The sequence below is a fragment of the Frigoribacterium sp. UYMn621 genome (assembly GCF_040549525.1).
Lineage (GTDB): Bacteria > Actinomycetota > Actinomycetes > Actinomycetales > Microbacteriaceae > Lacisediminihabitans.
The window spans coordinates 229,177-340,720 of sequence record NZ_JBEPTM010000004.1; the positions used below are offsets into that span (position 1 = coordinate 229,177).

Here is a 111,544-nt window from a genome sequence, read left to right on the forward strand (position 1 = left end):
AAGCCGCTGCCGGACTGGTTCTGCCCGCACTGGTAGGCGTTGCCCGTGATCTTGACGACGGATCGCGCGGAGACCCGTTGGGCTGCGGTCTCCCCGGAGGCCGGCACTGCGAGCGGTGTACCCGTTCCGAGCGACTCGAACAGGCGGGGCAGGCCGTCGAGGGCGAAGACGGAGCGCACCTTCGCCTCGAGAGCTTTCACCGGATCGGGGGTGACCCGGTCGATCGCGGACACCACAAGCGATGACCCGATCGTCTGGGAGACGAGAGGCACGCCAAGGGACCCGATCCCGAAGGCGAGCATGGAAACGACGAGCGCCGCGCCGATGAGGGTGATCGCGGCACCGAAGATCCGGTCGATCGCCCGCAGCGGGGTCTTGTCGACCCGGCGGCGGATGACCCTGCCGAGGGCGGATCCGGCGGCCTGACCGAGCGCGATGAGCGCGACGATCACGACCAGGATCACCGGCAACCGGAACTGCGGCGCCGTGACCCACCCGGTCACGAGCGGTATCGCGAAGAAGGAGGCGACGGCTCCCGCGATGATCCCGGCGAAACTGCCGAGGCTGAGGATGAAACCGCGGCGGAATCCGAAGACCGCGTACGCGATGAGCAGCAGCACCAGCAGCAGGTCGAGCACCACGGAGCCGTTCATACCGCTATCCCTTCACCACCCACACCGTCTGCCCGGCCAACGCCCAGTGTGCCATGGCCGGCTGTACACCCATCGCCGCCGCTGTCGAGTCCTGAGGGCGAAGCCGTCGATTGTGACAGGGTGGGGGAATGGATGACTGTGATGCGATCGTCGTCGGAGCGGGCCCCAACGGTCTCTCCGCCGCCGTGGTGCTGGCCCGCGCCGGACTCTCCGTTCGGGTCTACGAACGGGAGAAGACCATCGGCGGGGGAGCCCGCACCGAGGAGCTGACCCTCCCGGGTGTGCTTCACGACGTCTGCTCTGCGGTGCATCCGCAGGCACTCTCGTCCGCCTTCTTCCGCGCCTTCGAGCTCGACAAGCGGGTCGATTTCGTGATCCCCGAGATCTCCTACGCGAATCCCCTCGACAACGGCCGCTCCGGTATCGCCTGGCGCGACCTCGACCGCACCGCGGATGACCTCGGCGTCGATGGTGCCGCGTGGAAGAACCTGCTCGAACCGCTGGTGCGGCGGGCGGACGAGGTCGCCCAGTTCGCCGGGTCCCAGGTACTGCAGCTGCCGCGTCATCCGCTCACTCTCGCCATGCTGGGCCTGCGGATCCTCGAGCAGGGCACCCGCGGTTGGGACCTGCGGTTTCGGGAGGATGTCGCCCCGGCGATGCTCACCGGCGTGAACGCTCACGCGATCCGACCGGTCCCGAGCCTCGCGACGGCGGCGGCCGGCCTGGTGCTCGCCACCACCGGGCATGCGCGCGGCTGGCCGATCCCGATCGGCGGGAGCCAGTCGATCGTCAACGCCCTGGCGGCCGACCTTCTCGCCCACGGGGGAGAGATCGTCACGGACACCGAAGTGACCTCGCTCGCTGAGCTCCCGAAGGCGAAGGTGGTGCTGTTCGACCTGACCCCGCGCGCCCTGTCCCGCATCGCGGGCGACCGTCTTCCCGTGAGGTACCGTCGTGCGCTCGAGCGCTTCCGGTACGGCAACGCAGTCGCCAAAGTGGACTTCGCTCTCTCCGCGCCCGTGCCGTGGACGGATCCCCGTCTCGCCGAGGCGGCGACCCTCCACGTCGGCGGCACCCGCGAAGAGGTAGAAATCTCCGAGGCGGATGTCGCGGCCGGTCGTCATCCGGCGGATCCCTATGTGCTCGTGTCGCAGCCGACAGCCTTCGATCCCTCTCGGGCGCCGAAGGGAACTCATGTGCTGTGGACCTACACCCACGTTCCGCGCGGGTCCACCGAAGATCGGGCCGAGGCGATCATGTCGAAGATCGAGCGCTACGCGCCGGGGTTCCGCGACACGATCATCGCGTCGTCGAGCCGGACCGCGCTCGAGGTCGAACGATACAACCCCAACTACATCGGAGGAGACATCGCCGGCGGAGATGTGACCATCGCGCAGTTGCTCGCCCGTCCGGTGCTGTCCCCGACCCCCTGGCGCACTGCGGCGCGCGGCATCTACCTGTGCTCGTCGTCCACTCCGCCCGGTCCCGCCGTGCACGGCCTCGGCGGCTACTACGCCGCGATGACGGCACTCCGGGACGAGTTCGGCGTCACCCGTCGTCCGTATCTCGGCCTGGCATGACCTTTCGGCCCAGTATGACCTCTCGGCCCTGTATGACCTCGGCCCTGGGGGGCCGCGGCTGCACTCGTGCCCTTTTGCGCTAGATCAGGTCGCGCAACACCTGCTCCGGGCGCACCCCGCGAGTTCGTGCCCGCGCCGACAGTCGATCGAATTCGGCGGCGCTGAGGGTCACGACCACGTCGACCGTCTCCGTCGCGGCGGGCTCATCGAAGTCGAACAGCACCGCGGGAGGGCTAACTTCCGGCGCCTCCGCCGGCGCCAGTCGAGTGTCTGACGGGCGCGTGGCCGCACGCTCTCCCGGGCGCACGAAGCCGGGCCCGGCGGGGATCGCGGTGCCGCGCTGGTAGGCCTCCGAGACCGCACGAGCCCGCGAATCCGCGGCCTCATTCAGCGGATGGTTGGCGTGACCCTTCACCCATTCGAATCGGTAGTGTCGACCGGGCAGCTCGGCATCGATCTCCTGCAGCAACTCGACGTTCATCACCGGTTTGCCGTCGGCCTTGCGCCAGCCCTTTCGCTTCCAGCCGGGCATCCACTTGGTCACACAGTTGATCACATACTGGCTGTCGCAGAGGATCAGCAACTCCTCATCCAGGTGCGCTGTCGCGCGGAAGAACTGGAGCACCGCCGTCAGTTCGGCCTGGTTGTTGGTGGCATGTTTCCAGCCGCCGGCGGCCCAGCACGAGTCGTCCACATACCAGGCCCAGCCGGCCGGGCCGGGGTTTCCGAGGGCGGAGCCGTCGGCAGCGGCACGGATCGTCATTCTGGCTCCCAGCGGTGTGGATGTCTGGCGGTGAGAAGTCCCGAAAGACGCCCTCGGATGTCGCACACCAGTCTGCCCCACGCTCGGCAGCCGACTTGCGCTCTATGCCGCCGCGAGCTCGCAGCCCGTACCGGGCACTCGAGGGGCCGGATGCCGCGGCATCCGCTCTCGAGGCGACGTCGGTGCTCAACGAAGACCGCATCGACGACGGCAACAGCCGCTCCTACCTGCTGGCCTGGATCATGGTGCACCTGTAGCGGTCGGTCGTGCCTGCTCCCGCCTCCGTGCGCGTTCGGCATCCGCCGCAGCGGCTTCGGCGGGCGTCGGTGCGGTGCCTCCCCGGGATCGCGGCTGCCACCACTGTTCCGTGCCGTCGACGGGATAGTCGGACTGCAGCGAATCCACCATCGACTGCATGGTGCTCCGCAGGCCCTCCGTCACGGACTGGGGATCGTCGCCGGACCCGACGGTGATCGGCGCACCGAAGGCGAAGGAGATTTCGACCCCGAAACGTTCCCGGAAGGCCACCTTGTGGTTCTTGGTCATCAGGCGCTGGCCACCCCAGACGGCGACCGGGATCACCGGCACGCCGGCCTCGGCGGCGAGCCGTACGGCGCCGGTCTTGAGCTCGCGCACCTCGAATGATGCACTGACCCCCGCCTCGGGAAACACCCCGATGAGTTCGCCCGCCCGCAGTGCGGCAACTGCCGCGGCATAGGCCTCCGCGCCGCGTTCCATGTCGACCGGGATGTGGTGCATTCCCCGCAGCAGCCAACCGATGCCCGGCTTGTCGAACGCGCGTTTGGTGGCGAGAAAACGGATGCGCCTCCGGTTGTGCATCCACGTCGCCCACTCGATGAGCGCGAACTCGAAATAACCGAAGTGGGTCATGGCCAGCACGGCACCGCCGGTGTCCGGAAGATTGTCGAGCCCGTGCTCACGGCGGCGAAGACGCCAAAACCCGAAGAGTCCGCGCCCGAGTGTGATCGCGGAGCGATAGATCGGCTCCGGACGGGCGCGACGGACAGAAGGCATGCGGCCAGCGTAGAGCCGAAGGCTGCGTATTCGCGGTGTCACGCGTCGAACATGCGTCGCGGGGAATACTGCACGAGGGCCACCCCCGTTCAGGCGTGCCCTTTACTGGGGACTGTCGACCGTTCGCGCCCCCCGGTTAGCGTGAGGTCATCCAAACCTGGGGGAAGCAGTGACCGATCTTGTAGCGCGCAGAGGGGCCGAATCGAGGCGGCACGGTCGCGCGCAAGATCTCACAACCGAGTCGGCGCCGCGCGCCGGGTTCAGCTTCCGTGGTTTGTTCGGTCGCGGGGGCGCACCGGACACCACACGGGGTTGGCGCTCAGAGGCACCCACAGAGTTCGAACTGGGGCGCCAACTGATGTCGCTCGACGAGCGGTTCACCGTACTCCGGGCATTCGATGTCTTCGGCGAGCTCGATGCCGACTTCGTCGTCGTCGGGCCGGCAGGAATCTTCCTCATCACCACCCGCGTGCGAAATGGCGCGAAGGTCTGGGTCGACGAAGACATGCTCTGGCTTAATGGCCGCCCGACCGACCAGGTGCGCGATGCTCGCCGCGCTGCCGACCGGGCATCCGCTCGGCTGAGCGCAATCGTGGGCCAGTCCGTTCGAGCGACTCCGGTCATCGCGGTCATGGACCCTCTCTCACTGTCGTTCGGCGGCGACCCTGCGCGTCGCGTCGTCACCCTGCCCGCTGACCTGGTGGCGCAGTGGCTCTCCGAGTGTTCCCGAACGCTCTCGGATAGTGCTGTCGCCACCCTTTCACTGGTCGCGGAAGAACGCGCCACGTGGGGTTCGCTGCCGAACGGCTCCGGCCTGCTGTCCCGGGTGCGCTGAGCGCACCAACCCCGGCGCTGGCACCCTTTCTGGGGCTGCCCGTTCTGGGGCTGCACAGCCTTTCGCGTCGCGTCTAGCCTGAAGAGCATCAGAGCTTGGGGGAGCCGATGGACAACAGGGATGCGGGCGGAACGCAACGCACCGCTACTGCGCTACAGATCGACACAGCGGGCACGTTCTCGCCCCCGGTCGACGAGTCCCCGTTCTCCGGCCCCATCACCACCGGTCCGATCCACCCCGGATTCTCGCTCAGCGGTGCTTTCGGCAGCGAACCCTTCGACGCCTCCGCGCACCTCGCGGCGCCGGCCGCGGAAACGAGGGTGGATTTCGACCCGCTTCTGGTCAAACCGGACACCATGGCGATTCCGACGACCGCGGCAGGCGCTTCTGCCGCTCCGTCATCTGCCGCCTCATCCATCCCAATGGAATCGGGCCCGTGGTCCATCGAGCCGAACCTGCGCGCGCGCGGCCCGGCCTACGCCGTGCTCCAGGAATGCCTCCGGCGGCAGGAGTCGGCGACGACGCGGGGGAGGCTCGCCCGGGCACTCGGCAACAACCCACTGCATCCGGATGCCCGCAGTTGGTACAGCGGAGCACTCGGCGAAATCGTTGTCGCCCATGCACTCGCCCAGCTCGGGGAGGCGTGGACGGTGCTGCATTCTGTTCCCGTCGGCTCCGGCGCTCCCGACATCGACCACGTGGTCCTCGGGCCCGCCGGCATCTTCACGATCACCACCCACAACCACTCCGGCAAGAAGATCTGGATCGGCGGCAGCACCTTCCTCGTCAACGGCTACAAGCAGGAGCACATGCGCACCGCTGCCCATGAGGCCGAGAGCGCGGCCCGGCTGCTCAGCAGCGTGACCGGGCGCCCGGTCACCGTGACCCCGCTCATCGTGGTGGTGAATCCGGCAGCAATCGCGACCGGCCGCAAGCGCCCACGCGTCGCCGTCGTGTCGAGCAACACGCTCCTGCGCTGGCTGATGAAGCGTCCCCGGGTGATGTCGGAGCGCGCCGTCGCCCACTTCTCCATGTTCGCGGAGGAACGCAGCACCTGGCAGCAGGAGCCGCTGGCAGTGGATGACACCTCCGATCAGCTCGCCCGCTTCGAACGGCTCCGGCTCGAAGTGGATGCCGCCCGCCAGCGTTCCCGCCTGTGGTTGCTCACGCTCGGGGTCGCGGCCATCCTCATCACGCCCGTCGCCATCGCCGAGATCGTGCGCCTGGTGCTCTCGTTCATGGTCGTTCCCGCAGTCTGAGGCGACGAACGCACCCTGAGCGGCGTACGGTTCATTCCATGACCGAACAGCAGCCCTTCGAGATCGAGCGCAGTTTCGATGACTTCGAACTGAGGCGCTATCCCGAGCACGTTCTCGTGCAGGTGACCGTGGATGGCGACTTCCTGCGCGCCGGCAATCTCGGATTCCGCCCGCTGATCAGCTACATCAGTGGTCGCAATGCCCAGGCCCTTCGCATCCCGATGACGGCCCCCGTGACGCAGGAGCCGCTCGGCGACCATAGCCACACCGTGAGTTTCGTGTTGCCCGACGGCACCGACCCGTCGACGGTCCCCGTGCCGACGGATGCCGCCGTCGCGACGGTCACCGTCCCGGCCGGTCGCGTGGCCGCCCGCCGTTTCGGCGGGGGATGGACGGATGCCCGTTTCGAGCAGAACGGCGAGATGTTGCTCGCCGCCGTGGAGGGCGCCGGACTGGTGCCCGAAGGCAATCTGTACTTCGCGCGGTACGACCCCCCATGGAAGCCCGGCTTCCTCAAACACAACGAGGCACTGGTGCGGGTGCGCGAGTAGGCGTCGCCCACGCGCTAGGTTCGGGAGTCATGGGGCATAACCGTCAGAGGAACATCGCTCTGCTGGTGGCGGGCACGTTCTTCATGGAGAACCTCGACGGCACGATCCTCACCACGGCGGCCCCGAGCATCGGCCGGTCGTTCGGCGTGCCCTCGGTGGCAATCGGCATCACGATCACGGCCTACCTGCTGACACTCGCCGTGCTCATCCCGCTGAGCGGATGGATCACCCGTCGCCTCGGTTCCCGTCGCGTCTTCCTCTCGGCGATCGCGATCTTCACCCTCGCCTCTGTGCTCTGCGCGCTCAGCACCAGCCTGCCAGAGCTCACCGTCATGAGAGTGCTGCAGGGTGTCGGGGGCGCGATGATGGTGCCGGTCGGGCGCCTCGCCGTGCTGCGCGTCACCGACCGGGCCGATCTCATTCGCGCGATCGCGCTGCTCACCTGGCCCGCGCTCGTCGCTCCCGTCGTCGCACCCCTCGCCGGCGGCATCATCACGACCTACTCCACCTGGCACTGGATCTTCCTGATCAACGTGCCGCTCGGCATCGTCGCCTTCGTCGCGGCCTTGCGGCTGATCCCGTCAGAGGAGCGAGAGGCTCCGCCCCCGCTGGACTGGCTGGGCCTTGCCCTCACCTGCACCGGGCTGGGCTCGCTGGTCTACCTCGGATCCCTGCTGGCCGAGCGCGACCCCGGTGTGCTCGCGACGATCGGCTGGGGGGTGGCCGGGGCCGGCCTCATCGGGCTCGCCATCGCGCACCAGCTGCGCGCGCGGCATCCGCTTCTCGACCTGCGCGCGTTGCGCATCGAGACCTTCCGCCTCGCTCACGCGGGCGGATCGCTGTTCCGACTGGCCGTGAACGCGGTGCCCTTCCTTCTGCCGCTGCTCTTTCAGGATGTCTTCGGGTACTCGCCGCTTCTCTCGGGCGCGCTGGTGCTCTTCGTGTTCGTGGGCAACATCGCGATCAAGCCGGCGACAAGCGCGCTGCTCCGCCGCTTCGGATTCCGGGCGGTGATCATGGCGGCCAGCGCCGCGGCGGCCCTGACCATGGTCCTGATGGCGCTCCTGACGAGCGCGACCCCACTGTGGCTCGTGATCGTGCTGCTCACCGCCAGTGGAGTGGCCCGCTCCACCGGGTTCACCGCCTACAACACGATCGCCTTCGCCGATGTCGAGCGGGCCGAGATGACGGATGCGAACACCCTCGCTTCCACGCTGCAACAGCTCGCCGCCGGTTTCGGTGTCGCCGTCGGGGCGGTGGCACTGCGGCTGGGGGACGCCTTCGCGAGCGGATCCGGAAATTTCGCCTTCGCCTTCGCGGTGCTCGCGGCTCTCACCGCCCTCGCGACGGTGGAGGCACTTCTCCTCTCCCGCACCGCGGGGGAGAATATCCGGCCCGCACGGCGGTGATGTGCTGTCAGGGGAGTGCTAAACTCGCAAGGTTGCCGTCCAACGGCCGCGGATAAAGAGAGCTCGCACACTCAGTGACGGGCACCGCGCAACGAGTGAGAGGGGCCATCTATGCCATTAGCACCAGATGCCAAGAAGACGATTATCGACGAGTACGCCACCCATCCCGGTGATACCGGTAGCCCCGAAGTGCAGGTCGCGATGCTGACCGCCCGCATCAAGGATCTCACCGAGCACCTGAAGGAGCACAAGCACGACCACCACTCCCGTCGTGGCCTGCTGCTGCTCGTCGGCCAGCGTCGTCGCCTGCTGGGTTACCTGCAGGACATCGACATCTCGCGCTACCGCACGCTGATCGAGCGTCTCGGACTGCGTCGCTAGTTTCTTTTCTTGGTCGAAAGCCCGTCCTGTTCGCAGGGCGGGCTTTTCGGTGTCTGCGTCCCTTCCAAAGCCGCCCTTCGCTGCCAGTTGGCTGGGAAGCAGCTAGAAGGAATCATCCGATGCCTTTTTGTGTTTACTAGTTAAGTAACAGCACAGAAAGGTCGCCCATGGGAAGAGTGAACGAAGAAGTAGAGGCCGAGAACGGCACCGTTCTCAAATACCAGCACCATGCAAACGGTCGCGGTTTCGTCTCACCGAAAGCGCGAGTACAGCCGAGCACCTTTGTGGCCGCGACGGCCTACATCGAGGCGGATGCCCGCATCGGCGACAGCGGCACGATCGGCTCCGGCAGCTGGATCGACCAGGGGGTAATCCTCGGTGAGCGCGTGTTCATCGGACAAAACGTGCATATCGGCCGCGACAGTGTCGTCGGTAACGATGTGCGACTCGGCAGTCACTCGCGCATCGGCGCGAATGTGCGGATCGCCGGGGGAATGCGTGTCGACGCGGACGCCCAGGTGCCGGATTCCTCGGTGCTCGGCACCCCGCGCGAATCGGCGATGCCGGTGAAGCGCTCGGCCGGGCAGGTCAGCAGCTACGTCTCGGACCGCGCAGCCTAAACCCGCGTAATCGACAGAAGAGGCCGTCCCCACGGGGTCGGCCTCTTCTTTCGGTCAGCTGGTCTTCCGGTCAGCGGGTCTTCACCGACTCGCGTTCGGGGCCCTCGACGATCACGGTGATCGCCGCGGTCGTCGGCACGGTGTCCGTTCCATGGCCGTCAGTCTCGGCCAGCATCGACTCCAGGTAGGGGCGCTCACCGGACAAGACGGCACGCACCTGGGCGGCGTCGATCTGGCGCGTCCAGCGACCGATGAGGAGAGTGGCCACCGCGTTGCCGGTGAAGTTCGTCACCGCACGGGCTTCGGACATGAAGCGGTCGATGCCCACGATCACTCCCACACCGTTGACCAGGTCGGGTCGGTAGGTCTGAAGCCCACCAGCCAGGGTCGCCAGTCCCGCACCGGTGACCCCGGCGGCGCCCTTCGAGGCGATGATCATGAAGGCGAGAAGGCCGATTTGGGCGCCGATCTCCAGGGGCTTGCCCATCGCGTTGGCGATGAAAAGCGACGCCATCGTGAGGTAGATCGCGGTGCCGTCGAGGTTGAAGGAATAACCGGTGGGCACGGTGATGCCCACCACCGATTTGGAGACACCGAGGTGTTCCATCTTGGAGATGAGGCGGGGGAGTGCCGCCTCCGACGATGAGGTGCCGACGATGAGCAGGTATTCGCGGCCGAGGTACTTCATCAGGCTGAAGATGTTCACGCCGGTGACCAGCCGCAGCAGGGTGCCGAGGATCACGATGATGAAGACCGCACAGGTGATGTAGAACCCGACGAGCAGCGTCGCCAGGCTGAGCAGTGCGCCCGCGCCGGTGTTGCCGACCACCGCGGCGATCGCTCCGAATGCGCCGATCGGGGCGAGCCAGAGCACCATGCTCAGGATGCGGAACACCAGGGCCTGCAGTTTCTTCACCGCCTCCAGGATGCTGGTGCCCTTCTCCCCGAGGCCCTGGAGCGCAAAGCCGACGAGGAGTGCGACGAGCAGCACCTGGAGGATGCTCCCGGAGGTGAACGACGAGAAGAGGGTTGCCGGGATGATGCCGAGGATGAAGTCGGTGCCGCTGACCGGTTCGCCAACGGCCTGGTAGGTCGAGGTGGCGATGTTGAGCCCGGTTCCGGGGTGAAGCAGGTTGCCGACCACCAGCCCGATGCCGAGCGCGAAGGTGGACATGATCAGGAAGTAGCCGATCGCGAGTCCGCCGATCTTGCCGACGGTCGCCGCCTTCGCGATCGAGCCGACGCCGATCACGATCGTGCAGAAGATCACCGGGGCGATCATCATCTTGATCAGCGCGACGAATCCCTTGCCGACCGGGTCGAGGGTCTTGGCGAATTCCGGGGCGGCGAGCCCGAGGATCGCACCCGCGGCCACCGCAACGATCACCGCGATGTAGAGGTAGTGGTTGCGGTCGATGCGGCGAAGCATCCCGCGTTTTGTCGTGCCCGGCGTCACTGCCATGGGGAGTCCTTTGTCTCGGAACGTCGTTGTGCCCGGCCTACGGATGAGGCGTGCCAGCAGCCTGTTCGATGGAGCGCGGCGGCACTACTTGTGGTCATACTGATCACGAGGAGGGTGGGAGTCATGGCGCGTGCAGAAGAACGGTGGAGCATCGCGAGCAGGGTCTTCGCGGTGCAGTTGGTCGCCGTGATCGTGCTGAGCGGATGCCTCACGCTTGCGCTCTGGCTGGTCTCACGCCAGTCCGCTGATGACACCGCGGCGCGGCTGAGCCTCGGCATCTCCACGACGCTCGCCCGTGATCCCTTCGTCATCGCCGAGGTGCAGGCTCCGGATCCCTCCGCGAAGCTGGAGCCGTACGCGCTCCGCATCGTCGGCTCGACCGGAGTCGACTTCGTGACGATCATGGACACCTCCGGCACCCGCTACACGCACCCCGACCGTTCGCAGATCGGCGGACAGTTCCTCGGCACGATCGACAGGGCGCTCGAGGGCAAGAGCCTCACCGAGACCTATACCGGCACTCTCGGTCCCTCGGTGCGGGCCGTCGTGCCCGTCATGCAGGGGGGAAAGGTGATCGCCATCGTCTCGGCCGGTGTCACCGTGCAGAGGGTGCTCGCCTCCCTCGCTCCGCGAATTCCCTTCGTGATCGGGGCGGCGGTGCTGCTCGTCGCCCTCGGTACCGTCGGGGCGTTCATCGCTCGCCGATCGCTCAGCCGGGTGACCGGATCGATGCGACCAGGCGAGCTGTCTCGAATGGTGGGTTATTACGAATCAGTGCTGCACTCAGTGCGGGAGGGCCTGATCCTCACCGATGACCGGGGACGGGTGGTGCTCTACAACGACGAGGCGGCTGACCTGCTCGGCCTGCCGCCGAGCGTGAACGATCGGCCTCCATCCTCGGTCTCGGAGCTCGGATTGCCGCCCACGATCGCGGCCCTGATCGAGAGCCGGGATCGCATCGTGGAGGAGTCGCATCTCGCCGGGGATCGGGTGCTCCTCGTCAATCAGGAGCCGGCGAGCCCCACGGGCTCCCGGCCCGGTGCTGCGCTCGGAAGCCTCACCACGCTCCGCGACCTCACCGAAGTGCAGCGGCTCTCCGGTGAGCTGGAATCGGTGCGCACCCTCAGCGAAGCGCTGCGCTCCCAGACCCACGAGTACGCCAATCGCCTGCACACCGTCGTGTCGCTCATCGAGCTGGGCCGCACCCGGGAGGCTATCGAGTTGATCGCCCAGGAGACCGAGACCAGCCAGTCCCTCGCCGACGACCTGGTCGGCGCCTCCTCCGAGCCGGCGCTCGCCGCCTTGCTGCTCGGCAAGGTCGCCCAGGCCGCAGAGCGCGGAGTGCACCTGCGTCTGGCGCTGGAAGACGAGCTCGCGGCATCCGTCCTCACGACGTCCGAGCTGGTATCGGTCATCGGCAACCTCGTAGACAACGCCGTGGATGCCGCGAGCGGCAGCGCCGCCCCGACGGTCTGGGTGCGTCTCGCCACCGATGAGGACCGCGCTGTGGTCGAACTCGTGGTGACCGACAGCGGTGGCGGCATCGATCCAGGGTCCGTCGGGAAGATCTTCACGCGCGGGTTCACCACCAAACCGGCGGGCCTGTCCGGTCGGGGGTTCGGTCTCGCTGTCGTGCGAGACATCCTCTCCCGCCGCGGCGGGCGCGTCACGGTGGAATCCACCGGCGTGGAGGGCACCCGGTTCGTGGCCGACTGGCCGACTGTCGATGTGGTGACCCGGTGATCCGCACCCTTGTCGTCGAAGACGATCCGCTCACGGCCGAGGCGCACGCCGAGTATCTCGGTCGTCTCGAGGGCTTCGAGCTCGCTGGCATCGCGCGCACCGCGGCGGCGGCCCAGGCGGCGATGCGCGCGCCAGAGGACCACGGCGGCATCGACCTCGTGCTTCTCGACATGAACCTGCCCGACGGTCACGGCCTCGAACTCGCCCGCCGCATCCGGTCGTCGGGGATCGCGGTCGATATCATCGCCATCACCGCCGTGCGGGAGACTGATGTGGTGCGCACGGCCATCAACGTCGGCATCGTGCAATACCTCATCAAACCGTTCTCCTTCGCCGTCTTCCGCGATCGCCTCGAGTCCTACCTCGCCTATCGCCGCCAGCTCGAATTCTCCGGCTCGTCGACCACTCAAGCGGACATCGACGGGATGCTCGCCTCCCTTCGGCCCTCGGCTCCCGCCCCCCTGCCCAAAGGCCTCGCGGCATCCACCCTTGCGGTCGTCATCGGCTATCTGAAGGACGCCCCCGTACCCGTGTCGGCGGTGGAGGCGGCGGCTGCGCTCGATCTCTCCCGGGTCACGGCCCGGCGCTATCTCGAGCACCTCGCCGACGATCAGCGAGCCACTCGCACACCGAGATACGGCGCCCCGGGTCGACCGGAATTCGAGTACCGCTGGGTGAGCTGAGCCGGCGGCTCCGTCGGAGTCGCATCCCAGCCGATGCTCGATAGCATTCACGCATGGCTTTCTGGAATCGTGCCCCCGTCGACCGGTCCCTCCCGAAGGACGATCGTGGCTCTGGCTCCCTCGACGACTACAAGTACGACCTGCTTCCCAGCAACGCCCGCACGACCGTGCGCCTTGCGAACAGCGCCCCGTGCCAGGAAGAGATTCAGCGGATCGTCGACAGTGGCGAGTCTGAGCTAGAGACCGCCATTTCGCGCCGGAGCATCGAGGAAGAGCGCACCGATGCTCCGATGGACATCCGTCTCTTCTCGGGCTCCCGGGTGACCGGTGTGGTCGGCACGATCCCTCGCGGGCTGGAACCGGTCATCGACGAGGCTCTCGGTCGCCTCGACCGTGCGGGCAAGAAGGCCCGCATCCCGGCATCCGTGCAGAAGACGAAGAACGGATGGCGCATCGATCTGCTCATCGGACAAACGCGCTGAGGGACAGACGCGCTGAGGCACAGACGCGCTGAGGCACAGACGCGCTGAGGCACAGACGCGCTGACCGCACCGCGGCATAAAGAAGGCCGGATCGGGTCCCACCCCGTCCGGCCTTCTTGTATATCCCCCATGAACGAACAGAAACAATCCCCCGATGACTTCTGCCCTCTTACTACAGGGGATTCGTGGCTCTCGCGGTTTCGGTTTGCTCCTTCTCGAAAATTATCGTGGGACCATGTTTCATGGCGATCTCTTCGAGACGCGGTCGAGCAGGGGCGCTCACCGAGGGGCGCGGCAGGGGCCGCGTCATCCGCGGTGTGGCCGTGGTCGTGGTCGCCGTCGGCGTCCTGTCTGGCTGTGCACCGTCCGATCCCGTGGCCGACCTCACGCCGGCAGAGCGATCCGTCATCCGCGGAAAACTGGCGGCGCAGAATTGGGAGGTCGTGACCTCGCGGTTCCCCTTCGCGACTCGTCCAGAGGTGAGCGTCGTCCACACGACGGATGACGGCAGTTGGCCGGGATCGATGGTCGGCTGCTTGCGCTCGGCGGGATTCACCGTCTACGTCGACGGACGCTATTTCCAATTCGGCAGCACCGCAGGACGATCCACCGAAGACTTTGCCCTCGGCACCTACCTCTGCAGTTCCCGCTATCCCCGGGCCGACGACGTCATGAGGTTCCTCGACCGCGATCGGCTCGAAGCGCTCTTCGGCTACTTCACCGGAACGGTGCGACCCTGCCTGGTGCTCTCGGGCGTGAAGTCGGAGCCGCCTCCCACCCTGTCGGCCTTTCTGAGGGGAGTCGAGGCGCGGAAAAGCTGGAATCCCTATCGACTCGCCTGGAGCAGCCCCATTCCGGCTCCACGGCTGGCCTTTCTCGAGCGGCTCTGTCCCTCCCTTCCCGCGTGGATGGATGTGGCGGAGTGAGGCCGCGCGATTCTCTCCCTCGACCAATCACCAGATTGCGCTGGCACACTCTGGCCATGGTTCGACTTCGCCCTTCAGCGTTGACTGCCGCAGTGCTGGCGGCGGCCACGGCACTCAGCGGATGCGCGCCGACGGTCGGCGATTCCAGTGCGGCCCCCCTGACAGATCGGCAGCGCGCGAGCATCCGCACCACGATCCTCGACGCGAAGTGGTCGCAGGTCGCCGCCGAGTATCCCGAAGCCATCCGTCCGAAGGTCACGATGGCGCCGACGGTGCCCGACCACGACTGGCCGTCAGTCATGGTCGCCTGCCTGAAATCCAGCGGGATTGTGGCCTACGTCACCAACGGCATCCCCACCTACGGAAGCGCGGGCCAGACCCCGCTCGAGGTGGCGGTGCGGTATTACGGGTGCGAAGGGGCACATCCCTCCGAATCGCAGGTCGCGTCGTATTTCACCCCCGCACAGTCGGTGGCTCTCTACGACTACTACCTGCAGGTCGTGCGCCCCTGCCTTCTCACGGCCGGGGCGCCTTCGCCGGCCTCACCCGACAGGTCTGCGGCGGAGGGTCTCGCCGGTCTGGCCGGTTGGAACCCGTACCAGGTCATCTGGACGAGCAGTATGCCCACAACGACCCTCGCCTACCTCCAGCGCCGGTGCCCTCCGACCCCGTCCTGGCTCAACCTGGAGCCGTGACGCCGATGGGTCGCCGCGCACTCGCCGTCATCGCGGCCGGGCTCACCGCTCTGATGCTCGCGGGATGCGCGGCCGCGCCGCCGACCGATCCGCTCGGCCCTCAACGGAGGGAGCAGATACGCCAGGCCATCCTCGATGCGCACTGGGCGAATGTGGTCAGGGACTACCCGGACGCACTTCGACCGGAGGTGCCCACCGTGCGCCCGGTTCCCGACAACGATCATTCTGCGGTGTTCTTCGCCTGTATGCGGGAGAGCGGAGTGCCGGCATCTCCCAGCGACAACGGCTTTCGCTACAACTCGAGTCTCGGCCAGTCGCTGCTCGAGTTCAATTCGGTGCGGTACGTCTGCGAGTCGCGTGCTCCGAGCGAGTCGGAGGTGGTGTCCTACCTGAGCGGAAGCTCCCGTGCCGCGCTGTTCGACTACCAGCGCAAGATCGTGAGGCCGTGTCTCCTTGCCGCCGGCGCGCGGTCGTCCGCACCGCCCGACGGAGGGCCGGCCTACTACCTCTCCGCCGCGCTGGCCGCGTGGAGTCCCTTCGCCGAGGTGCTCGCGTCCAAACCTCGCGCCGACACCCTCGCCTACCTCGAGAAACGGTGCCCTCCGCTTCCCGCCTGGCTGGACCTCACGCAAACCTTTCCCACCGCCCACCCGGCAGGCTGATCGTCGCGGGACGGCGGGCGACACCCGGGCGCGGGTTGAGTAACGGAGGCCGCGTCCGCGCCGTGGTCCGACTCGGATCGATCCGCGCTCTCACTCCCAGCCCGCGGTGCGAGAATTCCGGGCATGCACAGGCTCCCGGCATCCGCTCGGATGCTCGCCGTCGCCATCGCCGTGTGTGTCGCGCTGACGGTGTCTTCGTGCGCCTCACCGCCTGCGGTCGTGCCCCTGACGACCGCCCAGCGCACCGAGCGCCTCCAGCAGGGTTTCGACCGGTACTGGCAGACCATCGCCGACCGGTATCCCGGTGCCGTGCGGCCCGAGGTGTCCATCCTGCAGATCCAGGAGGGAGGAAACCTCGCGGCGGTGCTGCGCGCCTGCCTCAGGCGACAGGGTGCGACCGGGGTGTCGGTCTCCGCGGATGGCACGATCGGGGTCGATCGCTCCGCCACGGTGTTGACGACCGCCCAGCTCGAGAACCAGGACATCGCGCTGTTCACCTGCACCGTCGAATACCCGAGGCGAGACCTCTACGACTCGTTCCTGAGCGATTCGCAGCTCGGCGCCCTGTGGGACTACTACGTGGGATTCCTGCAACCCTGCCTCGCACTCTCCGGCCATCCCGTCTCGGATGCGCCCGAGCGCGCGCGATTCATTGCGACGTTCTACACGGCGAAACGCTGGAACCCCTATCTCGGAGTCTCGTTCGTCACCGCGCGGCCCGGAGATCGCGACATCCTGCAGCGCTGCCCCTCCAGCCCGCGCTGGATCAGGAACTGACAGTCCCGCCCTCACCTCATTCGCGCCTCCAGTCGAACGCCCAGAACGACCGAACGTTCAGGATCTCCGGGCATGATGAAGCGATGTTCCGACGTCACCCCATCCTCAGTCTCGCGACCGTCGCGTACCTCGCGATCGTCGGATGGATCACGCTCGGCCCGCAGCCCATCAACACGGGCAACGGCTACTGGCTCTGGAGGGCCCTGCGCTTCTTCTCCAACCACGACTCGACCCGCTGGCTCACCTACGACCGCGTCGAGTTCCTTGCGAACGTCGCGATGTTCGTGCCGATCGGCATCTTCTTCGTGCTGTTGTTCGGTCGCCGGCTCTGGTTCATGAGCGTGATCAGCGGAGTCCTGCTCACCGTCGCCATCGAGTTCGCGCAGCGCTTCATCCCGGGCCGGGTCAGCGACGTGCGCGATCTCGTGGCCAACAGCCTCGGCACGGTCGTCGGCGTGCTCGTCGCCCTGGTGCTCACCCGGGCGAAAGCCCGGCGACTGCGCACCCAGCGCGCCTGACCGCGGTCAGTCGCACCTGCCGTCGCCGTCGCGGGAGACATCCACGACGAACTGTTTATTGCCGATGAGCGCGGGGAGGGGAACCGACTGGCCCCATCCGCCGCGCCGGAAGTCCGCCATGCCTTAGGTGCGGACAGGGGCGGCTGGTAAGGTATACGAGGTTGTCTGGATCGGTCTGTCGCGTGCGGCAGTCGTCCGGCGGCCACTGGAGCAGGCTGGCACGAAGCTGGTCAGTAGTGGTGAACTCCTGAGTCTCGACGGATTCAGTGCTTTTCTACTGTTGGCCAGAGCTGTGTGTCGCTGTGGACTACCCGCAGACGACACCATCGCCAAAGCGCCGCAACTATGTCGTGCGCCCCTTTCTGCTGAGACTCCTGCTCCCCGATGAGTCGCGACCCACACGGGGTTACGACATAAAACAAAGGAGACACCCCCCTATGGAGGGTCCAGAAATCAAATTCGCCGAAACCGTCATCGACAATGGCAAGTTCGGCACTCGCACGGTCCGTTTCGAGACCGGGCGCCTCGCGCAGCAGGCACAGGGTGCCGTCGCCGCGTACCTCGATGAAGAAACCATGATCCTGTCGGCCACCTCGGCCGGCAAGCACCCTCGTGACGGCTTCGATTTCTTCCCCCTCACGGTGGATGTCGAAGAGCGTTCCTACGCCGCCGGCAAGATCCCCGGTTCGTTCTTCCGCCGTGAAGGACGTCCCTCGACCGAGGCCATCCTCGTCTGCCGCCTGATCGACCGCCCGCTGCGCCCGACCTTCGTCGAAGGCCTGCGCAACGAGGTGCAGATCGTGATCACCGTCCTCGCCATCGCGCCGGACGAGTTCTACGACGCCCTGGCGATCAACGCGGCCTCCGCGTCGACCCAGATCTCCGGCCTGCCGTTCTACGGACCGGTCGCGGGCATCCGCCTCGCCCTCATCCCCGGCTCGAATGGGGCAGACCAGTGGGTCGCCTTCCCCAAGTATTCGCAGCTCGAAGAGGCCGTCTTCGACCTCACCGTCGCCGGCCGTCTCACCACGGACAACGACGGTAACGAAGACGTCGCGATCATGATGGTCGAAGCCGAAGCCACAGAAGGCAGCTGGGACCTCATCAAGGGTGGGGCCACCAAGCCCGACGAGACCGTCGTGGCCCAGGGCCTCGAGGCATCCAAGCCGTTCCTCAAGCAGCTCATCAAGGCGCAGCTCGAGCTGGCCGCTCAGGCTGCGAAGCCGATCGCGGACTACCCGGTCTTCCCGCCCTACGAGCAGGCCACCTACGACGCCGTCGCCGGATTCACCTACGACGAGCTCAAGGGCATCTACCAGATCGCCGACAAGGTCGAGCGCCAGAACGCGGATGACGCCCTCAAGGACCGCGCCAAGGGTCACGTCGACGGTCTCATCGAGTCCGGCAACCTTCCCGAGTCCGCTCGCGGCCAGGTCGGAGCCGCCTACAAGTCGGTCACCAAGAAGATCGTCCGCGGGCGCATCCTCACCGACGGCGTGCGCATCGACGGCCGTGGTCTCTCGGACATCCGTGCCCTTGATGCCGAGGTGCAGGTCATCCCGCGCGTTCACGGTTCCGCGATCTTCCAGCGCGGAGAGACCCAGATCCTGGGTGTCACCACGCTGAACATGCTCAAGATGGAGCAGCAGATCGACTCCCTCGCGCCGGTGAAGAAGAAGCGCTACCTGCACCACTACAACTTCCCGCCCTACTCGACCGGTGAGACCGGCCGAGTCGGTTCGCCGAAGCGTCGCGAGATCGGGCACGGCTTCCTCGCCGAGCGCGCCCTCGTGCCGGTGCTGCCGCCCCGCGAGGAGTTCCCCTACGCGATCCGCCAGGTGTCTGAGGCTCTCAGCTCCAACGGTTCGACGTCGATGGGTTCCGTCTGCGCCTCCACCCTCTCGCTGCTCAACGCCGGAGTGCCGCTGCGCGCCCCGGTCGCCGGCATCGCGATGGGACTCGTCTCCGACGAGGTCGACGGCCAGACCCGGTACGCGGCTCTCACCGACATCCTCGGTGCGGAAGACGCCCTTGGCGACATGGACTTCAAGGTCGCCGGCACCAGCGAGTTCATCACCGCGATCCAGCTCGACACCAAGCTCGCCGGACTTCCGTCCTCCGTGCTCGATGGCGCGCTGAAGCAGGCCAAGGAGGCTCGCACCGCGATCCTCTCCGTGCTGAACGCGGCGATCGACGCCCCGGATGAGATGGCCCCGACCGCGCCGCGCGTGATCTCGGTGCAGATCCCGATCGACAAGATCGGCGAGCTGATCGGCCCGAAGGGCAAGACGATCAACCAGATCCAGGATGACACCGGAGCCGACATCTCGATCGAGGATGACGGAACCGTGTACATCGGTGCCGTCGATGGCCCCTCCGCCGAGGCGGCTCGCGCGGCGGTCAACGCCATCGCGAACCCGCTGAACCCCGAGGTCGGCGAGCGGTTCCTCGGAACCGTCGTCAAGATCGCGACCTTCGGCGCCTTCGTGTCGCTCACCCCCGGCAAGGACGGACTGCTGCACATCAGCGAGGTCCGCAAGCTCGCCGGTGGAAAGCGCGTCGAGAACGTCGAAGACGTGCTCGCGGTCGGCCAGAAGATCCAGGTGGAGATCACCAAGATCGACGACCGCGGAAAGCTGTCGCTCGCCCCGGTCGAGGCTGACGAAGCCGAGGCAGCAGACACCCAGGGCAGCGATGCCGGCGCCGAAAACGTCGACTCCTCGTCCGAGGGTGGATCGACCGAGGTCTAGCCACTCGCACGACGAAGCCCGCCCCCACATCACTGTCGGGGCGGGCTTTTCTCGTCTGTGCTGACCGCGAGCTATTCCCCGCCACATCGCAGCGACCGCTACCCAGCGAGCCTCAGAATCTCGATCTCTTCGTCCAGAGTGAGCCCCGCGCGTCGTGGGCGATCGAGCCCTCGAACCATTTCGTCATCCAGTACCCGGGAGATCGTCTCTCCGAGCGGACGGATGGCGCCACCCGCCGCCAAGAAGGCAGTGTTGCCGCGCGTGGCGAAGCCGGAGTCGGAGAGGGGAAGCCACAGGGGCAGGGACCGAGGTCCAGCCCAGTAGCGCACGTCCTCGGCGAGCAGTCGGGCATCATCGACGGTCTCGAGTCGGCCGGTGAATCCCGCGATATCTGTCGCCTCGCAGAGGAATCCGGTCAGTGAACGGCTCCGGCCGACAGCATTCACCGTGCCGATAACCCCGTTGTGACCGGCGGTCACGATCCAGGCGGCCAGGTCGTCGACGTCGATTGCCTGCACGAAACGGCCCGTAGTGGCCGGAACAATGGCTCGACCTCCGCGGCTCAGCCGGGCCATCCAGTACCCGAAGCGGTCACTCGGGTCTCCGGGGCCCGCGATCAGTCCGGGCCGAACGATAAGCAGCTTCTCACCCACCCGGGCGGTCGTGGCACGTTCCGCGGCGACCTTCGCGTCGGCGTATTCGGTGAGGTCGGTGGGGTCGACCAGCTCGGCCGTCTCATCCGCTCCGGGCTCGTCGTTGCGCCGGTACACCGACACCGTCGATACGAGGGTCCAGTGTCGCGCACGGTGGGAGAGCGCGTGGAGTGCGGACTCGACGAGGTGCGGTTCGTACGACAGTTCGATGACCTCGTCCCACTCCCCGTCGAGTCGGTCGTAGGCACCCGGGGCGCTCCGGTCGGCCCGGACGAACCGCACCCCTTCCGGCACAGCGCCGGATCTCCCGCGGGCGAAGCAGCACACCTCAGCGCCACTCGATATGGCTTTCCGAGCGATTTCTCTGCCGAGCCATGCCGTACCGCCCAACACCAGCACTCGTTGCATGATGACCAGTAAACAGCAGCGGACCGGGGCTGGCACCACTGTTCGCCGAGGGCTGGGCCGCCCATTCTCCCGCCTTCGCCATCGACTCTGGAGCCGATGCGGGCGAGAGCCGCTCCAAGCCGCGAAGACTCCCGAGTCGATGAGGGTGTCGGTCGGAAACGGGTGACCGACCGCGGGGAATGCGCGCCCAGCCGACCTGCGCAACTCCTGCAGCATCGGGCCGCGACCCTCGGGAATGGTCCCCAACACGCGATCCGGCCCACACTGCAGGAGTTACGCAGGGGATGACGGCTTCCACGCCACTCGAGCTGCTGGGTCGCCGGCGGTCAGTCCGCCGGGGTCTCCGCCGTGCCCATCAGCTGCGCCCGGCCGACGATGTGGCCGCGCAGCATGAACCCCAGTACCGCGGGCGTCGCGCCGGCGGGGATATCGAGGTGCTCGACATCCAGAGCGCTCACCGTGAAGAAATATCGGTGCTCACCGTCCCCGGGCGGGGGAGCGGCACCCGTGAACTCCTCTGCGCCGAGTTCATTGGCCATCACGACGGCCTGCGGCGGCAGGGAGCCACCCGCGGCGAGTTCGGTGGTCGAGGCCGGGATGTCGCGCACGGCCCAGTGCCAGAATCCGCTGCCGGTGGGAGCGTCGGGATCGTAGACGGTGAGCGCGTAGCTCTTCGTGCTGTCGGGAGCGCCACTCCAGCGGAGGGATGGCGCGCGGTTGCCGCTGTCGCCTCGCACCCACTCGGGCAATCTGTCGCCCTCTGCGAAATCGGAGCTCTCGAGCACGAAGCCCGGCACCTCGGGCAGTCGCCAGTTGGGGTCGTTCGTCATTGTGGTCGTCCTTTCCATTGGCGAAGGGCCGCCCGCCGATAGTCACGGCGAAAACGGCCCTTCTGTCGCCGGTTTGAGTCCTGGCGAGACTGTGTCGTCACCACCGTACGCTGTGGACGGAGGCTCCTCAGGAGTGGTTGGCTCCTGCACGATTCGAATGTAGACATCGCACCTCGGTGCCACCAGTGGGCGACCCGAAAAACAGATGTCCATCGAGTGAATTCACAGGCGGGCACGTCCGGTCTCGAGCAGGTAACAATTCAGCCGACGCGGCCCAGATTTAGCACCGCCGACCTTGATTTGTCACCATCGACATCTATTGTCGAAATGGCGGGGGCGTCGTTCGAATCCGTGTGCGGTGCTCCGGCGTCCGATGTGGCGAACGTGAGGCGAGAGAGAGTTCAAGGAATGGTCATGGTGCAGCTCATGCCGCCAGACTCGGTCCCGCCAGCACCGGCCACATCGGCAGATCTCCCGACCCTCGAGGTGTCGCTCCCGATCCGCCGGCCCCTCGGCCAGTCCGCGCTGAGAGTCTTCCCGCTCGCGATCGGTGGCAACGTCTTCGGGTGGACCGCTGACGGCGGCGCCACCAACGACATCCTCGATACCTATTTCGAACACGGCGGCAACTTCATCGACACCGCCGATTCCTATGCTGCCGGGCGAAGCGAGACCATGATCGGCAACTGGATGCGTGATCGCCGACTTCGTTCGGGCATCGTCGTCGCGACGAAGGTCGGCAAGAGCGCGGACAATCCGGGTGTCACCGCGAAGGCGATCAGCCGATCGGTCAATGCGTCACTCGAGCGACTTCAGACCGACTACATCGACCTGCTGTATCTGCATGTCGACGACTCGGAGGTGCCGTTCGAAGAGACGCTCCTCGCGGTGGACGACCTCATCCGGGCAGGCAAGGTGCGCCACTTCGGCGCGTCCGACCACTCGAGCAACCGCCTGGTCGAAGCGCGGGTGATCGCCGCGCAGCTCGGGGTCGCTCCGATGCTCGCAGTGCAGAACCACTACAACCTGATGCACCGCACTGGTTTCGAGGGCGACCTCGCGCGCATCGCGTCCCAGCAACGTCTCGCGGTCATGCCCCGATTCGCTCTCGCGAGCGGATTCCTCACCGGCAAATACCGCACCAAGTCGGATCTCGGCAAGAACAACCGAGGCACCGAGCTGGCCAATCATCTCTCCAAGCGCGGTCAGCGGGTGCTCGCGGTGCTCGACCAGGTCGCGCGGGAGCAGTCGTCCAGCGTGGCGACCATCGCTCTCGCGTGGTTGCTTTCGAAGCCCGGGATCGTCGCCCCGGTGGCGAGCGCGAGTCATCCGCAACAGGTGCTCGAGCTCGTTGCTGCCGCACAGGTGCAGCTCGGCCGACACCAGGTCGCTGCACTCGACAGGGTCTCCGACTGACCCGTTTGCGCTTGAAAGGTCTGCGCCGATCACATCTGAACCGAGTGAATCTGCGCGCACTGAATCCGCGCCCGATCGCACTCAGGCCGGTCGAGCGCCGCAGTGAGCGGTCGTGACTAAGCCGTGGTGCGTTCGAGAACGCGGTTGACGACCCGCACGTACGCGGTCGTCGCGGCGATGGGGTCTCCGGCGTAGCCACCGGTCATCACGCCGTCGCGGGCGAGAACGAGTTCGTCCCCACCGTCACCGGGCAGCGGATATCCCAGCTGCTTGAGCAGGTCGCTGAGGGTCTCGGCGTACCACTCGCGGTGATCGGAGACGATCACGCGAACGGCATGACGCGAGTCGGTGAACTCTGTCGCCGCGTTGATGAAGGCGCACCCGCGGAATCCGGGGGAGATGACGTCGGCGACGGTCAGGTCGATGAGGGCACGAAGAGCCGACTGCGGATCGCCCTTCTCGCGGATGAGCTCCTCGACCTGCTCCCGCGCCAGGCTGTGGCGCTGGGTGATGTATTCCACGATGAGGCGGTCTTTCGACCCGTAGTGCTTGTAGAAGGTGGCCTTCGTCACACCGGATTCGCTGATCAGGCGGTCGATTCCGACGCTGCGGATGCCGTCGTCGTAAAAGAGGCGGTTGGCGGTCTCGAGGATCCGGCGTTTCGCCGGGGCCACCGAGGCGTGCTGTGTGCCGGTGCCCCAGGGGGCACGCTGGCCGATCGGATGTGTATCAACAATCGGCACAGCGTGGCTCCCTTGGGCTAGTCGGCTAGGTGTCCTCTTAGCCGTTCGGCAGCTAACCGGACGTTGGGGGGATGTCCGGTGTTGTTGCCCCGCAAATTTCGGGTTTGCGGTTGTCTGGTACATACGGTCACCCTGCTCGGGTGCAGGGTATCGGGAAACCTTCGGGTGGTTTGCTCGACGTGGAAACAGTAACACGGAGTTGAGGACAGACAGCTCTGTTTGTCCTCTTTATTCTGCTCGTTCTATCCCCCAATACGGGGGCCAGTCCTTCAGCATCAGCGCGGTGTGGTGACGTAGGCTCGGTTCAATGACCGGTGCTGTTCCGCTTCCCCTCGACCTCGCTGAACTCAGCATCGATTCCTCGGGAGACTCGCTCGTGCGACGCAGCGTGCTCCCGAGCGGCGTGCGCATCCTCAGCGAACACGTCCCCGGTGCCCGCAGCGCCACCGTCGGTTACTGGGTCGCGGTGGGCTCTCGAGACGAGCTGCCACAGACCTTCGGCAGCACCCACTTTCTTGAGCACCTGCTCTTCAAGGGCACCCCGGCACGCTCCGCTCTCGACATCGCCGTGAGCTTCGACGCGGTCGGTGGCGAACACAACGCCATGACCGCGAAGGAGTACACCTGCTACTACGCGAAAGTGCAGGACCGTGACCTGCCGATGGCGGTCGAGGTGCTGTCGGACATGGTCACGTCTTCTCTCATCGATGCAGAGGAGTTCGAAACCGAACGCGACGTCATCCTCGAAGAACTCGCGATGGCCGACGATGATCCCTCGGATGTCACGAGCGAGCGTTTCTTCGAGGCGGTGCTCGGCGACCACCCGCTCGGCCGTCCCATCGGGGGGAGCCCGGAGACGATCCGTGCGGCCACTCGAGACTCGGTCTGGAACCACTATCAGGCGAACTACCGTGCTCGCGACCTCGTGATCACCGTCGCCGGGGCCGTCGACCACGAAGAACTCGTCTCCGGTGTGCAGCGCGCCCTGACCGCGGCGGGCTGGCACCTGGAGACCGAAGCGTCGCCGGTACCACGCAGGGACGCCGCTCTCGGCGTCATCCAGCGGGGAAGCCCCCTGGTGGTCGTGCAGCGGCCGATCGAGCAGGCGAACATCCTCATGGGTGTCTCCGGCATCCCGGCGACCGATGACCGCAGGTCCACCATGGCCGTTCTCAACTCGATTCTCGGCGGCGGCATGTCATCACGACTGTTCCAGGAGATCCGCGAGAAGCGCGGCCTGGCCTATTCCGTGTACTCCTTCTCGCCCAGCTATTCGGATGCCGGAGTCTTCGGCCTCTACGCCGGCTGTTCTCCGGCAAAGGCCGGACAGGTCGCGGAGCTTCTTCTCGGCGAGTTCCGTCGCCTCGGAACCGGTGGCGTCACCGACGACGAGATGCGTCGCGCCGTCGGCCAGCTGAGCGGAGCATCCGCTCTGGCGCTCGAAGACTCCGACACCCGGATGTCACGTCTCGGCCGATCGGAGATCACCCTGGGCGAATACGCGGATCTCGACGAAGCACTTCGTCGACTCGCGCTCGTGACACCCGACGACGTGCGTGAGCTGGCGGTCGAGCTCGCTTCGAGGCCGCTGTCCGTCGCCGCCGTCGGCACCGTCGAGGCCTCTGTCTTCGATGGCATCGTCGACCAGCCCCGCTCCGACTGACCTCGGCTTCACCCCTTCGACCGGTAAGAGGAACAACGATGTCCCACTTCATCTATCTCGTGCGCCATGGCGAGCAGCAGGACGCCGAACACGGCATGCCCGATGGCCCGCTCTCCGGCCGCGGCATCCGCCAGGCCAAACTCCTCGCCGACCGTCTGAGCGGGGTGCCATTCACCGGCGCCTGGCATTCGCCCCTGCAGCGTGCGGAAGAGACCGCCACCATCATGACGGCCAGTATGCCGAGCCTCGACTCCAAGCCGTCGGCCCTGCTCTTCGACTGCATTCCCTCCGGGCCGACTCCCGACATGCCCCACGCCTTCGACTCCTTCTTCGGCTCGGTGACCCGTGAGCAGATCGACGCCGGCGAGGCGCAGATGGCGGATGCCGTCAGCGAATGGCTCACTCCGGCGAGGGAGGATCGCCACGACCTCCTCATCACCCACAACTTCGTCATCGCCTGGTTCGTGCGCGAGGTCTTCGACGCGCCGGCCTGGCGCTGGATGGGACTCAACCAGGCCAACTGCGGACTCACCATCATCCGGGTGCGTTCCGCCAAGCCGCCCGTGCTGATCACACACAACGACCTCGGTCACCTGCCGGCGGAGTTGCGCACCGGCTTGCCAGAGGGGCAGCCCTTCTAGAGCGCCTTCCGGTACCAGTTCGTGGCGTTGGGATTCTCGTTGTAAGGCGGGATGTCGCTGTAGCCGCTCGACCGGTAGAGACCCCCGGCCGCCGCGAGGCTCGCGTTGGTGTCCAGGACGAGCTCCGTGGCACCGAAGCCGCGTGCTCTCTCCTCGAGTTCGGCCAGTAGTGCCCGACCGAGACCCCGACCGCGGGCATCGGGGCGCAGGTAGAGGTGTTTCACCTCGTAGCGGAGTCCGTCGACGCCGACGGACTCCAGCAGCCTGATTCCGCCGCATCCGAGCGGAGAATCGCTCTCATCGACTGCGATGAGGAACACACCCCGCGGTTCGATGAAGTCTTCGGCCACCGGGAAGGTGGTGCGGTAGAGACCCTGGGCGGCGGGGAATCCGGCGGCTCGGTCGGCGAAGTATTCGCTCAGCAGTTCGTGGGCGGCCGGCTCATCGACCCGCGATTCTCTCCAGCGCAGCATCCGACCAGCCTATGGGGGCTGGCTTGGTAGATTTGGGCCATGACAAAAACCGTCGCCATCGCCGGCGCGACCGGGCGCATGGGGCAGCTCATCACGCGCCTGATCGACGACTCCGCAGACTTCGAGCTCGTCGCCAGTCTCGATTCCCACTCCGCCCTCGACGACATGCTCGTGGCCGACCTGGTGGTGGATGTCACGGTGCCGGCCGTCAGCCAGGGCATCGTCGATTTCGCGGTCGGACACGGCAAGAGCGTGCTGGTCGGAACGAGCGGCTGGTCGGCGACCCGCATCGTCTCGCTCGAGAATCGCCTCATCGCCGAGGGGACCGGCGCCGCGGTCATCATCATTCCCAACTTCTCCATCGGTTCGGTGCTCGCCACGTCGTTCGCGGCGATGGCAGCCCGCTTCTACGACTCGATCGAGATCATCGAGTCGCACCACGCCACAAAGGTGGACTCTCCTTCCGGCACCGCTGTGCGCACCGCTGAGCTCATCGGAAACGCCCGTTCCGCCCTCGGACCGGTGATCGCTCCGCACGCCGACCAGCGCGCCAGAGGCCAGCAGGTGTCGAGCGTGCCGATCCATTCGCTGCGGATGCAGGGCATCGTGGCGAAACAGGACGTGATCTTCGGCGGCACGGGGGAGACCCTGACCCTGAGTCACGAGACGCTCGACCCGAGCTCGTACGAGTCGGGCATCATGCTCGCCCTTCGCGCCCTCGGATCCGCTAACGGTGTAATCGTGGGACTCGACCGGCTCATCGACCTCGGCCCCGCCGATCCGGAGCCGCCGGCGGGCATCCCGAGCGATCTCGAATGAAGGGTCGAATCGCGGCGATCGTGATGTCCGCACTCCTGGTGCTCTACCTGGTCTTGGTACTTCAGCTCGCTGTCCGCCTCATCGCCGTCGACAACGGCATCTCGAAGACCTTGGGGATCGCACTCCTGGTGCTTCCGCTGATCGGCGCCTGGGCCCTCGTGGCCGAGATCCTCTTCGGCGTCCGCACCCAGCGCCTGGTGCGGGAGCTGGATGCCGCGGGCGAGCTCCCCGTCGACTCCCTACCCAAACGCACCAGCGGCCGACCGGAGCGTGCCGCCGCGGACGCCGAGTTCCCCCGGTACAAGGCAGAGGTCGAAGCCGACCCCGGCAGTTGGAAGGCCTGGTTCCGGCTCGGACTCTCCTACGACGCGAGCGGGGATCGCAGCCGTGCCCGCCGATCGCTCAGGCGCGCGATCGCCCTGGAGCGCTCCACCCGCTGAGCGCGCGAGAGGCTGCGCGCGCGAGACGCTAAGCGCTCGACCCGCTGAGCGGGCGACCCGCGCTGCGCCCCCGGGCCTCGCCGCTAGCCCAAGAACGCGTCGATCGCCTGCTCGACGGTCTCGTCCCGAAACACGAAACCGTCAGCGAGCAGCTTCGACGGCAGGATCTGCTGGCTGCTGAGCAGCAGTGCGGGTCCGGCATCCTGCAGCGCGAGATCGATCACCCAGGACGGCGCGACGAAGGGGTACCAGCGGTGCATCCGCTTCGCCACGTGGTGGGTGATGCGATCGGAGGTCGCCGGGGTGGGGCCGACGAGGTTTACCGGGCCGCTGAGTTTCGATGTGAGCAGGTGCCGGATGGCCGCTGCCTCGTCGTAGAGGCTGATCCAGGGCCAGATGTCGCCGCCGGTGCCGAGACGGGTGCCGAGGCCGAAGCGCGTGAGAGCCATCACGGGCAGCAGCGAACCGCCGTTGCCGATCACCACCCCGGTGCGGAAGGTCACCAGGCGGGTCTTCGCCGGCCGCAGCTGCGCGGCCTGTTCCCACGCTTCGACGACGTCGCCGAGGAATCCCGGCCCGCGCGTGGACTCTTCGGTGAGGCGCTCGCCCGGCCGGTCGCCGTAGATTCCGACCGCCGATCCGCTGAGGAACACCTTCGGCGGGGTGGTCGCTCGCGCCATGGCCTCGACGAGCGTGCGGGTGGCCTGCACTCGAGAATCCAGGATCTGCTTCTTGTAGCCGCGCGTCCAGGGCAGCCGACCGATGGATGCCCCGGAGAGGTTGATCACCGCGTCGACCCCGTCCATCACGCTCGCGTCGAGCATGTGGGCACTGGGAGCCCAGTTGATCTCCTGGGGGGACTTCGGCTGTCGGCGGACCAGCGAGAGCACCTCGTGCCCGTCATCCTGCAACTGCCGGGTGAGTTCGGCGCCGATGAATCCGCTCGCCCCCGAGATGAGGATGCGCAGGGGCTTACGCACCGGGGCCCGTGGCGCTCTGGACTTACGGGGGGAGGGAGCGGCGGCCGAGGGCAGGTCTGTTGGGGGCACTATGCGAGGTTAGCTTCGAGAGTGATGGGGATGCCCGCCAACGCGCGCGAAACCGGACAAGTCTCCTTCGCCTCGGACGCGATCCGCTCGAAATCCCGTTCGCTGATGCCCGCCACATTCGCGCTGACCAGCAGGTGACTTCCGGTAATCCCGGTGCCGGGATCGAAAGTGACCGCCGCTGTCACCTGGAGGCTCTGCGGTGGGGTGCCGAAACCGGCGAGTGCGTTGGCGAGGGCCATCGCGAAGCAGGCCGAGTGCGCAGCGCCCAGCAGTTCCTCCGGATTGGTGTGGGCGGCCTCGCCGGTGGCTCTGGCGGCCCAGGTCACGGGGAAGTCTGCGGCGGCCGATGAGTCGAGCCTCGTCCTGCCCGATCCGCTCGTCAGGGCACCACTCCACAGCGTCGTGGCCTCGCTCGTCACTGCCATGGCTTCAGACTACGCGCGCGAATCGGTCTTTCGCCCGGTCAGCCCGGCCCGAACGACAAGCAGATAGAGCTGGCATCCGAAGCAGTAGTCGAATACCGAGTTGAGAAAGGCCGCGATGAAGGCCGCCGCCGCGAAGATCACCAGCCCGAAGGGCACACCGGCGAGGTGCAGCACGACTCCGACGAGGGTCACGACGAGGCCGACCCCCTGCGAGAACGTCGGCGGCTTCGGGTCTTCGAGGTGGGTAGGTGCACCGAGCCGGGGGCGAACGAGGGCGCGGAACAGCCAGCCGTACGGATGGTGGGACACCCCGGCGAAGGCGCCAACGGCGAAGAGGGCCGTGATGATCGCGAAGAGGATGAACGCGGGTTGGCCGGCACGTTCGCCGACCGTTGCCGCGGGAACGGCGGACGAGGCGAGGGCGAGGGCGATCACCACGAGCAGGAGCACGGCGGTGATACCGGCGCTGAAGCGCGGTCCGCGCGGGTCGATGCCCGTGGTGCCGGGCTTCGCAACCAGTGCCTGTTTCGATGCGGTAAGTGGTCTCGTGGCGCTCATGAGCACCCTTTCGGTCGGGGCGTCGCTCAGGCGGCTTCGAGGATTCGGCCGAGCTCGGCGCGCACGTCCGCACTGCGGGGTGCGCCACCGATCCGCGCCCTCACGGCACCGTTGGCATCGAGGATGAAGGTGGTGGGGGACTGAAGCAGGTTGAAGCGGTCCGCGAGATCTGGGCGCGTGGTGACATCGACATCCACGTGGGTGATGCCGGGCAGTTCGGCCGCCAGCGCACCGAGCAGCGAGTTGGTGGTGCGACACGGCGAACAGAACTCGGTGGAGAACTGCAGCAGCGTTGCTCCCGAGCCCGCAACGGCATCCGCCGAGAGCTCTGAGACGTGGATGCGCTCGTCGCTTCGGGTGACCGTGCGGATGCGTCCGGTGGTCGAGCGCCAGACGAGGCCGATCACGGTGGAGGCGGCGACGAGGGCGACCAGTACGGCGGCGATTCCGAGGGGGTTCATAGTGCTTCCCACGCTATCCGCGCGGCCATCGCGGTGCCGCTGTGTGACGCGGGGTTACACGGTCAGGTCTGCGCATCGCGGTGGTGGGCGCTGCGGCTGCCGGCTACGACGGATGCCGCTGAGGGCCACGACGCCCAGAGCGGATCTCGGCGCTTTTCCTCGGCGTGTCTCATCCCTCAACCGGCGGGTTTCACATGCGGTCCGCTCTCAGCACGGATGTCGCCTCCTCCACAGCGCTCGACGGCCACATCGTCTTCACCGGAAGGACCGGAGTTCCCCGCGTCACCGGGACCGCGATCATCCTCGGCTCATGTCGTTACTCGAATCTTCCCTCCGATCCCTCGGTGGCGTCGCCCACGTCCGCACCCTCGGCGAAATCGGAATACCGCATTCACCGGTCGAGCGCGCGGCTGCCATCGGGAGGGTCGTGCGAGTGCGGCCGGGTGTCTATGCCACTCTCGACGCCAATCCAGAACTGGTTCGAGCGGCCCGGGTCGGTGGTCGGCTCGCGGGAGCCTCGGCGGCGCGGGCAATGAGACTGTGGGTTCCACCAGGCCGGGGACTCATCGTGGAGGTATCCCGAGGTGCAACTCACCTGCGGGATCCCGATGATCCCGATCGAGCGTTAGACCGAAGTCGTGGGGACGTGCGGATCCTCTGGACCGGCGCGCCGCGGCCCTTGCGCCAGTCGATCGGTGTCGCTTCGATCGCAGACATGATGAGGCAACTCGTCTTCACCGAACCGGACGAGTATGTCGTCGCGGTCCTGGATTCGCTTCTCCGCCGCACGGAGACCTCACGTTTCGACCTCGAGGCCGCCGCGGTCGGCTTATCCACTGCGGGGCGTTCGCTTCTTTCGCTGGTCGATGATCGCGCTGATTCGGGGTCGGAAAGCGTGGTCAGGGTGCTTCTTGCTCAGGCGGGATGCGCGGCGACACCCCAGGTGCGCATCCCCTTCACGGATCTCGACCGGATAGACCTCCTTGTCGGCGATCGACTGGTCATCGAGTGCGACAGTGAGGAGCACCACGGCGGTCGCGAACAACGGCTTCGGGACCTTCGGCGGGATGCCGCGCTCGCGTGCCTCGGGTTCATCGTGCTGAGGTTCGACTGGCAGCAGATCTTCTTCGAGCCAGCATCCGTTGTCTCGGCTGTTCTCAGGTATGTCGAGCTCGGTCTGCATCGATTCTGAGTCGAAGTCACTGTGGCCAGGGGCGGATTTTCCGGCGGCGCGCGGTGCCAGGCGGTCGACACGCCGGTCCTCGCGGCGCAGGTCCGCCCTGGACGACAGCAGTCCATCGCGAGCCGCGCCCGCGAGCGCGATACCCTGTAACTCGTGTCTACGTCTCACAATCCCTTCGGCCAGGTGCTCGTCGCGCTGGTGACCCCTTTCACCGCTGATGGCGAGGTCGACTGGGCCGGCGTGGAGAAGCACATCGACGACGTCATCAACGCCGGCGCGGACGGGATCGTCGTCACGGGCACGACGGGGGAGACATCCACCCTCACCGACCCGGAAAAGCTCAAGCTCGTCGAGGTGGGCAAGTCAGTCGCGGCCGGCCGAGCGAAGATCATCACCGGCGGCGGATCAAACGAGACCGCCCACGCGATCGAGCTGTACAAGCACAGCGAGAAGGCCGGCGCCGATGCCGTCATGATCGTGACCCCGTACTACAACAAGCCGACCCAGGCCGGTGTCCTCACCCATTTCCGCATGATCGCTGATGCGACCGACCTGCCGGTGATCCTGTACGACATCCCCGGGCGCACGGGCATCCCGATCCGTTACGAGACGATCCTGCGCGCGGCGAAACATCCCAACATCAAGGCGATCAAGGATGCGAAGGGCGACTTCAGCGAGGTCAGCCGGGTGCTGAACCAGACCGACCTTCTCTACTTCTCCGGTGACGACGCCAACGTGCTCCCGCACCTGGCGATCGGCGCGACCGGTCTCATCGGGGTCACGGCGAATATCGCCGCCGCACCGTACCGGGTGATCGTGGATGCGGTGAACGCGGGCGACCTCGCCACCGCCACCGCAGCCCACCAGCAGCTCGAGCCCCTCGTGCGCGCCGTGATGACCCATGTGCCCGGCACCGTCGCCGCAAAATACATCCTGCATGGCCTCGGCCGCATCGACAGCCCGCGTGTGCGACTGCCGCTCGTTGGCCCAGAGGACTTCGAGGCCGCCCAGATCGAAGACGAGATCGCGCTCGTCGGCGAGATCCCCGGGGTCGACCTCTCGAACTTCCGTCCGGACCGCAATGCGGCCGCGGGCGGAGCGTTGCCCAAAGTCGCCGGGACCACGCGCTAACAGCCTGAAGAAGGGGGCTAAAGACCCCGAAGATCACCGAACAATTTGGATCCCATGAACTCACCGCTATACGAACCACGTCCTCTCGCACCTGCAACGCTGCGCGTCATCCCCATCGGCGGTCTCGGGGAGATCGGCCGCAACATGACCTCGTACGAGATCGACGGCAAGATCCTCATCGTCGACTGTGGCGTGCTCTTCCCGGAGGAGAACCAGCCGGGCGTCGACCTGATCCTGCCCGACTTCAGCCCCATCAGGGACCGGCTCGACGACGTGCTCGGTGTCGTGCTGACGCACGGCCATGAGGACCACATCGGTGCGGTGCCCTACCTGCTCAAGCTGCGCCAGGACATCCCCCTCATCGGTTCGACGCTCACGCTCGCGCTGATCGAGGCGAAGCTCAAGGAACACCGCATCACCCCGTACACGCTCACTGTCGCCGAGGGGCAGAGCGAGAAGATCGGTCCGTTCGACCTCGAGTTCATCGCGGTGAACCACTCGATCCCGGACGCTCTCGCCGTGGCCATCAAGACCGCCGCCGGAGTCGTGCTCCACACCGGCGACTTCAAGATGGACCAGCTTCCCCTCGACAACCGCATCACCGACCTGCGTGCCTTCGCCCGCCTCGGCGAGATCGGCGTCGACCTCTTCCTCCCCGATTCCACCAACGCGGATGTCCCCGGCTTCACCGCCCCGGAGCGCGACATCGGGCCCGTGCTCGAGTCCGTCATCTCGAAGGCGCCGCGCCGGGTGATCGTGGCGAGCTTCTCCAGTCACGTCCATCGCGTGCAGCAGGTGCTCGACGCCGCCCACGCCAACGGACGCCGTGTCGCGTTCATGGGTCGATCGATGGTGCGGAACATGACCATCGCCGCCGACCTCGGCTACCTCAAGGTGCCGGCCGGCGTGCTCATCGACGCCAAGAAGGCCGCCGATCTTCCCGACAACAAGATCGTCTACATGTCGACCGGCTCTCAGGGTGAGCCGATGGCCGTTCTCGCGCGCATGGCCAACCTCGAACACCAGATCGAGGTGGGCAAGGGCGACACGATCATCCTCGCGTCCAGCCTCATCCCCGGCAACGAGAACGCGGTCTACCGCGTGATCAACGGCCTCACCAAACTCGGTGCGAACGTCGTTCACAAGGGCAACGCCAAGGTGCACGTCTCCGGGCACGCCTCGGCCGGAGAGCTGCTCTACGTCTACAACATCCTGAAGCCCAAGAATGTGCTGCCGGTTCACGGCGAGTACCGCCACCTGGTCTCCAACCAGCAGCTGGCGATCGCGTCGGGCGTTCCCGAGGCCAACACCATCGTCGGCGAGGATGGCATCGTCATCGACCTCAAGGCGGGCGAGGCGACCGTCGTCGGCCAACTCGACCTCGGCTTCGTCTATGTTGACGGTTCCTCCGTCGGCGAGATCACGGATGCCGACCTCAAGGACCGCCGCATCCTCGCCGAGGAGGGCTTCGTCTCGATCTTCGTGGCGATCGACGCGCAGACCGGTCGGGTCATCGTGGGGCCGGAGATCCAGGCCCGCGGGTTTGCCGAGGACGAAGCGGTATTCGACGCGGTGAAGCCGCTCATCGTCAAGGCGCTTTCGGATGCCGCGGCGAACGGCACGCGCGACACGCACGCCTTCAGCCAGGTGATCCGCCGCACGGTGGGCCGCTGGGTGAACTCGTCACACCGCCGTCGTCCGATGATCGTGCCCGTGGTGATCGAGGCCTAAGACGTTCCGCCGGTCGAGTGGGGCCCTCGAGGGCGGGGCTCGAGACCACCGGCCGGCCACGCCAGTGTCCAGACCCGCCGCCCGAGCATCCCGGCCTGCGACACACCCCGGCATTAGCGTTGATACATGGCTACGAGCACCAGGTCGACCCCGCGCGCGCGCTCCACGACGCGCGCCACGACCCGCCCAACGGGTAAGGGCACCACGCGCAAACTGCCGGTGATGAAGACGGTCCCGTCAGACCAGCCCGGCCTGCTCACCGTTGCGTGGCTCGCACTCGCTCACGCCGTGGGAGGCGCCGCGAGAGTGCTCGGCCGCGAGACCCTCGCCAAGGACGAGCGCCGCGACGGAGTTCCTTTCTTCATCTTCCTGCTCGCCGTTGTCGGCGCGGTCGTCGAGTGGTTCAACCCCGCCGATCCGATCGCCGTCGCGCTCGACTCCTACACCTTCGGGGGGTTGTTCGGCCGAGTCGCGTTCGCACTCCCGGTGATCATGCTGCTGTTCGCGGTCTGGCTGTTCCGGCATCCGTCGTCCGTACACGACAACGGACGCATCGGTATCGGCCTGGCGCTGCTGCTCACGTCGATCAGCGCGATCTGCCACATCTTCGGTGGCGCACCCCAGCCCTCCGGCGGTGTCGAGCCGCTGGCCCGTGCCGGCGGAGTCGTCGGTTGGGTTCTCGCCGGTCCGCTGCTCGCCGTGGGAACGGCCTGGCTCGCGGTTCCCCTCGTCTCGCTGCTTCTGCTGCTGTCTCTCTTCATCATCACGAAGACTCCGCCGAATCGCACTGGTGTGCGCCTGCGCGAGCTCTATGCCTATCTGTTCGGCGCCCAGGTCGCTGAGCCGACCCCGACCAAGGTGCTGCAGAAGGGCCTGACGGCGGACACCGGGGACTTCGGATCGTTCGGCGATCTCGACCTCGAGGAAGAGGACTCCGGATCGCTGCCCTGGTGGCGCCGAAACAAGAAACGTGAAGACGACCCGGCGTTCGACAGCCCCGTCGTCTCCAAGGGTGCCAGCGCGGGGGAGCAGGCAACAGAGGTCATCGACCGCACCCGTCGCGATGAGCAATTCGGCACCGAGTTGCTCGACGAGCTCGTCGAGGCCGAAGCGGCGGTCAAGCGTTTCACCGGCGAGGTGGCTCCGGTCACCGGCATCCGCGACGACGGTCCGTTGGTGGCCGACCTTCTGCCGGGATTCGCGGCGACGGCCTCGGCGAAGGGAGACCTCGGCGAGTTCGCGGCGCCGAAACCGAGTGCCCCGACCGCGCCGTATCGACTGCCCGCCGCATCCAGCCTCGTGCCGGGCACGCCGCCCAAGTCGCGCTCCGAGGCCAACGACGTGATCGTCGCCTCGATCACCGAGGTGCTCAAGCAGTTCCAGGTGGATGCCCGCGTCACCGGTTTCAGTCGCGGTCCGACGGTCACCCGGTATGAGATCGAACTCGGGCCCGGCGTCAAGGTGGAGCGGGTCACCGCCCTCACCAAGAACCTGTCGTACGCGGTCGCGAGCAACGAGGTACGCATCCTCTCGCCGATCCCCGGCAAGAGCGCCATCGGGGTCGAGATCCCGAATGCCGACCGCGAGATCGTGTCGCTCGGCGACGTGTTGCGCTCCAAGGCCAGCACCTCGAGCGTTCACCCCATGACGATCGGTCTGGGAAAGGATGTCGAGGGTGGATTCGTCGTCGCCAACCTGGCGAAGATGCCCCATCTTCTCGTCGCCGGCTCCACCGGCTCCGGCAAGTCGAGTTTCGTCAACTCGATGATCACCTCGCTCCTGATGCGCGCGACGCCCGCCCAGGTGCGCATGGTGCTCATCGACCCGAAGCGGGTGGAGCTCGCCCCCTACGCCGGCATCCCGCACCTCATCACGCCCATCATCACGAACCCCAAGAAGGCGGCGGAAGCGCTGGCCTGGGTCGTGAAGGAGATGGACATGCGCTACGACGATCTGGCCAGCTTCGGCTTCCGCCACATCGACGACTTCAACGCCGCGGTGATCGCCGATGAGATCGTGTTGCCTGCTGGCAGCGAGCGTTCCCTCAAGCCCTACCCCTACCTGCTGGTCGTCGTCGACGAGCTCGCCGACCTCATGATGGTGGCGCCGCGGGATGTGGAGGACTCGATCGTGCGCATCACCCAGCTCGCGCGGGCATCCGGCATCCACCTCGTGCTGGCGACTCAGCGGCCCTCGGTCGATGTCGTCACGGGACTCATCAAGGCCAACGTGCCGTCTCGGCTGGCCTTCGCAGTGTCGAGCATGACCGACTCGCGCGTGATCCTCGACCAGCCCGGTGCGGACAAGCTGATCGGGCAGGGCGACGCTCTGTTCCTTCCGATGGGAGCCTCGAAGGCCATCAGGGTGCAGGGCGCCTGGGTCACCGAGAGTGAGGTCAACGCCGTCGTGCAGCACGTGACGCGCCAGGCTCGACCCGACTATCGCAACGATGTCGCGGTTTCCGCCGAGAAGAAGCAGATCGACGGGGACATCGGCGACGACCTCGAGGTGCTTCTTGCGGCCGCGGAGCTCGTGGTCAGTACCCAGTTCGGCTCGACGTCGATGCTTCAGCGCAAGCTCCGGGTCGGATTCGCGAAGGCCGGTCGACTCATGGACCTGCTCGAGTCGCGGGAGATCGTGGGGCCGTCGGAGGGATCGAAGGCCCGCGACGTGCTCGTCGCGCCTGAGCAACTCCCGGGAGTTCTCGCGAAGCTACGCGGTGAAGACGGGCCGGCGGCCACCGCGACCGATGACCGCTACTCCGCCGATCCGGTGGGAGACTCGACGAGCGGTTACGATGAAAGCCACGTGAGCGCAGACGAAGACGCCTGGAATCTGACCGGCAGGGAGTGAGAATCATGGCATCGCCAGAATCTCCTGGATCGTCTGATCCGGTCGTGCCCGTCAAGCGTCCGAACCCGATGCGCGGTCGGGTCGCCCGTGCGGGAGACACCCCCGCGAGCACCGGCAACATCGCCAACATCGTCACCGTCGTGCGCATCTTCATGGCACCGGTATTCATCTGGCTCCTGCTGGCTGACGGCGGCGACCTCGGCTACCTGAGGTACATCGCCGCCGGACTCTTCGTGCTCGCGATCGTCACCGATACCGTCGATGGAATTCTCGCCCGTCGCCAGAACCTGGTCACCGACTTCGGCAAGATCCTCGACCCGATCGCCGACAAAGTGCTCATCGGCGGCGCTCTGGTCGCGCTGTCGATCCTGGGCGAACTGTGGTGGTGGGTCACGATCGTGATCCTTGTGCGCGAATTCGGCATCACGATCTTCCGGTTCGCCGTGATCCGCAGCCGGGTCATCCCCGCCGTCGCCAGCGGCAAGCTCAAGACCGTGCTCCAAGCGGTGGGCATCTCGCTGTTGCTCTTCCCCTTCTGGACCGCCGTGGGTGACTGGGAGCACTGGGTGGGCTGGATCGTCATGGGAGTCGCGCTCGTGCTGACCGTGGTCTCCGGTGTCGATTTCGTCGTGAAGTATCGCCAGCAGAACCGCGTCGCGACGGCCTGAGCCATGACCGGGCAGCGCACGGCGGATGTCGCGGCAGAGGTCGTCGCCATCCTGATCGAGCGCGGCCTCACCATCGCCGTCGCCGAGTCACTCACCGGGGGACTTCTCGTCTCGGCGCTCGTCGACGTGCCCGGGGCATCCGCAACGGTGTTCGGTGGGGTCGTCGCTTACAACACCGCGGTCAAGCACAGCGTGCTCGGCGTCGACGCGGATCTTCTCACGGAACACGGACCGGTGGATCCCGAGGTCGCCCGGCAGATGGCAGACCGGGTGAGAACCGTTCTCGCGGTGGACGGTGCAGCGGCTGACGTCGGCTTGTCGACTACCGGGGTCGCCGGCCCAGGGCCCCAGGACGGGCATCCGGCGGGCACCGTCTACCTCGGAATCGCGATCGGCGAGGATGTGAGTTCGCTGAGACTCGAACTGGGGGGAGACCGTGGGGCTATCCGAGACGAGACTGTCTCCGAATCACTTACACGGTTGAGAATCGCCCTCGAAACCCGGTGAACAGCTCCGGGAATCTTTCTCGTTTCGATCTCGTTACATCACAGTGATTCACAAGCGTCATACAGATGTAGCTGGTTAGTGTTTTACCTACCGGTGGTTTAGTGTTACTGATCCGCCGGGCCGGAATTACCCAGCAGCATCCGTGGTTGTCGTTCGTGTAGTCGTTTTTACGACGCAGTCGTATTAGAGGAGGAGGGTCCAATGGTTCTAGTTCGTCAAGAAATCGGTGACGTGCTCCGGGACTTCCGCCTGCAGAAGGGCCGTACCCTTCGACAGGTCGCGAGCAAAGCAAGTGTTGCTCTCGGCTACCTCAGCGAGGTGGAGCGTGGCCAGAAAGAGGCCAGTTCCGAAATCCTCGCTTCGGTCGCGGATGCACTCGAGACGCCGATCTCAGTGATCATGCGCGAGGTGGGCGACCGCCTCGCAGTAATCGAGGGAATCAACATCATCCCCGACACCGTCCCCGACGACCTCGTCGCGGATTTCGACGCGGGACTCGTCACGCGCTAAGGCTTACCGAACCGGCACGGTGTGGTCGGTTTGTGGAACGGATGCCCGGCTCTCCTGAGCCGGGCATTCGTCTGTGTGGGGGGCTCCATTCGCGCGACGCGCGCGATTCTCGCCCTGCGGTCAACCCGGGTCGAGCAGCGTACGCGGCGCCGCTATCGAGACCCCGATACGCTTAACCGATGCGCCTCAGCCAGTTCTGGACCGCCGTTTCCGACGAGTTCGGGGCGGCCCTCGGTCGCGCCCTCGTGCATGATCTGGTGCTCGGCGAACTCGGCGATCTCACCGCGGAACAGGCCCTCGCAAAAGGACTCGACATCCGCGGCACCTGGCTCGCGCTCTGCCGCGCCACCGATGTTCCGGAAGCCCGACGCCACGGTGTCGGCAACCGGGAGCCGACAGCGGGGGCGTGAGCCGAAGGGCTAGTCCGCGCGGCGAATCATCAGGGAGCGGATGCCTCCCGCGAATGCCCAGACGGCGAGTCCGATCGCGATCCCCAGGGCGGTGCCGCCGACGGTATCGGTGAACCAGTGCACGTTCAGGTACAGGCGGCTGTACCCCATTGCCACCACGTAGACCACCCCGAAGACGGTGAACCAGCGGTGGCGCACCAGGAGTGCGAGCACCACGATCAGGGACGCGGCGACCGCGGAATGGCCCGATGGATAGGCCGAGAGGCTGACGACGATGTCCCGATGAGGGGGGCGCGGCCTGTCGAATGTCGCCTTGAGAGCTTCGACGGCCCACTGGGCGATCGGTCGTAGCGGCAGCACCACCAGGGCGGCCCAGACTCCCCGGGTCAGCAGCAGCGCGACCGCGGCTATCGCGGGAACGACGAACAGGGCGATTCTGCCCCCTCCGAGCTGGTTGAGAGCGAGGGAGGGACCCTCGAGCCACGGGGTTCGGAAGCCAGCGATCGCCCGATAGAGCACCTCGTCAACCGTGGTGGGGCGCCCCGAGAGCGCGGCGGAGATGATCGCCCCACCCGCCACGCAGAGCGCGAGCGCCACGACGGCGACGAGGATCCCGAGCCCGCGTTGCGGAGCGGTGCCCCAGGCTCTCTCGATGCGGATCGCGCGGGAGGAGCCTTTTCCTGGGGCGGGTGACATGGTCCCATTCTCGCCGAAGCCGCCTCGGGGAGCGGGGGAGTCCGTCGATCGGCTTCGAATCCATGCGACACGCCGGAGCGGAACATTCGAACATGTCTTCGGTGTGGCGTAGTCTCCTTCACAGCGGCCGAAATCCGCGAATTGTTCACCGTATGCCGCGGGCCAGCAAGCAATGTCCCCGGTCTCGCGTACCGTTCGATTCGTTGGACCAAGCCACCAACAACAGCCTTGTCGCAGGTCGTGAACACCTTGCAGGATCGGTGCACTCGACGAAACGGCAGCCTATAGGCGCATCACCTCGACGCTAGAAGGAGCACCACAATGCCATCAGTTGCAGATCGCGAAAAGTCCCTGGAGACCGCCCTCGCCCAGATCGACCGCCAGTTCGGCAAGGGCTCCGTCATGCGCCTCGGCAGTGATGAGCGTGCTCCCGTCGCGGTAATCCCAACCGGTTCCATCGCGCTGGATGTCGCCCTCGGCATCGGCGGGCTCCCGCGCGGTCGCATCGTGGAGATCTACGGCCCGGAATCCTCGGGAAAGACCACGCTCACCCTCCACGCCATCGCCAATGCGCAGAAGGCCGGCGGAATCGCTGCCTTCATCGATGCGGAGCACGCCCTCGACCCCGAATACGCCAAGGCGCTCGGGGTGGACATCGATGCTCTTCTCGTCTCGCAGCCCGACACCGGGGAGCAGGCGCTCGAGATCGCGGACATGCTCATCCGGTCCGGCTCGATCGACCTCGTCGTGATCGACTCCGTGGCGGCGCTGGTGCCCCGCGCCGAGATCGAGGGCGAGATGGGCGATTCGCACGTCGGTCTCCAGGCGCGGCTCATGTCGCAGGCCCTCCGCAAGCTCACCGGTGGGCTCAGCCAGACCAACACCACGATGATCTTCATCAATCAGCTGCGCGAGAAGATCGGTGTGTTCTTCGGTTCGCCAGAGACCACCGCGGGAGGCAAGGCGCTCAAGTTCTACGCGTCCGTGCGCCTCGACATCCGCCGCATCGAGACCCTCAAGGAGGGAACGGATGCCGTCGGTAACCGCACCAGGGTCAAGGTGGTGAAGAACAAGATGGCTCCGCCATTCAAGCAGGCAGAGTTCGACATCCTCTACGGCACCGGTATCTCCCGCGAGGGAAGCCTCATCGACTTCGGTGTCGAGCACGAGATCGTCCGCAAGTCCGGGGCCTGGTACACCTACGACGGTGACCAGCTCGGGCAGGGCAAGGAGAACTCGCGCAAGTACCTGATCGAGCACGCGGCCACCGCGAACGAGATCGAGCAGAAGATCAAGGCGAAGCTCGGCATCATCGTCGACGCGAAGGCGGCCGCGGCGGCCGCGTCGCAGGCGAAGGCGGACGCGAATGCAGAACTGGCTGCTGCCAAGTCGGCCGGAACGCTGACGGCGGCGTCCACCCCGGCGAAGGGGGCCCGTGCCAGCGCCGCGGAAACAAAAGCCGCAGCCAATGCGAGTTTCGCGGCGGCCGAGAGCCGCACCGCGATCGGAGCGTAGACCGTGGCCTCCGGTGACGGCCCGAAGCTCGCCCGGGTGACCTACCTGCCCGGGGTGACTCCTGACTCGATGCAGCAGGGGCCGTCATCGGAGAGCGACCCGACAGAGAACGCCGGGGACGCGGCTCTTCCCGACTTCGTCTCATTCTTCGGAGGGAAGGAGCAGGGGGCGTCCGAGGATTCCACCGACTCTGAGGTTCCGGCGACCTCTGCCGAGCCGGAATCGGCGACGCGGGGCAACACCCGCCGAGAGGTGCGTGCCGAGAATGTGAGCATGCATGCTCTCACCCGTCGCGGTATGTCGCGCTGGGAGCTCGGGAAGACCCTCCTCTCCCGCGAATTGGACGAGGACGTCGTCGAGGCCGAGCTCGACCGCCTCGAGGGAGTCGGCCTCATCAACGATGCGGCGCTTGCCGAGACATTCGTGCGCACGCAACACGATCGCAAGGGTTTGGGACGCGGTGCGATCACCGCCGAGTTGCGTCGGCGCCATGTGGATCAGGAGCACATCGATGCCGCGCTGGAACAGGTCGACGACGACGACGAGCAAGACCGGGCCACAGAGCTGGCAATCAAGCGAGCCGGGCAGTTGAGTTCCTACGATCTCGAGACCGCCAAGCGCCGGCTGCACGGGTTCCTGTCCCGCAAGGGCTATTCGTCGGGCGTCGTGCGCGCGGCGATCGATGAAGCGTTGTCGGCTCGCTCGAGCGGCGTGCGATTCCGTTAGGGATGCATCGGTGGCAGGTCGGCCGGCTCCTCGAGTGGATGCGCGCGAGGGGACGGTTAAGATTGGGGGATCATGACCCTCACCGCTCCTGCCGGCACCACCACTGCCGCACCTGATTCCCCTCGCACCTACGAGGTGCGCACCTTCGGCTGCCAGATGAACGTGCACGACTCCGAACGACTGAGTGGTTCGCTGGAGGCGGCGGGGTACGTGCGTGCGGAGGGCGGCATCGTGGATGTCGTGGTGATCAACACCTGCGCGGTGCGGGAGAACGCCGACAACAAGCTGTACGGAAACCTCGGGTACCTCGCCTCGGTCAAGCAGAAGCACGAGGGGATGCAGATCGCCGTCGGCGGCTGTCTGGCCCAGAAGGACAAGAACGTCATCCTCGAGAAGGCGCCGTGGGTCGACGTGGTGTTCGGCACCCACAACATGGGATCGCTGCCCACCCTTCTCGAGCGGGCGCGTCACAACGGTGAGGCGCAGCTGGAGATCCTCGAGTCGCTCGACGTCTTCCCCTCGACCCTTCCGACCAAGCGCGAGTCCACCTATTCCGGCTGGGTGTCGATCTCGGTCGGGTGTAACAACACCTGCACGTTCTGTATCGTCCCCGCCCTGCGTGGCAAGGAGAAGGACCGCCGGCCGGGCGACATCCTCTCCGAGATCCAGGCGATCGTGGATGACGGCGCCATCGAGGTCACCCTCCTCGGCCAGAACGTCAATTCCTACGGGGTCGAGTTCGGAGACCGGCAGGCGTTCGGCAAGCTCCTCCGTGCGGCCGGCGAAATCCGCGGGCTCGAGCGCATCCGGTTCACCAGTCCCCATCCGGCTGCCTTCACCGACGACGTGATCGACGCGATGGCGGAGACCGGCGCCGTGATGCCGCAGTTGCACATGCCGCTCCAGTCCGGGTCGGACCGGATCCTCAAGTCGATGCGCCGCAGCTACCGGTCAGACAAATTCCTGGGCATCCTCGACCGCGTGCGGGCCCGCATCCCCACCGCGGCGATCTCCACCGACATCATCGTCGGCTTCCCCGGCGAGACCGAAGAAGACTTCCAGGAGACCCTCCGCGTTGTCGAGCTCGCCCGGTTCGCGACCGCCTTCACATTCCAGTATTCGATCCGTCCCGGCACGCCAGCGGCGACCATGGACGACCAAGTGCCGAAGGCCGTGGTGCAAGAGCGCTACGAGCGACTGGTTGCGCTGCAAGACCGCATCTCCTGGGAAGAGAACCAGAAGCTGGTCGGCACGCAGGTGCAGGTGCTGGTCGGCGCCGAGGGTTCCAAGGACGCCGACACCCACCGGCTGTCCGGTCGTGCCGAAGACAGCCGCCTCGTGCACTTCGAGGTGCCGCCTCACAGCGAGCTTCCGCGCCCCGGGGATGTCGTCACCGTGTGTATCTCCGAAGCGAAGCCGTTCTATCTGCTCGCCGACTCCGCCGACGGTGCTCCACTGCTGATCCGGCGCACGAGCGCCGGGGACGCCTGGGATCGGGCCGAGGCGGACTCGTGCGCCATCCCCACCGCCGGTGGTGCCGCATCCGCTCCGGCACGGGTTTCGCTCGGACTTCCGACGGTGCGGATCGCCACGTCTCCGATCTACGACCTGCACGACGGGCAGCGCTAGCGGCGATGCTCGTCGCAATCGTCGGCGCGACCGGCACCGGCAAGTCGGCCCTGTCGCTCGACCTCGCGGAGAGGTTCCGTTCAGAGGGCCGGGCGGCCGAAATCGTCAATGCCGATGCCATGCAGCTCTATCGGGGCATGGATGTCGGCACGGCCAAGCTCCCGGTCGACGAGCGTCGCGGCATCCCGCACCACCTGTTCGATGTGCTCGACCCCCGTGAGGAAGCCAGCGTCTCGGCGTTCCAGGCGGATGCCCGAGGCGCGATAGCGGGGATCCTCGACCGCGGTGCCGTTCCGATCCTGGTCGGCGGGTCCGGGCTCTACGTGTCATCGGTCGTCTACGACTTCCAGTTTCCCCCCACCGACCCGGTGGTTCGCGAGCGGCTGGAGCGGGAACTCCTCGACCGTGGTCCTGGCCTGCTCTACCGTGATCTCCTCGGCGTCGACGAGGATGCGGCGGCCGCGATCGGTCCACACAACGGCCGGCGTCTCGTGCGCGCTCTCGAGGTGGTGGAGCTCACCGGCCGGCCGTTCGGATCGGGCCTGCCCGCCGAGTCGGACCACTGGATGCCCACCACCTCCCTCGGACTCACCACTCCGCGGGACATCCTGGTGCCGCGGCTGGACGACCGGGTGGCCGCAATGTGGAGAGACGGGATCGTCGACGAAGCGCGAGCGCTCGACAGCACCGGGCTCGGGGTGACGGCGTCTCGTGCCATCGGCTATGCGCAGGCCCTCGGGCAGGTCAGGGGAGACCTGACGGAAGCGGAGGCTATCGAGCAGACCAGGGTGCTCACGCGCAAGTACGCCCGACGTCAGGTGGGATGGTTTCGGCGGTACCCCCAGACGTTCTGGCTGGACTCGGACGATCCTGACCGGGTGTCGTCCGCCCGCCGGATACTCTTGGACCATGCCTGACCTGCATTTCACCAAGGGCCACGGAACCGGCAACGACTTCGTCTTCTTCGCCGATCCCGACGGACTCATCGACCTCACTCCCGCACAGATCGCCGCGATCGCCGACCGCCACTTCGGCGTGGGAGGCGACGGCGTCATTCGAGCGGTACGTTCGCAGAACCTGCCTGCGGGTGCTGCCGCCCTCGCAGAGGACGATGCGGCGGAGTGGTTCATGGACTATCACAACGCCGACGGATCGGTCTCGGAGATGTGTGGCAACGGCATCCGCGTCTTCGCCAAGTTCCTGATCCAGAACGGGCTGGCGACGCTGGGACAGGGGGAGACCCTTCCCATCGGTACACGGAGTGGTGTGCGCGACCTGCAGCGGAACACTTCCGGATTCCAGGTCGACCTCGGACGCTGGTCGCTCGAGGGAGGCGAGCCGCTCGTGCGCGCGAAGAACCTGTCTGTGGCGCGCCCGGGTCTCGGCATCAACATCGGTAACCCCCACGTCGTCGTCGCGTTGTCGAGCGACGAGGAGCTCGAGAGCGCCGACCTGACCTTCATCCCCGTGCTCGACCCGGAGGCGACCGAGGGCGCGAACGTCGAATTCGTCGTGCCGATGGACCCGCTGGTGAAAGACGGCGTCGGACGCATCCGCATGCGCGTGCACGAGCGCGGCAGCGGTGAGACCCTCTCCTGTGGCACGGGGGCGGCCGCGGCGGCCCTCGCAACCCGGCACTGGGCCGGGTCGGGTGCTCCGAACCAGTGGCGCGTGGAGGTGCCAGGCGGCACCCTTGGCGTGCGGATGTGGGCGGCGGAAGACGGCGAGCACGTCTCGTTGAGTGGACCCGCCGAGCTCGTCTTCGAGGGTGACCTCACCTACTGAGCCACGCCGAGGCTCCAGAATCAGCGTGGATCGACGGCGCTCGAGGAAATTCCCTGGGTGCTCCCGCTCCCACCCGCCGCGCGGGGGACCTGTCTGCGTTACCTGCGGCGGACCCTCAGCACCCGATAGCCCTTGTTGGTCGCCGCGCGCGAGACGGCGAAGTCCGCGGGAAGCCAGCCTTCGAGCCAGCGGTGCAAGGAATCGGATCCGAGATTGCGCTGCACGACGAGCCAGGCGTCGGATTCCGGGTCGAGCCGTGGCAGCCAGGACTCCAGCATCCCGTGGAGTTCGTTCTTTCCGACTCGGATCGGCGGATTCGAGCGGATGGACATGAAAGTCAGGTCCGCGGGAACATCTTCCGGGGTCACGGCGTTGATGTTGGTGACGCCGATGGCTTCGGCGTTGCGGCGCACGAGGTCAAGGGCGCGGGAGTTCACATCCACAGCCCACACGGTGGCGTGAGGGGACTGCAGGGCGAGAGTGAGGGCGATCGGTCCCCACCCGCAGCCGAGGTCGAGCAGATTTCCCCCGGGAGGCGCCGGGGGGGTGTTGGCAAGGAGCACCTGGGTTCCGGCGTCGATGCGTTCGGGGCTGAATATGCCGTTGGACGTGGTCAGTTCGAAAGTCTGGTCGGCCAGCGGAACGCGGATCTGCCGCAACTTGAGCTCACTCTCGGGCATTTCGGAGAAGTAATGCTCAGAGGCCATGCAGAGAAACCTATCGAAATACGAGGAACTAGGGTTAACCAGATGATTGAACCTGAGACAGACGCACGCGAGGATGACGACGCCGTCAGCCGCGTGCTGGCGAAAGCCGCGAGCAAGTCGGCCGGGTACACACTGTTCGGGTCGGGCAACGCCCAGGCCCTCCAGAGCCGCGGGGTCGAGTCGGATTCCGACGGCGACCAGTTCGACCGCGAAGACCGCCAGGCCCTCCGTCGAGTGGCCGGTCTGTCCACCGAGCTCGAAGACGTCACAGAGGTCGAATACCGGCAACTGCGCATCGAGCGCGTCGTGCTCATCGGCATCTACAGCCAGGGCAACACCGAAGAGGCCGAGAACTCGATGCGCGAGCTCTTCGCGCTTGCCGAGACGGCCGGGGCCACCGTGCTCGACGGGCTCCTCCAGCGGCGGGCGACCCCCGACCCCAGTACCTTCTTCGGCAAGGGAAAGGCGATCGAGCTGCGGGATGTGGTCGCCAGCGTCGGCGCCGACACCGTGATCGTCGACAGCGAGCTCGCCCCCAGCCAGCGCCGAGCGCTCGAGGACGTCGTGAAGGTGAAGGTCATCGACCGCACGGCGGTCATCCTCGACATCTTCAGCCAGCACGCCAAGAGCCGGGAGGGCAAGGCCCAGGTCGAGCTCGCCCAGCTCGAATACCTGCTTCCCCGACTCCGAGGCTGGGGAGAGTCGATGTCGCGCCAGGCCGGAGGCCAGGTAGGCGCCGGCAACGGAATGGGAAGCCGCGGTCCGGGTGAGACGAAGATCGAGCTCGACCGTCGTCGCATCCACACCCGCATGTCCCGGCTGAAGAAGCAGATCCTCGCCTTCAAGCCGGCCCGCGAGGCGAAGCGCGCGAACCGCAATCGCAACTCCGTGCCATCCGTCGCCATTGCCGGCTATACCAACGCCGGAAAGTCTTCACTTCTGAATCGCATCACGCGAGCGGGAGCACTCGTCGAGAACGCCCTGTTCGCCACCCTCGATACCGCCGTGCGCAAGAACGAGACCGAGGAGGGCCAGGCCTACACCCTCACCGACACTGTCGGGTTCGTGCGCAACCTGCCCCACCAGCTGGTCGAAGCGTTCCGCTCCACGTTCGAGGAGATCGCCGATTCGGATGTGATCCTCCATGTCGTCGACGGATCGCACCCGGACCCCGGCAGCCAACTGGCGACCGTGCGGGACGTGATCGGCGAGGTCGAGGCGCGGCATATCCCCGAGATCGTGGTCTTCAACAAGAGCGATCTCATCGACGACAGCCAGCGGCTCGTGCTGCGGGGGCTCGAACCGAAAGCGATCTTCGCCTCCGCTCGCACCGGCGAGGGCATCGAGGAGATTCTCGCCGCTATCGCGCGCACCCTGCCCGCCCCGTCGATCGAACTCGATCTCCTCGTGCCTTACGACCGGGGGGACGTCATTTCGTCGCTTCACGACCACGCCCGCATCGTCTCGACCGAGTACGAAGAGGGTGGAACGCGGATTTCGGTGCTCGTCACCGAGGAGCATGCGGCCGCGCTGCGCCCGTTCGCGACCCCGGTGCCCGCCGTCGTCGTCTGATTGCGTAACACTTCTACCGGCACGAGTTCCGCTTGCTAGTCTGGCGGCACTGAGGTTCGCGAGTGTTGCGAGCCGAGGAGCGACAGCCGAGCCCGGCACCCGCCCACAGGAGCCGATCGGCTCCGCATCCCACCAGAACGGCGATGCAGTGGGCCATGTGGGCCACTGCACAGCCGGCGATATGCACCGAGGACCAAGACCTGTGCCCGCTCCCGACAGCCCCGGCGAGAACATCCCGCCGAGCGCGCGCATCCCGTTCTCGTTCGAGCTGTTTCCGCCCCGTAATGAGGCGGCGGCGCACACTCTCTGGGACACGATCCAGCAATTGGCGGCGGTGGGTCCCGACTTCATATCGGTCACCTACGGGGCCAACGGCTCATCCCGAGAGAGTTCGCTCGAGGTGCTGCGGTACATCAGGGAGCAGACCTCCGTGCATCCGCTCGCCCACCTTACCTGCGTCGGGTCGTCGCACTACGAAGCGAACCGCCTGGTGCGCGAGTTCCTCGATGCCGGCATCACGAGCTTCCTCGCCCTCCGCGGCGATCCCCCGCGCGGTGCGGTCGAGGGAGACCAGTTCCTCGGCGACCTCGGCAGCGCCTCGGAACTCGTGCAGCTCATCCACCGGGTGCAGACGGAGCGGGCGCAGTATGCGACGCTGCCATCGCGGAGCGCTTCCGGCGGCGGCGCGATCCCCTCCACCCGCCAGAAGGTGCGGGTGGCCGTGGCCGCCTTCCCCAACGGGCATCCGCGGTCGAAGCGGTCGAACCAGGACATCGACACCCTGCTCGCCAAGCAGGTCTCCGGCGCGACCGTTGCGATCACGCAGTTGTTCTTCCACGCGGAGGACTACCTCGGCTTCGTCGATGAGGCGCGTGCCGCCGGGGTCACGATCCCGATCCTGCCGGGCGTGATGCCCGCCACGGCACCCACCCGGCTCGAGCGAATTCTCGAACTCACCGGAGAGCGTCGTCCCGAAGAGTTGTCCCGGCGCCTGCACGCCAGCGATTCCGCCGACGAACAGGCCGAGATCGGAATCGAGCACGCCGTCTCGCTCTCGCTCGAGATCCTCGCCGGGGGAGCACCGGGCCTCCACCTCTACACTTTCAACCAGCACCGGGCCGTACTGTCCGTTCTCGACGGAGTCGGTCTCATCGCCGGGCTGACCTCACCAGAATCACCCAACCACAAGGAATCCGTATGACGACCCCCTCATTCCCCACCGGCAGCATCCTGGGCTACCCCCGGATCGGCCGTCGCCGCGAGCTCAAGAAGGCCGTCGAGTCATTCTGGGCCGGCCGCATCACCGCCGATGAGCTCGAGGCGACCGCCGCGACATTGAGGGCCGTCACCCGTGAGCGCCTGGTCTCCCTCGGTCTCGGCAAGTCCGACTCTTCGATCCCCGAGGCCTTCTCCTTCTACGACCAGATGCTGGATGCCGCGGTCGCCGTCGGTGCCGTGCCCACTCGTTTCGCCTCCCTCGTCGCCGCCGACGGCACCGTCGACCTCGCCGGATACTTCACCATCGCCCGTGGCGAGGGCAACAACACCCCCGCCGAGATGACCAAGTGGTTCGACTCGAACTACCACTATCTCGTGCCCGAGATCGGTCCGGAGACCGACTTCCACCTCGCCTCCGACCGGTTGGTTCGCGAGGTTGCAGAGGCCACCACCAGCGGCTTCCGCACCCGCCCGGTCATTGTGGGCCCGGTCACCTTCCTGCTGCTCAGCAAGGCGAGTGAGGATGCTCCGGAGGGCTACCAGCCCCTCGATCGCCTCGACGACCTCCTGCCGGTCTACGCCGAACTGCTCGCAGCTCTGACCGCCGTCGGTGCCGAGTGGGTGCAGCTGGACGAGCCCGCGCTCGTTAGCGAGAGCATCGAGGTTCCCCGCGCCGAGGTGCTGGCCGCCACAAAGCGTGCCTATGACGCCCTCGGTGCCCTTGGTGTGCGCCCGCAGATCTTCGTCGCAGCGCCCTACGGCAGTCTCGACGACGCGCTCCCGGTGCTCGATTCGACCTCGATCGAGGCCATCGGGCTCGACCTCGTGAAAGGCTCCATCCCGGAGGACTTCCACACGCAGAAGACGCTCGTCGGTGGCGTGATCGACGGTCACAACATCTGGCGCGGAGACCTCGCCGCCGCTTTCGGCACCCTCGAGTCTTTGAAGGCGCTCTCGCCCAACGTGGCGGTCACCTCATCCACGAGCCTCTTCCATACCCCGCACGATGTCACGGATGAACCGTTTCTCGACGACCGCCTGAAGAGCTGGCTCGCCTTCGCGGACCAGAAGGTGGCGCAGATCGCGGTCCTCGCGGCGGGCCTCGCGGGCGGGGCATCCGCTATCCAGGGAGACCTCGATGCCGCTTCGGCCGCTCTTGCCGACCGCCGAATCGCCCCCGGAGTCCGCGACGGAGACGTGCGCGGGCGAGCGGCCGCTCTCACGGAGGCCGACTTCGGGCGCGGCGACTACTCCGAGCGCCTTGCCGCGCAGGACGCCGCCCTAAACCTGCCGTTCCTTCCCACGACGACGATCGGATCGTTTCCGCAGACCGGCAACATCCGCAAGGCCCGCGCGGCCAATGCCAAGGGCGAGATCAGCGAGAACGAATACATCGACTTCCTGAAGGCGGAGATCAAGAGCGTCGTCGAACTGCAGGAGCAGATCGGAATCGACGTGATCGTGCACGGCGAGCCCGAGCGCAACGACATGGTGCAGTACTTCGCGGAACACCTCGACGGCTTCGCGGTGACGCAGAACGGCTGGGTGCAGTCCTACGGCAGCCGCTGTACGCGTCCGTCGATCCTGTGGGGGGACGTCGCTCGCGAGGCACCCATCACCGTGGAGTGGTCGTCGTACACGCAGAGTCTCACCGAGAAGCCGGTCAAGGGCATGCTCACCGGCCCGGTCACCATCCTGGCCTGGAGCTTCGTGCGCGACGACCAGCCGCTGGGGGAGACGGCCAATCAGGTGGCCCTCGCGCTCCGCGACGAGATCGAAGACCTCGAAGAGGCAGGCATCGGAATCATCCAGGTGGATGAGCCCGCACTGCGCGAGCTTCTGCCTCTCAAGAAGGCCGATCAGGCCGCCTACCTCGACTGGTCCGTGAGATCCTTCCGCCTGGCGACGGCGGGGGTTCAGGCCAAGACCCAGATCCACACCCACCTCTGCTACTCGGAGTTCGGTGTGGTCATCGACGCCATCAACAACCTGGATGCCGATGTCACGTCCATCGAGGCCGCCCGGTCGAAGATGGAGGTCGTTCCCGACATCCAGCGCAGCGGCTTCGGTCGCGGCATCGGCCCGGGCGTGTACGACATCCACTCCCCGCGCGTGCCCTCGATCGAGGAGGTCACCGAGCTCATCGAGATCGCGCTCGGATCGATCCCCAACCGCCAGGTGTGGGTCAACCCCGACTGCGGTCTGAAGACCCGCGGCTACGACGAGACCGTGGCATCCCTCACCAACGTCGTCGCCGCAACGCGCGCCGTTCGCGAGCGGGTGAGCGCGCAGTAGCGGCGCGGGTTCCTCGGCGACTCGTCTTTTCTTCGCAACCGGGGCCATTGCGGACTCTCCGGGCCGGCACGCTGGCCCGGTCGGTCCGCGATGGCCCCGCTTACGTGATCTGGGAGGGCGCAGGCCGAGGCTAGGGAAAGCGGATGCCGTCCACAACGGAGTCCATCGCCGCGATCCTGCCCTTCGTGCGAGCGCCGCTCGCTCCGGCGGCACCGATGATCGGGAGCATGGTTCCGGATCTGGCTACTTCCTCCCGCTCGGCATCCCGCGAGAGCTACGCCATTCGATCCCGGGGTAGCGCCGGCCGATCTCCCGAGGGGGATCGTCGCGCGTGCGCTCTGGTTCCTGTCCTCCGGGCACCCACCGGAGACTTCGCACCCGAGTGGCTGGGCTCCCGTGTCCTACCCCACGAGGGTTTCCCCGCCCGCGTCCGCTTCGCCGTGTGGCCGTCCCCACCTGCCTCGGGTGGTACCTGCTGCCGAACAGGGAGTGCAGCGCAGTCCGATCGACGCAGTGACGCATGAACACCGAGCGGCACGCTGCTGCACCGGGCCATTGCGGACACTCCGGGCCGGCGTATCGGCCCGCTCGGTCCGTACTGGCCCTGTTGGCGCATCGCCCTCCCACTGGGCGGGGCTGAAGCTCAGACCGACCGCAGCACCGCGACGACCTTGCCGAGCAGCTCGGCGTAGTCACCGAGAATCGGCGCGAACGCACTGTTGCGCGGAAGCAGCCAGGTGTGGCCGTCACGCTGCTGGAAGACCTTGACCGTGGCCTCTTCGTCCAGCATGGCCGCGACGATATCGCCGTTCTCCGCAGACTTCTGCTGGCGCACCACGATCCAGTCACCGTCGCAGATGGCCGCGTCGATCATGGAATCCCCGACGACTTTGAGCATGAAGAGCTCGCCCCTGCCCACGAGCTGGCGCGGGAGAGGGAAGACCTCGTCCACCATCTCCTCTGCGGTGATGGGGATTCCGGCCGCGATGCGACCGACGAGCGGCACCATCGCCGCGTCACCGATCGGCGTCGGGTTGTCGGAGACGACAGCGCCCTCCTCCTGCTGGATGTCGATGAGCACCTCGAGCGCGCGCGGCCGGTTGGGGTCGCGGCGCAGGTAGCCACTGAGCTCGAGTTGGTTGAGCTGGTGGGTGACGCTCGACAACGACGACAGGCCAACCGCATCCCCGATCTCCCGCATGCTCGGCGGATACCCTCTCGACGCGACGGCGCGCTGGATGAAGTCAAGGATCGCAAGCTGCTTATCGCTCAGGCTCTTACGCCGCCGGGTGCCCGGCTTCTCCTGCGCCGGTCCGGCCTCGCGCGGTCCGCGCCCCGCCCCGCGGCTGTCGCCTGAATCCATCTCACTCATGTCACTCCTGCGGTCTGGGCATTCGTCTGTCTGGATACTTCTCTGTCTGGCTGCTCGTCGTAGTGCTGCTCGTCGTAGCGCTGCTCGTCGTATGGGTGCGGATGACCCGCGATTCCGACAATGTCGGTGGTCACTGGTTGTCTCATCTCCAGACAATCGAAACTGTATCCGCGTTTCACCCTCGAAACAAACACCTGTTCGAGTGTGTTGCGACTCGATTTCGGAAAATGTCGAAGACAACGCTTGAATTCCGCACAAATCGAATGTATGTTCGGAACAAAGCTTCGTATCCGGCACTCCCGGCCGAGTGTCGGATACGAAAACCCTGTAAGCGCTCCGCTCCTGCAAGCGCTCCGAGGTAGGCAGAGGAAGGAACGACGATGACCACAGCACTCCTGATCACATCTCCGCTGGCCACATCACGACCGGCCACATCACGACCGGCCACATCACGACCGGCCACGAACGGCACCCCGAAGCAGCGCACCTCGCGACTGCGGATCACGCGGCGCGGGTATGCGCTGCTCACGATCCTGGTCGCCGCACCCCTCGTGATCGCCGCCTTCGGTGTCGCCCTCAACGGTGGCGGTGCCTCAGCGGGTGTGGATGCCTCGTCAGTCACCTTCGAGCACGTCACCGTGCAACCGGGCGAGAGCCTCTGGCAGTTGGCGGGAGAGATCGCCCCGTCATCAGACCCGCGGGACGTGGTGTCCGACATCGTGCAGCTCAACCAGCTGGGCAGCGCCGAGGTGCAGCCTGGCCAGAGCCTCGCCGTACCACTCAAGTACTCGCACTGAAACTGTTCGCACTGAAACAGATCGCACTGAAACAGATCAGGCCGGGCCGCCCACGCGCTGGGCACGATCGCCGGGGCTTCGCACCTCGCTTCCCATCACCTAGCGCCCTCTAGCATTGACACGTGGTTTCCCTAGACGATCTGCCCATCCGTGACGACCTCCGTGGCCTCACGCCCTACGGTGCACCCCAGGAGCAGGTGCGAATCCGACTCAATGTCAATGAGAACACCCATCCGATCCCCGAGGCCGTCGCTACGGACATCGTGACCGCTCTGGCCGCGGCCGTCCTCGGGGTGAACCGCTATCCCGATCGCGAGTTCACGGAACTGCGCGACAGCCTCGCCGGTTACCTCGGATCTGGCCTCACCCGGGACAACATCTGGGCGGCGAACGGCTCCAATGAGGTGCTGCAGCAGATCCTGCAGGCCTTCGGAGGCCCGGGGCGCAGTGTGCTGGGATTCCCACCCACCTACTCGATGCATTCGATCATCGCGTCGGGCACGGGTACTACGTGGATTGCAGGCGAGCGGGATGACGCCTTCGAGATCTCGCCGCAGACGGCAGTCGAGTGGATCGAGAAGACGGCACCGGACATCGTGTTCTTCTGCTCGCCGAACAACCCCACTGGCACACCGCTCTCCCTCGAGACGATCGTGGCGGCCTACGACGCGACCGACGGCATCGTCGTGGTCGACGAGGCCTACGCCGAGTTCGCGCCGACGGGTCTGCCGACCGCCCTCAGCCTGCTCCAGGGTCGCGAGCGACTCGTCGTCTCGCGCACGATGAGTAAGGCATTCGCTTTCGCGGGTGCCCGTCTCGGCTACCTCGCCGCCGATCCCGCGATCACGGACGCACTTCGACTCGTGCGGCTTCCGTACCACCTCTCGGCCCTCACCCAGGCGGCGGCGATCGCCGCCCTCGCTCACAGTGGCGAGATGCTCGCGATGGTGGATGACATCACGGCGCAGCGCGATCGCCTGCTCGAGGAACTGCCCAGGCTCGGCTACCCGGTCTGGCGCAGCTGGGCCAATTTCGTGTTGTTCGGGGGAGTCGAAGACCCCCACGCGGTATTCGAGGCGCTGCTCGAACAGGACATCATCATCCGCGACATCGGCATTCCGAATCACCTGCGGGTGACGGCGGGCACGGCGGCGGAGACCACCGCCTTCCTCCACGCTCTCGCTGCGCTCGACACCGCGGGTAACGGTTCGAACGCGCTCGGTAGGATTGGCTCATGAGTTCCCAGCGCGTCGCGCACCTCCAGCGCGAGACGAGCGAGTCGAGCATCGACCTGTCGCTCGACCTCGACGGCACCGGCGTATCCGACATCCACACCTCGGTGCCCTTCTACGATCACCTGCTCACCGCATTCTCCAAGCACTCGCTCATCGACCTGAGGGTGCGCGCGAGCGGTGACACCGAGATCGACGTGCACCACACCGTCGAGGACATCGGAATCGTGCTCGGCAGGGCGATCAAGGATGCGCTCGGCGACAAGGCGGGAATCACCCGCTACGGCGATGCCCTCGTGCCCCTCGACGAGGCGCTCGTGCAAGCCGTCGTGGATGTCTCGGGGCGACCGTACCTCGTACACACCGGCGAGCCCGCCGGGTTCGAGTTCCACCTCATCGGCGGACACTTCACCGGTTCCATGGTGCGCCACGTCTTCGAGGCGATCTCCTTCAATGCCGGCCTCACCGTGCATATCACGGTGTTGGGCGGCCGCGATCCGCACCACATCGCGGAGGCCGAGTTCAAGGCCTTCGCGCGCGCCCTGCGCACGGCCGTGGAGCCGGATGCCCGGGTCACCGGCATCCCCTCCACCAAGGGCGCGCTCTGACCATGAGCCGCCCCTCCGTCGTCGTGCTCGACTACGGCAGCGGCAACGTGCACTCTGCCGCGAAAGCCCTCGAAGCTGCGGGAGCCGACGTCGACCTCACGGCCGACCGTTCCCGGGTGCTTGCTGCCGACGGGCTCCTCGTGCCCGGGGTCGGCGCGTTCTCTGCGGTCATGGCCGCGCTCGACTCGGTTCACGGCGGAGATCTCGTGGACCTCCGGTTGGCCGGCGGTAAGCCCGTGCTCGGCATCTGTGTGGGAATGCAGGTGCTGTTCGGTCGGGGAGTGGAGCGCGGGGAGGAGACCCAGGGCCTCGACCAGTGGCCAGGGGTCATCACCGAGCTCGATGCCCCGATTCTTCCGCACATGGGGTGGAACACGCTCGAAGCTCCGAGCGACTCCGTGCTCTTCGACGGAATCGCCGATGAGCGCTTCTATTTCGTGCACTCCTACGCCGCGACCGAGTGGACCCTCGACGTGATGCCGCCCTTCCCCGAGCCGAAGCTCACCTGGGCCGAGCATGGCACCCGGTTCCTGGCCGCGGTGGAGAACGGGCCGCTCAGCGCCACCCAGTTCCACCCCGAAAAGTCGGGGGAGCCGGGCATCCGGTTGCTTGCGAATTGGCTCGACAGCCTGTAACACCCCGAACCACTGCACGGTCCCAGCCGTCACAGCCCCCCGTCGTCCCGAAGAGAAAAGATCCGATGAGCGCCCTCGACTCCACCCCCAAACTCGTGCTTCTGCCCGCGATCGACGTCGCCGACGGCCAAGCGGTGCGCCTGACCCAGGGTGAGGCCGGCAGCGAGACGAGTTACGGCGATCCGGTGGATGCCGCGGCGGACTGGACCTCGCAGGGTGCCGAGTGGATCCACCTGGTGGACCTCGACGCCGCCTTCGGGCGGGGCAACAACCACGACGCCATCCGTTCGGTGATCAAGCGGGTCGGTGGGGACGCGCTCATCGAGCTTTCCGGTGGAATCCGGGACGACGCCAGCCTCGAAGCGGCCCTCGACACCGGGGCGAAGCGCATCAACCTCGGCACGGCGGCTCTCGAGAATCCTGACTGGGCCGCGAGGGTGATCGCCAAGTTCGGCGAGCTGATCGCGGTCGGGCTCGACGTGCGCGGCACGACCCTCGCGGCGCGCGGCTGGACGAAGGACGGCGGTGACCTGTTCGAGGTGCTCGACCGACTGGAGTCGGCGGGCTGCGCCCGGTACGTCGTGACGGATGTGACCAAGGACGGCACACTGCAGGGTCCGAACCTCGAGCTGTTGCGCTCGGTCGCCGAGCGCACCGACCGGCCCGTAGTCGCATCCGGCGGCATCTCGAACCTCGACGACATCGCCGCCCTCCGCGCCCTCGTGCCGCTCGGAGTCGAGGGGGCGATCGTGGGCAAGGCGCTCTACGCCAAGGCCTTCACCCTCGCCGAGGCCCTCGCGGTCGCGTCCGACTGAGCATCCGGTGTCCGATTCCGCCGGGATGCCCTGGGAGGGGCGCCGCTTCGAGCATGGCGCCTCCTCGGACGACGACGGCTCGGCGCCCGCCGCGCTCTCACTCGCGCTCGACCAGTTCGCGGCAGGAGAGATCGGATCCGCCGGGGTCGTCGACGCCATTCGTGGCTCGCGCCTGCTGATTCCGCTGGTGGCACAGCTCGGCGAGTCGGGGATCGGGGATCACGGTCACGCGGTCGACAAGAGTGCCGAACTCTCGATCGTGACCGTCGCCGGTCCCGACGGGCGCAACGTGATGCCCGTCTTCAGCTCGGTGGAGGCGATGGGACGCTGGAAGCCGTTGGCGCGCCCCGTGCCGGCCGATGCCGTGCGGGTGGCCCTCGCCGCCGTGGGTGAGGGCACCGAACTCGTGGTGCTCGACCCGACCTCGCCGACCGAGTTCGTGATCCGACGCCCGGCGCTCTGGGCGATAGCGCAGTCCCAGCCCTGGGTCCCGAGCCACCTCGATGCCGGAGTGCTCGACGAGTTCCGCCTCTCGATCGAGGGGGAACCCGCCGTGGTGTCCCTCGGTCTCGAACCCGGGGACCCGGATGCCCGGCTCGCCGGTCCCGAACTCGTGGTGCGCCTCGCCCTGGTGCCCGGTCTCGACCGGGTCGAGCTGGATGCCGTGCTTGCGCGCCTGCAGGCCCGTTGGAGTGCGAGCGAAGCGATCGCCGCCGGGGTCGACTCGCTCGCGGTGCGACTCGGCACGGCAGGGGCATGAGAATGCCGGAACTGGGGCGAGCCCCGCACCGTTTTCGGTGCCCAGCCACTGATAAGCTGTAACCCCGTGGTGAACAAACAAAACGCGGACACAACCAAGCACATTTTCGTCACTGGTGGAGTCGTTTCGAGTCTCGGTAAGGGACTCACGGCAGCCAGTCTCGGAAACCTTCTCACGGCCCGCGGACTCCGCGTCGTCATGCAGAAGCTCGACCCGTATCTCAATGTGGATCCGGGCACCATGAACCCCTTCCAGCACGGAGAGGTCTTCGTGACCGACGACGGGGCCGAGACCGACCTCGACATCGGCCACTACGAGCGCTTCCTCGACATCAATCTCAATCAGGCCGCTAATGTCACCACGGGCCAGATCTACTCCACCGTCATAGCGAAGGAACGCCGCGGCGAATACCTCGGCGATACCGTGCAGGTGATTCCGCATATCACCGACGAGATCAAGCGGCGGATGCGCCTCCAGGCCGAGGTCGCCGAGGACGGGTCCCGTCCGGATGTCATCATCACCGAGGTCGGCGGCACGGTCGGCGACATCGAATCCCAACCCTTCATCGAAGCAGCCCGCCAGGTGCGCCACGAATTGGGCCGGAGCAATGTGTTCTTCGTGCACGTCTCCCTCGTGCCCTATCTCGGTGCCTCGGGGGAGCAGAAGACCAAGCCGACCCAGCATTCCGTCGCGGCCCTGCGCTCCATCGGAATCCAGCCGGATGCCCTGGTGCTGCGCTCCGACCGCCCGGTCTCCGAGTCCAATAAGCGCAAGATCGCGCTCATGTGCGACGTGGACGAGCAGGCCGTTGTCAACGCGATCGACGTGCCCTCGATCTACGACATCCCGACCATGCTCCACGACCAGGGCCTCGACGCCTACATCATCGAGCATTTCGGGCTCGAGGCTTCAGAGGTGGACTGGTCCGGCTGGAAAGACCTGCTGGCCGCGGTGCACCAGCCGAAGCACGAGGTCACGATCGGTCTCGTCGGCAAGTACATCGACCTTCCCGACGCCTATCTCTCCGTGACCGAGGCACTTCGGGCCGGTGGTTTCGCGCAGCAGACGAAGGTGCTCGTGCGCTGGATCCCGTCGGACGAGTGCGAGACGCCGGACGGCGCGGCGCGACTGCTGTCGGATGTCGACGGCATCTGCGTGCCGGGAGGATTCGGCGTCCGCGGCATCGAAGGCAAGCTCGGCGCGCTCACATTCGCCCGAGAGAACGGCATCCCGGTGCTGGGGCTCTGCCTCGGACTCCAGTGCATGGTGATCGAGTACGCGCGCAACGTCGTGGGCCTCACCGGGGCATCCTCGTCGGAGTTCGACCCGGAGACCGAATTCCCGGTGATCGCGACCATGGCCGAGCAGGTGGAGATCATCGCCGGGGGAGACCTCGGCGGCACGATGCGTCTCGGCCTCTACCCCGCCGATCTCACCGAGGGATCGATCGTCGCCGAGGTCTACGGATCCACCCGCGTGGAGGAGCGCCACCGACACCGCTACGAGGTGAACAACGCCTACCGCGCTGAGATCGCCGCGGCGGGACTCGACTTCTCCGGCGTCTCGCCCGACGGCCACCTGGTGGAATTCGTGGAGCTGCCGCGAGACGTGCACCCCTACTACGTCGGCACCCAGGCGCACCCGGAGCTGCGATCGCGACCCGACCGCGCACATCCGCTCTTCCAAGGGCTCGTCGCCGCGGCGCTCGAGCGGCAGGAGGCCACGCGCCTGTTCACCGTGCAGGACGCGTGAGCGTGTCTCAGCCGCTCTCCGACGAGGTCTTCCCCGTCGGCGTGGTGTCGAGCGAGGTGGTGTACGGGGGCATCGTCTGGGACATCCGGCGGGATGTCTTCGAATACGGAGACGCGGGCGCGGGCGCGGCGCAGACAATCAGCCGCGAATACGTGGACCACACCGGCGCAGTCGCGATCCTCGCCCTCGATGACCAGGATCGGGTGCTCCTGATCAAGCAGTATCGGCGGCCCGTCGGCGCCCGCGAGTGGGAGATCCCCGCGGGGCTGCTCGACATCGATGGCGAATCTCCCGTGCTCGGTGCGCAGCGCGAACTCGCCGAGGAAGCGGATGTCGTCGCGAGCGAGTGGCGCCTGTTGAGCGACTTCTACTCCACGCCCGGCGGCAGCAACGAGGCGATCCGCATCTACCTCGCCCGCGGATTGAGCGACGCCCACAGCGTCTTCGAGCGCACCGAGGAGGAATCGGACATCGAGAAGCGTTGGGTACCGCTCGATGAGGTCGTTGACGCCGTTCTGGGCCGAACGATCGGCAACTCGATCCTGTCCATCGCCGTGCTCACCGCCCATGTCTCACGAGCGGCAGGGTGGGCCAGCCTCGGGGCTGCCGACGCACCGTGGCCGCGCCATCCGAAGTTCCGCAGCCGTGACTGACGATTCGCCGTTCGAACGTGCTGTCGACAGGTACCTGCGACATGTCTCGATCGAGCGTGGCCTCTCGTCGAACACCGTGGCCGCCTACCGTCGCGATCTTTCGGCGTACGGTCGTCAGCTTGCTGACACAGGTGTGATCGCCCCGGAGCAGATCACCGCTGCACACGTCTCGGCCTTCGCGCTGCACCTGCGCACCCGGTCCGAGAATCCGCTCACGGCATCCTCGATGGCGCGGATGCTGTCGTCCGTGCGCAGCCTGCATCGCTTCCTGCTGGACGAGGGTCTGGTGACGGTGGATGTCGCCGCCGACGTCACCCCGCCGAAACTCGCGAGCCGGCTCCCGAAGGCGATCACCATCGAGCAGGTGACGGCGGTGCTCGATGCCGCCTCGGGGGATGACCTCCAGTCGCTGCGGGACCGCGCCCTTCTGGAGCTGCTCTACGCCACCGGCGCTCGTATCTCCGAGGCCATCGACCTGAACGTGGACGACGTGATCGGCACGGAAGGGCACAGCGTCGACGTCGTCCGACTGTTCGGCAAGGGGGGAAAGCAGCGGATCGTGCCCCTCGGGTCCTACGCTCAGGCCGCCATCGACGCATATCTGGTGAGAGCGCGGCCACTGCTCTCCACCCGGGGCAAGGCGACCCCGGCACTCTTTCTCGGCATCCGCGGTCAGCGAGTGTCGCGGCAGAACGCGTGGCTGATCATCCGCGCGCGGGCGGAGCAGGCGAAGCTCGGCTTCGAGATCTCGCCCCACACCTTCCGACACTCGTTCGCGACGCACCTGCTCGCCGGTGGCGCCGATGTGCGCGTCGTGCAGGAGCTGCTCGGGCATTCCTCTGTCGCCACGACGCAGATCTACACCCTGGTGACGGCGGACACCCTGCGCGACATGTACACGACGGCGCATCCGCGAGCTCGCTGAGCCCGGCGGATGTGGCGTGCGCCCTCCCCGCCGCGCCTCGACCGTCATGAGGTGCGGCCCCGGTGCGCCCGGCGGAACTCGCCGGTGGCGCCGCCCGCCAGCCCGTCACAAACTGCTGGCCCGTTGCTGTGGGGGAGCGTTTTGTGACGGTTCGGCGGATGCCGCTGGTCCGGCGCCAGGGTCGTCGAGCGCAGCGGGTGGCGGGTGAGAGCCTGGCGGAACGCGCCCGGCCCGCCGCCCGCCCGGCCGAACGCGCCCGCCGGAACTCGCCCGTCCCGCCGCCCGCTCCCGGTCGGCCGCCCATCCGTCACAAACTGCTGGCCCGTTGCTGCGGGGGAGCATTTTGAGACGGTTCGGCGGATGCCGCTGGTCCAGCGCCAGGGGCGTCGAGCGCAGGGGGTGGCGAGTGAGAGCCCGGCGGAACGCGCCCGGTCGGCCGCCCATCCGTCACAAACTGCTGGCCCGTTGCTGCGGGGGAGCGTTTTGTGATGGTTCGGCGGATGCCGCTGGTCAGGCGCCGGGGGCGTCGAGCGCAGGGGATGGCGAGTGAGAGCCCGGCGGAACGCGCCCGGCGGAACTCGCCCGTCCCGCCGCCCGCTCGTCGGGAAGGCCCGCCCCGCCACCCATCCGTCATAAACTGCTGGCCCGCTGTTGTGAGGGAGTGTTTTGTGACGGTTCGGCGGATGCCGCCCGCCAGGTGTCGCGGCCGGCCGTGTGATGCGGCCCGCCAGGTGTCGCGGCCGGCAGTGTGGCGCGTCGACGCCAACATCCCCGCGGCACATGCCGCTCCCCGCGTCATCCGTCACAAAGTGTGCTTTCGGCTCCGGGAGGGAGCACTTTCTGACGGATCGGCGGATATCTCCCAGCAGCAGGCAGCAACAGGCAGCAACCCACCGACGGCTACCGACGGCAACCGACGACACCACCGCCAATAGCCCCACCCCGGCACACCGCGCGTGGCGAGTCTGACGGGGCGGCGCACACGCCATCGATAGAATCGTCCTAATCGGCAGCGGCCGGTGCTCAACGGTAAGGAATGTCGGGATGACAGCGAAGCGGGACAAATCGGCTGAGGAACTCCCCGGTTTCGATCGCGTCGCCACCGGCCCGACCGGTCGCCCGCTCACCGTCTTCGCGGAGCCTCCGGTTCTGGCCTCCAACGGTCCCGCGCGAATCATCGCCCTCTGCAACCAGAAGGGCGGTGTCGGCAAGACAACGACCGCCATCAGCCTCGGCGCCGCGCTGGCCGGTTATGGCCGCCGGGTGCTCGCCATCGACTTCGATCCGCAGGGGGCCCTGTCTGCCGGCCTCGGCGTGGCCTCCCACGAGGGCTCGAACATCTACGACCTCATGCTCGCAACCGTGAAGGATGCCCACCAGGCCATCCGCACGACGTCCACCCCTGGCCTCGATGTCATTCCGGCCAACATCGATCTCTCCGCGGCCGAGGTACACCTCGTGAACGAGGTGGCGCGCGAGCAGATTCTGGCGCGCGTGCTCCGCCAGGTGAGCGGCGAGTACGACGTGATCCTCATCGACTGCCAGCCCTCGCTCGGTCTGCTCACTGTCAATGCCCTGACAGCCGCGCACGGTGTGCTCATCCCGCTCGAGTGCGAGTTCTTCGCCCTTCGCGGGGTGGCGCTGCTGGTCGAGACCATCGACAAGGTCAAGGACCGCCTCAATCCCGCCCTGCAGCTCGACGGCATTCTCGCCACCATGTACGATTCCCGCACCCTTCACTCGCGTGAGGTGCTCGAGCGGGTCGTCGAGACCTTCGGAGACCGCGTCTTCGAGACCGTGATCGGGCGCACCGTGAAGTTCCCGGATGCGAGCGTCTCCGGCACCCCGATCACGCAGTTCGCTCCCGATCACGCGGCAGCCGGGGCCTACCGCCAGCTGGCCAGAGAGTTGATCGCCCGTGGCGCGGTCGCCTGACACGACGGTCGAGCATCCGGAGGCCACCGGCTTCTCGGTGAGCCTCAGCAACTTCAACGGTCCGTTCGATCTGTTGCTGTCGCTGATCGGCAAGCATGAGCTGGACATCACCGAGATCTCCCTCAGCATCGTCACGGGTGAGTTCATCGCCTATCTCAAGCAGCTCGACACCGCGACGGAACTCGACCAGGCAAGCGAGTTCCTGGTCGTCGCCGCAACCCTGCTCGACCTCAAGGTGGCGGGGCTGCTCCCGCAGGGCGAGTTGGTGGATGCCGAGGACGTGGCGCTGCTCGAAGCTCGCGACCTCCTGTTCGCGCGCCTGCTGCAGTATCGGGCCTTCAAGGAGGTCACGACCTGGTTCTCCGCGCAGCTCGATGCCGAGTCGACCCGGCATGTGCGCACGGTTCGGCTGGAGGAGAAGTTCCGCAAGCAAACGCCGGAGCTCGTCTGGACCCTCAGCCTCGAGGACTTCGCCGCTATTGCCGCACTCGCATTCGCGCCGCGCGAGCTGCCGACAGTGGGTCTCGACCACCTGCACGCGCCGCTCGTGAGCATCCGGGAGCAGGCGGCTCACGTCGTCGCGCTGCTGCGCCGCGGCGAGCCGATGACGTTTCGCCAGCTGATCGCCGGTGTCGAGCAGAAGGGCGTGATCGTGGCGCGCTTTCTCGCGATTCTCGAGCTCTACCGCGGGGCCTCACTCGCCTTCGAGCAGCTGGAACCGCTCGGCGAACTCACCGTGCGCTGGACCGCCGAACACTGGTCGGAAGAGAACCTCGCGAGCCTGGGATCAGACTATGGAAATTGACCTGATGGATGAGACCCCCGAGGCGGCGACCCCGCCGGTGAATGTGGAACGAAGCCTCGAGGCGATCCTCATGATCGCCGACGAACCGCAGACGCTCGTCTCCCTCGCTACCGCTCTCGGCGTGCCCGTCGCGGCCGTGAGGCAATCGATCGAGCGACTCGTCGCCGACTTCGACGGCCACGGTGAGGGTGTGGCCGGCGGCATCCGTCGCGGTTTCGAACTTCGCGAGGTGGGGGGCGGATGGCGCATCTACGTGCGCGGCGAGTATGACGATGTCGTGCGCGACTTCGTGCTCACGCAGAACCCCACGCGCCTGTCGCAGGCCGCTCTCGAGACGCTCGCCGTGATCGCCTACAAGCAGCCGATCAGCCGGGGCGCCATCGCGTCGATCCGGGCGGTGAACGTGGATTCCGTCGTGCGTACGCTGCTGGGTCGCGGCCTCATCACCGAGGCCTTCACCGACAGCGAGACCGGCGCCATCCACTACGCGACCACCGACCTCACCCTCGCCCAGCTGGGCATCAACTCGATCGACGAGCTGCCGGCGATCTCGCCCCTGCTCTCCGACGGATCGGACGGTTTCTCCGATGGTTTCTGACCTGCCCCCCGGCGCAGCCTCCGATGACGGTGTGCGCCTGCAGAAGCTCATGGCCGCCGCCGGTGTCGCCTCCCGTCGCGTCTCGGAGAACATGATCGAGGCCGGGCGCGTCGAGGTGAACGGCGAGGTGGTCACGGAGCTCGGTCGTCGCGTACTCCCGGCGGATCTCGTCTCGGTCGACGGCGTCGCCATCCAACTCGACACCTCGCGCCGCTACCTCATGCTCAACAAGCCCGTCGGCATCGTCTCATCGCTTCAGGACGATCGCGGCCGCCCCGACCTCCAGCGCTTCGTGTCGCGTTTCGACGAGCGCCTCTTCAACGTCGGCAGGCTCGACGCACAGACCTCCGGATTGCTCATCCTCACCAACGACGGCGAGCTCGCCCACGTGCTCGCGCATCCGTCGTTCGGCGTGATGAAGACCTACATCGCCAAGGTGGAGGGCCGGGTGTCACCGCAGACCGTCGCGAAGCTCACCAGCGGCATCGACCTCGAAGACGGGCCGATTGCGGCCGACAAGGCCCGCATCGTCGGGCAGGCGGGCGCGCGCGAGACGATGGTGGAGATCACTCTGCACTCCGGGCGCAACCGCATCGTGCGACGGATGCTCGAGGAGGTCGGCCATCCGGTGATCGATCTCGTGCGACGCCAGTTCGGTCCGTTGCACCTCGGTTCGCTCGGGGCCGGGGACATCCGTGACCTCACCAAGGCCGAGCTCGGCGCGCTCCTCACGATCTCGCGCGACGCGACTGCCGGAAGCCCCGGGGACGCCGACGCCGAGGAGACGGACTGATGGCGGTACGCGCCGTTCGCGGAGCCATCCAGCTCGATCGGGACGACCGGGCCGAGGTGCTGCACGCCACCGCCGAGCTGCTGTCGAAGGCCCTGCACGCCAACGAGATCGACACCGACGCCCTGATCTCGGTAATGTTCACCGCGACGCCCGACATCACCAGCGAGTTCCCCGCCCTCGCGGCGCGGGAGCTTGGGCTCGGCGACGTGCCCCTGATGTGCGCGGTGGAGATGGATGTCGTCGGCTCGATGCCGCTCGTCATCCGGCTGATGGCCCTGGTGGAGTCAGACACCCCGCGCAAATACATCGTGCACACCTACCTTCGGGGAGCGGTCGCGCTGCGGCTCGACCTCGCCCAATAGACCTCGCCTCTAGAGCAACGGAAACCAGACCATGAACGGAAGCCGCATGATCGGCCAGGTGCGCGTCGTCGGCACCGGACTCCTCGGCGCGAGCGTCGGCCTCGGGCTCCGCGCCCTCGGCGTCGACGTGATCGTGCACGACTCCTCGCCGGCGAACCTGAGCCTCGCCATCGACTACGGGGCGGGCCGCGCCGCCCGCGATACCGATAATCCACGGCTGGTTGTCGTGGCGGTGCCCCCGGATGTCACGGCGCGGGTGATCGCCGAAGAACTCGCCGCCTTCCCTGATGCCCTGGTCACCGATGTCTCGAGCGTGAAGGTGGCGGTGCTGGCCGGGGTGCGGGACTCCGGAGCCGACGTGAACCGGTATGTGGGATCGCATCCCCTTGCCGGCCGCGAGCGGGGCGGGCCGATCTCGGCTCGTGGCGACCTGTTTCTCGGACGCCCCTGGGTCATCACCCCGCACGACGGGATGCCGGCCGCGCAGGTGGGGGTCATCGAAGACCTCGTGCTGGACCTCGGCGCGGTTCCCGTGATCATGACGGCCGAGCAGCACGACACCAGTGTCGCCCTCGTCTCCCACGTCCCACAGGTCATCGCCTCCCTGCTGGCCCGGCGCCTCAGCGGGGGCACCGAATCCGCCCTCTCCCTCTCCGGGCAGGGGTTGCGTGACACCACCCGCATCGCCTCGAGCGATGCCGAGCTGTGGGTGCAGATTCTCGGAGCGAACGCTGCCGCGGTCACGGCAGTGCTGCGGGAGTACCGCGCCGACCTCGATCGAGCCATCGACACCCTCGACGCCCCACAGCTGCCCGGCGCCCGTCGCGCCCTCGCGGAGCTTCTCGCCGGCGGCAACACCGGGGTGGCCCGCATCCCCGGAAAACACGGCCAGGATCGCCGCTTCAACCAGATCATCGTCATGGTCGATGACAAGCCGGGTGAGTTGGCTCGCCTGCTGACAGAGATTGGAGACATCGGAGTGAACATGGAAGACCTGAGGCTGGAGCACTCGCCGGGGCAGCAGATCGGCCTCGCCGAGATCTCCGTCGTGCCCGAAGCCGAGTCCGGACTCGTCGCCGACCTCGAGGCGCGCGGCTGGCGCATCGCCCAGGTGAGCGCGTGAGCGCCCGTTCGGTGAGCGGTGGGCGGGTGGTCGTCGCCGTCGATGGTCCGGCCGGAAGCGGCAAGTCGAGCGTGAGCCGGGCATCCGCTCGGGCCCTCGGTTTCGACTACCAGGACAGCGGCGCCGCCTATCGGGCGCTCGCGTGGTTCGCGCTCGAGAACGGCGTCGACACCGCGGATGCCGACGCCGTGATCGCCTCGCTGCCCGCGTTCGCCTACGAGATCGGCATCGATCCCGACGACTATTTCGTGCGGGTCGGGGGAGTGGATGTCACGGACGCTATCCGTGACCCCCGCATCTCTGCAGTGGTGAGCCAGGTCGCGCGGGTTCCCGTGGTGCGTGCCTACCTCGTGGACCTGTTCCGAGGGGTCATTGATCGCAGCGAACGGCCCGGCATCATCACCGAGGGACGCGACATCACGACCGTGGTCTGCCCGGACGCCGATGTGCGGATACTGCTCACGGCTTCTGAAGAAGCTAGAATGGCGAGGCGTTCCGCTGAGTTACCCACGGAGTCGGCTGCGGCCGTTGCCGAAAAGCTCAGTTCTCGAGATGCCCAGGACTCCCGGGTTGTCGACTTCATGAACGCCGCCGAGGGTGTGACCACCCTCGATTCAACAGATCTCGACTTCGACCAGACCGTGCAGGCGGTAGTGGCCCTCGTGGCTCCGCTGGTCGAGTAGGGCCGCTGAAGCACATTTTTGTTGGTCGAGTAGGCCGTCCACGGCCGTATCGAGACCCACTCCAAAGGAAACCCCCATGCCAGACAACAACGACCAAGAGCACGACGAATACGGCGATCTCGACCCGAAGCTGAGCGAGAAGCTCGCGGTGCTCGATGAGTCCGACGCGCTCATGCGGGCCAATGCGCTGCGTGCGGGCCTCGAGGATTACGACCTCGATGAGGAAGACCGCGACATCCTCGACTCCGCGTCGGATGATCCGGATGCCGTCACCTACCTCCCGGCGCTTCCGGTGCTCGCGATCGTCGGCCGCCCCAACGTGGGCAAGTCGGCGCTCGTCAACCGCATCCTCGGCCGTCGTGAGGCGGTCGTTCAGGACACCCCGGGCGTCACCCGCGACCGCGTGACCTACAAGGGCGAGTGGGCCGGACGCAAGTTCACCCTCGTCGACACCGGCGGCTGGGAGCCGGATGCCAAGGGCATCAACGCCTCCGTCGCCGCCCAGGCAGAGATCGCGATCGACCTCGCCGATGCCGTGCTGTTCGTCGTCGACGCCACCGTCGGGGCCACCAGCACCGACGAACACGTCGTGCGCATGCTGCGTTCCACCAGCAAGCCCGTGATCCTCGCCGCCAACAAGGTGGATGACGCGCGCCAGGAGCCGGAGGCCGCCGGTCTCTGGAGCCTCGGCCTCGGCGAACCGTGGCCGGTCTCCGCGCTTCACGGTCGTGGGGTCGCCGACCTGCTCGATCACGTGCTCACCATCCTTCCCGAGGTCTCGGCCGTCGCGAAGGAAGAGGTCGGCGGACCCCGCCGCGTCGCCATCCTCGGCCGCCCGAACGTCGGCAAGTCGAGCCTGCTCAACAAGGCCGTCGGCGAAGAGCGGGTCGTGGTCAACGAGCTCGCCGGAACCACGCGCGACCCGGTCGACGAGCAGGTCGAGCTCGGCGGCAAGGTGTGGCGCTTCGTCGATACCGCGGGCATCCGTCGGCGCATGAATCTGGCCCAGGGAGCCGACTTCTACGCCTCGCTGCGTACCAGCGCCGCCCTCGAGAAGGCGGAAGTGGCCGTCGTCGTGCTCGACGTGAGCGACGTGATCAGCGAGCAGGACGTGCGCATCATCGACCTCGTGCTCGAGTCCGGTCGCGCCCTGGTGCTCGCCTTCAACAAGTGGGACCTGATGGATGACGACCGCCGCCGCTACCTCGAGCGCGAGATCGAGCAGGACCTCGCGCACGTGGCCTGGGCCCCGCGCGTCAACATCTCCGCGAAGACCGGTCGTCACCTCGAGAAGCTGGTTCCCGCGCTCGAACTCGCGCTCGCCTCGTGGGACACCCGCATCCCCACCGGAAAGTTCAACGCTCTCGTCGCCGAGCTCGCGGCCGAGCATCCGCACCCGGTTCGTGGCGGCAAGCAGCCGCGCATCCTCTTCGGAACCCAGGCCGCGACGCGCCCGCCGACGTTCGTGCTGTTCACCACCGGATTCCTCGACCCCGGCTATCGTCGCTTCATCACGCGCCGCCTGCGCGAGATCTTCGGCTTCGAGGGCAGCCCGATCAACGTGAACATGCGGGTGCGCGAGCGCCGCAAGCGCACGTAGCGCCGCAGCCCCGCCGGTCGAGTAGGAGCGCCCCTGCTGGTCGAGTAGGAGCGCTAGCGACGTGTCGAGACCCGCTGTGCCGGTCGACTACAAGGACCAGCGACGTGGGCCCACACGACGCAGTCCGAACGATCCCGTTTTTGGATCGGGCGGCGGCTTCGTGGGGAGCGAGACCCACGGTAGTGCAGACTTAACCCGTGTCCGACCGCCCCCCGCCCCTCCCGCCGGGCTACATCCGCGACCCCGGTGACGCCTGGGTCTACGGCCCAGATGGCGCAAAATTCTGGGGGCGCTTCGGCGCCGCGGGCCTCTTGGTGTGGCATCCGTCGCTCGGAATCCTGCTCCAGCACCGCGTCGGCTGGAGCCACTTCGGCGGCACCTGGGGCCTCCCGGGCGGCGCCCGCAAGCAGGGCGAGAGCGCTGTTGACGGCGCGCTGCGCGAGGCCGCCGAGGAGGCGACCGTGCCGGCGGAGCTGCTGCGCATCATCCACACCTCCGTTCTCGACCTCGGCTACTGGTCGTACACGACCGTTGTGGCCGAGGCACTCGAGGTCTTCGAGCCGGTGATCGCGGATGCCGAAAGCGCCGAGCTGCGCTGGGTGCCGGTGATCGAGGTCGACGACCTGCCCCTCCACCCGGGCTTCGGGGCAGCCTGGTCCGACCTCCGGCTCCTGCTGGTCAACTAGGTCGCCCACCCTGCTGGTCGAGTAGGGAGCGCCAGCGACCTGGGCCCACACGACGCAGTCCGAACGATCCCGTTTTTGGATCGGGCGGCGGCTTCGTGGGGAGCGAGACCCCCACCCTGCTGGTCGAGTGGGGAGCGAGACCCGTCCACGTAAACTCCCCTCATGCCCACCCTCCTCGCCGCCTGCGTCGTGAGCGCGCTCCGCCCCGATGCCGGCACGGTCGGTATCACCGCGATCGACAAGCGCCCCACGACCGGCCCGATCAGGGTCGGCCGCCTCGGCCTCCGCGCCGACGTGCAGGCTGATCGCAAGAACCACGGCGGCGATGAAAAAGCCATCTACGCCTATGCGCAAGAGGATGCCGACTTCTGGACCACAGAGCTCGGCCGGGACCTCCCGTCCGGCTGGTTCGGCGAGAACCTGCGCGTCGCAGGCCTCGACGTCTCGAACGCCCGCGTCGGCGACCGCTGGCGCATCGGCGACACCGTCGAGCTCGAGGTCACCATGCCGCGCTCACCCTGCGCCACCTTCGCCCGCTGGGTCGGGGGAGAGGATGAGCGGGGCTGGGTCAAGCGCTTCGCCACCGAGGGTCGCCTCGGAGCGTACCTTCGCGTCATCAACACCGGTCCGATTGCGGCCGGGGACGAGATCGAAGTGCTCGCGTCGCCAGCCGATGCCCCGACCATCCTCGAAGTCTTTCGCTCCTGAGCCGTGGCCCGTTCGAGCGGCCGCCCCTGTCGCGCTAGTATGGACAGGTTGTCTTCGACAGGTTCGCCTTCGATCGACATCGGGCTGTAGCGCAGCTTGGTAGCGCACCTGACTGGGGGTCAGGGGGTCGCAGGTTCAAATCCTGTCAGCCCGACTAAAGGTCTGTTCTAAGAACTGTTCTAAGAACTGCCTGAAAGTGAAACGCTCCTGAGGATTCTCGGGAGCGTTTCGTCGTTTCTGGCTCGGTCGCCGGTGTGAATCTGACTGTGGGAGCACCGATTGGTGCGTTGGTGCGTTAACTGACGAACGCGCCCTTTTTTGGGCGCGTTGGATTCTTCGGTCTGCGGTGGTGGGTGCCCGACGGCGGAGTGAGAAAACGTGCGCTCCCTAGGTTCGGAGCGGTGATTCCAGCTCGCCGCGTTCTTGGATGTCCAGGATTGAATCGCGTGCGGTGGTCTTCGTGTAGAGGTTGTCCCAGACTCGGTCTCGGCGTCTGACGATAGGGTCCGCGCGAACGCGGTCTGGCTCAGCTTCGGCTTCGACTTCATCGCGCAGGAACTTCGCGATGGTGCGCAGGTTGAAGTTGAGGATCATGACTGTCACCAAGATCTGCCCGGCGGCGAATCCCCGAACCCTGCGGCGTCCGGAGGAGGCGACAAGCTCCTTGCCTTCGTCCTTGAAGCCGCTGTGCAGAGACTCGATCGATTGGCGGGCGTGGTCGTGGAACTCGTCCCATTCCTCGCTCATGAAGGGGAAGGCTTGCTTCTGCCGCAGGGTGTCTTCCTTGGTGAATGACACGGAATGTTGCTTGCAGATGCGGTCAAGAAACTCGGGAATATCTGCCTGGTCGACGCCGGGGCGTTCCACGTTGGCGGCCTTCTTCGAGAGCTCGCGGAGCGGGCAGGTGACGGTGGGGCTGTCCCCGAGTGCCGGGCAGCGCAGCGGTTGTTTGCCGGACGCGTCGGGGCGCTCTTTCGCGTGGAGTTCGAAGGCGCGACGCTCGGCAATTCTCGCGAGATAGGTCTGCACGTCGATGATTCCGTCGTGTTTGTCTTTCGTCGCGGTCTTCAGGGCGGCGGGGGTGCCGGGGCAGTACACACTGCCCTCGATGAACTCGGCTCCGCCTTTGCCGCCTTGGACGCCGAGCCTGTCGACTCGATATTCCGTGGACGGTGTGAATCCCAGCTCGGAAGTGGGTTGATGAAGTCTGTCGACGGTGGCGTTTGCGAAGTACTGTTTGTCGGCATCGATGATGCGGGGCTCAAGCCCCGTCTTCAGCGCGAATTTCATCAGGTTGACGGCCTCTTCGGACACCCCGACATTCGGCAGGCTCATCGACAGGGCGAGAGCGAGTTTCGGAAACCGTTTGACACCGCCAGGTTCCGAGTCGACCCGCACCATGGTGTTGAGGGTCCACGCCCACACCAGAGCAGGACCGGTTCCGCGCTTCCCTGGGCTCGTCGGGTCATTCATCCCTGGTTTGAGATCGAGGCGGGCGTCATCGTCGTGTTTTGCGTACCAGCCGGCGAAGATATCGACCGGTCCGGGGCTGAGCTTTTCGACTGTTCGTGTGGATTCCTGGTGAATGCGATTTCCCAACGTTTTCTTCGAGTAGCCCTTTTTGTTGGGCGGCGAGATTGAGCTCTGGTCGATTGAGGCATCGATCTTCTTGCTTGCGCGGCGAAGTCGGCGCGGCTGCTCGTTGTAGGTCATCAGCAGGAGCGCGTTTGTGAATTCGTCCAGCCGAAGCTTCATCACCCTCTCGTGTTCCTCGTCATGGGCTGCGAGTACTTCGCCTACCTGCGTGTAGGTGAGTGCCGAGTGGCGCTTCATCGGAAACGGATCGATCAGGTCACTGATGCGATGGAAGGCGTTGTTGGTGTTCTTCTCCCAGCGTTGCCGTTCTTTGCGGGCATCCAGTCGGTTTCGGCCTGGTTCGGGCAGGTCAAGCATGGCCCGTCCCGCTGGGCTGATCCTGGTTTGGAATGTCACGGACAGTCCGCGCAAAAATAGGGAAGAGAACTCTTGCTCGAGCAGAATCAAGCCGACGAGGATGGCGTGAGCAGAGATGATTCGTGGGCGTCCGCCTTGGCTGTAATCGGGGCGGTCTTCCGCCTCCCACTTTGTGAGAAGTTCCAGGGCTCCGGATTTCTTCACCCTGTCTGAGGCGGCTTTCACCTGATCGTCTTCGAACATGAGATCCGCGCGGCCGGCCCGGTCGACTTCGAGGAGCGAGAATCCGCCGAATTTCTCCGAGTCGTATTCCTCGACGTTGTCGACGCAGTCGATGTCGGTCGCCATGATCAGACCGCCTCTTCGCCGGTGATGCGGGCGATGTGGGGGTCGAGACGATGCGTCTTGGCGTATTTCAGGTACGGCTGCAGAGACTGGGCAGAAGTGAACCCGGTGATTTCCAGCAGCACGCCGAGCGGCAGTCCCGCATCGATCTGGGAGACGACCCAGCCGGAGTGCAGCCTGGCTGCGGACGGGCGGGGCGAGCACGGGTTGTCGCAAAGGAATCGTTGGAGCTCGTGCGGTGGGTACTCCTCCAGCCGGTATGCCTGAAACAGATGCCCATCGAAGCGGGTACCGACGCTCTGGGTCAAGGTGCGCACCCAGTTCGCACGAACCGGAACGCGCCGCGGCCGCTCACCAGCGACGTTCACGACCGCGCGGGCGCCCACCAGTTCAACATCTTCGACCTGGACTGCCATGAGTTCCAGGGCAGTCAGGCCTGCACCTCCGGCGAGGCTGAGGAGCGCCCGCGCATTCTGTCGTTTCAGGGCAGTGGTGAGGGTGTTGGCCCACGAGTAGAGAGTCGCTTGCTCCGTTGCGGAGTAAGGGCGCACGCGCCCGCCATGAGGGGGAGTGGGCAGCCGGTGGATGTAATTGGCGGTGAGCGCCTCCGCGGTCGCGGCCAGCTGCCGGGCGGTGTCGAACCGGTACACGTCCGAGTGCTTCGCGAGACGCTCGGATAGGTAGCGGCGGATGAGCGCGTCGCTGAACACACGACCGGCGGTCAGCTCGCACCCTTTAACTGTCCACACCCAAGCGACGTAGAGGGCGGTCATTGTCATTGACCGGCGGGCGTTGGAGTGGGTGCGAGGCTTCATGCTGATCACGCACTCGATGACAAATGGTCGAACCACATCCCATGCCGTGGTTGGACGGTTCGGAGAGTAGCCGGAGAGAATCCGCCACAGATGATCTGGCAGCTGCCGGTCGATTTCTCGGAGAGCCTGAACTGCGGCGACGGAGTCGGGAAGGTTGTCGTTGAGTCGGTGAATTTTTTGCACGAAGAGTATGTGTGCGGCTCATTTCGGGCCTCACCCAGCCCTCCGCTGACTGTCGGACTCCACCGCCTCGACATTCTTCGTTTCCCCAGATCAGCGGCCGTTACGAGTTTCTCGAGGAGGTTTCGAGACCGGTTGCATCAGGTATGAAGGGCACCAGTTTGTCGAGAGCGGCATAATTTCTCAGCCCGGAGATGCGCAGCAGCTCGACAGCAGGCATTCCCTCGGCCAGATGTTGGAGCAGCCAGGTGGTTCGCATTCGGGATGGACGCACATCAAGGTGAGTGCGCGACCGGGTGAGGAAGTCGGTGACCTGTCCCGGAGAAGTTCCGGTGCGCCCGGGTCGGAACAACCAACAGTCGTCGTCCATGTCGCTCACGACGGTGAGCAGGGTGGGGACCCATTCGTGACGGAATGGCACAACACGGGGCCGGTCACTCCACACAACGACCGTCGCCGTCGCAGAGCCGACGAAGCGCTCGTCGGTGTTGGTGCTGATATCGCTGACCCGCACGTCGAGAAGTTCGCGTGTGGCCAGCCCCGCGCCGAAGCCGAGGCAGAGCAGGGCCAGCGCACTGCGGCTCCGGGCGGGAGTGCCCTGGGCGTTCGCCCACGAAAAGAGTTCCACGATCTCTGTCTTCGGATACGCGGCCGTCGGGATGGAGCGGGGAATCGGGCGGTGGCGGCCACCGGCGTCTGCCGGATTGAGGATCTCGGTCATCCTCCACAGCGTCGAACGCAACGTCGCCCGGCTACCTCGGGCCGCGCCCGGCATACCCAGGTGCACGAACTGCTCCACGAGCGAATTGCGGAACACTCGTTCCCGTTCCAGAGGTACACCTCGTGCCTGCCAGGCCCACAACACCATCGGGGTCGCCGCGGCGAACAGGTCCCTTTCGCTTCGCCCACAGCCCGCCGCGCTGTCGCGGACTGCCGCTTCAACAAACGGGCCCAGTGTCAGCCAATAGGGCAGCGCCACAATGGGCAGATAGGCGGGCCTGGCAGGGTCGGTTCCTGTCACAGTGCGCTCCGAGCGAGCCGGATGCGCGTGACCTCAGCGCTCGTTCGTTGAGTCCAACAGGCACCGCGAACATCCAGGTCAACAAGCACGATCAACGGTGCGCCCAGTCGGCACTCGCGGAGAAAGACCAGATCCAGGTCCTGCCCGTCCCTGCGCATCATGACCGAGCCTCCGGTGAAGGCCGGTTCCCGGCGGACGAGGCGTCTGTCGAGGTCGATCACGTATCTGGTGCCGGTTCGAGTCGTGATCCGAAATCTCCCAGCGAAGTCGTCTTCTAGTGCGTCAACCAAGGCTCCTCCGAATAGCGATCATCACTCCACCAGCCCTAACTCGGCCCTGATCCCACGCTAAGCACTGACGTTCCCGCTATGTCGCCGAGTCATTGACAAATACCAGCGCACCAAAGGGTGCAGAGCCGAATTCCCCCGCGCATGTGTCTGTGGGAGCCGCGATCGACGTGGCCTCCAGAAGGGCACCTCATGCACGAATACCCCACCCCGGCAGAGCTCCATCAGCGTGTCCTGGCACTCTGGCCGGCTGATTCGGAATGGGATGCGCGCTCGTCGCTTCTGCGCTCAATCGAAGCCGCGGTCGTCACGGGTGTCGCCGAACTTCGTCCGTCAGGCGGTCGTCGCGCCGCGAACTGGATCACGACTTTGCATCGGCATGAGCAGTTCTGGCGCGACCAGGAGCGCAGCCCTCGGGAAAAGACCCGCAACGCTTCCACGCTCCCGGACGGGGAACGGTGGCTGGGGGAGTGGAGCCGGTACCAGCGCCGCTCCACTCTATTGGTCCGTTATCAGGTAATCAGGCTCGACGTATCACCGAGCTTCTCCTGGGATCCGCAGCAGTCCGCTTGGATCGCCAACTACGAGGCCTGCAGCCGGCACAAGAGGATGAACGGATCTCTGCCGCGGCTGACTTCGGCGGATCGCGATCAGTTCGTGCTTGCCCGATGGTTCGACCGGCAACTGGGACAGTTGCGGGCAGGCGCCCTGCCGCACCGCCGAGCTCGGTTGCTTCGTGAGTTGCTTGCGGATCGAAGCCAGACGCAGTTCCGTGAGCGCTGACCGATTAGACCGACTCTTCGACAAGGAGTTCTCGTTCGATTGGCAGCCTGCGGATCGCTGGATACCGTCGACTATGGTCAAGAATCATCCGTCCGACGGATACGACAAGCTCCCGCCAGAGCGCGGCGCGTATCGGGTCGAGACAATCTCGGGCACCGTGCACATCATCGAACGTGCTGGCCGCATCACGTGGAAGCGTCTCCCCGGTCGAGGAAGCATGACCGCCGCTCATGACAACCGCACGGTTCCCCTGAGCGAACTTGGCCCGGGGTGGGAAGTGGGAAAGCAGGGCTACCTCGTCGTCGCTGATGAGACGTATCTGACGGGCAATACCTGGCATCTCACCGGGATCATCGTGTCTATCACGGCCGAGGGTCGGTCGTAGCTGGAGGGACTACCGTGGCCATTGATGTGAAGCAGCGGCTACCTCCCAGGCGACAAGGGTGCCCACTGTATCGGTGATGATCAGGGGTTTCGGCGTCTATAGCTCTCGAACCTTCTGTCAAGATGGGGAAAATCGGGCCGAGCCTGTATCGCCGCGGGTGCTACCCGTTTGCCTTGCCAAGTCCATAGGTGTAGCTACCATCCGACCAATTCATGTTCGCGTGGAAGGTGTAGCCGGACTGGGTCCCGTCGCCGTTGTCCTTGTTTGCCGCGAAGCATTCGAACACCGAGGTCAACTGAGTGAGATCGCTCGTCGATCCCGATCCAACAGGCGAACACTTCACGGAAAGGATCGGGCCGACAAGCAGCTTGTCAGTGACGTCCTTCTCAGCCAGTGTCTTCACGCTGGCCTCGATCGCGGTCACCTCTGCGGCACGAGTCGTTCGCTCTGCATCATCCTTCACCCGTTGGGCCTCGGCCGCGGCGTCTGCGGCGTTTTTCTTCTCTGCGGCAGCGAGTCGTTCGGCTGTGTGGATCTTGGCGATCTTTGCTGCAGCTACCTGACGGTCGCCGGCCCCCTTCAGAGCAAGACCACCTGCGAGCAGCCCGAGAATGATCACCACTGCCGCGCCCACAATGAGTGCTCGCTTGCGGCGCTGAGCGGTCCATTTCGTTCGCGGCACAGGTGCGGTCGATTTGCTTGTCGCCGTGGCGTCTCCCTCCTCCCAGGGCAGATCCGTCCAATGCGACCCGTCCCAATACCGTTGACGGCCGTCGGGAGTGGGATACCACCCGGCCGGGGTCTTCGGCGGTGCAGGGTCGCTGTGTGTCAGTTCATTGGGGATCTGCGGTTCGATCACCTGTTCGGCGTCTGGCTGGTTGGGCGGTTCGATTGTCGGGTCCTTTGGCATTGTGTGTCCTTCGTTCACGGTTTGCTGCGGCAGTTTGGCCGTCAGGGAAGGCGCCCCGCCCCGAAGCGGAACGGGGCGCGGGACGTTTCTAGCTGGCCGCAAGCGTCCAGTTTCCGTCGGCGCCGACTACGATCACGGACGGACCGCTGCTCAGGGGGACCGTGCCGGAGTAGACGCCAATCTCGTTGATGAGCAGGCCGAAGTGAAGCGCCTTGTTCGTCTCTTCCGTGACGGTGAAGTTGCTCGATCCGTCGTGTGTGGCGGCGAGTTTGCCGGCCGGGCCCGAGTAGAGGAAGACGCCGTCGCCGATGCCGGTAGCAGCGAGGGCCGGGGCGGTAGACACGGGGCTGATCGAGATTGTCCAGTTGCCGTCGGCGGTCACTTGAATAGTCGTTCCCGTACCGAGCGCAGTGAAGCCGTACGCGGTGGTGCCCTTGTAGGCGCCGATGGTGTTCACCAGGAGCTGACCCGTAGAGGCGTTGGACGCGTCCAGAACTGACAGGGAGAAGTTGCTGCTGCCGTCATGGGTGGCTGTGACGATTGCCGCCTTCGCTCCGGTCGGCAAGGTGACGATGTTGTCACCCTTGCCGGTCTGCGTGACAGGGGCGAAAGTGCCGAAGGCCGAGTCCGCCCATGATTGAACAGTTTCAACTGGCTTCTTGGCGGTCGCCGGGGTCTTTTCCGTGGAGGGAGCGCTGCTCGTGGCCGGATCAACGGCCGAAGTCGGAACCGTCGCATTGTGTCCGCTCGACACGCTGGAGATGATGATGGAGAGCACTACCAGCGCACCGGTGACGATCCAGGCAATCTTCTTACTCTGGTCGTAGCCGGCTAGCTTCCGTCCCTGCTTGTCTCGCTGCGCACCGGCGAGAACCAGGATCAGGTCGACCAGCACCCAGATGCCGAATCCGCCGAAGGTGATCAGCTTCAGGATGCCGGTGCCTACCTTGCCGAGGTAGAAGCGGTCGACGGCGAAGAATCCGAGGAACAGGGCGAACAGCCAGGTGACGAGGAAGGATTTCTGAGATGTAGTTCCCGAGATGGTTGGCGTCGGGAGCTGCGGTGCATTTTGCTCCGGTTGGCCGTCGGCGGGGGCGGGAATCGTGGTGCTGTCGGTCATGCGATGCTCCTGTTTTGGTGAAGGTGAGGGTGAAGGGTGAAGGGTGAAATTGCCTATTGGACGTGGGCGGGAATGACTCGTAATTACCGAGCATCCTGGGTTTGCCGTATGGACATGTGAGGTTCCGTCTCGTTAGCCTCTCGAATACTAGGGTGGTCTGACCGGTCCGTATATGCCTCGTTCGGGGCGGAGAGCGCGAGCAGGTGGCGAATGGAGCTGAAGCCGCCGTCCGCCACCTGCCTGCGCCTCGAACCTCGGGTGAACGGGGCGCAGTGCCACGGTAGGGGCCGTCACAGTCCAGACGGAAAGAAGCGGCGATAACAGGGGTTATCAAGCAAACTCGGTAAACGACGGTGGCATGTTCTAGCCTGAACTCACCCGACGATGAGAGGAGCTCGAATGCCGGCGACCGAATCCGCTCTGCTGATGACGATGTCCGACATCGCCGCGCTCGCTCGCGTCCGGCGCCCGGTCGTGACTGTCTGGCGCACTCGTGCCGCGCGCAACGGCATCCCGTTTCCTGCTCCCGTGTTTCGAGAGCGTGGGCAGGAGTTCTTCGATGCCGGCCAGGTCGGGTCCTGGCTTGCCGAAACCGGGCGGGGCAACAACCCGGAGGCGGCAGCGGATGCCGCAGCGCACGCCGCCCCACCCCGCAGCGTCCCCGCCGAGGGCGACACTTTCTCGGCGGTGACGGCACTTCTCACCCTGCGCAGCCTGATCGGCGGCCCGCTCAGCGCACTGTCCCCAGACGAGCTACTAGACGCGGCCGACGAACTCGATCCCGATGACGACCTGCTGTACCGCGAGGTGGAGAGCGCGGGCGGCGCCCGCGAGTCACTCGCGCGGTATGTCGACGAGCTGGTGGAAGCGGCCTACACGGAGGCCGCAGCATTCGAGACTCTGATGGCCGACCGGTCCCGGGCCGACCGGCGCGACATCGACGACACCGTCCTCAGCGGTTCAGCGATCGATCTGATGTCGCGAACCGCGACGGTCCTTGCGGCGACCCTGCCCGGAGACCCCGTGGTCGTCGATGTCACGGGAAGCGTCGGAGACGTGCTCATCGCGATCGCGAAAGATGAGAACGCCGCTCGCGATCTGACCGTTTGTACCGCGGGCGGCGACGGCGAGACTGCTCGACTCGCACGCCGCCGCTTGGCGGTTCACCGCATCCCGCGCACGACCATTGACGTTTACACCGATGGGGCCTTCGTCGTGACGGGCAACGTCGTTCACGTCGCCGTGTTCCCACCATCGAGCAACGTCCTGATGGATGCAGCGAGCACGCTCTCTGCCATCGACCACATCGTGTTGCAGATGGACCCGGCCCAGCTGGCGGTGGTGATGGCTCCCTCCGTCGTGCTGAGCGACGCGAATCTGGAGCGTGAGGCCGACCAGGTGCGTTCCGCCCTGTTGCGTTCAGGGCGGGTGCGAGCGATCGTGCGCCTTCCGATCGGCCTGCGCCCCCGCAAACCACAGCAGGCCCACACCATTTGGGTACTCGGGGACGCGTACGCGCGGGTGGAACTCGCCGAACGGTGGACGATGGTCGCCGACCTGAGCGCACTTCCGCTCGATCAGGGTGCGATCGACGACCTCGTGGGGGACCTTGCCGCCGCCCTCGGCGACCTCGCCACCGTGCGAGCGCATGCCTTCCGTTTCGCGCGCCTTGTGCTCACCCGCACCCTGCTCGCCAGCCGAGACTCGCTCGTAGCCGGAGCACGAACTGCCACCCGACCGCCCCCGCGCGGGGGCGCCGCTCTCGCCGTGCGCATCGATCAGCTGGTCAGCACACTGAGCAGCGAATCGAATAACGCCGGGCTTCCTCGACTCACCGTTGAGCACGCGACGCCTGCAAACGAGGCGACGATGTCGAGCGTGGAGCAACTGATCGCTGCCGGGCATCTCCGGTATATTCCGGGCAACCGACTCGACCCCGACGATGTCATCGAGGGGATGACGGATGCCGCCGGCATCCGCATCATCGGCCCGGCCGAGGTGCTTGGCGAGCATCCGCTCGGGCGCCGCCGCATCGATCGACTCCGTTTCGCAGCCGGATACCCGGCCGGTCGCGTGACCGAACCCGGCGATGTGGTCTTCTGCACGACACCGCGCCCCGCCGCGATCGTCGACACGGAGGGCACTTCGGTGGTTACCTACCCGGCGCGAATCCTGCGGGTCAACCCGAGCGATCCCGGCGGCCTGCTCGCAGAGGTAGTCGCCGTGGATGTCCTGTCGCTGGCATCCACCCACAAAGAATGGAGGAGGTGGCTGCTGCGCCAGACCAGGCACCGGCAGCGCGCCGCGCTCTCCGACGCGCTCGCCTCGATACGGTTGCAACAGGAAAGGGCTCGCGAACGACTCGCACGACTCGACGAACTCACCTCCCTGCTCATAACCGGCGTCTCCGCCGGGACCGTGACGCTCACCCACACGTCAGATCTGCCCGCCCCACCGGAAGGAACCACCTAGTGCCACCCAAGACGAAGGTCGCCCCCGCCCCCTCGACCATGAAGGAGCTCAAGGACACCCTCTGGAAGGCCGCCGACAAGCTCCGCGGATCCATGGATGCCTCGCAATACAAGGACGTGATCCTCGGCCTGGTGTTTCTCAAGTACGTGTCCGACGCCTTCGACGAGCGGCGCGAGCAGATCCGCACCGAACTCGAATCCGACGGCCTCAACGAAAACCAGATCGGTCAACTCATCGACGACGTCGATGAGTACACCGGCCGCGGCGTCTTCTGGGTGGGAGCCCGCGCACGCTGGCGGTACCTTGCCGAAAATGCGAAGGGGCTGCCCGGCGACGCAGGGGAAGCCCCGAAGTCGATCGGCCTGCTCATCGACGAGGCAATGGACCTGATCTCCGCCGACAACCCCACCCTCGCCGGATCCCTCCCACGCATCTACAACCGCGACAACATCGACCAACGCCGCCTCGGCGAACTGCTCGACCTGCTCAACTCGGCCCGCTTCACCGGACACGGAGCCACCAAGGCACGCGACATCCTCGGCGAGGTGTACGAGTACTTCCTGGAGAAATTCGCGCAAGCCGAAGGCAAGCGCGGGGGTGAGTTTTACACCCCGGCCGGCGTCGTTCGGGTGCTCGTCGAGGTGCTGGAACCCACGCACGGCCGCGTGTACGACCCGTGCTGCGGATCCGGCGGCATGTTCGTTCAGACCGAGAAGTTCCTCGAAGCGCACCACAAAGAGGGCTCGAACATTTCCGTCTACGGCCAGGAACTCAACGAACGCACCTGGCGGATGGCGAAGATGAACCTCGCCATCCACGGCCTGAACGGAAACCTCGCCACCCGGTGGGGCGACACCTTCGCCCGCGACCAGCACCCCGACCTGCAGGCCGACTACATCCTCGCCAACCCACCCTTCAACATCAAAGACTGGGCCCGCAGCGAAAGCGACCCCCGCTGGAAATACGGGGTGCCCCCGGCCGGCAACGCGAACTACGCGTGGATCCAGCACATCATCTCCAAGCTCGCCCCCGGCGGCAGCGCCGGCGTGGTCATGGCAAACGGTTCGATGTCGTCGAACTCCGGAGGCGAGGGCGAGATCCGTGCCCAACTCGTCGAGGCCGACCTCGTCTCCTGCATGATCGCACTACCGACGCAGCTGTTCCGCAGCACCGGAATCCCGGTCTGCACCTGGTTCTTCGCCAAAGACAAGACCGCCGGCGAGCACGGCAGCATCGACCGCACCGGGCAGGTCTTGTTCATCGACGCCCGCAACCTCGGCCACATGATCGACCGCGCCGAGCGCGCCCTCTCCGACGACGACATCGCCAAGATCGCCGCCACCTACCACGCATGGCGCGGCACAAAGTCAGCGACGGACGCTGCACTCGCCTACGCCGACGAACCCGGGTTTGCCTACTCCGCATCCCTCGCCGAAATCAAGACGGCCGACTACGCACTCACCCCCGGCCGCTACGTCGGTGCCGCCGACGTCGAGGATGACGGCGAGCCCATCGAGGAAAAGATCACGCTCCTGACTGCGGAGCTCCTCGCTCAGTTCGAGGAGTCGGAGCGACTGGCGGCGATTGTACGTGAGCAGCTTGTGAGGGTCTCGTGAACGATTGGCCGATAGTCGATCTGGGCGCAATCGTCAACGTCACCGATTACGTGGCAAATGGAAGTTTTGAATCACTCCGGCTGAATGTCTCGTATTCTGATACGCCGGAATTCGCGGTTCTTGTACGGCTCGTGGATCACAATAGCGGGTGGTCGGGCCCCTTGAAATACGTGAACAAGCACTCCTATGAGTTCCTCAAAAAATCCTCTCTCGCGGCCGGGGACGTGGTGGTTGCAAACGTCGGGGCAAACGCCGGTACCGTATTTCGGGCTCCTGATCTGGGAATGCCGATGACACTCGGGCCAAATTCAGTATTGTGCCGCCCGCGCAACTCGCTTGAGTATGACCGCGAATTTATGTACTACTTCTTGTCGGCGCCTGCTGGCCAATCTCTCGTTGGGAGCGTTATCAGTGGTAGCGCTCAGCCCAAGTTCAACAAGACTGGCTTGCGAAAGTTGCCGGTTCCAGTGCCTCCGATCGCGCAGCAGCGAGCGATCGCGGAGGTGCTGGGCGCGCTCGACGACAAGATCGCCGCCAACAACAAACTGATCAATACGGCCGATGCATTGTGTGCCGCGCTGACGAGGAGCGCACTTGACTCTCAGGCGAGCCAATCACTTTCCTCGATAGCCGTTCTTACAATGGGTACCTCGCCGGCCGGGACAACCTTCAACGAGGAAGGCCACGGCAGCGTCTTCTACCAAGGAGTCCGCGACTTCGGCGTTAGGTTTCCTCGCCGCCGGGTATGGACTACGAGTCCGCTTAGATTCGCAGAGACCGGCGACTGTCTTCTCAGTGTTCGTGCTCCGGTGGGGCAGTTAAACCTGGCCAGCGAGAAGACATGCATCGGACGCGGCCTTGCATCAGCGCGATCCCGCGACAGCAGACCGAAAACCCTCTTCCACCTTCTCCGAGACGCGCCTGAGATATGGGCTCAGTATGAAGCAGAGGGAACAATATTCGGCTCCATCAACAAAATGCAGCTCGAATTGATCGAAGTTCCGACGATCGTTGCGGATCGCGCAGATCATCTAGAAGTGCAATTGGCTGCGCTTGAGGCGAGCATTGCGTCCGCTCTTGGCGAAATCGAGCTACTGATGGGCACCCGCGACGCGCTCTTGCCGCAGCTCATGTCCGGCAAGCTTCGGGTGAAGGACGCGGAGAAGGTACTGGAGGGGGTGCTCTGATGGCCGGTTTCTCGGAGGCAGAGTGGGAGCAGGTCGCCCTCGAGTTGCTCGCCGAACCGCTGGGCTGGCAGCCGAAGGCGGGTGAGCAGATCGCGCCGGGCAGCGGGGAGCGGGACAGTTGGGATGAGCTGCTCATCCGCCCGCGGTTGCTCGAAGCGCTTCGGCGGCTCAACCCGACCGTTCCAGCGGAGTACCTTCAGCAGGCCCTCGCCGAGGTCGCGTCGCCGAAGTCGCAGGATGCGATCACCGAGAACCATCGCATCCATGACTACCTGGTCGATGGGTTCCGGCTCAGCTACATCGGCGACGATGGCACCGAGGTGAATCCGAGCATCCGTCTGGTCAGCGCCGAACCGTCGGAGAACGACTGGCTCACGGTGAACCAAGTCACACTCATCCGCGGCGACTACAAGCGGCGCTTCGACTTGGTGTTGTACTGCAACGGCATGCCCGTGAGCATTGTGGAGCTGAAGAAGGCGGGAAGTGCGGTGGCGGATGTCGCGGCCGCGCACGCGCAGTTGCAGACGTATCTGCGTGAGTTTCCGATGGCGTTCCGGTTCTGCGTGTTCACTCTCGCGAGCGACGGGATCCTCGCGAAGTACGGCACACCGTTCACGCCGCTCAATCACTTCTCCCCGTGGAACGTCGACGACGGCGGTGTCCCGGTGAAGCCCGGTGACACGAACGACTGGGATGCGACCACCGGCATGGAGATCGCACTCCTCGGTCTGTACAACCAGGAACGGTTCCTGCAGTTGTTGCGCTCCTTCGTCGCCTTCGATGAGGGCTCGGACGGTCTGGCCAAGCGGATCGCCAAGCCGCATCAGTACTTCGCGGTCAACAAGGCGGTGGGCAGCACGGTGCAGGCGGTGGAGAGCAATGGCAAGGCCGGGGTGGTGTGGCATACGCAGGGCTCGGGTAAGTCGATGGAGATGGAGTTGTACACCAACCTGGTGTCGCGGCATCCGAAGTTGAAGAACCCCACCGTTTTAGTGATCACCGACCGCAACGAACTCGACGGGCAACTCTACGAGACCTTCAATCAGAGCCTGCTTTTGCCGGAGAAGCCGCGGCAGATTCGGCGGCGCAGCGAGCTGCGGGACGAGTTGACTAACCGCACGACCGGCGGTATCTACTTCACGACGTTGCAGAAGTTCGGTCGCAGCGACGCGGAGAAGGACTCGGGTGCGGAGCATCCGTTGCTCTCCGACCGGCGCAACATCATCGTGGTTGTGGACGAGGCGCACCGCAGCCATTATGACGACCTCGACGGTTACGCCCGGCACCTGCGCGACGCCCTGCCGCATGCCACCCTCATCGCGTTCACCGGCACCCCGATCTCGTTCGACGACCGCAACACGCAAGACGTGTTCGGCCCCTACATCGACATCTACGACCTGTCCCGGGCCGTCGATGACGGAGCGACCGTGCCGGTCTACTTCGAACCACGCCTTATCAAGGTCGGTCTCGCTGCGGATGTCACGGAGGACACCCTGGATGAGGCGGCGGACGAAGCCACCGTGGGGCTGGATGACACGGAGCGGGCACGCATCGAAGCATCCGTCGCCGTCGTCAACGCTGTATACGGTGCACCGGAACGCATCGCCGCCCTCGCTCAGGATCTGGTGACTCATTGGGAGAACCGGAGCAGGCTGATGACGAAGTTCATCGACGCGCCGGGCAAGGCGATGATCGTGGGTGGGACGCGGGAGATCTGCGCGAACCTGTACACGGCGATCATTGCGTTGAAGCCGGAGTGGCATTCCGATGATCTCGACAAGGGTGTCATCAAGGTGGTCTATTCGGGTTCCGCGTCGGATGTGCCGCCGGTCGCAGATCATGTGCGCCGGGACTCGGCGAACGCGGTGATCAAGGAGCGGTTGAAGAACGTCGACGATGAGTTGCAGCTGGTGATCGTGAAAGACATGATGCTCACCGGCTACGATTCGCCGCCGTTGCACACCCTGTACCTCGACCGGCCGTTGAAGGGTGCGTTGCTGATGCAGACGCTCGCGCGGGTGAACCGCACCTTCCGCGGCAAGGAGGACGGGCTGCTCGTCGCCTACGCGCCGCTTGCCGACAACCTGGCCAAGGCGCTCAGGGAGTACACGAAGACCGACCAGGACCGCAAGCCCATGGGCCGCGACGTCGACGACGCGATCGCGTTGACCGTGTCGCTGGTCGACACGTTGCGCGGGATGCTCGCCGGCTACGACTGGCGGGCGGTACTCGCCAAGGGCGGTCCGAAACGGTACCTCAACGCGGTGACCAGTTCGGTCAACTACCTGCGGGATGCGGCCAATCCCGGCAACCAGGTTCCGGAGGGCGAGGAGACTCTCGCGGCGGAGTACCGCCGGTACTCGGGTCAACTGTCTCGGGCCTGGGCGCTCAGCTCCGGTGCCGGGTCGCCGGAACTTGAGGCACGCCGGCCGGAAATCCAGATCTACGAAGAGATACGGGTCTGGATGGCCAAGTACGACGCGTCCGACCGGCAAGCCCGCGGAGAGCCGGTACCGGAAGACATCCAGCGTCTGCTCGGCCAGCTGATCGCATCCGCCACCGCCTCGGGCGATGTGCTCGACATTTACGAGGCGGCCGGCATGCCGAAACCGTCGCTGGATGACCTCAGTCCGGAGTTCATCGCGAAGACGCAGCAGGCCCGCAACCCACAGCTCGCCATCGAAGCGTTGCGGAAGCTCCTCACCGAGGAGTCCGTGCGGACGACCCGCAACAACCTGGTGCGCCAGCGTGCCTTCTCCGAACGCATCACCGAGCTGATGAACAAGTACACGAACCAGCAGCTCACCTCCGCCGAAGTGATCGCCGAACTTGTTGCCCTGGCCCGGGAGGTTGCTGCGGAGGCGAACCGGGGGAACAGCTTTGTGCCGCCCCTGAACCACGACGAGCTCGCGTTCTACGACGCCGTGGCGCAGAACGAGTCCGCTGTCGAGGTGCAGGGCGAGGGCGTGCTCGCGGAGATCGCGCGCGAACTCGTCGAGGTGATGCGCCGCGACGTCCGCACCGACTGGACCGTCCGCGACGACGTGCGAGCGAAACTGCGGTCCTCGATCAAGCGACTGCTCGTGAAGTACGGGTACCCGCCGGACAAGCAGCCGGGGGCGATCAAGCTCGTGATGGAGCAGATGGAGTCGATGGCGCCGCGGTACTCGGAAGAGCGGGTGGCATGACGATGGAAACCCACTCGTGAAGCTCCTTTATGCGGCAAGGAAGTCCTATTCGGGAAATGATGACGTCGCGCGCCGGTCCTCGGAGTGGTTGCGGTGGGCGGAAGCATATTCCATCTCAATCGACCCCTTTCAGCGTCCGCTGGAGATACCCGTCGACCGATCATTCAGGACCGAAGAGTTGAAACCGTTCCTGGAAGACCGAGATCCCTTCCGGCCGTGATTCGAGGTCCGAACATCGAATTCCCGGGAGGGGCGTGGAGGCAGTTCGGCCAGTGGTCGTCGACGAAGTACGGGTCCGATGGGACTTCGACGACCCAAGGCGACTCTTGCATGGAACATGCCCCATGGTCGGGGTCCGACCTGGAGCAGATCCGGGTGGTGTCACCAGCCTCCGTAGATGGGTCCGTCGGTGGTCGCCGCTATTGTCGGCCCTACCCGAAGATGAGAAAACACATGCATAGGAATGCAAGATGAGTAGCGCCAAGAAGCCACCAGTCGACAATCCAATTCAGTCCTCAAAAGAGGACGTGCTTGGGCGCGCCGTAGTCGCGCAAGATTTTGCCCGTTCCATTCGCGACCTCGACGCATCCCAAGGCATCGTGGTCGGAGTGCTTGGGGCATGGGGGCATGGGAAATCTTCTTTCGTCAACCTGATGAAGGAGGAGTTCTCGTCGGATCCTGAGTTCCCCGTTGTTGAGTTCAACCCTTGGCTGTTCTCTGGTTCTCAACAACTCACAGATGTCTTCTTCCGCGAGATCTCAGCGGAGCTTCGCATAAAGAACGGGTCGAAGTTCGCGGCGATCGCCGAAGGTCTCGACAAGTACGGCGATGTCCTCAGCCCCGTTGCGATGATCCCGTGGTTCGGCGCTTGGTGGGATCGCGCATTCAAGGCCAGCAGAGCAGCGGCTACATGGTGGAGCAACCGTAAAAAAGGTAGCCGTCCATTCCGCGAGGAGATCACTGAAGCGCTCCTAAAGCTCGAGCAGCCGATCGTCGTGGTGATCGACGATATCGATCGTCTCGCCACTTCAGAGATACGCGACATCTTCAAACTCGTGAGACTCACGGCAAGCTTTCCGAACATCATCTACATCCTCGCTTTCGATCGTCGTCGCGTTGAGAAGGCGCTCAGCGAAGATGGTGTCCCCGGACGGGACTACCTAGAGAAAATTGTCCAGCTGAGCTTCGACCTTCCGGCGATCCCAGGCGAACTGCTGCGCTCCGAGGTCTTCGCCAAGCTGGACCCGATCCTCGAGGGCCTCACCGATCTGCGTTTCAAGCAGCAGGACTGGTCGGACATCTATTTCGAGATCGTTGAGCCGCTTATAGGTAGTCTGCGAGACGTCACCCGACTCACGATTTCTGCGCGAACGACGATTCAGGCACTCGGCAGTCAGATTGAAACCGTCGACCTCATCGCACTCGAAGCTATCCGCGTCTTCCGGCCCGAGATTTTCGAAGAGCTGCAGAAGATCCGTTCCACGCTCACGGGCGTGTCTGATTCCTTCGGAAACCTGGACACCACGCGCCAGCAGGGCGAGATTGAACACCTGCTCGAGGTCGCCGGAGACGACGCGGAGCTCGTCCGTCATCTCATCCGCCGGGTGTTCCCAGCCGCACGTCGTTTCACCGAGAAAACCAGCTATGGGCAAGACTTCGTCGCGATCTGGAAGCGGGAACATCGCCTCGCTCACATCTCGTACCTCGACCTCTACCTTGGACGTACCGCGCCGAACGACCTCATCACTTTCAGCCTGGCTGAGAAGGCATACACCTACTTCGCTGACGCGGAAGCTCTGGGCGAATTCCTGGATGCCATCCCTCCAGAGCAACTCGAGGATGTTATTTCCGGGCTAGAGGCGTTCCAGAACGAGTACCCGCTGGAGACAGTTGTGCCTGCCTCAATCGCGCTTCTGAATCGGATCCACAAGATTCCCGAGCGCGCGCACCGTGGGATGTTCGACATCATGCGTCCCGACCTGGTCGTCGGTCGAGTGGTGTTGCGGTTGTTGCGCCGCATCGAAGACGACGCTGAGCGGGAGCGCGCGGTGCGCGCAATCCTCCCGCACTTGGTGTCGTACTCGACACAGCGTGACTTCCTTCAAACCGTTGGCTATCAAGACGGCGCCGGCCACAAGCTCGTGCCCGAAAATGTGGCGTCGGAACTCGAGACTGAGTTCGCAGCACGTGTTCAAGGGCAGGAGTCGTCGGTACTAGATACGGAGTGGGATTTACTCCGGGTCTACTGGCAGGTCGCCGAGGCCGCTGGCGAGGATTATGTCCCTCCAGCGCTCACCAAGCCCGACGAGATCCGAGCGCTGGTCCGGGCAGCTCGATCCGTAGCCAGGTCTCAGTCGTTCGACTCACGCACAGTGCGTGAGGAGGAACACCTCGCGTGGGACGCGCTGGTCCGCGTGGCGGGAGGCGAGGACAACCTTCTCGCGGCAATCGAACGGCTCCGCGAAGCCGATGGCGATACCCCCCTCATCCATCTCGCCGATCGGTACGCCAGCGGATGGCGCCCGAAGGATTTCTAGCTCAACCCTGTCGGAGGCTCTATGGTGAAACGCCGATCTGAGTACCGCACGCGACAACACCGGTCGGGCACCCAGCTCATCCTTGAGAGACCGCGGATGCTACGACCGCGGGCAAGTGTTGCCAAAGTTCTGGCATGTAGGGGGAGCGCTCGCGAAGTCGGAGCGAGTCGGTGAACGACTGGTTGAAGGGCTTGCCCTCCACCAGGCGATGGAGCACGGCCTTCCAAATGCCAGGCGTGACTACGCCTTCGTAGGTGTGCGTCGCGGTCTTCGTCCGCGCCGGCCCCATCGACTTGCGTCTTGGTGGCAGGCGAGAACGACGAGATTACTAGCACCTAATGATTCGAGGCCGAGTTCGGTGTGTTCGAACCAGCCTCGGCGCCCGAACGGGCCGATGCGGCTCCTGTCGGAGTGCCCATGAGTGGAAAGTACTACCGTCCCGGTTTGGATCGAGAGCTCACTTCGCAGATGCCCGAGGTCTTCGATTCGAATTACCCGGTGAGCAACGCCCGGCTGACGGCGCTCAGCGTTGGTCGCCCTTCCTGCCTGGCCCGACTCCGTGCACGCGTCAGGGATGGTCACCGCGACCGGTACCCCGATCTTGGAAAGTCACCCCACAACGGAACCCTCAGGCACGCACGTGCGCCGAATTGGCGAGACAAACGTCGTGTTCGCCTGCGGAACTGTCGTTCCAAGCTTCGATGGCTGGCGAACGAAGGAACCCGAACGGAATTACCTCGACCTTGACGGCAAGTGGAAATTTGCCTTCGATCCGGATACCAACGGGTTGCGAGATGGCTGGCTGGCCTCAGACTTCGATGACCGAGCGTGGGGCACCATTGCGGTTCCATCGGCCTGGGATCTCGCACCGCTATTGCCCGCCAGATCGGCAATGCCGTTCCAGTGCCGTTGGGGTCTGCCATCGCTCGGGTCATAGCCCATGCTTTGACGGCCTGAGAGACGCGGGTTTTTCCGGCGCATGTGCGTGTCGCCCATGAATTGATGTTTCCATCCATTCGAACCTTGAAGGAACAACGAAATAATCAGAGTCGGAGCTCGGCCTGAACTGAGCCCCCGCTGTCAGCACACGCCACTCGCCCCCCGATCCCAGAACAGCTGATAGCTCCTTGCGAAAAAGGCTAGCTATTGTTCCTCAGTAGACCTCGCCCTGCTGCAGGCGTTGACTTTGGTTTCATTCCTTCTCAAGGGCCGCGATGCATTTTAAGCAATCGACGATCTCGCGGTGGTCTGTAACCCCGATCCATTCGGATTGTCCGCACGCAGGCGCAAGCTTGCGCCCCCACCCGATCCACACACCGTGGTGCGTTGGGTCCCAATGCATAACCGACCTGTACGGCTGCGCCTCTGGATCCAGAGTCATGGTCCCGCCTTTCCTCATCGAGGCAGATGATTCGTAAATCATTTCGCCTCGTTTTTTTGTCCACTGACTCAGCCTAGAGGCGTTGCTTCAGGAGATAGGGCTTCTTCCATCGCGGCTTCCCTGGTCCCTCCGTAGTCGGGCTACTGGGGCAGTAGTCGATTACTCACTATGTTGTGGAGAAATGCTCGCGCGAAGAATCCGCCGACTCCGTCAGTCTCATCGATCCTTTCGGATACGGATGTCATGGCATCAGCTTTCACTTTGGCGAGGCAGTAGCTGGCTGTCGTATAGGGCCCCGGCGCGCGAGCAAACTCGCTCGACTTTCGCTCGTGAATCTGACCCAGACGTGCTCGGGCAGGTAGGAATCGGCCAAGGTGTGCAATCGCAGGCGCGCGAACCGCTCGCAAATCGACAGCATCTCAAAGTGCTGCCTTGCGGTTCGCGACTTGGTGGTTGGCGGACCTAGGTAGGCTCGCAGTTGCAGTGCATGGCAAACGCGTGGGGGAGCGGCATCACAATGGCAGGTTCTACGTTCAAGACGAATCCGATTGCGCTCCAAACTCTTCTCCAGGGCGCGGAGTCAGGCAGCCTCCAACTCCCCGATTTTCAACGGAGCTGGGTGTGGGACGAAGAACGCATTCGGAGCCTTATTGCCTCGGTGTCCCGAGGCTTTCCCGTCGGTGCGATCATGACGCTGAGCGCTGGAAGCGACGTTGCTTTTAAACCTCGACCTGTCGAAGGTGCGCCAACCGCCGCTATAAGCGTGGTACCCGATTCCTTGCTGCTCGATGGTCAGCAGCGCATTACATCTCTGTATCAAGTCACCCTCCGTAACGCCGTCGTCAGTACCATCACGGCGAAGAAGAAGAGGGTGAAGCGATGGTTTTACATCGACATGAGGAAGGCGTTGGACGCATCCGAGGAACGCGAGTCGGCAATCGTGTCCGTGCCCGAGGACAAAGTGCTTCGCTCTGATTTCGGCCGCACCATTGAACTGGACCTTTCCACCCGTGAAGCCGAAATCGAGAACCTGATGTATCCGGTATCGATGTTGTTCTCCTGGGCTGACTGGCAACGCGACTTTATCGAGAAGTACGCGGGTGCTGCTGATTTTCAGGATCGGTACAGTTTCATCAGTCGCTTCGATCAAGAGGTCGTTGGTGAATTCGCTCGGTACCAAATCCCGGTCATCGAGCTGGACCGAGAGACGAGCAAGGAAGCCGTCTGTGTGGTCTTCGAAAAAGTCAACACGGGCGGAAAGGCGCTGGACGCGTTCGAGTTGATCACCGCCATGTACGCCGCCGATGGATATGAGCTTCGGAAGGACTGGTACGGAGGGCCCGGGGAACCGGGCCTGCATAAACACTTCAGCGAGTACCTGCGCTTGCCGAATGCGCCCGAAGGTATCTTGGCGAACGTCGACAGCACAGACGTCCTGCACGTCATTTCGCTCTTCCACACGCGAGATCGTCGCGTAGCGGCGGAAGCCTCGGGAAAGGCTGGCAAGGAACTTCCCCAAATCATCGGTAATCGCGCTGCGCTGCTGAATCTGCCACTGAGCGGATATAAGAAGCATCTACCGCAAGCGATCCACGGATTTGAACTCGCAGCGAAATTCCTTATGACACTGCGGATCTATCGGCCGTACGACCTCCCCTATCAGTCACAAATCATTCCCCTCGCCGCGATTCTCGGTGAACACCCGGAGATTCTCGAGCACGTCGCCGATCGAGAGATGCTGACTCGGTGGTACTGGAACGGTGTCTTCGGCGAGTTGTACGGCTCGACAACAGAGTCCCGCATCGCTCGAGATTTCGTCGACGTACCTGGCTGGATCAAGGGTGGCCCCGCACCTACCACCATCGACGATGCCACCTTCCGTGCTGATCGGCTTTGGACCATGCGGATGAGGCTCTCCGCGGCATACAAGGGCGTGAACGCACTACTGATGGGGGAAGGCGCCCGCGATTTCCGATCGGGTCAGGACTACGCCATCTCGGTGTTCTTCGACGAAGGTGTGGATATCCACCACATCTTTCCCCAAAAATGGTGCCAGAACGCCGGTATCGAACGTTCAGAGTACGACTCGATCGTAAACAAAACACCCTTGTCGGCTCGGACGAATCGGATTATCGGCGGCGTTGCGCCCAGCGAATATCTGGCAAAACTTGAGAAAGGGACAGCGGATGCGTCGGCCGTGCCTGTTGCCTCTCTCGATGCCTCCCTGGTCTCCCATTTGATCGACGTTGACAAACTTCGAAGCGACGATTTTTCCGGCTTCATGACGGAGCGTCACGAGCGGCTGATCTTATTGATCGAGGGCGCGACGGGTCAGCGGGTCTACCGAGACCATGTCGACGAGGACGAGTCAGTAGGTGAAGAACTCGATGAGGCCACTGACGAAGCCGGTCACACTCTGTCGACGGTCAGCTGAAGCTGGTCCGCAGAAGGCTCGGTAACGGCCTCACCTGGTTCGTTCGGGTCCGCGGCGGGGAGATGTGTACGCACACCGTGGGGGAGTGGTGGTGGTTTTGGGGCGTGTTGACATAAGCGCTCTTATCGGGCTTTGACCTGGCAATGAAGATCTGATGCAAGTTTCAGACCACGTGAGAGCTCGGCCCAGACTATTTTGGTGCTTACCGTTGCGAACTGCACGACAACAGGATTCTGTCGGTGCAGACTTGCGCTGTCGTCATATCCCAGACGGAGCTTGTCAGCCTGAATCGCCTGGCCTCAACGCGCTGTCGGGCCGTGGCAACGTGCCGATCAGGCGTGGCGAGAATCCACTCTTAGTGCGAGACACAGTCAGCCCGTGCTCTCTTTCCCGTACCGAGTCGCAGACCGTGGCCGCACAGTTCTTCACTCCCGATCGGTAACCCTATCGATGGGCTGCCGACCGTGCCGGGGGTAGGTCGACCTTCGCGGTGTCGGCCTGGGCATCGTCCAGGACGAACCAGATCGCATGAACCTCGTCACTCGAGCTGTTCCAAAAGCGATGGGGAACGTCCGAGTCGAACGCGATCGTGTCGCCCGTCCCGAGCGCAGATCTTTCGAAACCAACTTGGACGTTGAGTACTCCCGAAGTCACCAAACCGTATTCGCGTCCAATGTGACGGACGAGATCAGTCGGAGGCGCGGCACCGGGGTCGGGCGCGTAGACCACCTCGAGAAATTCCGACGACGCTTCCGGCTTGGCGGTAAGCCGTTCCCAGCGAGGCCCGTCACTCAATTTTAGGCTCGGTCGATCAGCGCGCCTCAAGATGATGCCGGCCTCTTTCAAAACGTCAAGGTCGTCGAGTTGCGAGATCTGCGGTTCCGCCAACAGGTACAGGTCCTCGGGTGGCGTGGAGATGGATTCGAACAAACTGTCCATCGAAATTCCGAGTTCATTCGCCACCGTGTACAAAGCACGGACGCTGAAAGACGCGAGCCCTCGTTCCACCTGGGAAACGTGACCGGGTGAAACGTCCACTCGCCGAGACAGTTCTCGAACGCTCATCCCGAGCGCCTCCCGCGCCAGTCGAAGGCGATGCCCGACAGTGCCCCAGTCGCCCGTATCGTCGACAACCATTTTTCGTGCTCCCACCTCTGCACGTTGACGCGGTGACAGATACCGCTTGGTGCTAGCAGTCGAGTGTATCGCCGCAAAGCTCTTTGTGGCGCTTCGCGCCGCACGGTGTCGAGTTTGTTCCGCCAAAAGAAACGTTTCCGATTTCTATGGTGATAAGTGGCCTGCACCTGTACTGTTAGACAAAACACCGACAAGGTCGTCGGTCCAGGAGCACGGTACCTGGCCTTCGGCTGAGGAAGACAGAAATAGGAGTCAGCCATGGACGCCACCCGACTTGCTGGAAAGAACGTTCTCATTACCGGAGGAGCCCAGGGGATGGGTGCCGCGATCGGCAAGCACCTCGCCGCCCAGGGTGCCAAGATCTGCATCGGAGATCTCAACCTCGATGGGGCCCGCGCCGCCGCCGACGAGATCATCGCTGCGGGCGGCGAAGCCACTTCGGTCAGCCTCAATGTCACCGACCGGGAAAGCGCCGCCGCCGCCGTCGCTCACACCGCCGCCACGTTCGGAAGCATCAACGTGCTTCTCAACAATGCAGGCATCAACAAGCCCATGTTCTTCCTTGAAGCCACCCAACAGAACTGGGACGCAATCATGGGCGTAAATGCCTTTGGCACCTTTCTCTGCATGCAGGAGGCAGGGAAGGTGATGCGTGAGCAGGGCAAGCAGGATCTGCCGTACAAGATCGTCAACGTCGGGTCGATTCTCTCTCGCGATGCCTTCATCGACAGTTCCGTTTATGCCGCGAGTAAGCACGCCGTGCTTGGCCTGATCCGCGCGGGAGCCCGCTCGCTCGTTGAGTACAACATCACGGTCAATGGCTACGCGCCCGGGGTTGTTCGCACTGAGATGTGGGAACAGCTCGACAAGGAGCTCGTCGAGATGGGCCTGTTCGAAAAGGCCGGAACCTCGATGGACACGATAGCGGCGAACTCGATTCCCATGGGCCGCTACTCGTACCCAGAGGACATCGTCGGAACGGCCGCCTTTCTCGTCAGCTCTGACAGCGACTACATGACAGGCCAGCTCATCCAGATCGACGGCGGAATGGTCATGGCCTAGCAGCACCGTTCGACTACCCACAGCACAGCATCGCCCCCGCGCAATGGCGATCCTATTTTGGACGCCAGGAGAGACCGAGGTCATCGGATGCCCGACCCAAAGAGTTTGTCGACGCCCGTAATCGTCGCCGATCACATTCGCAAGAACTTCGGTGGAGTGTCCGCCGTCGATGGCGTCTCCCTCTCCGTAGCAGCGGGTGAGATCCATGCTGTCGTCGGCGAAAACGGCGCCGGCAAATCTACCCTCATGCGCATTCTCGCCGGAGTGATCGCTGCCGACGAGGGTGAGGTGCGAGTGAACGGTGTGGCACTTTCCGGCGGACCGCGCGCTGCACTCGCCGCCGGAGTGGCGCTCGTGCACCAGGAGCTCAGTCTCATCCCCGACATGAGCGTCGCGGAGAATATCGTGCTCGGGTCAACACCCACGTCCGCCGGGTTTGTGAAACGGCGCGAAATGCTGGCGACCGCGCGCTCGGCACTCGAAGAGATCGGGGTCGAGGTCGATCTCGACGAGCCGATCTCTCGACTGTCGGTCTCTCTGCGCCAGTTCGTCGAGATCGCTCGGGCAGTGGCCCGAAAGCCCAAAGTGCTCATCCTCGACGAGCCGACGGCCACTCTCACACCTGCCGAGACAAAAGACCTGCTCGACATGCTGGAGCGCCTGGCCAAGAACGGCATGGCGATCATCTACATCTCCCACCGCATCCCCGAGGTGTTCCAACTGTGCACGGCGGTGACGGTGCTTCGTGATGGCAAGCTCATCCACACCGTCCCCATTCCAGACACATCTCCGAGCGCGGTCATAGAGGCGATGGTGGGGCGCGAGCTCGCGAATGAACTCGCTGCCGATCACGCGGCCCGAACAGTAGGAGATGTCGTTCTATCGGCCAAGGGCATCCGCGCGCCGAAGGTAAACGGAGTCGACCTCGAGGTGCGCGCTGGGCAGATCATCGGACTCGGCGGGCTCGTCGGCGCTGGTCGTACGGAACTCATCCGAGCGATCATCGGAGCCGATCCTCGCACCGCAGGCGAGGTGAGCATGACCGCCAACGGGCGGACCCGAACGATAAACAACTATCAGGTCGCAGTCCGCTCCGGCATCGGGTACGTGCCTGAAGAGCGGCGTACCGATGGCCTCGCCCTCTCGATGAGTGTCATCGACAACGTCGTGCTTCCCAACCGCTCCGCCCTCGCAACAGCGGGAGTGCTGCGTAACGCACGAATTCTCGACTACGTCGGTCGACTCGCTGACGAGGTCGGTCTGCGCCCCCCTCGAATCCAGCAGGATGCCGGTCAGTTTTCGGGAGGCAACCAGCAAAAGGTGGTCATCGCCAAGTGGCTCGGCCGCCGCCCCGCTCTCATCGTGCTCGACGAGCCGACACGAGGCGTCGACGTCGGCGCAAAGGCCGAGATCCACCGGCTCGTGCGTGGTCTCGCTGATGACGGTGCCGGCGTGCTGTTCGTCAGTTCCGACCTTCCTGAGCTGCTGGATCTGGCCGACATCATCCACGTCGTCCGCGACGGCCAGATCGTCGGGACACTCCCTCGTGCCGAGGCGGATGAACGCGCCGTGATGTCTCTCGCATCCGGCCAGAAGGCGGTGAACGACTGATGGCTAAACCAACGTTTACGGAGTCGATCGGAGTCGTCGCGCCGACGTCGACCGAGCTTTCGACAGGCGCGCGGGTCATAAAATTCGTCGCGGATCGAGGCATCATCGCCTTTACCGTCATCTTGATCGTCTATGCCGCGATCTTCGTGAACGGCTTTGCCTCCCTGCCCAACATCTCGGACGTGTTCTACCGCGCTGCACCGATCGGGATCGTCGCCCTCGGGATGACGTTCGTTGTCATCAGCGCGAATTACCTCGATCTATCGGTGGTCGCGCAGGTCGCGACTTCGGCGGTGATCTTCATCGGAGTCAGCAACCAGGCGGGACTTGCTCCGGCGATCCTGCTCGCGCTGCTCGTCGCCGTCATCTACGGGGTAGTGAACGGCGTCGCCGTCGGTTTCTTCCACGCCAACGCGGTCATCGTCACACTCGCGACGACTTTCGTCGGTCTCGGCGTGCTTCGGTGGTTGTCAGGTGGGAGCATCTTCTTCGGGCCCAATGGGGGCGTCATTCAGTCGCTCGGACAGGCGAAGGTCGGCCCGATTCCGTTGTCCGCCATCGTGCTGATCGTCATGGCGGTCATCTTGGGGTTCGTTCTGCAGAAGACGACATTCGGGTTTTCGATCCGTTCGTACGGTTCGAATAAGGCCGCGACGCGGCTCGCCGGCGTCCGGACCGGCCAGCTCGTCGTCGGAGCCTTCCTCATCACGTCTATCTCGGCGATGGTGGCCGGATTCGTGCTCGCCGCGTTTTCCAATACCGCGGTCTCATCGATGGCCGAGGGATACGACTTCCAGGCACTCGCCGCGATCATCATCGGTGGCACAAGCGTGTTCGGCGGGAAGGGCAGTGTCTACCGCACACTTCTCGGGGTCGTGTTCGTCAGCGTCCTGACAAACATCCTCGTCCTCGTGGGATTGACCTTCGGGGCCCAGCAGGTCGCGATAGGCGTGCTCATTGTCGTCGCGGTGTCGATTGACGCCATTGCTAGGAAGTTGGTGAAGAACTGATGAGTAACGTCAGAACGACTGAGCGCACGACCGCGGTGGGGCGAGCGCGCACAGTGCTCGCCCGCCGCACCGAGGGAAGGGCCGTAGCCCTGCTGGTTGTGGTGGCGATTGTCGCCGCTGTGTTCGAGCCAGTGGTGTTCTCGTCATTCCCGGTGGTTCTCGGTCGACTCGCGCTGATCGGCCTCGTCGCCCTCGGGCTCACGGCACTGATCCTGCTGGGAGAGCTGGACCTCAGCGTGGCAAGCACGCTCGCGCTCTCGGGAGTTGTCATGGCGAGCGTACCCAATCTCGGTCTCGGCATCATCGCTGCGCTGATCACCGGAATAGTTGTTGGCCTCATCAACGCCTTCTTCGTGGTGGTCGTCGGCATCAACTCCTTCATCGCCACCCTGGGGATGCTCTTCGCGTTACGCGGAGCGGCGTTCGTGATTTCGGCGGAGAAGCCGGTCCCTCTCGAGAACATCGATGCGGGCATCGCATTCGGATCTTCATTGCTGGGGCCGTTGACGCCCCGAGTACTTCTCTTCTTCGTGATCTTCGCTGTGCTGCAGATTCTCCTCAGCCGCACCCGCATCGGCCGGGAGTTCTATGCGGTCGGCGGCAACCGCCAGGCGGCTATCGACGTCGGCATCCCGGTGCGTCGGCGCCTCGTGCTCGGGTTTGTGATATCCGGGGTAGTCGCCGCAACCGCGGGCATCATCAACACGCTCGAGCTCACTGCGGCGGATCCGACTGCTGGTTCAACCGTGTTGCTCGCGAGCTTCGCCGCCGCCATCATCGGCGGTGTCGTACTCACGGGTGGGCGAGGCACCATTGTCGGCACGCTTCTCGGTGCGCTCGCGCTCAGCATCCTGCAGGTCGTGTTGACCCTGTCGGGCGTTCAAGTCGATATTCAAGACATCTTCATCGGCTCGATTTTGCTCGTCGCGATCATTAGCGATCCATCAAGCCTTCGAACGGCATGGGTCCGCTTGCGGGCTGCAATCACCCGTTCGAGAACTCGGGACACAGCCCGAGGACTGACCGGCAATGCTGCCGATCAGTAAACCCAGAAACACCAACGGAAAGAGTGAAAAAAATGCGCGTCTCTCGCATCACGATGGGTGCACTCAGCATCGCTGCTGCTTCCACCATTCTCCTCAGCGCCTGTTCAAGCTCCGGCACCGCCGGCAATAACTCGGCGGACAATGGTAAGAAGTCATACGACGTCTACGCCCTTCTGCCTCAGGGAACCGACCAGCCCTACGGCACCACCTACTTGCCCCCCATGAAGGCTGAGGCGGCCAAGGACAACATCAAGCTCACCATCACCAACTCGAAGTACAACGCCGACCAGCAGGCGAGTGAATGTGATGTGGCCGTGGCCGCGAAGCCCGATTTGATCGTCCTGTGGCCAGCCGTCGGAGACACGGTGCGCCCGTGTCTAGCCAAGGCGAAAGCCGCTGGGATTCCCGTGACGGTCACCAACTCCGGAGTGAACAAGGCCGACGTGTCGCTCACCAAGGGCTTTTCCGGCCCAGACACCTACGGTCAGGGAGTCGCGTCAGCCGAGATAATGTGCGACATCACCGCTGGCAAGGACGTGGGAATCCTCGTAGTGAACGGACTGACCGGCAACTCCACGGCCACCACCCGCCACGACGGTTTTGCGGACACCATCGCCAAGAAATGCCCGAACGTGAAGATACTGGCGGAGCAGCCGGGCAACTGGAACAAGGACGATTCGAAGATCGCGGTCTCTGAGATGCTCACATCAGTCGGCGCATCCAAAGTCCAGGGCATCTACGCCGCCGACGACACCATGGTTGCTGGCGCCATCGACGCCTTGAAGGCCCGCGGTATCGATCCGGCCCCGTTGTTCATCACCTCGATCGGCAACACCAAGCTTGGCAACCCGCTCGTGGTTTCCGGTGAACTCGATGGCACCGTGTTCCAGTCGTCCTCTTGGGACGGGCAACACGCCATCGACCTGGCCTACAGCGTGCTCACCGGTGGCACGGTCAAAGACCAGTTCATGCCCTCCGTGAAAGTTACCAAGGCGAACGCGACAGATCCCAGCGTCGCCCCCGAATGGTGATCTGCCCGTACTGAACTCATCGCGGGGTGCCCGGTAGACGAGAACTCGCCGGGCGCCCCGCCATACACTCCAACGGAAGAACTCACGAATGAATGCCATTCCCTCCAGCTCCAGCCCCAGCCCGCTCGGCGCCCCCGGCCACATGGGTGTCGACTATGAGGAACGGGTCGACTTCGATCGCCTTCGCCGTTATCGCGTCGAACGAGCGAAGGCAGCTCTGGAAAGCAGCGACTGCGGAGCCTTCCTGTTGTTCGACTTCTACAACATCCGCTACACGACACAGACCTGGATCGGCGGCGCCCTGGGTGACAAAATGATCCGCTACTGCCTGTTGACCCGCGACGAGGAACCGATCCTCTGGGACTTCGGCTCGGCAGTGCGCCATCACAAGCTCTACTCCAAGTGGTTGCCCGAAGAGAATTGGCGCAACGGGTTCCTGGGATTCCGGGGCGCGGTCGCCCCTGACGCGGGGTTGATGCGCTCTGCTGTCACCGAGATCAAGGGGTTGCTCGAATCGGCCGGGGTCGCGGATGCGCCGATCGGCATCGATATCGTCGAGCCGCCGTTCCTGTTCGAGATGCAGCGTCAGGGTCTGCGCATCGCTGACGCGCAGCAGTACATGCTTGATGCTCGTGTGATCAAGTCACAGGACGAAATTATGCTGCTCAACCAAGCCGCCGCCATGGTCGACGGCGTTTATCAGGACATCGTGGATGTGCTGAAGCCCGGGATCCGCGAGAACGAGATCGTCGCCCTGGCCAACAAACGCCTCTACGAACTGGGGTCGGAGCAAGTGGAGGCAGTCAACGCGATCAGCGGAGAGCGGTGTAATCCGCATCCCCACAACTTCACCGACCGCATCATCCGGCCCGGCGACCAGGCCTTCTTCGACATCATCCATTCCTTCAACGGCTATCGCACCTGCTACTACCGCACCTTTGGGGTGGGCAGCGCCACCACCAGCCAGCGGGATGCATACAAGCAGGCACGGGAGTGGATGGATTCCTCCATCGCCGCAATCAAGCCCGGTGTTTCTACGTCCGAGGTTGCCAAGCTGCTCCCGAAAGCCACCGACTTCGGATTCGAGAACGAGATGGAAGCGTTCGGGTTGCAGTTCGCTCACGGACTCGGCTTGGGATTGCATGAGCGACCGATCATTTCGAGGCTCAACTCGCTCGATAATCCGGTCGAACTGAAGGTCGGCATGGTCTTTGCCATCGAGACCTACTGCCCCGCCTCAGACGGGATATCTGCAGCGCGGATTGAAGAAGAAGTCGTGGTGACCGAATACGGGACGGAGATCCTCACCAAGTTTCCGGCTCAGGAACTCTTCGTCGCGAACGAATATTAGGCACCGTTTCGTGACGCTCCCGGTGGCTGCGCAGGCCGACGGCGGATGAGGGTGCTGGCGAACTGTGCCACCGGCAGATCGTTCGATCTCGGTGTGCTCAGCAGCGCCGGGTTCTCCTGCGCTCAGTTCCTCCCGTCGGGGGGAAACCGAGATAGTGTGAACGCAGTCGGGGAGAACACCAGGGGTCCGCGCCTGATCGTCGTTTGGCTCCCCGAGGCACACGAGCTCCGTCTATGTCGTGATCCGGCTGCAGTCATGCCGATCATCACTATCGTCTCCACTCCTATCGCCTCCACTCCTAGCGCCGCCCTCCTACCGCCGCGGCGCCGGAACCCGACCGCCTTATGTGCTCTGTCGCGACAACCGGTGTTCCAGGCGCCGGAGCGTTACCTTCGCCAGACGGATTTGACGTTACAGAACTCTCGGATTCCTTCTGCTGCCAATTCACGGCCGAACCCGGATGCTTTGACCCCGCCGAAGGGCAGCTCGGGGGAGGAGGCGGTCATTCCGTTGATGAACACGGCGCCTGCCTCGAGTTCACGGGTGAAGAATTCCTCCTCCGCGTCGTCGTTGGTCCACACCGCTGAGCTGAGACCGAAAGTGGTCTGGTTCGCGATGCGGAGTGCCTCCTCGCGATCTGCGACGCGGTAGAGAGAGGCGACCGGCCCAAAAGTCTCTTCCTGCACGATCCGCATCTCGTCGGTGAGTTCGCTGAGGAGTGTCGGCTGATAGAACCAGCCGGGACCGTCGACGGCCGACCCACCGGCGAGCACCTTTGCGCCTTTCGCCACGGCGTCATCCACCAGTTCGGCCAGGTCCGTTCGGCCGGATTCCGTTGCGAGTGGGCCGACGTCGGTGCCGGCATCCATGGGGTCGCCGACGATGAGGTCAGACATCTTCTGGGCGAAGATCGCTGCAAACGCGTCATAGATATCGGTGTGCACCAGAAAGCGTTTGGCGGCGATGCACGATTGGCCGTTGTTTTGCACGCGAGCTTTGACTGCGGTTGTCGCGGCGGCGTCGAGCTCGGCGCTCGGCATCACGATGAACGGGTCGGAGCCACCCAGCTCCATGACGCTCTTTTTGATCTGCTCGCCAGCGATGGAGGCAACGGACCGCCCGGCGGGCTCGGAACCGGTCAGGGTCACTGCCCGCACCCGGGAATCCTCGAGGACAGCCTTGACCTCTCGGGATCCGATGAGCAGGGTACGGAACGACCCGGAAGGGAATCCTCCTCGTTCGAAGAGAGTGTCAAGATAAAGCGCCGACTGGGGCACATTGGAGGCGTGCTTGAGAACCCCCGTGTTACCGGCCATCAGAGCCGGTGCGGCGAACCGGATGACCTGCCACAGCGGGTAGTTCCAGGGCATGACGGCAAGAATCACACCAAGTGGCTGGTAGCGCACGTAAGCGCCCGATGCGCCAACAGCCGCGGGGTTCGCAAGCGGCTCGTCGGAGAGGAAGCCTTCTGCGTTCTCGGCATAGAAGCGCATGTTCTTGACACACTTGAGAGCCTCCGCTTTCGCCTGCGCTAGGGGCTTACCCATCTCGAGAGTGAGCATGGAGGCGACTTCATCCGCTTCGGACTCGAGGATGTCGGCAGAGGCCTGCATCCATCGGGCTCGCGCCGCAAAATCCGTGTCGTGAAGCGACTCGAAGGCCGTCTGCGCCTCACCGATTTTTCGGTCGGTGGTGGCGGTGTCGTCGGTCGGGAATTCCTTTATCGTTTCGCCGGTAGCCGGGTTCGTGGTCGCGATCGCCATGGAGATTCTCCTGTTGTCTGCTAGTTTTCGAATACTTCTGGGTGACGGGCCAATTCGAGCCGCGTGCGACGAATGTGGTCGTGCAGCACACGTTCCGCCTCGTCGACGTCGCCGCGACGGATCGCATGCACGAGCAGATGGTGGTCGTAATGAGCGCTGCGATCACCTTCAGAGCGAAACACTCGCGTGAACGCCCGGCGATAGTGCTGCGTGCGATTCCAGAGCTGCAGCACCATCTCGCCGAGCACGTTGGTCCCGGCGGTGGCATACGTCGACAGGTGGAACTCACGGTCGAGCTTCAGAAAATGCTCAACATCAGTCGAGCGTTCCATCGCATCGGCAAGTAATGCGAGGTGGTCGATCTCGGGTCTGGACAGGTTCGGGATGCTGTATCGCAGGAGCAAAGGTTCGAGACGCTCCCGAATTTGGTACATCTCCTCACACTCGGCGAGGCTCAGCCGAGACACCCAGGCGCCGGTGTTGACCACGACCGTGACTAGCCCCTCAGCCTCAAGCATCCTCAGGGCCTCGCGAACAGGGATGCGACTCGCCCCATGAAGGTCTGCGAGGTCCTCTTGGCGCACACGCATTCCGGGCGAGTAGTGGCCATCGAGGATGGCCTGGCGCAATTCAGCGGCGATCCGGGTGCCGGCGCCGTCGCGCGTTGCATGTTCCGTCATCTGCCCATTCTGGGCGACACCGGTCGCGGGCAGCGCACTCATTCGGCCGGCCTCGCGGGGTTCCACAGCGTCCGCTGTGCTTGCTTCTCATAGGCCTTTCCTCCGGGGTAGCTCACCAGTTCAAACTGCATTCCCCAGGGGCTGCGGAAGTACAACCACTGCTGCCCTTCCGCCGCCTGCTTGCTCGAAGTAGGAGCACCCATGATCTCTACGCCGTGGCTGACAAGGTGCTCGATGGCCGCGCCCATATCGTCGACGTAGATCGCCAAGTGGTGACCTCCAATGTCGCTATTTCGCGGCTGTCGTTGTGGGGCGCCGTCGGCCGGCTCGTACTGGAACAGTTCGACATTGCTCCCGTTGCCGATGCGGTAGAAGCGAATCTCTCGGATCACCGTGCCAGGGTCCACACCGAGGTGCACAGCCATCCAGTCGTCATCGGACTGTTTCGCCCCAAGGGTGTAGATGTGCTCTGCACCCACCACATCAACGAAAAAGCGCTCGGCTTCGTCGAGGTCCGGCACGGTGAAGCCGACGTGATCAGTTCCCCTCATTCCCGGGATGCCGTGCGCCACGATTGACCTCCAGGTCGTTGATTGGATCCAGTATTACTTGAATTTGCCGTATTGGGCAAGTATTCTTCTATTTCTGATTGCGATTGGACGCAATCGACGCTAACTTGGGGTCACGCGGGCAGCGCACATGGTGTCGTGCCTAGAGAAGGAAAGAGCATCATGTCAAAACGACGACGTTTGGAGACCGGGGCGGATTGGGTCGAACTTTCGACCACCGCCCAGGACTGGAAAGACGCGGATCCCGCTCTACTCTCAGCGATGCTCGGGCAGCTCCACCTCATCCGCGCCTTCGAGGAGTCCGTTCTCGAGCTTGCCGCCGAGAGCCTTGTGCACGGCCCAGCCCATTCGAGCATCGGCCAGGAAGGAGGCGCGGTCGGCTCGATCATCGGATTAGGTTCCGCGGACGGAGTCACAGGTTCGCACCGCGGGCATCACCAGTTCCTCGCCAAGGCACTCACGCACGTGACCGGGGGGAAAGTCGATCTAGACGATCTCGTACCGAATGACGTTCAGGCACTACTCCAGCGAACGCTCGCCGAGATCCTCGGCCTCGCACAAGGATTCTCCGGCGGCAGAGGAGGGTCAATGCACCTGCAGTGGCTCGAGGCAGGGGCGCTCGGTACTAACGCCATTGTCGGAGGCGGGGTCCCCTTCGCCGCAGGCAACGCCTTTGCCCAGAAGCACGGTGAGACGCGCGATTTGACCATCAGCTACTACGGTGACGGGTCGAGCCAAATCGGGTCCGTGCTCGAGACAATGAATCTGGCGTCGGCCTGGAAACTGCCGCTGTTGTTCTTCGTCGAGAACAACATGTACGCCGTATCGACCAATGTCAACGAAGTCTCTGCAGACACCCGTCTGTCGGTCCGTGGACAAGGATTCAGCATCCCGGGCTGGAAAGTCGATGGAATGGATCCATTGGCTGTGCACCTCGCAGTAGAAGAAGCATCGGAACGCTTACGCACCGGCGCTGGCTCAGCCATCGTCGAGGCGGAGGTCTATCGGTTCTTCCACCAGAACGGAGCATATCCCGGCAGCGCCTTCGGCTACCGCGCTAAGGAAGAAGAGGCCGCCTGGCGCGAGCGTGACCCGCTCAAAAGGGTCGCCCGAGAAATGACCAAGTTAGGCCTCATCGACGCCGCCGGGGTGCAATCGGTTCGCACCCAGGCGCAAGCAGCAATGAGCGCGGCGGTCGCCGAACTGATAGAGACCGACCCGGAAGACGCGACTCGCCGCCGTATCCGCCCCGCGCTCTGGCCCGATCCGGGCTTTGTCGATGTCGGCATCAGGAGTGATGCCCACGAGTTGGATGGGATGTCGATACTCGACCCGATCGAACACACCGGCGGGTGGCGTGACATCAAGTTCATCGATGCTGTGGCTGCGACGATGGATCGCCGCATGGAGACCGACTCGCGCATCATCGTGCTCGGTGAAGACGTGCACCGCCTCAATGGTGGGACGAACGGAGCGACAAAGGGACTGGCCAAGAAGTTCGGGCCAGACCGCGTGATAGGCACGCCGATCAGCGAGAACGCCTTCGTGGGCCTCGGTGGCGGGTTGGCCCTCGACGGCCGCTTTCGACCCGTCGTCGAATTCATGTATCCCGACTTCGTCTGGGTCGCGGCCGATCAGGTCTTCAACCAGATCGGGAAGGCGCGCCACATGTTCGGAGGCGATAACGATATGCCTCTGGTTCTGCGCACCAAGGTCGCCATGGGCTCCGGCTACGGCTCGCAACACCTTATGGACCCGGCGGGCATCTTTGCGACGGCTGCCGGTTGGCGCATCATCGCCCCGTCGAACGCCGCTGATTACGTGGGATTGATGAATGCCGCGCTGGCACTTCAGGATCCGGTGCTCGTCATCGAACACGTTGACCTTTACGCTCAAGCCGACCAGGTCCCAGATGTCGATCTCGACTATATTTTGCCGCCTGGGAAGGCTGCGATCCGGCGGCACGGGTCGGATGTCACGGTCATCAGCTACCTCTCCATGGTCAACCACGCTCTCGAGGCGATTGAGCAGACCGGCATCGATGCGGAGCTCATCGACCTGCGGTGGTTGGATCGAGCATCCATCGACTGGCAGACCATCGGCGAGAGCATCAAGAAGACCAACGCAGTGCTTCTCGTGGAGCAGGGTGCTGTCGGCACCTCATACGGCGGATGGCTGGCAGACGAGTTGCAGCGGCGCTTCTTCGATTGGCTCGACCAGCCGATTCAGCGTGTCACTGGAGGCGAAGCGAGTCCGAGTATCTCGAAGGTCCTCGAGCGAGCAGCCATCGCGCGCACCGAAGAGGTCGTCGCGGGGCTCGACATGATCCGTGCAGGTATGGGCGCCGCCTCCGAGCGTCGGCTGGAGAATCGCTGATGCCCACCATCGTCCGGATGCCCGCTGTGCTCGCATCGACAACTGAGGCAGCGATCCAGGCCTGGTCGGTCAGCGAAGGCCAGACGATCGAGGTCGGAGAACCGCTGGCCGACATCGAGACCGAAAAGGCGGTCGTCGAGTACGCGGCAGAAGTCGCCGGAACCGTGGGAAAGCTCATTGCTCAGCCCGGGGAGAACCTCAGCGTCGGCGAACCGATCGCGATAATCCTCTACGCAGGGGAGAGCGAAGACGAAATGGGGCCCGCACTCGCTGCTGCGGGCGTCTCGGATACCGCGTCGCCTCAGGCGAGCGACCCGACTGTCGAGTCTTCGGTGCCGGAAACAGCACAGGCTCCAGGTGACGAAACCCGCCGCATCTTCGCGAGCCCGATCGTACGGAGGCTTGTTCGCGAGCGCGGACTTGATCTCGGTTCCCTGGAAGGCACCGGTCCTGGTGGGCGAATCGTGAGGCGCGACCTCGACGCTCGCCCGACGACTGTGCTGCCGGCAGCGGCAGCGGCACCGGAACCTGCACCTTCACCGGTGCGGGTGCCTGCGACACCGCTCCGAGTGGGAAGCCCGACATCGGAGACCGACTTCACCGATATTCCCTTGACGGGAATGCGCCGCGCGATCGCCCGTCGACTCACCGAGAGCAAGACGACGGTTCCGCATTTCTACCTGACTGCTCACGTGCGTGTCGACCGGTTGCTCTCCCTTCGAGCCGAGGTCAACGAATCCTCTTCACGAAAAGTTTCCGTGAACGACTTCGTGATCAAGGCTGTTGCGGGGGCGCTGGCAGAGGTGCCCGCGGCCAACGCGATCTGGGGAGGCGATCATATCCGTCGCTTCAACGGGGTGGATCTCGCAGTTGCCGTGGCTGTCGACGGAGGTCTGCTCACGCCAGTGCTGCGTAGTGTCGACACCGCGAGCATTGCGGCCATCAGCGCCTCGGTTGCTGACCTTGCCGAGCGCGCCCGGGCGGGAAAACTGCGTCAGGAAGAACTCGAAGGAGGCAGCTTCTCCGTCTCGAACCTCGGTATGTACGGTGTTGACGAGTTCACCGCCATCCTGAATCCGCCGCACTCCGGCATACTCGCTGTGAGCGCGGCAAAGCAACGGCCGGTGGTGGATAACGGGCAGCTAGGAGTCGCATCAGTGATGACGGTAACTCTTTCTGCTGATCACCGCGTCATCGATGGTGCCGTCGGTGCACAATGGATGGCGTCCTTCGTTCGGCGCATCGAGAGTCCGGTGTCGCTTCTCCTATAGGTCTGTCCATGACTTTCGGGGCGGAAGAGCGAGGTGTCATCGCCGTATTGGCTGCGCACGGCAAGGAAGGCTCTGCTGCACGGATAGGTGACGTCTTGACGTGCCCCACTGTTTGGTTACCTGTAGTGGTGGGAAAATCAGGAATCGGTACTCGCCCCGGGCGTCAGGTGCTCGTGCCGATAGGGGAGGGTCAGCGGTTTTCGGACAAGCTGGCATAAGAACCCTTATCGGGAGCGACTGCCGAATGCTCGGTGATTGCTCAGTGATTATCCGTCGTCCGCGCCCGCCCACGACGGGATTCCGTTCCAGTGACAGCCGCGCACCCCTATGAATCTCAATTGGGTCTACGTCCGTTGATTCGGTAAGCCTCGGACTAATCGGGTCGCCAGCGGCGGTCGCACCTACCAATGACATCCATGCTGTTGGTTACCGATTAGCTGGTACGCCGCACTCGGGCCGCGGCACTCTGAAGTCGAAGCGTTTCGATACTTACTCCATCGCGTAGGTTCTCCACGAGGGTCCGTGCGTCGGCAGCCAGGTGCGGCGCCGCCCTCTCCATCGCGTCGAGCAGGACACAATTCTCCTCGTCGAGGATGTACACCACTTCCAGATCTCCATGTTGCAATACCCACTGACCTGAGTCGGGATGAGTGCTTTGGATGTTCATGACGACGCTGGGCGCTTCGATGCCGTATGCGCCGGTTTGGCGGAGGTTTGGATCGAACAGGGCGCGCGGGTCCTCGCTGGTGAGGACGATGTGTCCGTTGTCCTTGCCGTTGGGCAAATGATTCTCGACGCGCGCAAGCACCTTGGGAGTGATCCGCTCGCGTGCTTTCGGTCCCATCACGAGAATGTCGCCTGACTTGTCGTCACGGATGATCGCGGAAACGGCGCGAGGTTCGAGCACATAGCCCATGAGCCTCCCGGCCTCACGCAGCAAGGCCGCTGCTGAGGCGCAGTCAGCATCGGTGTCGTAGGCGTCACCGATCGCGATAACGGCGGCCTGCAGTCGCTCGATTGGATCGCGAGTTAACTTTTTGGTAGCAAGATGCCGCACAGTCGCGGACCGCAGTGTTATCGACTGCCGCTGCGCGCGTATTCGTTTCGCGTTGCCCATGCCGTGAGGCTACTGGATGTAACACCTGCCGACGGGTCTGCGAGTAGGTGCCGGTGCTCGTCGAGTTGTTCTTGTGACGCCTAGACGATATGAGTATGAGCTCGGCCTCTTGAGGCTGGGGCCTCCGTTCGAGTAGACGTGGGTTACCAGCCCGTGGAGGTTGGCCTATCCACAGTCGAACCTTGGAGGCCCCAGTTGATCGAACATCGTAGTTTCGTTGGTCTGGATGTGCACGCTCGCACGGTTGAGGGGTGCGTTATCGACGCGACGACCGGACAGATCTTGCATCGAAAAATCACGGCGAATACGCCTGAGATTGTGGGATGGGTGGCCTCGCTGCCCGGTTCGCAGATTGTCACCTATGAGGCGGGGCCGACCGGGTTCGGCCTGTTCCGTCAGCTCGTCGCGGCTGGGATTGACTGCCGCGTCGCTGCTCCGTCGAAGCTGCAACGCCCGACCGGTGACCGGGTCAAGACCGATGCCCGCGATGCCGAGCACCTTGCGAAGCTGCTCCGGCTCGGACAGATCGTTGAGGTGACGGTCCCGACGGTTGAGGCCGAGACGGTCCGCGATGTGGTGCGGGCGAGGGAGAACACCAGGCAGGTGCTGATGGGCAACCGGCACCAGTTGTCGAAGCTGCTGCTGCGGCACGGGCTCGTCTATGACGAAGGTGCCGCCTGGACAGGAAAACACGACCGGTGGCTGCGGGAACACCGCTTGAGCGGCGACCGGTCGTTCACGACCGCGTTCGACGCCTACTACGAGGCCGTCTCCCAGACCGTCGCCCGCAGGGACCGCCTCGACACGATGATCGAGGACCTTGCCGCGAACTCGTCGTTCACCCCGATGGTGAACCGGCTCGGTTGCCTCCGGGGAGTATCAGCCCTGACCGGGTTGGCGTTAGCGGTCGAAATCGGCGACTGGCACCGATTCTCCGGGAAGACCATCGGTTCCTTCGTCGGCCTGGTGCCCTCGGAATACTCCTCCGGGCAGTCTCGCAGCCAGGGCGGGATCACCAAAACTGGCAACTCTCACGTCCGCCGGCTGCTGGTCGAGGCCGCCTGGCAGCACCGCCGCGACTACAGCCCATCCCGCCAATCGATCTTGCATGCCCGGTGGGAGAAAGCACCAGCGCCTGCCCGTCTCCGCGGCCAGGACGGCAACGAGCGCCTGCACCGGCAGTGGGTGGCCTTCACCGTCCGCCGCAAACGTCCCGTCGTGGCCAACACCGCCATCGCCCGCGAACTCGCCGGCTGGTGCTGGTCCTTGGCCGTCATGGACGACTAACCCCAGACCGCTGATCATCATCCGATGTGTGTCGGCGAACACGTGGAGTGACCCGCTAAACAACTATGAGCAACGCCAACCTCGGCCAGCGCGACGCCCGATTTCTAGACCCGCGGCACCTCTCCAGCTCGAACACTTCGCCCTGCGGTAACCAACCCGCGCATATCAGCCTGACCGTGAACATCGACAACGACACGTTCGACACCACCGGCTGCGATGACCAGCAGAAGCGGCGCCCAGGAACGATCATCCCGGACGCCGCTTCACCCTGCCCACTTGACAAAAGCAACTACATATCAGTTGTTCTTCCGGGTCTGTCAGATTTCTTGTGTAACTGGTCATCGGCTAGTTGAGTCCTAGGCGGTCGCCGTAGGTCATTGCGAGGGTGTTAAGAATAGCTTTCCACCCGTTGATCTCGCCTGTCGGATTGGCCCGGTTGTGGCGTCGTTCGATGATCGCGAGATACATCACTTTCAGTGCGGATTGTTCGTTGGGGAAGTGGCCGCGACGCCTGGTCGCGGCTCTGAATCTCGCGTTCAACGACTCGATCCCGTTTGTCGTATAGATGAGCTTCCTGATCTCTAACGGGTAGTCGAGGAACGGGGTGAACTCACCCCACGACCGCCGCCACATCGCGATCATCGCCGGATAGATGGGTTCCCACTCCTTCGCAAACTCGTCGAAGCGTTGCTCCGCAGCCTTCACCGTCGGCGCCTGGTAGACCTGCTTCAACCTGTCCGCGATCGGTTTCCAATACTTCCTGGACGCGAACCGCAGGCTGTTGCGCACCAAATGCACGACACAGGTTTGAACGGTCGCCATCGGCCAGGTTGCGAGGATCGAGTCCGGCAGGCCCTTCAGACCGTCACAACAGACGAACAGGACATCGGCGACGCCGCGGTTCTTCAGCTCGGTGAGCATGTTCATCCATTGCTTCGATCCCTCACCACCGGTCGGTCCAACCCACATGCCCAGAACGTCGCGGTGGCCATCGAGGTCGATTCCGAGCGCCACATACACGGGCCGGTTGCCGACCTGCCCATCCCGAACCTTCATCACGATCGCGTCGATGAGGATCACTGGATACACCGGATCCAGGGGCCTTGCCTGCCACACCTCCATGTCGGCCACGACCCGGTCGGTGACTTTCGACACCAGCTCCCGGGAGATGTCTTGCCCATACACGTCGGAGAGGTGGGCCTGGATATCCCCGGTCGTGAGCCCTTTCGCATACAGCGAGACGACGGCCTCATCGAAGCCCGCGATGCGACGCTGATA

102 protein-coding genes and 1 tRNA gene (1 of these 103 cut by a window edge) are annotated in these 111,544 nt (G+C 65.1%); 76 read left to right on the forward strand and 27 right to left on the reverse strand.

Annotated elements, in window-relative coordinates:
- Window positions 1–653, reverse strand: partial view of a MarP family serine protease gene (locus ABIB54_RS09365; RefSeq protein ID WP_354575258.1) — the 5' portion only. 529 nt of this gene lie to the left of the window's left edge; the window shows 653 of its 1,182 coding nt (coding positions 1–653); it begins with the start codon at window positions 651–653; its stop codon lies beyond the left edge, outside the window.
- A gap of 128 nt (window positions 654–781) precedes the next feature.
- Here ABIB54_RS09365 and ABIB54_RS09370 point away from each other — a divergent pair, with 128 nt between their 5' ends.
- Window positions 782–2,233 (forward strand): phytoene desaturase family protein, encoded by a 1,452-nt coding sequence (locus ABIB54_RS09370; protein ID WP_354575259.1) that lies wholly within the window; start codon window positions 782–784, stop codon window positions 2,231–2,233.
- A gap of 79 nt (window positions 2,234–2,312) precedes the next feature.
- Here the strand turns inward: ABIB54_RS09370 and ABIB54_RS09375 are convergent, their stop codons facing one another.
- Window positions 2,313–2,996: an RNase H family protein gene (locus ABIB54_RS09375; RefSeq protein WP_502917108.1), complete on the reverse strand. Its 684-nt coding sequence runs from the start codon at window positions 2,994–2,996 to the stop codon at window positions 2,313–2,315.
- 104 nt (window positions 2,997–3,100) lie between these two features.
- On the opposite strand from ABIB54_RS09375, the gene ABIB54_RS09380 reads away from it, so the two are divergent.
- Window positions 3,101–3,253, forward strand: a complete 153-nt coding sequence (locus ABIB54_RS09380; RefSeq protein WP_354575260.1) for a hypothetical protein — start codon at window positions 3,101–3,103, stop codon at window positions 3,251–3,253.
- On the opposite strand, the gene ABIB54_RS09385 is transcribed toward ABIB54_RS09380, so the two are convergent.
- The gene (locus ABIB54_RS09385) at window positions 3,237–4,031 is read right to left on the reverse strand and encodes a lysophospholipid acyltransferase family protein (RefSeq protein WP_354575261.1); all 795 of its coding nucleotides are present in this window, start codon (window positions 4,029–4,031) and stop codon (window positions 3,237–3,239) included. The two genes, ABIB54_RS09380 and ABIB54_RS09385, sit on opposite strands and share 17 nt — an antisense overlap.
- Before the next feature lie 358 nt (window positions 4,032–4,389).
- Here ABIB54_RS09385 and ABIB54_RS09390 point away from each other — a divergent pair, with 358 nt between their 5' ends.
- The 6 genes from ABIB54_RS09390 to ABIB54_RS09415 all read left to right on the forward strand — a co-directional run bounded on the left by ABIB54_RS09390 (window position 4,390) and on the right by ABIB54_RS09415 (window position 9,086).
- Entirely contained in the window at window positions 4,390–4,866 is a 477-nt protein-coding gene (locus tag ABIB54_RS09390) for a hypothetical protein (RefSeq protein WP_354575262.1), read from the forward strand.
- A 107-nt stretch (window positions 4,867–4,973) separates the two neighbouring features.
- Window positions 4,974–6,125, forward strand: a complete 1,152-nt coding sequence (locus ABIB54_RS09395; RefSeq protein ID WP_354575263.1) for a nuclease-related domain-containing protein — start codon at window positions 4,974–4,976, stop codon at window positions 6,123–6,125.
- Window positions 6,126–6,163: 38 nt separating this feature from the next.
- Window positions 6,164–6,676: an SOUL family heme-binding protein gene (locus ABIB54_RS09400; RefSeq protein ID WP_354575264.1), complete on the forward strand. Its 513-nt coding sequence runs from the start codon at window positions 6,164–6,166 to the stop codon at window positions 6,674–6,676.
- Window positions 6,677–6,705: 29 nt separating this feature from the next.
- Entirely contained in the window at window positions 6,706–8,085 is a 1,380-nt protein-coding gene (locus ABIB54_RS09405; protein ID WP_354575265.1) for a DHA2 family efflux MFS transporter permease subunit, read from the forward strand.
- 111 nt (window positions 8,086–8,196) lie between these two features.
- Entirely contained in the window at window positions 8,197–8,466 is a 270-nt protein-coding gene (gene rpsO / locus ABIB54_RS09410; RefSeq protein ID WP_147783080.1) for a 30S ribosomal protein S15, read from the forward strand.
- A 176-nt stretch (window positions 8,467–8,642) separates the two neighbouring features.
- Complete coding sequence (locus tag ABIB54_RS09415) at window positions 8,643–9,086, forward strand: hypothetical protein (protein WP_354575266.1); 444 nt, start codon at window positions 8,643–8,645, stop codon at window positions 9,084–9,086.
- A gap of 70 nt (window positions 9,087–9,156) precedes the next feature.
- On the opposite strand, the gene ABIB54_RS09420 is transcribed toward ABIB54_RS09415, so the two are convergent.
- Window positions 9,157–10,548, reverse strand: coding sequence for a cation:dicarboxylate symporter family transporter (locus ABIB54_RS09420; protein ID WP_354575267.1), 1,392 nt, complete (start codon window positions 10,546–10,548; stop codon window positions 9,157–9,159).
- Window positions 10,549–10,671: 123 nt separating this feature from the next.
- Between ABIB54_RS09420 and ABIB54_RS09425 the strand changes: the two genes are divergently transcribed.
- The 9 genes from ABIB54_RS09425 to ABIB54_RS09465 all read left to right on the forward strand — a co-directional run bounded on the left by ABIB54_RS09425 (window position 10,672) and on the right by ABIB54_RS09465 (window position 19,784).
- Window positions 10,672–12,291, forward strand: coding sequence for a sensor histidine kinase (locus ABIB54_RS09425; RefSeq protein WP_354575268.1), 1,620 nt, complete (start codon window positions 10,672–10,674; stop codon window positions 12,289–12,291).
- Entirely contained in the window at window positions 12,288–12,974 is a 687-nt protein-coding gene (locus ABIB54_RS09430) for a response regulator (RefSeq protein WP_354575269.1), read from the forward strand. Before ABIB54_RS09425 ends, ABIB54_RS09430 begins: the two co-directional genes overlap by 4 nt.
- 53 nt (window positions 12,975–13,027) lie before the next feature.
- The gene (locus ABIB54_RS09435) at window positions 13,028–13,456 is read left to right on the forward strand and encodes a hypothetical protein (RefSeq protein WP_354575270.1); all 429 of its coding nucleotides are present in this window, start codon (window positions 13,028–13,030) and stop codon (window positions 13,454–13,456) included.
- 242 nt (window positions 13,457–13,698) lie between these two features.
- The gene (locus tag ABIB54_RS09440) at window positions 13,699–14,382 is read left to right on the forward strand and encodes a hypothetical protein (RefSeq protein WP_354575271.1); all 684 of its coding nucleotides are present in this window, start codon (window positions 13,699–13,701) and stop codon (window positions 14,380–14,382) included.
- Between the two features lie 56 nt (window positions 14,383–14,438).
- Complete coding sequence (locus tag ABIB54_RS09445) at window positions 14,439–15,077, forward strand: hypothetical protein (protein ID WP_354575272.1); 639 nt, start codon at window positions 14,439–14,441, stop codon at window positions 15,075–15,077.
- On the forward strand, window positions 15,074–15,739 hold the full coding sequence (locus ABIB54_RS09450; RefSeq protein WP_354575273.1) for a hypothetical protein: 666 nt from the start codon (window positions 15,074–15,076) through the stop codon (window positions 15,737–15,739). Before ABIB54_RS09445 ends, ABIB54_RS09450 begins: the two co-directional genes overlap by 4 nt.
- A gap of 123 nt (window positions 15,740–15,862) precedes the next feature.
- On the forward strand, window positions 15,863–16,516 hold the full coding sequence (locus ABIB54_RS09455; RefSeq protein ID WP_354575274.1) for a hypothetical protein: 654 nt from the start codon (window positions 15,863–15,865) through the stop codon (window positions 16,514–16,516).
- Window positions 16,517–16,599: 83 nt separating this feature from the next.
- Complete coding sequence (locus ABIB54_RS09460) at window positions 16,600–17,034, forward strand: VanZ family protein (protein WP_354575275.1); 435 nt, start codon at window positions 16,600–16,602, stop codon at window positions 17,032–17,034.
- Window positions 17,035–17,471: 437 nt separating this feature from the next.
- Window positions 17,472–19,784: a polyribonucleotide nucleotidyltransferase gene (locus tag ABIB54_RS09465; protein ID WP_354575276.1), complete on the forward strand. Its 2,313-nt coding sequence runs from the start codon at window positions 17,472–17,474 to the stop codon at window positions 19,782–19,784.
- Window positions 19,785–19,882: 98 nt separating this feature from the next.
- On the opposite strand, the gene ABIB54_RS09470 is transcribed toward ABIB54_RS09465, so the two are convergent.
- Window positions 19,883–20,845, reverse strand: coding sequence for an NAD-dependent epimerase/dehydratase family protein (locus ABIB54_RS09470; RefSeq protein WP_354575277.1), 963 nt, complete (start codon window positions 20,843–20,845; stop codon window positions 19,883–19,885).
- Between the two features lie 326 nt (window positions 20,846–21,171).
- On the reverse strand, window positions 21,172–21,675 hold the full coding sequence (locus ABIB54_RS09475; protein WP_354575278.1) for a YbhB/YbcL family Raf kinase inhibitor-like protein: 504 nt from the start codon (window positions 21,673–21,675) through the stop codon (window positions 21,172–21,174).
- A gap of 414 nt (window positions 21,676–22,089) precedes the next feature.
- On the opposite strand from ABIB54_RS09475, the gene ABIB54_RS09480 reads away from it, so the two are divergent.
- The gene (locus tag ABIB54_RS09480) at window positions 22,090–23,091 is read left to right on the forward strand and encodes an aldo/keto reductase (RefSeq protein WP_354575279.1); all 1,002 of its coding nucleotides are present in this window, start codon (window positions 22,090–22,092) and stop codon (window positions 23,089–23,091) included.
- A 116-nt stretch (window positions 23,092–23,207) separates the two neighbouring features.
- Here the strand turns inward: ABIB54_RS09480 and ABIB54_RS09485 are convergent, their stop codons facing one another.
- Window positions 23,208–23,834 (reverse strand): TetR/AcrR family transcriptional regulator, encoded by a 627-nt coding sequence (locus ABIB54_RS09485; RefSeq protein ID WP_354575280.1) that lies wholly within the window; start codon window positions 23,832–23,834, stop codon window positions 23,208–23,210.
- A gap of 307 nt (window positions 23,835–24,141) precedes the next feature.
- Between ABIB54_RS09485 and ABIB54_RS09490 the strand changes: the two genes are divergently transcribed.
- Together ABIB54_RS09490 and ABIB54_RS09495 are read left to right on the forward strand one after the other, a co-directional pair.
- The gene (locus ABIB54_RS09490; RefSeq protein WP_354575281.1) at window positions 24,142–25,497 is read left to right on the forward strand and encodes a M16 family metallopeptidase; all 1,356 of its coding nucleotides are present in this window, start codon (window positions 24,142–24,144) and stop codon (window positions 25,495–25,497) included.
- A gap of 38 nt (window positions 25,498–25,535) precedes the next feature.
- The gene (locus ABIB54_RS09495; RefSeq protein WP_354575282.1) at window positions 25,536–26,138 is read left to right on the forward strand and encodes a histidine phosphatase family protein; all 603 of its coding nucleotides are present in this window, start codon (window positions 25,536–25,538) and stop codon (window positions 26,136–26,138) included.
- Here ABIB54_RS09495 and ABIB54_RS09500 read toward each other — a convergent pair.
- Window positions 26,135–26,611, reverse strand: a complete 477-nt coding sequence (locus ABIB54_RS09500; RefSeq protein ID WP_354575283.1) for a GNAT family N-acetyltransferase — start codon at window positions 26,609–26,611, stop codon at window positions 26,135–26,137. The two genes, ABIB54_RS09495 and ABIB54_RS09500, sit on opposite strands and share 4 nt — an antisense overlap.
- A gap of 39 nt (window positions 26,612–26,650) precedes the next feature.
- Here ABIB54_RS09500 and dapB point away from each other — a divergent pair, with 39 nt between their 5' ends.
- Window positions 26,651–27,430: a 4-hydroxy-tetrahydrodipicolinate reductase gene (gene dapB, locus ABIB54_RS09505; RefSeq protein ID WP_354575284.1), complete on the forward strand. Its 780-nt coding sequence runs from the start codon at window positions 26,651–26,653 to the stop codon at window positions 27,428–27,430.
- Window positions 27,427–27,870 carry a hypothetical protein gene (locus tag ABIB54_RS09510; protein ID WP_354575285.1) on the forward strand — a complete coding sequence of 148 codons (444 nt, stop codon included), beginning with the start codon at window positions 27,427–27,429 and terminating at the stop codon, window positions 27,868–27,870. Before dapB ends, ABIB54_RS09510 begins: the two co-directional genes overlap by 4 nt.
- Window positions 27,871–27,953: 83 nt before the next feature.
- Here ABIB54_RS09510 and ABIB54_RS09515 read toward each other — a convergent pair whose 3' ends face one another.
- From ABIB54_RS09515 to ABIB54_RS09530, 4 genes are read right to left on the reverse strand one after another with little or no spacing between them, the layout of a single operon-like run.
- The gene (locus ABIB54_RS09515; RefSeq protein ID WP_354575286.1) at window positions 27,954–28,919 is read right to left on the reverse strand and encodes a TIGR01777 family oxidoreductase; all 966 of its coding nucleotides are present in this window, start codon (window positions 28,917–28,919) and stop codon (window positions 27,954–27,956) included.
- On the reverse strand, window positions 28,919–29,344 hold the full coding sequence (locus ABIB54_RS09520; RefSeq protein WP_354575287.1) for an OsmC family peroxiredoxin: 426 nt from the start codon (window positions 29,342–29,344) through the stop codon (window positions 28,919–28,921). Before ABIB54_RS09520 ends, ABIB54_RS09515 begins: the two co-directional genes overlap by 1 nt.
- A gap of 9 nt (window positions 29,345–29,353) precedes the next feature.
- Window positions 29,354–29,902, reverse strand: coding sequence for a DUF4395 domain-containing protein (locus tag ABIB54_RS09525; protein WP_354575288.1), 549 nt, complete (start codon window positions 29,900–29,902; stop codon window positions 29,354–29,356).
- A 26-nt stretch (window positions 29,903–29,928) separates the two neighbouring features.
- A complete protein-coding gene (locus ABIB54_RS09530) occupies window positions 29,929–30,363 on the reverse strand; it encodes a TlpA family protein disulfide reductase (RefSeq protein ID WP_354575289.1) in 435 nt (144 codons plus the stop codon).
- Between the two features lie 310 nt (window positions 30,364–30,673).
- Here ABIB54_RS09530 and ABIB54_RS09535 point away from each other — a divergent pair, with 310 nt between their 5' ends.
- The 8 genes from ABIB54_RS09535 to ABIB54_RS09570 all read left to right on the forward strand — a co-directional run bounded on the left by ABIB54_RS09535 (window position 30,674) and on the right by ABIB54_RS09570 (window position 39,356).
- Window positions 30,674–31,555 (forward strand): endonuclease domain-containing protein, encoded by an 882-nt coding sequence (locus tag ABIB54_RS09535; RefSeq protein ID WP_354575290.1) that lies wholly within the window; start codon window positions 30,674–30,676, stop codon window positions 31,553–31,555.
- Between the two features lie 144 nt (window positions 31,556–31,699).
- On the forward strand, window positions 31,700–32,677 hold the full coding sequence (gene dapA / locus ABIB54_RS09540; protein WP_354575291.1) for a 4-hydroxy-tetrahydrodipicolinate synthase: 978 nt from the start codon (window positions 31,700–31,702) through the stop codon (window positions 32,675–32,677).
- Between the two features lie 54 nt (window positions 32,678–32,731).
- A complete protein-coding gene (locus tag ABIB54_RS09545) occupies window positions 32,732–34,408 on the forward strand; it encodes a ribonuclease J (RefSeq protein ID WP_354575292.1) in 1,677 nt (558 codons plus the stop codon).
- A gap of 126 nt (window positions 34,409–34,534) precedes the next feature.
- Entirely contained in the window at window positions 34,535–37,261 is a 2,727-nt protein-coding gene (locus ABIB54_RS09550) for an FtsK/SpoIIIE family DNA translocase (RefSeq protein WP_354575293.1), read from the forward strand.
- A gap of 5 nt (window positions 37,262–37,266) precedes the next feature.
- Window positions 37,267–37,929: a CDP-diacylglycerol--glycerol-3-phosphate 3-phosphatidyltransferase gene (gene pgsA, locus ABIB54_RS09555; protein WP_354575294.1), complete on the forward strand. Its 663-nt coding sequence runs from the start codon at window positions 37,267–37,269 to the stop codon at window positions 37,927–37,929.
- 3 nt (window positions 37,930–37,932) lie between these two features.
- A complete protein-coding gene (locus ABIB54_RS09560; RefSeq protein WP_354575295.1) occupies window positions 37,933–38,436 on the forward strand; it encodes a CinA family protein in 504 nt (167 codons plus the stop codon).
- Between the two features lie 201 nt (window positions 38,437–38,637).
- Entirely contained in the window at window positions 38,638–38,946 is a 309-nt protein-coding gene (locus tag ABIB54_RS09565) for a helix-turn-helix domain-containing protein (protein ID WP_185203510.1), read from the forward strand.
- A 179-nt stretch (window positions 38,947–39,125) separates the two neighbouring features.
- Window positions 39,126–39,356 carry a DUF3046 domain-containing protein gene (locus tag ABIB54_RS09570; protein WP_354575296.1) on the forward strand — a complete coding sequence of 77 codons (231 nt, stop codon included), beginning with the start codon at window positions 39,126–39,128 and terminating at the stop codon, window positions 39,354–39,356.
- Between the two features lie 9 nt (window positions 39,357–39,365).
- Here the strand turns inward: ABIB54_RS09570 and ABIB54_RS09575 are convergent, their stop codons facing one another.
- Complete coding sequence (locus ABIB54_RS09575; RefSeq protein WP_354575297.1) at window positions 39,366–40,052, reverse strand: phosphatase PAP2 family protein; 687 nt, start codon at window positions 40,050–40,052, stop codon at window positions 39,366–39,368.
- A 321-nt stretch (window positions 40,053–40,373) separates the two neighbouring features.
- Here ABIB54_RS09575 and recA point away from each other — a divergent pair, with 321 nt between their 5' ends.
- The 5 genes from recA (at window position 40,374) to dapF (ending at window position 45,707) form a co-directional block, all read left to right on the forward strand.
- Window positions 40,374–41,567: a recombinase RecA gene (gene recA, locus ABIB54_RS09580; RefSeq protein WP_354575298.1), complete on the forward strand. Its 1,194-nt coding sequence runs from the start codon at window positions 40,374–40,376 to the stop codon at window positions 41,565–41,567.
- Window positions 41,568–41,570: 3 nt separating this feature from the next.
- Complete coding sequence (locus ABIB54_RS09585) at window positions 41,571–42,293, forward strand: regulatory protein RecX (RefSeq protein WP_354575299.1); 723 nt, start codon at window positions 41,571–41,573, stop codon at window positions 42,291–42,293.
- A 72-nt stretch (window positions 42,294–42,365) separates the two neighbouring features.
- On the forward strand, window positions 42,366–43,922 hold the full coding sequence (miaB, locus tag ABIB54_RS09590) for a tRNA (N6-isopentenyl adenosine(37)-C2)-methylthiotransferase MiaB (RefSeq protein ID WP_354575300.1): 1,557 nt from the start codon (window positions 42,366–42,368) through the stop codon (window positions 43,920–43,922).
- Window positions 43,923–43,927: 5 nt separating this feature from the next.
- A complete protein-coding gene (gene miaA / locus ABIB54_RS09595) occupies window positions 43,928–44,839 on the forward strand; it encodes a tRNA (adenosine(37)-N6)-dimethylallyltransferase MiaA (protein WP_354575301.1) in 912 nt (303 codons plus the stop codon).
- The gene (gene dapF, locus ABIB54_RS09600) at window positions 44,832–45,707 is read left to right on the forward strand and encodes a diaminopimelate epimerase (RefSeq protein ID WP_354575302.1); all 876 of its coding nucleotides are present in this window, start codon (window positions 44,832–44,834) and stop codon (window positions 45,705–45,707) included. Before miaA ends, dapF begins: the two co-directional genes overlap by 8 nt.
- A gap of 98 nt (window positions 45,708–45,805) precedes the next feature.
- Here the strand turns inward: dapF and ABIB54_RS09605 are convergent, their stop codons facing one another.
- Window positions 45,806–46,414, reverse strand: a complete 609-nt coding sequence (locus ABIB54_RS09605) for a class I SAM-dependent methyltransferase (RefSeq protein WP_354575303.1) — start codon at window positions 46,412–46,414, stop codon at window positions 45,806–45,808.
- 42 nt (window positions 46,415–46,456) lie between these two features.
- Between ABIB54_RS09605 and hflX the strand changes: the two genes are divergently transcribed.
- The 3 genes from hflX to metE all read left to right on the forward strand — a co-directional run bounded on the left by hflX (window position 46,457) and on the right by metE (window position 51,499).
- Window positions 46,457–47,986 carry a GTPase HflX gene (gene hflX / locus ABIB54_RS09610; RefSeq protein WP_354575304.1) on the forward strand — a complete coding sequence of 510 codons (1,530 nt, stop codon included), beginning with the start codon at window positions 46,457–46,459 and terminating at the stop codon, window positions 47,984–47,986.
- 202 nt (window positions 47,987–48,188) lie between these two features.
- Window positions 48,189–49,187, forward strand: a complete 999-nt coding sequence (locus tag ABIB54_RS09615) for a methylenetetrahydrofolate reductase (protein WP_354575305.1) — start codon at window positions 48,189–48,191, stop codon at window positions 49,185–49,187.
- On the forward strand, window positions 49,184–51,499 hold the full coding sequence (gene metE / locus ABIB54_RS09620; protein WP_354575306.1) for a 5-methyltetrahydropteroyltriglutamate--homocysteine S-methyltransferase: 2,316 nt from the start codon (window positions 49,184–49,186) through the stop codon (window positions 51,497–51,499). The genes ABIB54_RS09615 and metE overlap by 4 nt, the downstream gene beginning before the upstream one ends.
- Before the next feature lie 643 nt (window positions 51,500–52,142).
- Here metE and lexA read toward each other — a convergent pair.
- Entirely contained in the window at window positions 52,143–52,862 is a 720-nt protein-coding gene (lexA, locus tag ABIB54_RS09625; protein ID WP_354575361.1) for a transcriptional repressor LexA, read from the reverse strand.
- 5 nt (window positions 52,863–52,867) lie between these two features.
- The gene (locus ABIB54_RS09630; RefSeq protein WP_354575307.1) at window positions 52,868–53,005 is read right to left on the reverse strand and encodes a hypothetical protein; all 138 of its coding nucleotides are present in this window, start codon (window positions 53,003–53,005) and stop codon (window positions 52,868–52,870) included.
- Between the two features lie 246 nt (window positions 53,006–53,251).
- On the opposite strand from ABIB54_RS09630, the gene ABIB54_RS09635 reads away from it, so the two are divergent.
- From ABIB54_RS09635 to ABIB54_RS09730, 20 genes are all read left to right on the forward strand, one after another.
- Window positions 53,252–53,668, forward strand: a complete 417-nt coding sequence (locus tag ABIB54_RS09635; RefSeq protein ID WP_354575308.1) for a LysM peptidoglycan-binding domain-containing protein — start codon at window positions 53,252–53,254, stop codon at window positions 53,666–53,668.
- 122 nt (window positions 53,669–53,790) lie between these two features.
- Window positions 53,791–54,906: a histidinol-phosphate transaminase gene (locus ABIB54_RS09640; protein WP_354575309.1), complete on the forward strand. Its 1,116-nt coding sequence runs from the start codon at window positions 53,791–53,793 to the stop codon at window positions 54,904–54,906.
- Window positions 54,903–55,508, forward strand: coding sequence for an imidazoleglycerol-phosphate dehydratase HisB (hisB, locus tag ABIB54_RS09645; protein ID WP_354575310.1), 606 nt, complete (start codon window positions 54,903–54,905; stop codon window positions 55,506–55,508). The genes ABIB54_RS09640 and hisB overlap by 4 nt, the downstream gene beginning before the upstream one ends.
- A gap of 2 nt (window positions 55,509–55,510) precedes the next feature.
- Complete coding sequence (hisH, locus tag ABIB54_RS09650) at window positions 55,511–56,143, forward strand: imidazole glycerol phosphate synthase subunit HisH (RefSeq protein WP_354575311.1); 633 nt, start codon at window positions 55,511–55,513, stop codon at window positions 56,141–56,143.
- Window positions 56,144–56,208: 65 nt separating this feature from the next.
- The gene (gene priA / locus ABIB54_RS09655) at window positions 56,209–56,958 is read left to right on the forward strand and encodes a bifunctional 1-(5-phosphoribosyl)-5-((5-phosphoribosylamino)methylideneamino)imidazole-4-carboxamide isomerase/phosphoribosylanthranilate isomerase PriA (protein ID WP_354575312.1); all 750 of its coding nucleotides are present in this window, start codon (window positions 56,209–56,211) and stop codon (window positions 56,956–56,958) included.
- A 25-nt stretch (window positions 56,959–56,983) separates the two neighbouring features.
- Window positions 56,984–57,718: an SseB family protein gene (locus ABIB54_RS09660; protein WP_354575362.1), complete on the forward strand. Its 735-nt coding sequence runs from the start codon at window positions 56,984–56,986 to the stop codon at window positions 57,716–57,718.
- 48 nt (window positions 57,719–57,766) lie between these two features.
- A complete protein-coding gene (pyrG, locus tag ABIB54_RS09665; protein WP_502917112.1) occupies window positions 57,767–59,470 on the forward strand; it encodes a CTP synthase in 1,704 nt (567 codons plus the stop codon).
- A complete protein-coding gene (locus ABIB54_RS09670) occupies window positions 59,467–60,123 on the forward strand; it encodes an NUDIX domain-containing protein (protein ID WP_354575314.1) in 657 nt (218 codons plus the stop codon). Before pyrG ends, ABIB54_RS09670 begins: the two co-directional genes overlap by 4 nt.
- The gene (xerD, locus tag ABIB54_RS09675) at window positions 60,038–61,048 is read left to right on the forward strand and encodes a site-specific tyrosine recombinase XerD (RefSeq protein WP_502917109.1); all 1,011 of its coding nucleotides are present in this window, start codon (window positions 60,038–60,040) and stop codon (window positions 61,046–61,048) included. The genes ABIB54_RS09670 and xerD overlap by 86 nt, the downstream gene beginning before the upstream one ends.
- 1,044 nt (window positions 61,049–62,092) lie before the next feature.
- Window positions 62,093–62,983 (forward strand): ParA family protein, encoded by an 891-nt coding sequence (locus ABIB54_RS09680; RefSeq protein WP_354575316.1) that lies wholly within the window; start codon window positions 62,093–62,095, stop codon window positions 62,981–62,983.
- Window positions 62,967–63,788, forward strand: coding sequence for a segregation and condensation protein A (locus ABIB54_RS09685; RefSeq protein ID WP_354575317.1), 822 nt, complete (start codon window positions 62,967–62,969; stop codon window positions 63,786–63,788). Before ABIB54_RS09680 ends, ABIB54_RS09685 begins: the two co-directional genes overlap by 17 nt.
- Window positions 63,778–64,386, forward strand: coding sequence for an SMC-Scp complex subunit ScpB (gene scpB, locus ABIB54_RS09690; RefSeq protein ID WP_354575318.1), 609 nt, complete (start codon window positions 63,778–63,780; stop codon window positions 64,384–64,386). Before ABIB54_RS09685 ends, scpB begins: the two co-directional genes overlap by 11 nt.
- Window positions 64,376–65,179, forward strand: a complete 804-nt coding sequence (locus ABIB54_RS09695; RefSeq protein WP_354575319.1) for a pseudouridine synthase — start codon at window positions 64,376–64,378, stop codon at window positions 65,177–65,179. The genes scpB and ABIB54_RS09695 overlap by 11 nt, the downstream gene beginning before the upstream one ends.
- Window positions 65,179–65,541, forward strand: a complete 363-nt coding sequence (gene aroH, locus ABIB54_RS09700; protein ID WP_354575320.1) for a chorismate mutase — start codon at window positions 65,179–65,181, stop codon at window positions 65,539–65,541. Before ABIB54_RS09695 ends, aroH begins: the two co-directional genes overlap by 1 nt.
- A 31-nt stretch (window positions 65,542–65,572) precedes the next feature.
- The gene (locus ABIB54_RS09705) at window positions 65,573–66,664 is read left to right on the forward strand and encodes a prephenate dehydrogenase (RefSeq protein ID WP_354575321.1); all 1,092 of its coding nucleotides are present in this window, start codon (window positions 65,573–65,575) and stop codon (window positions 66,662–66,664) included.
- Complete coding sequence (cmk, locus tag ABIB54_RS09710; protein ID WP_354575322.1) at window positions 66,661–67,347, forward strand: (d)CMP kinase; 687 nt, start codon at window positions 66,661–66,663, stop codon at window positions 67,345–67,347. Before ABIB54_RS09705 ends, cmk begins: the two co-directional genes overlap by 4 nt.
- 76 nt (window positions 67,348–67,423) lie before the next feature.
- Window positions 67,424–68,947, forward strand: a complete 1,524-nt coding sequence (der, locus tag ABIB54_RS09715; protein WP_354575323.1) for a ribosome biogenesis GTPase Der — start codon at window positions 67,424–67,426, stop codon at window positions 68,945–68,947.
- Between the two features lie 197 nt (window positions 68,948–69,144).
- The gene (locus tag ABIB54_RS09720; RefSeq protein WP_354575324.1) at window positions 69,145–69,633 is read left to right on the forward strand and encodes an NUDIX hydrolase; all 489 of its coding nucleotides are present in this window, start codon (window positions 69,145–69,147) and stop codon (window positions 69,631–69,633) included.
- A gap of 162 nt (window positions 69,634–69,795) precedes the next feature.
- Window positions 69,796–70,341: an MOSC domain-containing protein gene (locus ABIB54_RS09725; protein ID WP_354575325.1), complete on the forward strand. Its 546-nt coding sequence runs from the start codon at window positions 69,796–69,798 to the stop codon at window positions 70,339–70,341.
- Between the two features lie 80 nt (window positions 70,342–70,421).
- Window positions 70,422–70,495 (forward strand) — tRNA-Pro (locus tag ABIB54_RS09730).
- 233 nt (window positions 70,496–70,728) lie between these two features.
- Here the strand turns inward: ABIB54_RS09730 and ABIB54_RS09735 are convergent.
- The 3 genes from ABIB54_RS09735 to ABIB54_RS09745 all read right to left on the reverse strand — a co-directional run bounded on the left by ABIB54_RS09735 (window position 70,729) and on the right by ABIB54_RS09745 (window position 74,355).
- On the reverse strand, window positions 70,729–72,537 hold the full coding sequence (locus ABIB54_RS09735; protein WP_354575326.1) for a hypothetical protein: 1,809 nt from the start codon (window positions 72,535–72,537) through the stop codon (window positions 70,729–70,731).
- Between the two features lie 107 nt (window positions 72,538–72,644).
- Entirely contained in the window at window positions 72,645–73,412 is a 768-nt protein-coding gene (locus ABIB54_RS09740) for a hypothetical protein (protein ID WP_354575327.1), read from the reverse strand.
- A gap of 325 nt (window positions 73,413–73,737) precedes the next feature.
- Window positions 73,738–74,355 carry a site-specific integrase gene (locus tag ABIB54_RS09745; protein ID WP_354575328.1) on the reverse strand — a complete coding sequence of 206 codons (618 nt, stop codon included), beginning with the start codon at window positions 74,353–74,355 and terminating at the stop codon, window positions 73,738–73,740.
- A gap of 779 nt (window positions 74,356–75,134) precedes the next feature.
- On the opposite strand from ABIB54_RS09745, the gene ABIB54_RS09750 reads away from it, so the two are divergent.
- Entirely contained in the window at window positions 75,135–75,725 is a 591-nt protein-coding gene (locus tag ABIB54_RS09750; RefSeq protein WP_354575329.1) for a hypothetical protein, read from the forward strand.
- Between the two features lie 73 nt (window positions 75,726–75,798).
- Window positions 75,799–76,110 (forward strand): hypothetical protein, encoded by a 312-nt coding sequence (locus ABIB54_RS09755; protein ID WP_354575330.1) that lies wholly within the window; start codon window positions 75,799–75,801, stop codon window positions 76,108–76,110.
- Between the two features lie 160 nt (window positions 76,111–76,270).
- Here the strand turns inward: ABIB54_RS09755 and ABIB54_RS09760 are convergent, their stop codons facing one another.
- Window positions 76,271–76,732 carry a hypothetical protein gene (locus ABIB54_RS09760; protein ID WP_354575363.1) on the reverse strand — a complete coding sequence of 154 codons (462 nt, stop codon included), beginning with the start codon at window positions 76,730–76,732 and terminating at the stop codon, window positions 76,271–76,273.
- Between the two features lie 376 nt (window positions 76,733–77,108).
- Window positions 77,109–78,140, reverse strand: coding sequence for a TM2 domain-containing protein (locus ABIB54_RS09770; protein WP_354575331.1), 1,032 nt, complete (start codon window positions 78,138–78,140; stop codon window positions 77,109–77,111).
- A 399-nt stretch (window positions 78,141–78,539) separates the two neighbouring features.
- Between ABIB54_RS09770 and ABIB54_RS09775 the strand changes: the two genes are divergently transcribed.
- From ABIB54_RS09775 to ABIB54_RS09805, 7 genes are all read left to right on the forward strand, one after another.
- On the forward strand, window positions 78,540–80,612 hold the full coding sequence (locus ABIB54_RS09775; RefSeq protein ID WP_354575332.1) for a hypothetical protein: 2,073 nt from the start codon (window positions 78,540–78,542) through the stop codon (window positions 80,610–80,612).
- Entirely contained in the window at window positions 80,612–82,228 is a 1,617-nt protein-coding gene (locus tag ABIB54_RS09780) for a class I SAM-dependent DNA methyltransferase (protein WP_354575333.1), read from the forward strand. Before ABIB54_RS09775 ends, ABIB54_RS09780 begins: the two co-directional genes overlap by 1 nt.
- Window positions 82,225–83,415 carry a restriction endonuclease subunit S gene (locus tag ABIB54_RS09785; RefSeq protein ID WP_354575334.1) on the forward strand — a complete coding sequence of 397 codons (1,191 nt, stop codon included), beginning with the start codon at window positions 82,225–82,227 and terminating at the stop codon, window positions 83,413–83,415. Before ABIB54_RS09780 ends, ABIB54_RS09785 begins: the two co-directional genes overlap by 4 nt.
- The gene (locus ABIB54_RS09790) at window positions 83,415–86,603 is read left to right on the forward strand and encodes a type I restriction endonuclease subunit R (protein WP_354575335.1); all 3,189 of its coding nucleotides are present in this window, start codon (window positions 83,415–83,417) and stop codon (window positions 86,601–86,603) included. Before ABIB54_RS09785 ends, ABIB54_RS09790 begins: the two co-directional genes overlap by 1 nt.
- Window positions 86,604–87,073: 470 nt before the next feature.
- Complete coding sequence (locus ABIB54_RS09795) at window positions 87,074–89,140, forward strand: KAP family P-loop NTPase fold protein (protein WP_354575336.1); 2,067 nt, start codon at window positions 87,074–87,076, stop codon at window positions 89,138–89,140.
- Window positions 89,141–89,714: 574 nt separating this feature from the next.
- Entirely contained in the window at window positions 89,715–90,077 is a 363-nt protein-coding gene (locus ABIB54_RS09800; protein ID WP_354575337.1) for a hypothetical protein, read from the forward strand.
- 931 nt (window positions 90,078–91,008) lie between these two features.
- On the forward strand, window positions 91,009–92,955 hold the full coding sequence (locus tag ABIB54_RS09805; RefSeq protein ID WP_354575338.1) for a GmrSD restriction endonuclease domain-containing protein: 1,947 nt from the start codon (window positions 91,009–91,011) through the stop codon (window positions 92,953–92,955).
- A 444-nt stretch (window positions 92,956–93,399) separates the two neighbouring features.
- On the opposite strand, the gene ABIB54_RS09810 is transcribed toward ABIB54_RS09805, so the two are convergent.
- Window positions 93,400–94,092 carry a helix-turn-helix domain-containing protein gene (locus ABIB54_RS09810; RefSeq protein WP_354575339.1) on the reverse strand — a complete coding sequence of 231 codons (693 nt, stop codon included), beginning with the start codon at window positions 94,090–94,092 and terminating at the stop codon, window positions 93,400–93,402.
- 258 nt (window positions 94,093–94,350) lie between these two features.
- Between ABIB54_RS09810 and ABIB54_RS09815 the strand changes: the two genes are divergently transcribed.
- The 6 genes from ABIB54_RS09815 (at window position 94,351) to ABIB54_RS09840 (ending at window position 101,203) form a co-directional block, all read left to right on the forward strand.
- A complete protein-coding gene (locus ABIB54_RS09815) occupies window positions 94,351–95,154 on the forward strand; it encodes an SDR family NAD(P)-dependent oxidoreductase (RefSeq protein WP_354575340.1) in 804 nt (267 codons plus the stop codon).
- Between the two features lie 87 nt (window positions 95,155–95,241).
- Complete coding sequence (locus ABIB54_RS09820; RefSeq protein WP_354575341.1) at window positions 95,242–96,765, forward strand: sugar ABC transporter ATP-binding protein; 1,524 nt, start codon at window positions 95,242–95,244, stop codon at window positions 96,763–96,765.
- A complete protein-coding gene (locus tag ABIB54_RS09825) occupies window positions 96,765–97,775 on the forward strand; it encodes an ABC transporter permease (RefSeq protein ID WP_354575342.1) in 1,011 nt (336 codons plus the stop codon). Before ABIB54_RS09820 ends, ABIB54_RS09825 begins: the two co-directional genes overlap by 1 nt.
- On the forward strand, window positions 97,775–98,821 hold the full coding sequence (locus tag ABIB54_RS09830) for an ABC transporter permease (RefSeq protein ID WP_354575343.1): 1,047 nt from the start codon (window positions 97,775–97,777) through the stop codon (window positions 98,819–98,821). The genes ABIB54_RS09825 and ABIB54_RS09830 overlap by 1 nt, the downstream gene beginning before the upstream one ends.
- A 32-nt stretch (window positions 98,822–98,853) precedes the next feature.
- Complete coding sequence (locus ABIB54_RS09835; RefSeq protein WP_354575344.1) at window positions 98,854–99,852, forward strand: sugar ABC transporter substrate-binding protein; 999 nt, start codon at window positions 98,854–98,856, stop codon at window positions 99,850–99,852.
- An 88-nt stretch (window positions 99,853–99,940) separates the two neighbouring features.
- Window positions 99,941–101,203, forward strand: a complete 1,263-nt coding sequence (locus ABIB54_RS09840) for a M24 family metallopeptidase (RefSeq protein ID WP_354575345.1) — start codon at window positions 99,941–99,943, stop codon at window positions 101,201–101,203.
- A 386-nt stretch (window positions 101,204–101,589) separates the two neighbouring features.
- On the opposite strand, the gene ABIB54_RS09845 is transcribed toward ABIB54_RS09840, so the two are convergent.
- The 3 genes from ABIB54_RS09845 to ABIB54_RS09855 are packed head-to-tail and all read right to left on the reverse strand — an operon-like array spanning window position 101,590 to window position 104,218.
- On the reverse strand, window positions 101,590–102,966 hold the full coding sequence (locus ABIB54_RS09845; protein WP_354575346.1) for an NADP-dependent succinic semialdehyde dehydrogenase: 1,377 nt from the start codon (window positions 102,964–102,966) through the stop codon (window positions 101,590–101,592).
- A gap of 20 nt (window positions 102,967–102,986) precedes the next feature.
- Window positions 102,987–103,688: a GntR family transcriptional regulator gene (locus tag ABIB54_RS09850; protein WP_354575347.1), complete on the reverse strand. Its 702-nt coding sequence runs from the start codon at window positions 103,686–103,688 to the stop codon at window positions 102,987–102,989.
- Window positions 103,685–104,218, reverse strand: coding sequence for a VOC family protein (locus ABIB54_RS09855; protein ID WP_354575348.1), 534 nt, complete (start codon window positions 104,216–104,218; stop codon window positions 103,685–103,687). Before ABIB54_RS09855 ends, ABIB54_RS09850 begins: the two co-directional genes overlap by 4 nt.
- Before the next feature lie 159 nt (window positions 104,219–104,377).
- On the opposite strand from ABIB54_RS09855, the gene ABIB54_RS09860 reads away from it, so the two are divergent.
- Window positions 104,378–106,591, forward strand: coding sequence for an alpha-ketoacid dehydrogenase subunit alpha/beta (locus ABIB54_RS09860; RefSeq protein ID WP_354575349.1), 2,214 nt, complete (start codon window positions 104,378–104,380; stop codon window positions 106,589–106,591).
- On the forward strand, window positions 106,591–107,862 hold the full coding sequence (locus ABIB54_RS09865; RefSeq protein ID WP_354575350.1) for a dihydrolipoamide acetyltransferase family protein: 1,272 nt from the start codon (window positions 106,591–106,593) through the stop codon (window positions 107,860–107,862). Before ABIB54_RS09860 ends, ABIB54_RS09865 begins: the two co-directional genes overlap by 1 nt.
- 433 nt (window positions 107,863–108,295) lie before the next feature.
- Here the strand turns inward: ABIB54_RS09865 and ABIB54_RS09870 are convergent, their stop codons facing one another.
- Window positions 108,296–108,979: a hypothetical protein gene (locus tag ABIB54_RS09870; RefSeq protein ID WP_354575351.1), complete on the reverse strand. Its 684-nt coding sequence runs from the start codon at window positions 108,977–108,979 to the stop codon at window positions 108,296–108,298.
- Between the two features lie 198 nt (window positions 108,980–109,177).
- Here ABIB54_RS09870 and ABIB54_RS09875 point away from each other — a divergent pair, with 198 nt between their 5' ends.
- Window positions 109,178–110,266: an IS110 family RNA-guided transposase gene (locus ABIB54_RS09875; protein WP_502917113.1), complete on the forward strand. Its 1,089-nt coding sequence runs from the start codon at window positions 109,178–109,180 to the stop codon at window positions 110,264–110,266.
- A 345-nt stretch (window positions 110,267–110,611) separates the two neighbouring features.
- Here ABIB54_RS09875 and ABIB54_RS09880 read toward each other — a convergent pair.
- Window positions 110,612–111,544, reverse strand: a 933-nt coding sequence (locus ABIB54_RS09880) for an IS256 family transposase (RefSeq protein ID WP_354575353.1), incomplete at its 5' end; no start/stop codon positions are given.

What these genes read in the sequence shown, in the direction of transcription:
- ABIB54_RS09370 (WP_354575259.1), top strand. Translation starts at nt 782, where the DNA reads ATGGATGACTGTGATGCGATCGTCGTCGGAGCGGGCCCCAACGGTCTC.
- ABIB54_RS09375 (WP_502917108.1), bottom strand. Translation starts at nt 2,996, where the DNA reads ATGACGATCCGTGCCGCTGCCGACGGCTCCGCCCTCGGAAACCCCGGC.
- ABIB54_RS09380 (WP_354575260.1), top strand. Translation starts at nt 3,101, where the DNA reads ATGCCGCCGCGAGCTCGCAGCCCGTACCGGGCACTCGAGGGGCCGGAT.
- ABIB54_RS09385 (WP_354575261.1), bottom strand. Translation starts at nt 4,031, where the DNA reads ATGCCTTCTGTCCGTCGCGCCCGTCCGGAGCCGATCTATCGCTCCGCG.
- ABIB54_RS09390 (WP_354575262.1), top strand. Translation starts at nt 4,390, where the DNA reads ATGTCGCTCGACGAGCGGTTCACCGTACTCCGGGCATTCGATGTCTTC.
- ABIB54_RS09395 (WP_354575263.1), top strand. Translation starts at nt 4,974, where the DNA reads ATGGACAACAGGGATGCGGGCGGAACGCAACGCACCGCTACTGCGCTA.
- ABIB54_RS09400 (WP_354575264.1), top strand. Translation starts at nt 6,164, where the DNA reads ATGACCGAACAGCAGCCCTTCGAGATCGAGCGCAGTTTCGATGACTTC.
- ABIB54_RS09405 (WP_354575265.1), top strand. Translation starts at nt 6,706, where the DNA reads ATGGGGCATAACCGTCAGAGGAACATCGCTCTGCTGGTGGCGGGCACG.
- rpsO (WP_147783080.1), top strand. Translation starts at nt 8,197, where the DNA reads ATGCCATTAGCACCAGATGCCAAGAAGACGATTATCGACGAGTACGCC.
- ABIB54_RS09420 (WP_354575267.1), bottom strand. Translation starts at nt 10,548, where the DNA reads ATGGCAGTGACGCCGGGCACGACAAAACGCGGGATGCTTCGCCGCATC.
- ABIB54_RS09425 (WP_354575268.1), top strand. Translation starts at nt 10,672, where the DNA reads ATGGCGCGTGCAGAAGAACGGTGGAGCATCGCGAGCAGGGTCTTCGCG.
- ABIB54_RS09435 (WP_354575270.1), top strand. Translation starts at nt 13,028, where the DNA reads ATGGCTTTCTGGAATCGTGCCCCCGTCGACCGGTCCCTCCCGAAGGAC.
- ABIB54_RS09440 (WP_354575271.1), top strand. Translation starts at nt 13,699, where the DNA reads ATGGCGATCTCTTCGAGACGCGGTCGAGCAGGGGCGCTCACCGAGGGG.
- ABIB54_RS09445 (WP_354575272.1), top strand. Translation starts at nt 14,439, where the DNA reads ATGGTTCGACTTCGCCCTTCAGCGTTGACTGCCGCAGTGCTGGCGGCG.
- ABIB54_RS09455 (WP_354575274.1), top strand. Translation starts at nt 15,863, where the DNA reads ATGCACAGGCTCCCGGCATCCGCTCGGATGCTCGCCGTCGCCATCGCC.
- ABIB54_RS09460 (WP_354575275.1), top strand. Translation starts at nt 16,600, where the DNA reads ATGTTCCGACGTCACCCCATCCTCAGTCTCGCGACCGTCGCGTACCTC.
- ABIB54_RS09465 (WP_354575276.1), top strand. Translation starts at nt 17,472, where the DNA reads ATGGAGGGTCCAGAAATCAAATTCGCCGAAACCGTCATCGACAATGGC.
- ABIB54_RS09470 (WP_354575277.1), bottom strand. Translation starts at nt 20,845, where the DNA reads ATGCAACGAGTGCTGGTGTTGGGCGGTACGGCATGGCTCGGCAGAGAA.
- ABIB54_RS09475 (WP_354575278.1), bottom strand. Translation starts at nt 21,675, where the DNA reads ATGACGAACGACCCCAACTGGCGACTGCCCGAGGTGCCGGGCTTCGTG.
- ABIB54_RS09480 (WP_354575279.1), top strand. Translation starts at nt 22,090, where the DNA reads ATGGTGCAGCTCATGCCGCCAGACTCGGTCCCGCCAGCACCGGCCACA.
- ABIB54_RS09490 (WP_354575281.1), top strand. Translation starts at nt 24,142, where the DNA reads ATGACCGGTGCTGTTCCGCTTCCCCTCGACCTCGCTGAACTCAGCATC.
- ABIB54_RS09495 (WP_354575282.1), top strand. Translation starts at nt 25,536, where the DNA reads ATGTCCCACTTCATCTATCTCGTGCGCCATGGCGAGCAGCAGGACGCC.
- ABIB54_RS09500 (WP_354575283.1), bottom strand. Translation starts at nt 26,611, where the DNA reads ATGCTGCGCTGGAGAGAATCGCGGGTCGATGAGCCGGCCGCCCACGAA.
- dapB (WP_354575284.1), top strand. Translation starts at nt 26,651, where the DNA reads ATGACAAAAACCGTCGCCATCGCCGGCGCGACCGGGCGCATGGGGCAG.
- ABIB54_RS09510 (WP_354575285.1), top strand. Translation starts at nt 27,427, where the DNA reads ATGAAGGGTCGAATCGCGGCGATCGTGATGTCCGCACTCCTGGTGCTC.
- ABIB54_RS09520 (WP_354575287.1), bottom strand. Translation starts at nt 29,344, where the DNA reads ATGGCAGTGACGAGCGAGGCCACGACGCTGTGGAGTGGTGCCCTGACG.
- ABIB54_RS09525 (WP_354575288.1), bottom strand. Translation starts at nt 29,902, where the DNA reads ATGAGCGCCACGAGACCACTTACCGCATCGAAACAGGCACTGGTTGCG.
- ABIB54_RS09530 (WP_354575289.1), bottom strand. Translation starts at nt 30,363, where the DNA reads ATGAACCCCCTCGGAATCGCCGCCGTACTGGTCGCCCTCGTCGCCGCC.
- ABIB54_RS09535 (WP_354575290.1), top strand. Translation starts at nt 30,674, where the DNA reads ATGTCGTTACTCGAATCTTCCCTCCGATCCCTCGGTGGCGTCGCCCAC.
- ABIB54_RS09545 (WP_354575292.1), top strand. Translation starts at nt 32,732, where the DNA reads ATGAACTCACCGCTATACGAACCACGTCCTCTCGCACCTGCAACGCTG.
- ABIB54_RS09550 (WP_354575293.1), top strand. Translation starts at nt 34,535, where the DNA reads ATGGCTACGAGCACCAGGTCGACCCCGCGCGCGCGCTCCACGACGCGC.
- pgsA (WP_354575294.1), top strand. Translation starts at nt 37,267, where the DNA reads ATGGCATCGCCAGAATCTCCTGGATCGTCTGATCCGGTCGTGCCCGTC.
- ABIB54_RS09560 (WP_354575295.1), top strand. Translation starts at nt 37,933, where the DNA reads ATGACCGGGCAGCGCACGGCGGATGTCGCGGCAGAGGTCGTCGCCATC.
- ABIB54_RS09565 (WP_185203510.1), top strand. Translation starts at nt 38,638, where the DNA reads ATGGTTCTAGTTCGTCAAGAAATCGGTGACGTGCTCCGGGACTTCCGC.
- ABIB54_RS09570 (WP_354575296.1), top strand. Translation starts at nt 39,126, where the DNA reads ATGCGCCTCAGCCAGTTCTGGACCGCCGTTTCCGACGAGTTCGGGGCG.
- ABIB54_RS09575 (WP_354575297.1), bottom strand. Translation starts at nt 40,052, where the DNA reads ATGTCACCCGCCCCAGGAAAAGGCTCCTCCCGCGCGATCCGCATCGAG.
- recA (WP_354575298.1), top strand. Translation starts at nt 40,374, where the DNA reads ATGCCATCAGTTGCAGATCGCGAAAAGTCCCTGGAGACCGCCCTCGCC.
- miaB (WP_354575300.1), top strand. Translation starts at nt 42,366, where the DNA reads ATGACCCTCACCGCTCCTGCCGGCACCACCACTGCCGCACCTGATTCC.
- miaA (WP_354575301.1), top strand. Translation starts at nt 43,928, where the DNA reads ATGCTCGTCGCAATCGTCGGCGCGACCGGCACCGGCAAGTCGGCCCTG.
- dapF (WP_354575302.1), top strand. Translation starts at nt 44,832, where the DNA reads ATGCCTGACCTGCATTTCACCAAGGGCCACGGAACCGGCAACGACTTC.
- ABIB54_RS09605 (WP_354575303.1), bottom strand. Translation starts at nt 46,414, where the DNA reads ATGGCCTCTGAGCATTACTTCTCCGAAATGCCCGAGAGTGAGCTCAAG.
- hflX (WP_354575304.1), top strand. Translation starts at nt 46,457, where the DNA reads ATGATTGAACCTGAGACAGACGCACGCGAGGATGACGACGCCGTCAGC.
- metE (WP_354575306.1), top strand. Translation starts at nt 49,184, where the DNA reads ATGACGACCCCCTCATTCCCCACCGGCAGCATCCTGGGCTACCCCCGG.
- lexA (WP_354575361.1), bottom strand. Translation starts at nt 52,862, where the DNA reads ATGGATTCAGGCGACAGCCGCGGGGCGGGGCGCGGACCGCGCGAGGCC.
- ABIB54_RS09635 (WP_354575308.1), top strand. Translation starts at nt 53,252, where the DNA reads ATGACCACAGCACTCCTGATCACATCTCCGCTGGCCACATCACGACCG.
- hisB (WP_354575310.1), top strand. Translation starts at nt 54,903, where the DNA reads ATGAGTTCCCAGCGCGTCGCGCACCTCCAGCGCGAGACGAGCGAGTCG.
- hisH (WP_354575311.1), top strand. Translation starts at nt 55,511, where the DNA reads ATGAGCCGCCCCTCCGTCGTCGTGCTCGACTACGGCAGCGGCAACGTG.
- priA (WP_354575312.1), top strand. Translation starts at nt 56,209, where the DNA reads ATGAGCGCCCTCGACTCCACCCCCAAACTCGTGCTTCTGCCCGCGATC.
- ABIB54_RS09660 (WP_354575362.1), top strand. Translation starts at nt 56,984, where the DNA reads ATGCCCTGGGAGGGGCGCCGCTTCGAGCATGGCGCCTCCTCGGACGAC.
- xerD (WP_502917109.1), top strand. Translation starts at nt 60,038, where the DNA reads ATGTCTCACGAGCGGCAGGGTGGGCCAGCCTCGGGGCTGCCGACGCAC.
- ABIB54_RS09680 (WP_354575316.1), top strand. Translation starts at nt 62,093, where the DNA reads ATGACAGCGAAGCGGGACAAATCGGCTGAGGAACTCCCCGGTTTCGAT.
- scpB (WP_354575318.1), top strand. Translation starts at nt 63,778, where the DNA reads ATGGAAATTGACCTGATGGATGAGACCCCCGAGGCGGCGACCCCGCCG.
- ABIB54_RS09695 (WP_354575319.1), top strand. Translation starts at nt 64,376, where the DNA reads ATGGTTTCTGACCTGCCCCCCGGCGCAGCCTCCGATGACGGTGTGCGC.
- aroH (WP_354575320.1), top strand. Translation starts at nt 65,179, where the DNA reads ATGGCGGTACGCGCCGTTCGCGGAGCCATCCAGCTCGATCGGGACGAC.
- ABIB54_RS09705 (WP_354575321.1), top strand. Translation starts at nt 65,573, where the DNA reads ATGAACGGAAGCCGCATGATCGGCCAGGTGCGCGTCGTCGGCACCGGA.
- der (WP_354575323.1), top strand. Translation starts at nt 67,424, where the DNA reads ATGCCAGACAACAACGACCAAGAGCACGACGAATACGGCGATCTCGAC.
- ABIB54_RS09725 (WP_354575325.1), top strand. Translation starts at nt 69,796, where the DNA reads ATGCCCACCCTCCTCGCCGCCTGCGTCGTGAGCGCGCTCCGCCCCGAT.
- ABIB54_RS09735 (WP_354575326.1), bottom strand. Translation starts at nt 72,537, where the DNA reads ATGTTCGAAGACGATCAGGTGAAAGCCGCCTCAGACAGGGTGAAGAAA.
- ABIB54_RS09740 (WP_354575327.1), bottom strand. Translation starts at nt 73,412, where the DNA reads ATGACCGCCCTCTACGTCGCTTGGGTGTGGACAGTTAAAGGGTGCGAG.
- ABIB54_RS09745 (WP_354575328.1), bottom strand. Translation starts at nt 74,355, where the DNA reads ATGACCGAGATCCTCAATCCGGCAGACGCCGGTGGCCGCCACCGCCCG.
- ABIB54_RS09750 (WP_354575329.1), top strand. Translation starts at nt 75,135, where the DNA reads ATGCACGAATACCCCACCCCGGCAGAGCTCCATCAGCGTGTCCTGGCA.
- ABIB54_RS09755 (WP_354575330.1), top strand. Translation starts at nt 75,799, where the DNA reads ATGGTCAAGAATCATCCGTCCGACGGATACGACAAGCTCCCGCCAGAG.
- ABIB54_RS09770 (WP_354575331.1), bottom strand. Translation starts at nt 78,140, where the DNA reads ATGACCGACAGCACCACGATTCCCGCCCCCGCCGACGGCCAACCGGAG.
- ABIB54_RS09775 (WP_354575332.1), top strand. Translation starts at nt 78,540, where the DNA reads ATGCCGGCGACCGAATCCGCTCTGCTGATGACGATGTCCGACATCGCC.
- ABIB54_RS09790 (WP_354575335.1), top strand. Translation starts at nt 83,415, where the DNA reads ATGGCCGGTTTCTCGGAGGCAGAGTGGGAGCAGGTCGCCCTCGAGTTG.
- ABIB54_RS09795 (WP_354575336.1), top strand. Translation starts at nt 87,074, where the DNA reads ATGAGTAGCGCCAAGAAGCCACCAGTCGACAATCCAATTCAGTCCTCA.
- ABIB54_RS09800 (WP_354575337.1), top strand. Translation starts at nt 89,715, where the DNA reads ATGGTCACCGCGACCGGTACCCCGATCTTGGAAAGTCACCCCACAACG.
- ABIB54_RS09805 (WP_354575338.1), top strand. Translation starts at nt 91,009, where the DNA reads ATGGCAAACGCGTGGGGGAGCGGCATCACAATGGCAGGTTCTACGTTC.
- ABIB54_RS09810 (WP_354575339.1), bottom strand. Translation starts at nt 94,092, where the DNA reads ATGGTTGTCGACGATACGGGCGACTGGGGCACTGTCGGGCATCGCCTT.
- ABIB54_RS09815 (WP_354575340.1), top strand. Translation starts at nt 94,351, where the DNA reads ATGGACGCCACCCGACTTGCTGGAAAGAACGTTCTCATTACCGGAGGA.
- ABIB54_RS09820 (WP_354575341.1), top strand. Translation starts at nt 95,242, where the DNA reads ATGCCCGACCCAAAGAGTTTGTCGACGCCCGTAATCGTCGCCGATCAC.
- ABIB54_RS09825 (WP_354575342.1), top strand. Translation starts at nt 96,765, where the DNA reads ATGGCTAAACCAACGTTTACGGAGTCGATCGGAGTCGTCGCGCCGACG.
- ABIB54_RS09830 (WP_354575343.1), top strand. Translation starts at nt 97,775, where the DNA reads ATGAGTAACGTCAGAACGACTGAGCGCACGACCGCGGTGGGGCGAGCG.
- ABIB54_RS09835 (WP_354575344.1), top strand. Translation starts at nt 98,854, where the DNA reads ATGCGCGTCTCTCGCATCACGATGGGTGCACTCAGCATCGCTGCTGCT.
- ABIB54_RS09840 (WP_354575345.1), top strand. Translation starts at nt 99,941, where the DNA reads ATGAATGCCATTCCCTCCAGCTCCAGCCCCAGCCCGCTCGGCGCCCCC.
- ABIB54_RS09845 (WP_354575346.1), bottom strand. Translation starts at nt 102,966, where the DNA reads ATGGCGATCGCGACCACGAACCCGGCTACCGGCGAAACGATAAAGGAA.
- ABIB54_RS09850 (WP_354575347.1), bottom strand. Translation starts at nt 103,688, where the DNA reads ATGAGTGCGCTGCCCGCGACCGGTGTCGCCCAGAATGGGCAGATGACG.
- ABIB54_RS09860 (WP_354575349.1), top strand. Translation starts at nt 104,378, where the DNA reads ATGTCAAAACGACGACGTTTGGAGACCGGGGCGGATTGGGTCGAACTT.
- ABIB54_RS09865 (WP_354575350.1), top strand. Translation starts at nt 106,591, where the DNA reads ATGCCCACCATCGTCCGGATGCCCGCTGTGCTCGCATCGACAACTGAG.
- ABIB54_RS09870 (WP_354575351.1), bottom strand. Translation starts at nt 108,979, where the DNA reads ATGGGCAACGCGAAACGAATACGCGCGCAGCGGCAGTCGATAACACTG.